The organism is Variovorax restrictus (genome assembly GCF_051216715.1).
In the GTDB taxonomy this organism is placed as follows: domain Bacteria; phylum Pseudomonadota; class Gammaproteobacteria; order Burkholderiales; family Burkholderiaceae_C; genus Variovorax.
On the sequence record NZ_JBPJZH010000001.1, the window covers coordinates 952,812 to 1,062,560 of the forward strand.

The 109,749-nt window shown below is 69.4% G+C and carries 109 protein-coding genes, 1 other RNA gene and 2 pseudogenes (2 of these 112 running past the window's edge); 56 read left to right on the forward strand and 56 right to left on the reverse strand.

Going from position 1 to position 109,749, the window contains the following annotated elements; all coding sequences use genetic code 11:
* The 3 genes from ACSFA0_RS04485 to ACSFA0_RS04495 all read right to left on the reverse strand — a co-directional run.
* Nucleotides 1-884 carry the 5' portion of an ABC transporter permease gene (locus ACSFA0_RS04485; RefSeq protein WP_435449024.1) on the reverse strand. It extends 70 nt beyond the left edge of the window, so only the first 884 of its 954 coding nucleotides appear in the window; it begins with the start codon at nt 882-884; its stop codon lies off the left edge, out of view.
* A gap of 161 nt (nt 885-1,045) precedes the next feature.
* Nucleotides 1,046-2,707, reverse strand: a complete 1,662-nt coding sequence (locus ACSFA0_RS04490; protein ID WP_435449025.1) for an ABC transporter substrate-binding protein — start codon at nt 2,705-2,707, stop codon at nt 1,046-1,048.
* Nucleotides 2,708-2,847: 140 nt separating this feature from the next.
* A complete protein-coding gene (locus ACSFA0_RS04495; protein WP_435449026.1) occupies nt 2,848-3,669 on the reverse strand; it encodes an IclR family transcriptional regulator in 822 nt (273 codons plus the stop codon).
* A 77-nt stretch (nt 3,670-3,746) separates the two neighbouring features.
* Between ACSFA0_RS04495 and pyrC the strand changes: the two genes are divergently transcribed.
* The 5 genes from pyrC to ACSFA0_RS04520 are packed head-to-tail and all read left to right on the forward strand — an operon-like array spanning nt 3,747 to nt 7,806.
* Nucleotides 3,747-4,778 (forward strand): dihydroorotase, encoded by a 1,032-nt coding sequence (pyrC, locus tag ACSFA0_RS04500; RefSeq protein ID WP_435449027.1) that lies wholly within the window; start codon nt 3,747-3,749, stop codon nt 4,776-4,778.
* Entirely contained in the window at nt 4,775-5,626 is an 852-nt protein-coding gene (locus ACSFA0_RS04505; RefSeq protein WP_435449028.1) for an NYN domain-containing protein, read from the forward strand. The genes pyrC and ACSFA0_RS04505 overlap by 4 nt, the downstream gene beginning before the upstream one ends.
* Nucleotides 5,623-6,390, forward strand: coding sequence for a DUF3025 domain-containing protein (locus ACSFA0_RS04510; protein WP_435449029.1), 768 nt, complete (start codon nt 5,623-5,625; stop codon nt 6,388-6,390). Before ACSFA0_RS04505 ends, ACSFA0_RS04510 begins: the two co-directional genes overlap by 4 nt.
* Nucleotides 6,391-6,443: 53 nt before the next feature.
* Nucleotides 6,444-7,319, forward strand: a complete 876-nt coding sequence (gene htpX / locus ACSFA0_RS04515; RefSeq protein ID WP_435449030.1) for a protease HtpX — start codon at nt 6,444-6,446, stop codon at nt 7,317-7,319.
* A 58-nt stretch (nt 7,320-7,377) separates the two neighbouring features.
* On the forward strand, nt 7,378-7,806 hold the full coding sequence (locus ACSFA0_RS04520; protein ID WP_435449031.1) for a VOC family protein: 429 nt from the start codon (nt 7,378-7,380) through the stop codon (nt 7,804-7,806).
* On the opposite strand, the gene ACSFA0_RS04525 is transcribed toward ACSFA0_RS04520, so the two are convergent.
* The 4 genes from ACSFA0_RS04525 to cysK all read right to left on the reverse strand — a co-directional run bounded on the left by ACSFA0_RS04525 (nt 7,803) and on the right by cysK (nt 12,172).
* Nucleotides 7,803-8,783 (reverse strand): ProQ/FINO family protein, encoded by a 981-nt coding sequence (locus ACSFA0_RS04525; protein ID WP_435449032.1) that lies wholly within the window; start codon nt 8,781-8,783, stop codon nt 7,803-7,805. The two genes, ACSFA0_RS04520 and ACSFA0_RS04525, sit on opposite strands and share 4 nt — an antisense overlap.
* A gap of 59 nt (nt 8,784-8,842) precedes the next feature.
* Entirely contained in the window at nt 8,843-9,466 is a 624-nt protein-coding gene (locus ACSFA0_RS04530; RefSeq protein WP_435449033.1) for a flavin reductase family protein, read from the reverse strand.
* A gap of 16 nt (nt 9,467-9,482) precedes the next feature.
* Nucleotides 9,483-11,150 carry an NAD(P)/FAD-dependent oxidoreductase gene (locus ACSFA0_RS04535; RefSeq protein WP_435449034.1) on the reverse strand — a complete coding sequence of 556 codons (1,668 nt, stop codon included), beginning with the start codon at nt 11,148-11,150 and terminating at the stop codon, nt 9,483-9,485.
* Nucleotides 11,151-11,242: 92 nt separating this feature from the next.
* Nucleotides 11,243-12,172 (reverse strand): cysteine synthase A, encoded by a 930-nt coding sequence (cysK, locus tag ACSFA0_RS04540; RefSeq protein ID WP_435449035.1) that lies wholly within the window; start codon nt 12,170-12,172, stop codon nt 11,243-11,245.
* Between the two features lie 63 nt (nt 12,173-12,235).
* Between cysK and rnpB the strand changes: the two genes are divergently transcribed.
* Nucleotides 12,236-12,577: RNase P RNA component class A (rnpB, locus tag ACSFA0_RS04545), an RNA gene on the forward strand.
* Nucleotides 12,578-12,584: 7 nt separating this feature from the next.
* Here the strand turns inward: rnpB and ACSFA0_RS04550 are convergent.
* Complete coding sequence (locus ACSFA0_RS04550; RefSeq protein ID WP_435449036.1) at nt 12,585-13,331, reverse strand: RNA pseudouridine synthase; 747 nt, start codon at nt 13,329-13,331, stop codon at nt 12,585-12,587.
* Nucleotides 13,328-14,986, reverse strand: coding sequence for an MBL fold metallo-hydrolase (locus ACSFA0_RS04555; protein WP_435449037.1), 1,659 nt, complete (start codon nt 14,984-14,986; stop codon nt 13,328-13,330). The genes ACSFA0_RS04550 and ACSFA0_RS04555 overlap by 4 nt, the downstream gene beginning before the upstream one ends.
* Before the next feature lie 179 nt (nt 14,987-15,165).
* Here ACSFA0_RS04555 and ACSFA0_RS04560 point away from each other — a divergent pair, with 179 nt between their 5' ends.
* The 3 genes from ACSFA0_RS04560 to ACSFA0_RS04570 are packed head-to-tail and all read left to right on the forward strand — an operon-like array spanning nt 15,166 to nt 17,946.
* On the forward strand, nt 15,166-15,870 hold the full coding sequence (locus tag ACSFA0_RS04560; protein ID WP_435449038.1) for a VIT1/CCC1 transporter family protein: 705 nt from the start codon (nt 15,166-15,168) through the stop codon (nt 15,868-15,870).
* 52 nt (nt 15,871-15,922) lie between these two features.
* Nucleotides 15,923-16,597, forward strand: coding sequence for a response regulator (locus tag ACSFA0_RS04565; RefSeq protein WP_435449039.1), 675 nt, complete (start codon nt 15,923-15,925; stop codon nt 16,595-16,597).
* A complete protein-coding gene (locus ACSFA0_RS04570) occupies nt 16,594-17,946 on the forward strand; it encodes an ATP-binding protein (RefSeq protein WP_435449040.1) in 1,353 nt (450 codons plus the stop codon). The genes ACSFA0_RS04565 and ACSFA0_RS04570 overlap by 4 nt, the downstream gene beginning before the upstream one ends.
* A 13-nt stretch (nt 17,947-17,959) precedes the next feature.
* On the opposite strand, the gene ACSFA0_RS04575 is transcribed toward ACSFA0_RS04570, so the two are convergent.
* Genes ACSFA0_RS04575 through ACSFA0_RS04595 form a run of 5 tightly spaced genes read right to left on the reverse strand, consistent with a single transcriptional unit; the run spans nt 17,960 to nt 22,366 of the window.
* Complete coding sequence (locus ACSFA0_RS04575; RefSeq protein WP_435449041.1) at nt 17,960-18,658, reverse strand: tetratricopeptide repeat protein; 699 nt, start codon at nt 18,656-18,658, stop codon at nt 17,960-17,962.
* 21 nt (nt 18,659-18,679) lie between these two features.
* A complete protein-coding gene (locus tag ACSFA0_RS04580) occupies nt 18,680-19,576 on the reverse strand; it encodes an SDR family oxidoreductase (protein ID WP_435449042.1) in 897 nt (298 codons plus the stop codon).
* Complete coding sequence (locus ACSFA0_RS04585; protein ID WP_435449043.1) at nt 19,573-20,265, reverse strand: iron-containing redox enzyme family protein; 693 nt, start codon at nt 20,263-20,265, stop codon at nt 19,573-19,575. Before ACSFA0_RS04585 ends, ACSFA0_RS04580 begins: the two co-directional genes overlap by 4 nt.
* A gap of 14 nt (nt 20,266-20,279) precedes the next feature.
* Nucleotides 20,280-21,734 carry an AMP-binding protein gene (locus ACSFA0_RS04590; protein ID WP_435449044.1) on the reverse strand — a complete coding sequence of 485 codons (1,455 nt, stop codon included), beginning with the start codon at nt 21,732-21,734 and terminating at the stop codon, nt 20,280-20,282.
* Complete coding sequence (locus ACSFA0_RS04595) at nt 21,731-22,366, reverse strand: thermostable hemolysin (RefSeq protein WP_435449045.1); 636 nt, start codon at nt 22,364-22,366, stop codon at nt 21,731-21,733. The genes ACSFA0_RS04590 and ACSFA0_RS04595 overlap by 4 nt, the downstream gene beginning before the upstream one ends.
* A gap of 163 nt (nt 22,367-22,529) precedes the next feature.
* Here ACSFA0_RS04595 and ACSFA0_RS04600 point away from each other — a divergent pair, with 163 nt between their 5' ends.
* On the forward strand, nt 22,530-23,510 hold the full coding sequence (locus ACSFA0_RS04600) for a magnesium and cobalt transport protein CorA (RefSeq protein WP_435449046.1): 981 nt from the start codon (nt 22,530-22,532) through the stop codon (nt 23,508-23,510).
* A gap of 27 nt (nt 23,511-23,537) precedes the next feature.
* Here ACSFA0_RS04600 and ACSFA0_RS04605 read toward each other — a convergent pair whose 3' ends face one another.
* The 3 genes from ACSFA0_RS04605 to ACSFA0_RS04615 are packed head-to-tail and all read right to left on the reverse strand — an operon-like array spanning nt 23,538 to nt 24,762.
* Nucleotides 23,538-23,843, reverse strand: a complete 306-nt coding sequence (locus ACSFA0_RS04605) for a UBP-type zinc finger domain-containing protein (protein WP_435449047.1) — start codon at nt 23,841-23,843, stop codon at nt 23,538-23,540.
* A 13-nt stretch (nt 23,844-23,856) separates the two neighbouring features.
* The gene (locus ACSFA0_RS04610; RefSeq protein WP_435450890.1) at nt 23,857-24,009 is read right to left on the reverse strand and encodes a helix-turn-helix domain-containing protein; all 153 of its coding nucleotides are present in this window, start codon (nt 24,007-24,009) and stop codon (nt 23,857-23,859) included.
* A 9-nt stretch (nt 24,010-24,018) separates the two neighbouring features.
* Entirely contained in the window at nt 24,019-24,762 is a 744-nt protein-coding gene (locus tag ACSFA0_RS04615; protein WP_435449048.1) for a helix-turn-helix transcriptional regulator, read from the reverse strand.
* Between the two features lie 227 nt (nt 24,763-24,989).
* Between ACSFA0_RS04615 and ACSFA0_RS04620 the strand changes: the two genes are divergently transcribed.
* From ACSFA0_RS04620 to ACSFA0_RS04640, 5 genes are read left to right on the forward strand one after another with little or no spacing between them, the layout of a single operon-like run.
* Nucleotides 24,990-25,643, forward strand: coding sequence for a hydrolase (locus ACSFA0_RS04620; RefSeq protein ID WP_435449049.1), 654 nt, complete (start codon nt 24,990-24,992; stop codon nt 25,641-25,643).
* A gap of 12 nt (nt 25,644-25,655) precedes the next feature.
* A complete protein-coding gene (locus ACSFA0_RS04625; protein WP_435449050.1) occupies nt 25,656-25,949 on the forward strand; it encodes a XapX domain-containing protein in 294 nt (97 codons plus the stop codon).
* Between the two features lie 16 nt (nt 25,950-25,965).
* The gene (locus tag ACSFA0_RS04630; RefSeq protein WP_435449051.1) at nt 25,966-27,855 is read left to right on the forward strand and encodes an amidohydrolase; all 1,890 of its coding nucleotides are present in this window, start codon (nt 25,966-25,968) and stop codon (nt 27,853-27,855) included.
* A gap of 2 nt (nt 27,856-27,857) precedes the next feature.
* Nucleotides 27,858-28,265: a DoxX family protein gene (locus ACSFA0_RS04635; RefSeq protein ID WP_435449052.1), complete on the forward strand. Its 408-nt coding sequence runs from the start codon at nt 27,858-27,860 to the stop codon at nt 28,263-28,265.
* The gene (locus ACSFA0_RS04640; RefSeq protein WP_435449053.1) at nt 28,255-29,889 is read left to right on the forward strand and encodes an MFS transporter; all 1,635 of its coding nucleotides are present in this window, start codon (nt 28,255-28,257) and stop codon (nt 29,887-29,889) included. The genes ACSFA0_RS04635 and ACSFA0_RS04640 overlap by 11 nt, the downstream gene beginning before the upstream one ends.
* A gap of 73 nt (nt 29,890-29,962) precedes the next feature.
* On the opposite strand, the gene ACSFA0_RS04645 is transcribed toward ACSFA0_RS04640, so the two are convergent.
* The 8 genes from ACSFA0_RS04645 to ACSFA0_RS04680 all read right to left on the reverse strand — a co-directional run bounded on the left by ACSFA0_RS04645 (nt 29,963) and on the right by ACSFA0_RS04680 (nt 36,995).
* Entirely contained in the window at nt 29,963-30,973 is a 1,011-nt protein-coding gene (locus ACSFA0_RS04645; RefSeq protein ID WP_435449054.1) for an FAD:protein FMN transferase, read from the reverse strand.
* Complete coding sequence (locus tag ACSFA0_RS04650) at nt 30,954-33,164, reverse strand: PepSY domain-containing protein (protein WP_435449055.1); 2,211 nt, start codon at nt 33,162-33,164, stop codon at nt 30,954-30,956. The genes ACSFA0_RS04645 and ACSFA0_RS04650 overlap by 20 nt, the downstream gene beginning before the upstream one ends.
* Nucleotides 33,165-33,175: 11 nt before the next feature.
* Nucleotides 33,176-33,643, reverse strand: a complete 468-nt coding sequence (locus ACSFA0_RS04655) for a DUF2271 domain-containing protein (RefSeq protein WP_435449056.1) — start codon at nt 33,641-33,643, stop codon at nt 33,176-33,178.
* 40 nt (nt 33,644-33,683) lie between these two features.
* Complete coding sequence (locus tag ACSFA0_RS04660) at nt 33,684-33,992, reverse strand: PepSY domain-containing protein (protein ID WP_435449057.1); 309 nt, start codon at nt 33,990-33,992, stop codon at nt 33,684-33,686.
* 118 nt (nt 33,993-34,110) lie between these two features.
* Nucleotides 34,111-34,494, reverse strand: a complete 384-nt coding sequence (locus ACSFA0_RS04665) for a hypothetical protein (protein WP_435449058.1) — start codon at nt 34,492-34,494, stop codon at nt 34,111-34,113.
* Nucleotides 34,491-35,801, reverse strand: a complete 1,311-nt coding sequence (locus tag ACSFA0_RS04670) for a hemolysin family protein (protein WP_435449059.1) — start codon at nt 35,799-35,801, stop codon at nt 34,491-34,493. Before ACSFA0_RS04670 ends, ACSFA0_RS04665 begins: the two co-directional genes overlap by 4 nt.
* A 144-nt stretch (nt 35,802-35,945) precedes the next feature.
* A complete protein-coding gene (locus ACSFA0_RS04675; RefSeq protein WP_435449060.1) occupies nt 35,946-36,296 on the reverse strand; it encodes a hypothetical protein in 351 nt (116 codons plus the stop codon).
* Nucleotides 36,297-36,344: 48 nt separating this feature from the next.
* Nucleotides 36,345-36,995, reverse strand: a complete 651-nt coding sequence (locus tag ACSFA0_RS04680) for a LysE/ArgO family amino acid transporter (RefSeq protein ID WP_435449061.1) — start codon at nt 36,993-36,995, stop codon at nt 36,345-36,347.
* 73 nt (nt 36,996-37,068) lie between these two features.
* On the opposite strand from ACSFA0_RS04680, the gene ACSFA0_RS04685 reads away from it, so the two are divergent.
* Nucleotides 37,069-37,965 carry a LysR family transcriptional regulator ArgP gene (locus ACSFA0_RS04685; protein WP_435449062.1) on the forward strand — a complete coding sequence of 299 codons (897 nt, stop codon included), beginning with the start codon at nt 37,069-37,071 and terminating at the stop codon, nt 37,963-37,965.
* An 18-nt stretch (nt 37,966-37,983) separates the two neighbouring features.
* On the opposite strand, the gene ACSFA0_RS04690 is transcribed toward ACSFA0_RS04685, so the two are convergent.
* Nucleotides 37,984-38,703, reverse strand: coding sequence for a pirin family protein (locus tag ACSFA0_RS04690; RefSeq protein WP_435449063.1), 720 nt, complete (start codon nt 38,701-38,703; stop codon nt 37,984-37,986).
* Between the two features lie 193 nt (nt 38,704-38,896).
* On the opposite strand from ACSFA0_RS04690, the gene ACSFA0_RS04695 reads away from it, so the two are divergent.
* Nucleotides 38,897-39,799 carry a LysR family transcriptional regulator gene (locus ACSFA0_RS04695; protein ID WP_435449064.1) on the forward strand — a complete coding sequence of 301 codons (903 nt, stop codon included), beginning with the start codon at nt 38,897-38,899 and terminating at the stop codon, nt 39,797-39,799.
* Here ACSFA0_RS04695 and ACSFA0_RS04700 read toward each other — a convergent pair whose 3' ends face one another.
* The 3 genes from ACSFA0_RS04700 to ACSFA0_RS04710 are packed head-to-tail and all read right to left on the reverse strand — an operon-like array spanning nt 39,800 to nt 42,646.
* A complete protein-coding gene (locus ACSFA0_RS04700) occupies nt 39,800-40,789 on the reverse strand; it encodes a Bug family tripartite tricarboxylate transporter substrate binding protein (RefSeq protein ID WP_435449065.1) in 990 nt (329 codons plus the stop codon).
* Between the two features lie 49 nt (nt 40,790-40,838).
* Complete coding sequence (locus ACSFA0_RS04705; protein WP_435449066.1) at nt 40,839-41,669, reverse strand: beta-keto acid cleavage family enzyme; 831 nt, start codon at nt 41,667-41,669, stop codon at nt 40,839-40,841.
* A complete protein-coding gene (locus ACSFA0_RS04710; protein WP_435449067.1) occupies nt 41,666-42,646 on the reverse strand; it encodes a 3-hydroxyacyl-CoA dehydrogenase family protein in 981 nt (326 codons plus the stop codon). Before ACSFA0_RS04710 ends, ACSFA0_RS04705 begins: the two co-directional genes overlap by 4 nt.
* A 101-nt stretch (nt 42,647-42,747) precedes the next feature.
* On the opposite strand from ACSFA0_RS04710, the gene ACSFA0_RS04715 reads away from it, so the two are divergent.
* The gene (locus tag ACSFA0_RS04715) at nt 42,748-43,686 is read left to right on the forward strand and encodes a LysR family transcriptional regulator (protein WP_435449068.1); all 939 of its coding nucleotides are present in this window, start codon (nt 42,748-42,750) and stop codon (nt 43,684-43,686) included.
* Nucleotides 43,687-43,942: 256 nt separating this feature from the next.
* Nucleotides 43,943-46,381, forward strand: a complete 2,439-nt coding sequence (locus ACSFA0_RS04720) for an AI-2E family transporter (RefSeq protein ID WP_435449069.1) — start codon at nt 43,943-43,945, stop codon at nt 46,379-46,381.
* 17 nt (nt 46,382-46,398) lie between these two features.
* On the opposite strand, the gene ACSFA0_RS04725 is transcribed toward ACSFA0_RS04720, so the two are convergent.
* Nucleotides 46,399-47,310, reverse strand: a complete 912-nt coding sequence (locus ACSFA0_RS04725) for an AraC family transcriptional regulator (protein ID WP_435449070.1) — start codon at nt 47,308-47,310, stop codon at nt 46,399-46,401.
* A 94-nt stretch (nt 47,311-47,404) separates the two neighbouring features.
* Nucleotides 47,405-48,136: a response regulator gene (locus tag ACSFA0_RS04730; protein WP_435449071.1), complete on the reverse strand. Its 732-nt coding sequence runs from the start codon at nt 48,134-48,136 to the stop codon at nt 47,405-47,407.
* A 174-nt stretch (nt 48,137-48,310) separates the two neighbouring features.
* Here ACSFA0_RS04730 and ACSFA0_RS04735 point away from each other — a divergent pair, with 174 nt between their 5' ends.
* From ACSFA0_RS04735 to ACSFA0_RS04760, 6 genes are all read left to right on the forward strand, one after another.
* A complete protein-coding gene (locus ACSFA0_RS04735; protein ID WP_435449072.1) occupies nt 48,311-48,661 on the forward strand; it encodes a response regulator transcription factor in 351 nt (116 codons plus the stop codon).
* Between the two features lies 1 nt (nt 48,662).
* On the forward strand, nt 48,663-50,759 hold the full coding sequence (locus ACSFA0_RS04740) for an ATP-binding protein (RefSeq protein WP_435449073.1): 2,097 nt from the start codon (nt 48,663-48,665) through the stop codon (nt 50,757-50,759).
* A gap of 93 nt (nt 50,760-50,852) precedes the next feature.
* Nucleotides 50,853-51,674, forward strand: a complete 822-nt coding sequence (locus ACSFA0_RS04745) for an alpha/beta fold hydrolase (RefSeq protein WP_435449074.1) — start codon at nt 50,853-50,855, stop codon at nt 51,672-51,674.
* Between the two features lie 114 nt (nt 51,675-51,788).
* Nucleotides 51,789-52,106 carry a hypothetical protein gene (locus ACSFA0_RS04750; RefSeq protein WP_435449075.1) on the forward strand — a complete coding sequence of 106 codons (318 nt, stop codon included), beginning with the start codon at nt 51,789-51,791 and terminating at the stop codon, nt 52,104-52,106.
* A 54-nt stretch (nt 52,107-52,160) separates the two neighbouring features.
* On the forward strand, nt 52,161-53,180 hold the full coding sequence (locus ACSFA0_RS04755) for a GGDEF domain-containing protein (protein ID WP_435449076.1): 1,020 nt from the start codon (nt 52,161-52,163) through the stop codon (nt 53,178-53,180).
* A gap of 159 nt (nt 53,181-53,339) precedes the next feature.
* A complete protein-coding gene (locus ACSFA0_RS04760; RefSeq protein ID WP_435449077.1) occupies nt 53,340-54,386 on the forward strand; it encodes a VWA domain-containing protein in 1,047 nt (348 codons plus the stop codon).
* Between the two features lie 8 nt (nt 54,387-54,394).
* Here the strand turns inward: ACSFA0_RS04760 and ACSFA0_RS04765 are convergent, their stop codons facing one another.
* The 10 genes from ACSFA0_RS04765 to ACSFA0_RS04810 all read right to left on the reverse strand — a co-directional run bounded on the left by ACSFA0_RS04765 (nt 54,395) and on the right by ACSFA0_RS04810 (nt 64,539).
* On the reverse strand, nt 54,395-54,913 hold the full coding sequence (locus tag ACSFA0_RS04765) for a Dps family protein (RefSeq protein WP_435449078.1): 519 nt from the start codon (nt 54,911-54,913) through the stop codon (nt 54,395-54,397).
* A gap of 163 nt (nt 54,914-55,076) precedes the next feature.
* Complete coding sequence (locus ACSFA0_RS04770; protein WP_435449079.1) at nt 55,077-56,051, reverse strand: Bug family tripartite tricarboxylate transporter substrate binding protein; 975 nt, start codon at nt 56,049-56,051, stop codon at nt 55,077-55,079.
* Between the two features lie 31 nt (nt 56,052-56,082).
* A complete protein-coding gene (locus ACSFA0_RS04775; protein WP_435449080.1) occupies nt 56,083-57,057 on the reverse strand; it encodes a D-2-hydroxyacid dehydrogenase in 975 nt (324 codons plus the stop codon).
* A gap of 7 nt (nt 57,058-57,064) precedes the next feature.
* Entirely contained in the window at nt 57,065-58,072 is a 1,008-nt protein-coding gene (locus tag ACSFA0_RS04780) for a Bug family tripartite tricarboxylate transporter substrate binding protein (protein WP_435449081.1), read from the reverse strand.
* A gap of 14 nt (nt 58,073-58,086) precedes the next feature.
* Nucleotides 58,087-58,986 (reverse strand): amidohydrolase family protein, encoded by a 900-nt coding sequence (locus tag ACSFA0_RS04785; RefSeq protein ID WP_435449082.1) that lies wholly within the window; start codon nt 58,984-58,986, stop codon nt 58,087-58,089.
* A gap of 14 nt (nt 58,987-59,000) precedes the next feature.
* On the reverse strand, nt 59,001-59,978 hold the full coding sequence (locus tag ACSFA0_RS04790) for a tripartite tricarboxylate transporter substrate binding protein (protein ID WP_435449083.1): 978 nt from the start codon (nt 59,976-59,978) through the stop codon (nt 59,001-59,003).
* A 42-nt stretch (nt 59,979-60,020) separates the two neighbouring features.
* Nucleotides 60,021-60,809, reverse strand: coding sequence for a class II aldolase/adducin family protein (locus ACSFA0_RS04795; RefSeq protein WP_435449084.1), 789 nt, complete (start codon nt 60,807-60,809; stop codon nt 60,021-60,023).
* 29 nt (nt 60,810-60,838) lie between these two features.
* Nucleotides 60,839-62,065 carry a tricarballylate utilization 4Fe-4S protein TcuB gene (tcuB, locus tag ACSFA0_RS04800; protein ID WP_435449085.1) on the reverse strand — a complete coding sequence of 409 codons (1,227 nt, stop codon included), beginning with the start codon at nt 62,063-62,065 and terminating at the stop codon, nt 60,839-60,841.
* Nucleotides 62,049-63,485, reverse strand: coding sequence for an FAD-dependent tricarballylate dehydrogenase TcuA (tcuA, locus tag ACSFA0_RS04805; protein WP_435449086.1), 1,437 nt, complete (start codon nt 63,483-63,485; stop codon nt 62,049-62,051). Before tcuA ends, tcuB begins: the two co-directional genes overlap by 17 nt.
* A 118-nt stretch (nt 63,486-63,603) precedes the next feature.
* Entirely contained in the window at nt 63,604-64,539 is a 936-nt protein-coding gene (locus ACSFA0_RS04810) for a LysR family transcriptional regulator (protein WP_435449087.1), read from the reverse strand.
* Nucleotides 64,540-64,765: 226 nt separating this feature from the next.
* Here ACSFA0_RS04810 and ACSFA0_RS04815 point away from each other — a divergent pair.
* Nucleotides 64,766-65,467, forward strand: a pseudogene (locus tag ACSFA0_RS04815) (DUF899 family protein).
* Between the two features lie 12 nt (nt 65,468-65,479).
* Here ACSFA0_RS04815 and dkgB read toward each other — a convergent pair.
* Entirely contained in the window at nt 65,480-66,292 is an 813-nt protein-coding gene (dkgB, locus tag ACSFA0_RS04820; RefSeq protein ID WP_435449088.1) for a 2,5-didehydrogluconate reductase DkgB, read from the reverse strand.
* A gap of 25 nt (nt 66,293-66,317) precedes the next feature.
* On the reverse strand, nt 66,318-67,520 hold the full coding sequence (locus ACSFA0_RS04825; RefSeq protein ID WP_435449089.1) for an MFS transporter: 1,203 nt from the start codon (nt 67,518-67,520) through the stop codon (nt 66,318-66,320).
* A 121-nt stretch (nt 67,521-67,641) separates the two neighbouring features.
* On the opposite strand from ACSFA0_RS04825, the gene ACSFA0_RS04830 reads away from it, so the two are divergent.
* Nucleotides 67,642-68,550, forward strand: a complete 909-nt coding sequence (locus ACSFA0_RS04830; protein ID WP_435449090.1) for a LysR substrate-binding domain-containing protein — start codon at nt 67,642-67,644, stop codon at nt 68,548-68,550.
* A 5-nt stretch (nt 68,551-68,555) separates the two neighbouring features.
* Here ACSFA0_RS04830 and ACSFA0_RS04835 read toward each other — a convergent pair whose 3' ends face one another.
* Entirely contained in the window at nt 68,556-68,858 is a 303-nt protein-coding gene (locus ACSFA0_RS04835; protein WP_435449091.1) for a hypothetical protein, read from the reverse strand.
* Between the two features lie 160 nt (nt 68,859-69,018).
* On the opposite strand from ACSFA0_RS04835, the gene dapF reads away from it, so the two are divergent.
* From dapF to ACSFA0_RS04865, 6 genes are all read left to right on the forward strand, one after another.
* Nucleotides 69,019-69,894 carry a diaminopimelate epimerase gene (gene dapF / locus ACSFA0_RS04840; protein ID WP_435449092.1) on the forward strand — a complete coding sequence of 292 codons (876 nt, stop codon included), beginning with the start codon at nt 69,019-69,021 and terminating at the stop codon, nt 69,892-69,894.
* Nucleotides 69,891-70,586, forward strand: coding sequence for a DUF484 family protein (locus tag ACSFA0_RS04845; RefSeq protein ID WP_435449093.1), 696 nt, complete (start codon nt 69,891-69,893; stop codon nt 70,584-70,586). The genes dapF and ACSFA0_RS04845 overlap by 4 nt, the downstream gene beginning before the upstream one ends.
* Nucleotides 70,583-71,221 carry a YdcF family protein gene (locus tag ACSFA0_RS04850; protein ID WP_435449094.1) on the forward strand — a complete coding sequence of 213 codons (639 nt, stop codon included), beginning with the start codon at nt 70,583-70,585 and terminating at the stop codon, nt 71,219-71,221. The genes ACSFA0_RS04845 and ACSFA0_RS04850 overlap by 4 nt, the downstream gene beginning before the upstream one ends.
* A complete protein-coding gene (locus ACSFA0_RS04855; protein ID WP_435449095.1) occupies nt 71,199-72,206 on the forward strand; it encodes a tyrosine recombinase XerC in 1,008 nt (335 codons plus the stop codon). The genes ACSFA0_RS04850 and ACSFA0_RS04855 overlap by 23 nt, the downstream gene beginning before the upstream one ends.
* A complete protein-coding gene (locus tag ACSFA0_RS04860; protein WP_435449096.1) occupies nt 72,203-73,405 on the forward strand; it encodes a class I SAM-dependent rRNA methyltransferase in 1,203 nt (400 codons plus the stop codon). The genes ACSFA0_RS04855 and ACSFA0_RS04860 overlap by 4 nt, the downstream gene beginning before the upstream one ends.
* A 73-nt stretch (nt 73,406-73,478) precedes the next feature.
* Nucleotides 73,479-74,531, forward strand: a complete 1,053-nt coding sequence (locus ACSFA0_RS04865; RefSeq protein WP_435449097.1) for a CobW family GTP-binding protein — start codon at nt 73,479-73,481, stop codon at nt 74,529-74,531.
* 111 nt (nt 74,532-74,642) lie between these two features.
* On the opposite strand, the gene ACSFA0_RS04870 is transcribed toward ACSFA0_RS04865, so the two are convergent.
* Nucleotides 74,643-75,113 (reverse strand): hypothetical protein, encoded by a 471-nt coding sequence (locus ACSFA0_RS04870; protein WP_435450984.1) that lies wholly within the window; start codon nt 75,111-75,113, stop codon nt 74,643-74,645.
* Between ACSFA0_RS04870 and dksA the strand changes: the two genes are divergently transcribed.
* The 4 genes and pseudogenes from dksA to hslU form a co-directional block, all read left to right on the forward strand.
* On the forward strand, nt 75,001-75,738 hold the full coding sequence (gene dksA / locus ACSFA0_RS04875; protein WP_435450891.1) for an RNA polymerase-binding protein DksA: 738 nt from the start codon (nt 75,001-75,003) through the stop codon (nt 75,736-75,738). The genes ACSFA0_RS04870 and dksA overlap by 113 nt on opposite strands.
* A gap of 59 nt (nt 75,739-75,797) precedes the next feature.
* A complete protein-coding gene (locus ACSFA0_RS04880; protein WP_435449098.1) occupies nt 75,798-77,393 on the forward strand; it encodes an STAS domain-containing protein in 1,596 nt (531 codons plus the stop codon).
* A gap of 62 nt (nt 77,394-77,455) precedes the next feature.
* A complete protein-coding gene (hslV, locus tag ACSFA0_RS04885) occupies nt 77,456-78,001 on the forward strand; it encodes an ATP-dependent protease subunit HslV (RefSeq protein ID WP_435449099.1) in 546 nt (181 codons plus the stop codon).
* A gap of 8 nt (nt 78,002-78,009) precedes the next feature.
* A pseudogene (gene hslU, locus ACSFA0_RS04890) lies at nt 78,010-79,263 on the forward strand (ATP-dependent protease ATPase subunit HslU); the annotation flags it as partial.
* A gap of 29 nt (nt 79,264-79,292) precedes the next feature.
* Here the strand turns inward: hslU and ACSFA0_RS04895 are convergent.
* Entirely contained in the window at nt 79,293-79,346 is a 54-nt protein-coding gene (locus ACSFA0_RS04895) for a hypothetical protein (RefSeq protein ID WP_435450892.1), read from the reverse strand.
* A gap of 243 nt (nt 79,347-79,589) precedes the next feature.
* Between ACSFA0_RS04895 and mraZ the strand changes: the two genes are divergently transcribed.
* The 17 genes from mraZ (at nt 79,590) to ACSFA0_RS04980 (ending at nt 98,841) form a co-directional block, all read left to right on the forward strand.
* Complete coding sequence (gene mraZ, locus ACSFA0_RS04900) at nt 79,590-80,021, forward strand: division/cell wall cluster transcriptional repressor MraZ (RefSeq protein WP_435450893.1); 432 nt, start codon at nt 79,590-79,592, stop codon at nt 80,019-80,021.
* Nucleotides 80,022-80,032: 11 nt separating this feature from the next.
* A complete protein-coding gene (rsmH, locus tag ACSFA0_RS04905; RefSeq protein WP_435449100.1) occupies nt 80,033-80,956 on the forward strand; it encodes a 16S rRNA (cytosine(1402)-N(4))-methyltransferase RsmH in 924 nt (307 codons plus the stop codon).
* Nucleotides 80,953-81,300, forward strand: a complete 348-nt coding sequence (gene ftsL / locus ACSFA0_RS04910; protein ID WP_435449101.1) for a cell division protein FtsL — start codon at nt 80,953-80,955, stop codon at nt 81,298-81,300. The genes rsmH and ftsL overlap by 4 nt, the downstream gene beginning before the upstream one ends.
* On the forward strand, nt 81,300-83,054 hold the full coding sequence (locus ACSFA0_RS04915; RefSeq protein WP_435449102.1) for a peptidoglycan D,D-transpeptidase FtsI family protein: 1,755 nt from the start codon (nt 81,300-81,302) through the stop codon (nt 83,052-83,054). The genes ftsL and ACSFA0_RS04915 overlap by 1 nt, the downstream gene beginning before the upstream one ends.
* 117 nt (nt 83,055-83,171) lie before the next feature.
* Nucleotides 83,172-84,674 (forward strand): UDP-N-acetylmuramoyl-L-alanyl-D-glutamate--2,6-diaminopimelate ligase, encoded by a 1,503-nt coding sequence (locus tag ACSFA0_RS04920; RefSeq protein WP_435449103.1) that lies wholly within the window; start codon nt 83,172-83,174, stop codon nt 84,672-84,674.
* Entirely contained in the window at nt 84,671-86,134 is a 1,464-nt protein-coding gene (locus tag ACSFA0_RS04925; RefSeq protein WP_435449104.1) for a UDP-N-acetylmuramoyl-tripeptide--D-alanyl-D-alanine ligase, read from the forward strand. Before ACSFA0_RS04920 ends, ACSFA0_RS04925 begins: the two co-directional genes overlap by 4 nt.
* Nucleotides 86,135-86,149: 15 nt before the next feature.
* A complete protein-coding gene (gene mraY / locus ACSFA0_RS04930; RefSeq protein WP_435449105.1) occupies nt 86,150-87,328 on the forward strand; it encodes a phospho-N-acetylmuramoyl-pentapeptide-transferase in 1,179 nt (392 codons plus the stop codon).
* A 4-nt stretch (nt 87,329-87,332) separates the two neighbouring features.
* Nucleotides 87,333-89,258: a UDP-N-acetylmuramoyl-L-alanine--D-glutamate ligase gene (murD, locus tag ACSFA0_RS04935; RefSeq protein ID WP_435449106.1), complete on the forward strand. Its 1,926-nt coding sequence runs from the start codon at nt 87,333-87,335 to the stop codon at nt 89,256-89,258.
* A complete protein-coding gene (ftsW, locus tag ACSFA0_RS04940) occupies nt 89,255-90,553 on the forward strand; it encodes a putative lipid II flippase FtsW (protein ID WP_435449107.1) in 1,299 nt (432 codons plus the stop codon). Before murD ends, ftsW begins: the two co-directional genes overlap by 4 nt.
* Complete coding sequence (gene murG, locus ACSFA0_RS04945; protein WP_435449108.1) at nt 90,550-91,632, forward strand: undecaprenyldiphospho-muramoylpentapeptide beta-N-acetylglucosaminyltransferase; 1,083 nt, start codon at nt 90,550-90,552, stop codon at nt 91,630-91,632. The genes ftsW and murG overlap by 4 nt, the downstream gene beginning before the upstream one ends.
* A gap of 76 nt (nt 91,633-91,708) precedes the next feature.
* Entirely contained in the window at nt 91,709-93,166 is a 1,458-nt protein-coding gene (gene murC, locus ACSFA0_RS04950; RefSeq protein ID WP_435449109.1) for a UDP-N-acetylmuramate--L-alanine ligase, read from the forward strand.
* A complete protein-coding gene (locus tag ACSFA0_RS04955; RefSeq protein ID WP_435449110.1) occupies nt 93,163-94,131 on the forward strand; it encodes a D-alanine--D-alanine ligase in 969 nt (322 codons plus the stop codon). The genes murC and ACSFA0_RS04955 overlap by 4 nt, the downstream gene beginning before the upstream one ends.
* Before the next feature lie 2 nt (nt 94,132-94,133).
* Nucleotides 94,134-94,916, forward strand: a complete 783-nt coding sequence (locus ACSFA0_RS04960) for a cell division protein FtsQ/DivIB (protein WP_435449111.1) — start codon at nt 94,134-94,136, stop codon at nt 94,914-94,916.
* Nucleotides 94,917-94,936: 20 nt separating this feature from the next.
* Entirely contained in the window at nt 94,937-96,166 is a 1,230-nt protein-coding gene (gene ftsA / locus ACSFA0_RS04965; protein ID WP_435449112.1) for a cell division protein FtsA, read from the forward strand.
* A gap of 161 nt (nt 96,167-96,327) precedes the next feature.
* The gene (gene ftsZ, locus ACSFA0_RS04970; RefSeq protein ID WP_435449113.1) at nt 96,328-97,536 is read left to right on the forward strand and encodes a cell division protein FtsZ; all 1,209 of its coding nucleotides are present in this window, start codon (nt 96,328-96,330) and stop codon (nt 97,534-97,536) included.
* A gap of 187 nt (nt 97,537-97,723) precedes the next feature.
* Nucleotides 97,724-98,647 (forward strand): UDP-3-O-acyl-N-acetylglucosamine deacetylase, encoded by a 924-nt coding sequence (gene lpxC / locus ACSFA0_RS04975; RefSeq protein ID WP_435449114.1) that lies wholly within the window; start codon nt 97,724-97,726, stop codon nt 98,645-98,647.
* Between the two features lie 17 nt (nt 98,648-98,664).
* Nucleotides 98,665-98,841: a hypothetical protein gene (locus ACSFA0_RS04980; protein ID WP_172839926.1), complete on the forward strand. Its 177-nt coding sequence runs from the start codon at nt 98,665-98,667 to the stop codon at nt 98,839-98,841.
* A gap of 4 nt (nt 98,842-98,845) precedes the next feature.
* Here the strand turns inward: ACSFA0_RS04980 and ruvC are convergent, their stop codons facing one another.
* The 4 genes from ruvC to ACSFA0_RS05000 form a co-directional block, all read right to left on the reverse strand.
* The gene (ruvC, locus tag ACSFA0_RS04985) at nt 98,846-99,394 is read right to left on the reverse strand and encodes a crossover junction endodeoxyribonuclease RuvC (protein WP_435449115.1); all 549 of its coding nucleotides are present in this window, start codon (nt 99,392-99,394) and stop codon (nt 98,846-98,848) included.
* 94 nt (nt 99,395-99,488) lie between these two features.
* Entirely contained in the window at nt 99,489-100,595 is a 1,107-nt protein-coding gene (locus ACSFA0_RS04990; protein WP_435449116.1) for a porin, read from the reverse strand.
* A 172-nt stretch (nt 100,596-100,767) separates the two neighbouring features.
* Entirely contained in the window at nt 100,768-101,817 is a 1,050-nt protein-coding gene (locus ACSFA0_RS04995; protein ID WP_435449117.1) for a phosphatidate cytidylyltransferase, read from the reverse strand.
* Nucleotides 101,814-102,482 carry a lysophospholipid acyltransferase family protein gene (locus ACSFA0_RS05000; protein WP_435449118.1) on the reverse strand — a complete coding sequence of 223 codons (669 nt, stop codon included), beginning with the start codon at nt 102,480-102,482 and terminating at the stop codon, nt 101,814-101,816. The genes ACSFA0_RS04995 and ACSFA0_RS05000 overlap by 4 nt, the downstream gene beginning before the upstream one ends.
* On the opposite strand from ACSFA0_RS05000, the gene ACSFA0_RS05005 reads away from it, so the two are divergent.
* Entirely contained in the window at nt 102,481-102,870 is a 390-nt protein-coding gene (locus ACSFA0_RS05005; RefSeq protein WP_435449119.1) for a ribosomal maturation YjgA family protein, read from the forward strand. The genes ACSFA0_RS05000 and ACSFA0_RS05005 overlap by 2 nt on opposite strands.
* A complete protein-coding gene (locus ACSFA0_RS05010) occupies nt 102,867-103,397 on the forward strand; it encodes a GNAT family N-acetyltransferase (protein WP_435449120.1) in 531 nt (176 codons plus the stop codon). Before ACSFA0_RS05005 ends, ACSFA0_RS05010 begins: the two co-directional genes overlap by 4 nt.
* On the opposite strand, the gene ACSFA0_RS05015 is transcribed toward ACSFA0_RS05010, so the two are convergent.
* The 6 genes from ACSFA0_RS05015 to ACSFA0_RS05040 all read right to left on the reverse strand — a co-directional run.
* Nucleotides 103,394-104,155 (reverse strand): transglycosylase domain-containing protein, encoded by a 762-nt coding sequence (locus ACSFA0_RS05015; RefSeq protein ID WP_435449121.1) that lies wholly within the window; start codon nt 104,153-104,155, stop codon nt 103,394-103,396. The genes ACSFA0_RS05010 and ACSFA0_RS05015 overlap by 4 nt on opposite strands.
* Nucleotides 104,156-104,159: 4 nt before the next feature.
* Nucleotides 104,160-104,999, reverse strand: a complete 840-nt coding sequence (gene aroE / locus ACSFA0_RS05020) for a shikimate dehydrogenase (RefSeq protein ID WP_435449122.1) — start codon at nt 104,997-104,999, stop codon at nt 104,160-104,162.
* Nucleotides 105,000-105,004: 5 nt separating this feature from the next.
* Nucleotides 105,005-105,865 (reverse strand): energy transducer TonB, encoded by an 861-nt coding sequence (locus ACSFA0_RS05025; protein ID WP_435449123.1) that lies wholly within the window; start codon nt 105,863-105,865, stop codon nt 105,005-105,007.
* Nucleotides 105,866-105,887: 22 nt separating this feature from the next.
* Nucleotides 105,888-107,948 (reverse strand): ribonuclease catalytic domain-containing protein, encoded by a 2,061-nt coding sequence (locus ACSFA0_RS05030; protein WP_435449124.1) that lies wholly within the window; start codon nt 107,946-107,948, stop codon nt 105,888-105,890.
* 123 nt (nt 107,949-108,071) lie between these two features.
* Entirely contained in the window at nt 108,072-108,659 is a 588-nt protein-coding gene (locus tag ACSFA0_RS05035) for a YqiA/YcfP family alpha/beta fold hydrolase (protein ID WP_435449125.1), read from the reverse strand.
* Nucleotides 108,660-108,736: 77 nt separating this feature from the next.
* A protein-coding gene (locus tag ACSFA0_RS05040; RefSeq protein ID WP_435449126.1) for a carboxypeptidase regulatory-like domain-containing protein crosses the window boundary here: on the reverse strand, nt 108,737-109,749 show its end. 1,075 nt of this gene lie beyond the right edge of the window; the window shows 1,013 of its 2,088 coding nt (coding positions 1,076-2,088); its start codon lies off the right edge, out of view — the gene reads right to left on this strand; its stop codon occupies nt 108,737-108,739.

The following is a 109,749-nucleotide window of genomic DNA, read 5'->3' on the forward strand; positions in this document are numbered from 1 at the left end:
AAGAGCGCCAGCACGAGGATCGTGCCCTGCAGCAGGGGCAGGTCGCGCTGGAAGATGGCCGAGTTCAGCAGGAAGCCGGTGCCCGGCCAGGAGAACACCGTCTCGATCAGGATCGAGCCGCCCAGCAGGTAGCCGAGCTGCAGTCCCATCACGGCCAGCGCGGTGGGCGCCGCGTTCTTCACCATGTGGCGGAACACGCCGACGTGCGTGAGCCCCTTGGCGCGCAGGCCGACGATGAATTCCTGGTCGAGGATGTCCGACACCAGTGCCCGCACGGTGCGCGCGATGATGCCCATCGGGATCACCGACATCGTGAGCGCGGGCAGGATGAGGAACTGGATGTGCTCCCAGTCCCAGGCCCAGTCGCTCGAGCCGCCCGGGCCGGCGCCCGTGGCCGGCAGCAGCATCAGCTGCGAACTGAACACGATGACCATCACCATGCCCAGCCAGTAGTGCGGCACGCTCACGCCCAGCACCGACAGCATCGAGGCGGCGCGGTCGAGCCACGAATTTCGGAAGTAGCCGGCCACGAAGCCGAACAGCGAGCCCAGCACGAAGCCGATGAAGGTCGCCACCACCGCCAGCCGCAACGTGTTGCCGACGGCAGTCATCACCTCGCCGGCGACGGCGCGGTTGCTGGCGATCGACACGCCCAGGTCACCGTGCATAGCGCGCCAGACCCACATCGCGAACTGCTCGGGCAGCGAACGGTTGAAGCCGTACAGCTCACGCAGTTGCGCCTGCAGATCGGCCGAGGCATCGGGCGGCAGGATCGACACCAGCGGATCACCGGGCGCGAGGTGGACGAGCAGGAAGCACACCAGTGCCACGCCGATCATGATCGGCACGGCATAGATCACGCGGCGCAGGAGGTAGGCGAACATGGCTGGCTTCGAAGGCTGGCAGTCTCGCGAGGAGACGGGCCCGAGTTCGCTTGTCCCTTCGTGGAACACCGCGGAACCGGCTTTGCCGGGCCGCTGGTGTTGCCCCCTTGAGGGGGAGGCTGCTACACGAAGTGAGCGAGCATCGGGGGTGGGTCAGTCCTTCAATCCATCGTCATCGTCGCGATGTCGATGAACCAGCTCTTCGGCTGCACCACGTTCTTCACCTTGGCCGACATCGCGCGCGGACCCACGTCGTGCGCGATCCAGACGAAGGGTGCGTCGTCGACGATGTGCGCGTGCAGCTTGGCGAGCGCGGCGTCGCGCTGCTTGTCGTCGAAGGTCGTGCGCGCGTCGCTCACCAGCTTGTCGACCTCGGCGTTGCCGTAGTAGCCCCAGTTGTTCGACACCGGCGGGAAGGTCTTGGTGCTCACGAAGCGGACCATCGCGAAGAACGGGTCCATCGCCGCGAAGCTCACGTTGGTGGCGTTGGCGCCGTTGGCCGACGGGTCCTTCGCGCCCTTGCGCCAGTTGGTGAACAGCGTGTTCCATTCGATCACGTCGAACTCGACGTCGAAGAAGCACTGCTTGAGCGACTGCTGCGCGAACTCGTTCATCGGCAACGGCTGCATCTGGCCCGAGCCGGAGGCCGAGATCTGCACCTTCACCTTGATGGGCTTGGCGGCCGAGTAGCCGGCCTGCGTCATGAGCGCCTGCGCGGCCTTCACGTCGTACTTGATGTCGAACTTGGGGTTGCCCCACCACGGATGGCCCGGCGGAACGGTGCCCTTGGGCTCGGCCATCATGCCGCCCAGCAGCTGCTTCATGCCGCCGCGGTCGATGCACAGGTTGGCGGCCTGGCGCACGCGCTTGTCGAGCCACGGCGAGCCTTCGGCGAAGGACAGCTGCCACGGCCACACGTGCGGCTGCGCGTTCGAGTAGATCTTGAAGCCGCGCTGCGTGATCTGCGGCATCGCGTCGGGCGCCGGCGCCTCGATCCAGTCGACCTGGCCGCCGAGCAGCGCCGCGGTGCGGGCGTTGGCTTCGGGCATCGGCAGCATCACGACCTTGTCGATCTTGGGCACGCGCTTGGCGTCCCAGTAGGTCTTGTTGGCGGCCAGCTCAAGCCGCTCGCGCGCCACGAAACGCGTCACCTTGAAAGGGCCCGAGCCCGACGGATCGGCCGCAAAGGCGGTCCAGGCGGCCTTCGACTTCTCGGCCGGCGACGCGCCCGCGGCGGCGTCGAACTTCTTTTGCCAATGCGCCGGCGAGGCCATGAACAGGTTGCTCAGGTTGATCGGCAGGAAGGCGTCGGGCTCGCTGGTGGTGAGCTCGACCGTCAGGTCGTCGATCTTGCGGGCGCTGCGCAGCGTGGGCATGCGCGAGGCCGTCACGCCGACCTGGCTGGCGTCGAACTGCGGGGCGTCCTTGTCGAGCACCTTGCCGACGTTCCACACCACGGCGTCGGCATTGACCGCAGAGCCGTCGTGGAACTTGATGCCGGGGCGCAGCTTGAAGACCCACTTGGTCTTGTCCTTCGCGTCGACCGCCCAGGACGTCGCGAGCGCGGGGATCAGCACGCTCGGCGCATCGGCCTTGGACAGGTCCCACTGCGTGAGCGAGTCGTAGATGGGAATGCCGGTGAAGCGGTTGCCCTCGAAGCCCTGGTCGGGCTGGCCCAGCGTGCGCGGGATGTCCGCCGCCGTCATGGCGATGCGCAGGGTCTTCTCCTGCGCCAGCGCCGCGCCGCCTGCGAACAGGGCGAGCGTGGCCAGCACGCCGGCGCGCAGGCGGTGGGAGCGGAGCGAGGACGAAATCGGGTTCATGGGGCAGCCTCCAGATGTTGGTTGGGGGTCGAAAAGGGCGACCCGAAGTCCAAGCAAAGGCTGTGCCACGGAATGCGACCGACCGGATCGTCTATAGATCTAGTCGAATCGTTTATCGATATCTTCGGCTGCGGTGCGTTTCAGGGCGCCAGGGCGCTGGAGATTGCCCGCGCGCACTCGATCACCATGGGGGCGAGCTTCTTCTGGGCCGCCTCCATCGTCCACCGGCTCGTCGGTGGTGCGACATGCACGGCACCGTGCGCGCGGCCGTAGCGGTCGACGATCGGCGCGGCGATGCCCATGTCGCCCAGGAACAGTTCCTCGGCGTTGTACGCATAGCCGGTCTTGCGGCAGGCGGCGATGCGCGCCTGGATGGCGCCGAGGCCGGTGAGCGTGGCCGGGGTGCGGGCGACCCGCTTCGAGGCGTGCAGCACCGCCTTCACCTCGTCGTCGGGCAGGCAGCTGAGCCAGGCGCGGCCCGAACTGGTGCAGTACATCGGGATGCGCATGCCCACGGGCGTGAGCACAGGAATGAACTGGCTCGTCATGCGCTGGGCGATGTAGAGCATGTCGAGCTCCACCGGCTCGGTCAGGCTGGCCGTCTCGCCGCTGGCGTTGGCCAGTTGCGTGAGGTAGGGGTTGGCGGCCTGCACCAGCGGGTGGCTGGCGACGTAGTTGAAGCCGATGTCCATGATCTTCGGCAGCAGCCGGAAGCGGCGGGTTTGCGCATGCTTGCCGACATAGCCCAGCACCTGCAGCGTGTGGACCGTGCGCTGGGCCGAGCCCTTGCTCATGCCGGTGCGCTCCGCCACCTCCTGCAGCGTCATGCTGCGGTGGGCGCCGTCGAACGCGCGCAGCACCGCCAGGCCCTTCTCGAGCGACAGGTTGAACAGCGGGTCGGAGGACGCCGCCTCGGGCGGGGGCACGGCGGGCGCTGCCGCGCGGGTCTTGGGGGTCGCCATTTCTGTGGTGTGTTGGTATCGGCAATCGATTCTATGAAGCACGTTCCGATCCCGCAGGCCGATGGGAGAATCGCCGGATGACCTCTTCCCTGACGATCACCCGCCCCGACGACTGGCACCTGCACGTGCGCGACGGCGCCGCCCTCGAAGCCGTCGTGCCGCATTCCGCCCGCCAGGTGGGCCGCGCGCTGATCATGCCGAACCTGCGCCCGCCCGTGACCACCGCCGAGCAGGCGCTGGCGTACCGCGAGCGCATCCTGGCCGCGATGCCGGCCGAGCGCGGCTTCGAGCCCGTGATGTCGCTCTACCTCACCGACAAGCTGCCCGCCGACGAGATCGCACGTGCCGCCGACGCCGGCGTGCGCGCACTCAAGTTGTACCCGGCCGGTGCCACCACCAACAGCGACGCCGGCGTGACCGACGTCCGCAAGACCTACGCCACGCTCGAAGCCATGCAGAAGCACGGCCTGCTGCTGCTGGTGCACGGCGAGGTGACCGACCCGAGCGTCGACCTGTTCGACCGCGAGGCCGTCTTCATCGACCGCGTGATGATCCCGCTGCGCCGCGACATGCCCGAGCTCAAGATCGTCTTCGAGCATCTGACCACGAAGGAAGGCGCGCACTACGTGCGCGACGCGGGCCCATTCACCGCAGCCACCATCACCGCGCACCACCTGCTCTACAACCGCAACGCGATCTTCACCGGCGGCATCCGCCCGCACTACTACTGTCTTCCGGTGCTCAAGCGCGAGACGCACCGCGTCGCGCTGGTCGAGGCCGCCACCAGCGGCAGCGACCGGTTCTTCATGGGCACGGACAGCGCGCCGCACGCCGCGCACCTGAAGGAGCACGCGCTCGGCTGCGCCGGCTGCTACACCGCGCTGAACGCCATCGAGCTGTACGCCCAGGCCTTCGACAATGCCGGCGCGCTCGACAAGCTCGAAGGCTTCGCCAGCTTCCACGGCGCCGACTTCTACGGCCTGCCACGCAACACCGACACCATCACGCTGAAGCGCGAAACGTGGACCGTGCCGGAGACGGTGCCCTACGGCGAGGCGACGCTCAAACCCCTGGGCGGCGGCGAGACGCTCAACTGGAAACTGCAATGAACAGCACAACCCCGAAGGTCATGCTCCTGATCGACGCCGACAACGTGTCGGCCGACGTCATCGAGCAGGCCGTGCAGCGCACGCTCGTCGAACACGGCGCCGTGCACCTGCGCCGTGCCTACGGCAACGCCGAGACGGCGCTCAAGCACCAGGGGCTGTTCAAGCGGCTGTCGGTGCGTCCGATGGTCAACCTGTCGGCGGGCAAGAACAGCACCGACATCGCACTGGCGGTCGACGCCATGGCGCTGGCGATCACCGAGCGGCCCGACGTGGTGGTGCTGGTGTCGTCCGACTCCGACTTCGCGCCGCTGGTGATCCGCCTGCGCGAGACCGGCTGCAGGGTCTGCGGCATCGGCCAGCAGGGCAAGACCGGGGAGGAGACGATGGCGGTGTACGACGAGTTCATCGACCTCGAGCACCACGGTGCGCGCAGCACCGCGTCGCGCGCACCGGCACCGTCGCCTGCGCCCGCACCGGCCCGCAAGACGGCGGCTGCATCGGCACCGGCGGCGGCGGCCAAGACGACCCGCGCCAGGGCCGCCCCCGCGAAGAAGACCGCCGCCGCGCCGGCGGCCAAGAAGGTGGCGCGCAAGACGACCAAGGCTGCCAAGGCGCCGACACCCCGCGCGCCGGAGGTGTCGGAGGCCGCCGAATTCATCCTGCAGGCGGTGCCCAACCTGCGCAAGGGCGGCGACGTCGCGCTCAACGACGCGGCGCAGGCCTTGCGCGCGGCCGGCCTGCTGGGCAAGCACGGCAGCTCGCTCAAGCTGTTCGACAAGCTGACCGACGAGTTCGCCGTGCTGCAGCAACCCGACCGCATCCGCTGGCTGGGTGCTTCGAACGATTGAACGAGGCGCGCGTCGACTGGGTGCGCCCATGGCTGGCGCATTGCCGGGCGCTCGGAGCACCTGCCGAAGATGCCGCGCGGCGGTCCTCCGTCGCCGCAGCACTGCAGGCGGCTGCCGAATCGCCGCCGGTGCGCTTCGTGTCGCAGGATGCATTGCCGCCCGGTGAAGCCTACGAAGCCCACATCTTCCGCACCGGCGAGGTGCCGACGCGCGACAACCTGCACGACTTCTTCAACGGCCTGGCCTGGCTGCACTTCCCGCAGGCCAAGCGTCGCCTCAATGAATTGCAGGCGGCCGAGATCGACCAGCGGGGCATTGGCGCGAGCCGCGGCCCGTTGCGCGACGCGCTGACCCTGTTCGACGAGAACGGCGCGGTGCTCGATGCGCCGCCGCAGCTGTGGGACGCGCTGATCGCGCGCGACTGGCACCGCCTGTTCGTGACCGAGCGCGCACGCTGGGCCGAGGCGCGCCTGCTCCTTTTCGGCCACGCGCTGCTCGAGAAGCTGACCGTGCCGCGCAAAGGCCTGACGGCGCATGTGCTCTTCGCACCGGGCGCGTGCCAGTCGATCTACCCTCGCGACCAAAGCATCGCCGAGGCGCTCTCGGCGGCGCACCTGGCCACCAAACCTTTCGTGCCCCTGCCGGTGCTCGGCGTGCCCGGCTGGTGGGCCGAGAACACGAATCCTTGCTTTTATGATGACCCCGACGTCTTCCGTCCGCGCATGCGGGCTGCTCCCGGCACAACGCCCACGGGCCCGACTTGAAGCGCGGCACGGCGCCCCCAATTGACCCACAGTTTCCCCACGGAGAAATCAACTTGAAACGCATCCTTCTGTTCGTCCTGACCAACGTGATGGTGGTCGCCGTGCTGGGCGTGGTCGCCAGCCTGCTCGGCGTGAACCGCTTCCTCACGGCCAACGGGCTCAACCTCACGGCGCTGCTGGGCTTCGCGCTCATCATGGGCTTCGGTGGCGCGATCATTTCGCTGCTCATCAGCAAGCCGATGGCCAAGTGGACCGCCGGCCTGCGCATGATCGACGCGCCCCAGTCGCCCGACGAGGCATGGATCGTCGCGACCGTTCGCAAGTTCGCCGACAAGGCCGGCATCGGCATGCCCGAGGTCGGCATCTTCGAGGGCGAGCCCAACGCGTTCGCCACGGGCGCGTTCAAGAACTCCTCGCTGGTCGCGGTGTCGACCGGCCTGCTGCAGAACATGACGCGCGAAGAGGTCGAGGCCGTGATCGGCCACGAGGTCGCGCACATCGCCAACGGCGACATGGTCACCATGACGCTGATCCAGGGCGTGATGAACACCTTCGTCGTGTTCCTGTCGCGCGTGATCGGCTACGCGGTCGACTCCTTCCTGCGCCGCGGCAGCGACAACAACTCGGGCCCGGGCATCGGCTACTACGTGAGCACCATCGTGCTCGACATCGTGCTGGGCTTCGCCGCCGCGATCGTCGTGGCCTGGTTCTCGCGCCATCGCGAATTCCGCGCCGACGCCGGTGCCGCCCAGTTGATGGGCCGCAAGCAGCCGATGATGAACGCGCTGGCCCGACTGGGCGGCCTGCCCGCTGGCGAACTGCCGAAGGCGGTCGAAGCGATGGGCATCACCGGCGCGGTGGGCAAGCTGTTCGCCACCCACCCGCCAATCGAAGAGCGCATCGCCGCGCTGCAGAACGCGCAGGGCTGAAGCGGAGCGGCGGCGGAGCCGCACGCGCGGACATTCACCGCATGAACTGGAGCACCGCATGGAGACACAGGAACTGCACCGGGGCCGCCTCATCGACCACATCCAGCTGGTCGTGCGGGATCTGAAGGCGAGCCAGGATTTCTACACCGCCGTCTTCGAGACGCTCGGGGTGCCGATGGGCGGCACCGGCGACGGCTACTTCTGGGCCGACGAGCTCTTCGTCTCCACCGCCGACAGCGAGGCGGCGCAGGGCCACCTGACCGGGCGCCACCACCTGGCCTTCCAGGCCAAGGACCGCGCTACCGTCGACGCCTTCCACCGCGCCGCGCTGGCGCATGGGGGCCGCGACAACGGCGCGCCGGGCGAACGCCCCTACCACCCCGGCTACTACGCCGCCTTCGTGCTCGACCCGGACAGCAACAACATCGAGGCCGTGTTCCACGGCGAAGCGCAACGCAGCGCGGCCTCGGTGAAGGTGACGTTCTAGCTTTCGTCCGAAGCCGCGGGCGCTTCGGACGACGGTGCTGGCTGTGCGGCCTTCGCGGCCTGCTCGGCTTCCAGCGCCTTGTCCTTGCGCACGCGCTGCAGCGTGCGGGCGACTTCCTTCGGGGCCATGCCGTACATGTCGGCGAACTCGGCCTCGGTCTTGCCGCTGGCCTCGAAGGCACGCATCAGCGCTTCGCGCTTGGCGGCCTGACGGGCCAGTTCGGCCAGGGCATCGTCGAGCGCAGCGTTCGACGCGTCGTCACGGGCACGCACGCGTTCGGCGTAGGCCTCGCGGCCCACGCCCGACGCTTCGATCGCCGCGATGATGCGGTCGCGCAGCTGGCCGCTCAGGTCGTCCTTCGTGCGCCCCTGGCGGCGGCGGAACACCTCGAGGATCGCGTGGTGGATGTGCTCGGGCGCCACCGGTTCGACCGGGTTGCCCAGCAGGTCGTGGCGCGGATGGCCGGCGGCCACGCATTCGAGGTAGCGCGTCGAGCGGGCGTGCAGGCCCATCGCGAGCTTGAGGTCTTCGGCCTTGAACTCGTCGCCGTGGGCGGCGAGCAGTTCCTGGTAGATGCCCAGCTTGAGCGGGCGGAAGCGCGCGCCGAAGAGCTGCGGGTACAGCTCGAACAGGCGTTCGAGCACCGGGTGCACCTTGCGCGGCGCGGGCGCGCCGTTCTTGCGGGCTGGCTGGCCGGCCGGCTGTTGCGGCCTCGGCGCTCTCTGCGCCTGCTGCGCCCTCTGCTCGGGGGGAGCTGCTGCGCCTTCTTCGACGACCGGGCGTTCGCCCTTGCCGCCACGTCGGCCGCGGCCACCGCGGGAGCGCTTGCGGGCGGGCGCGTCGGTCGATGGGGTGTCGGACGACGGCGTCTCCGTCGACGGCATGTCGGCGACGGGCGCGACCGGTGCATTCGCTGCAGCTGCGTCGCTTGTGAGCGCGGTGCCGGGCGCGGTGGTGTGGTCGGGAGCTTCGGTCATCGATTCGGTTCGTGTGGGGCCGCGCGCAACGCGCAGCGTGGAGGGCGATGGCGCCGCGCTCAGCGCGGACGGAACATCTTGAAGAGATTGTCGGGGGTGACGGTGAAGTAGTCGGCCGGGCCCCCGGCACGCAGGATCGGCTCGGCCGCCGCGGTGTCGTAGACGCCATCTTTCAGCAGCCGGCGCGCGATGTGCACGCCCACCACTTCGCCCAGCACCAGCCAGGTCTGAACCTTCGTGCCGTCGACCCCTTCGAGCTGCACGATCTGCGTCAGCTTGCATTCGAAGGACACCGGGCTCTCGGCCACGCGCGGCACGGCGATGCCGCGCGACGCGACCGGCGTCAGGCCGGCCAGTTCGAACTCGTCGACCTCCGGCGGCACGGCCGCGCAGGAGGCATTCATCCGCTCGGCCAGCGGACGTGTCGCCAGGTTCCAGCCGAACTCGCGCGTCTCGCGGATGTTGTTCAGGCTGTCCTTGGCGCCGATGCTGGCGAAGCCGACGATCGGCGGCACGTAGTTGAAGGCGTTGAAGAAGCTGTAGGGCGCCAGGTTGCGCACGCCCGCCGCGCTCTGCGACGAGATCCAGCCGATGGGGCGGGGCCCGACCATCGCGTTGAACGGGTCGTGCGGCAGGCCGTGGCCCTGGGGGGGTTCGTAGAAGTGGAAGTCGTCGTCGGTCATTGCTGTTCCTGGGTCCTCACGCCGGCACGCGCAGGGCTTCGGCGTCTTGCAGCACCGCACGCGCCACCGCCTCGGCGACCTTGATGCCGTCCACGCCCGCCGACAGGATGCCGCCCGCGTAGCTCGCGCCTTCGCCAGCCGGGAAGAGGCCGCGTGTGTTGAGGCTCTGGAAGTCTTCGCCGCGCGTGATCTTGATCGGCGACGAGGTGCGCGTTTCCACGCCGGTCAGCACCGCGTCGGGCGTGTCGAAGCCCTTGATCTTGCGGCCGAAGGCGGGGAAGGCCTCGCGCATGGCTTCGATCGCATAGGCCGGCAGCGCCTGGTGCAGGTCGGTTGGCGTCACGCCCGGCTTGTACGAGGGTTGGATGCTGCGCAACTCGGTCGACGGCGTGCCGGCGATGAAGTCGCCCACCAGCTGGCCCGGCGCGCGGTAGTCGCTGCCGCCGAGCACGAATGCATTGGACTCGAGCTGCCGCTGCAGCAGCATGCCGGCCAGGGGAGAACCCGTCTTGCCGTCTTCCCAGCCGGGGTAGTCCGTGGGGTCGATGCCCACCACGATGCCCGCGTTGGCGTTGCGCTCGTTGCGCGAGTACTGGCTCATGCCGTTGGTCACGACGCGTCCCGGCTCGCTGGTGGCTGCGACCACCGTGCCGCCCGGGCACATGCAGAAGCTGTAGACCGAGCGCCCGTTGCTCGCGTGGTGCACCAGCTTGTAGTCGGCCGCGCCCAGCAACGGATGGCCCGCATGGCGGCCCCAGCGCGCGCGGTCGATCAGGCCCTGCGGATGCTCCACGCGGAAGCCGATCGAGAAGGGCTTGGCTTCGATGTGCACGCCGCGTGCATGCAGCATCTCGAAGGTGTCGCGCGCGCTGTGGCCGAGCGCCAGCACCACGTGGTCGCAGCGCAGTTCGCTCGATGTGCCGGTCTGCTGGTCGAGCACGGTGAGGCCGCGCAGGTGGCCCGCTTCGATGTGCACGTCGGTCACGCGCTGCTCAAAGCGGATCTCGCCGCCCAGCGCCACGATCTGCGCGCGCATGTGCTCCACCACCTTCACCAGCTTGAAGGTGCCGATGTGCGGATGCGCGACGTAGAGGATCTCGGGCGGCGCGCCGGCCTTGACGAACTCTTCCATCACCTTGCGGCCGAGAAAGCGCGGGTCCTTGATCTGGCTCCAGAGCTTGCCGTCGGAGAAGGTGCCGGCGCCGCCTTCGCCGAACTGCACGTTCGACTCCGGGTTGAGCGTGCTCTTGCGCCACAGGCCCCAGGTGTCGCGCGTGCGCTGGCGCACCGTCTTGCCGCGCTCCAGCACGATCGGCCTGAAGCCCATCTTCGCCAGCATCAGCGCTGCGAATATGCCGCAGGGGCCGAAGCCCACGACGACCGGGCGGATCGGCAGATCGGCCGGCGCGTGCGCAGGCGGGTGGTACGACATGTCGGGCGTCACCATCACGCGCGGGTTGCCCGCCAGCTTGGTCAAGAGCTTCGGCTCCATCGACGGGTCAGCCAGCGTCACGTCGACGATGAAGACCTGCAGCAGGTCGACCTTGCGCGCATCGAAGCTGCGCTTGTGGACGTGGATGGCCGCGACGGCGTCGGCATCGACGCCGAGCAGGCCCTGCACCGCGCGCGGCAGCGCATCGGAGGGAGGGTCGAGGGGGAGTTTGATTTCGGAGAGGCGGAGCATGGCGTGCGGCCCGTGGTGATCGGGCAGGTGGCGGGACCGGAGGTCAGTATTGTAGGGAAGCCGCCACCCGGCCGCTACCGAATGGCGGAGCCTCAAGCCGGCAGAAAGCCCTCGACCGACAGGTAGCGCTCACCGGTGTCGTAGTTGAAGCCCAGCACCACCGCATCGTCGGCCAGCTCGGGCAGCTTCTGCGCGATGGCGGCCAGCGTGGCGCCGGACGAGATGCCGACCAGCATGCCTTCTTCCCGGGCCGAGCGGCGCGCCATCTCGCGCGCCGGGTCGGCATCGACCTGGATCACGCCGTCGAGCAACGCCATGTCGAGGATCTTCGGCACGAAGCCCGCACCGATGCCCTGGATCGGGTGGGGCGAGGGCGCACCGCCCGACAGCACCGGCGATGCCACCGGCTCGACCGCGTAGACCTTGAGCTTCGGCCACTTCGCCTTCAGCACCTTCGCCACGCCGGTGATGTGGCCACCGGTGCCCACGCCCGTGATGATCGCGTCGAGGCCGTCAGGGAAATCGGCAGCGATCTCCTCGGCCGTGGTGCGCACGTGCACGTCGACGTTGGCCGGGTTGTTGAACTGCTGCGGCATCCAGCTGTTGGGCGTGCTGGCGACCAGTTCTTCGGCACGCGCGATCGACGCCTTCATGCCGCCGGCGCGCGGCGTCAGGTCGAAGCTGGCGCCGTAGGCCAGCATCAGGCGGCGTCGCTCGACGGACATCGAATCGGGCATCACCAGCACCAGCTTGTAGCCCTTGACGGCGGCGACCATGGCCAGCCCGATGCCGGTGTTGCCCGAGGTCGGTTCGATGATGGTGCCGCCCGGCTTGAGCGCGCCGGACTGCTCGGCGTCTTCGACCATCGCGAGCGCGATGCGGTCCTTGATCGAGCCGCCGGGGTTGGCGCGCTCCGACTTGATCCACACCTGCTGCGTGCCCTTGGCCGTGCCGGCGAAGAGCTTCTGGACGCGGATGTGCGGCGTGCGGCCGATGGTCTCGAGGATGGTCTGGGCTTTCATGATCTCGGTCTCCTGGTGTGGGCGAAAACGGGGAGGGTCATTGTCGCGAGATAATCCACCCGTGAAGCACGCCAGACCGCCGCTGGTGCAATTCCCGAAAGGGAGCACTGGAGGAACGTCCGGACTGCACAGGACAGCGCAGGAGTTAACGACTCTCCACCGTGAGGTGAGGATCAGAGCAACAGAGACGAGTCGGTGAAGGGGCAACCCCGATCCGGGTGAAACGGGCAATCTCTGCGCGCAGCAACACCAAGTAGGCCAGTATTGAGGTGGTTCCGCTGAGCTGGCGGGTAGGTGGCATCGAGCCGTCCGGGCGACCGGCGGCCCAGATTAATGGCGGTCACACCGGCATCGTCGCAAGACGGCGCCGGTGCACAGAATCCGGCTTATCGGCGGGCTTCACACTTTATTTTCAGAACTTCTCGTGCGGCAGCAAATAGCGCCATTCGCCCGGCGCCAGCCCTGCGAGCGGCACGCGGCCGACGCGCAGGCGCTTCATCGCGAGGATGCTGAGGTCGACGCTGTCGCACATCTGCGCGATCTGCCCCGGCCAGGCGCCTTTCATCGCGAAGCGCAGGCCGGTGACGCCCTCGTTCTGGCGGTTGACGCTGACCTTGGCCGGCAGCATGGCGCGGCCGTCGACCACGGGCGATTGGTTCAGGCGGTGCAGCGCCTGCGGGCCGACCTCGCCCCGCACGTCGACCATCACCTCGTACTCCATCAGGCCGGCGTCTTCGACCAGCTTGCGTTCGATGCGCGGGTCCTGCGTGAAGACGATGAGGCCGCTCGCGCCCTTTTCCAGCGGCGTGAAACAACGCTGGTTGGCGAAGTGCCGTTGCAGCTTGGGCCGCTGCGAGTCGTCGGCCTCGCTGCGTTGAGCGGGCACCAGCAGCTTCGGGATGGGCGCGTCGAAGGCCATGCCGGCGAGCTTGTTCAGCAGGATGGTGACGACCTGCACCGGCTCGGGCCGAGCGCCGGTGGCGATCTCGACGCGCTGCTGCGGCAGGACACGCGCCTGCGGCACCTCGACCACCGCGCCGTCGACGCGCACCGCGCCGTTCTCGATCAGCAGTTCGGCCTCGCGGCGCGAGCAGTTCCTGTCGGCGGCGACGCGCTTGGCGAGGCGGATGCCTTCGTCGCCGGTCTGAGCGATGGTCATGCGAGGGATCTTTCACGGATGCGTGCGACATGCGCCGCCAGCGAGCGTGCCGCGACCGGCCACATGCGCTGCGGCACATCGGCGTAGGCGATCGCCAGCCAGTCGTCGGGCGTGCCGTCGGGGTGTTCGCGCATCGCTTCGAGGATGCGCGCCTCGCGCCGCAGGCGGTGCATCTTCAGGCCGGCGATGGCATCGCGCGCCGAGGCGATCGCGTAGCCGTGCGCGGGCAGGATGAAGTCGACGCCGCCGACGCGGCAGATGTCGTCGAGCCGGTCGAGCGACTCGAGGTACGCGTTCATGTTGCCGTCGGGCGGATCGACCACGGTGGTGCTGCCATTGAGGATGTGGTCGCCCGAAAACAGCAGGCCGTCTTCCTGCAGCACCAGGCAGAGGTGGTTGGCGGCATGGCCGGGGGTGTGCACCACGCGCAGCGTATGGGTGGCCTCGGGCGTCGTCGCCCCCTCGAGCACCAGGTGCTCGCCGTCGACCAGCGCGCGGTCGGGGGTGAAGCGCGCGTTCGGCCGGGCCGTGGGGGCCGACGGCAGGCCGAGGATCGGCGGGCGCGGCTCGCACATCGCCTGCAGCGGCAGCGCGGCCGGCGAATGGTCGGCGTGCGAATGGGTGCAGACGATCATGCGGATGTCGCCGGCCGTCGCGTCGTGCAGCCGCCGGATGTGCGCCGGGTCTAGCGGGCCGGGGTCGATCACGATGTAGCCGGTGGCCGCGTCGCCCACCAGGTAGCTGTTGGTGCCGGGGCCGGTCATGGCGCTGGGGTTGGGGGCGGTCAGCCGGCGCAGGTTGCGCAGCAGGGCGACCGGCGTGTCGGTCTGCCAGTCGAGCGCATGCACGATCTGGCCGTCGGGGCAGACCAGCGCGAGCTCGCCGTACGGCAACTCGTGCTCCATGTAGCGCGCCTCCTGCCCGTCGAGCAGGCCGGCGCGGGGGCAGCTGGTGAACAGCGGCTGCTCCTGGTCGCAGTCCTGCAGGATCGCGTCGACCGAGGCGTAGGCGGCCAGGCGCTGCAGCGTGCGCACGGTCGGGAACATCATCCGGAAGCGCTGTGCGGTGTGGCGCTCCAGCGCCTCGGCCGGGCGCACCCAGACCGGCTCGAACTGCTCGGTCTCGTCGGCCACCGGCACCTGGCCGTCGGGCATGCGCGCGACCAGGAAGGGCACATCGAAGCGCTTGGGCAGGTCGCGGTCGGTCACCCAGTGCGCGAAGGTGAAGACGGCATCGGTCGCAAGCGTCAGGCCGTGCTGGGCGCACTGTGCGGCGAAGGGCGTGGTGCCGTCCGCGGTGCTGCGGTCCATGGCTGCCACGGCGTCGGCCTGCACCGGCCGGCCGTCGTCGGCATGGTGGGCCAGCAGCACGCCCAGTTCCTCGAACGTCTCGCGCAGTGCCGCGATGGTCTGCGTGAGTTGCGCGTCGCTCTGGGTCACGCGGCGCCTGGCGATGGCGTGGGCCTGGGCGTCGCTGTCGTCGATGCGCCCGCCCGGGAACACATAAGCGCCGGCGCCGAAGCTCGCCTTGTCGGAGCGGCGCGTCATCAGCACCTCCGGCCCCGCCGGCGTGTCGCGCAGCAGGAGGAGGGTGGCGGCCGGTCGCACGGGCGCGGGCTCGCGTTGCGGGTGAATGAGCTGTGTGGGGCGGACCATCCGGCCATTATCGGCAGGCGCACGGGCCCATCGGCGCGGCGCTTAAGCAAAAACAAATCCGGCGCACCGATCATCGCGGCACACTGCAGCCCTGCCTGGCACCTTGCCCGACGCCCTTCGAGACCCACCATGAACCACGACACAGGCTCCGCCGCGACGTCTTCCCCGAGAGTGCTCCGGTGAGGAGCGCCGCGCGACGCCACATCGAACGCCACCGCACCGATCGCATCGGCTGGCTGCGCGCCGCGGTGCTCGGCGCCAACGACGGCATCGTCTCCACCGCCAGCCTGATCGTCGGCGTCGCGGCGGCCCATGCCAGCCACGGCAGCATCCTCATGACCGGCGTGGCCGGCCTGGCGGCCGGTGCCATGTCGATGGCGGCGGGCGAGTACGTGTCGGTGCATTCGCAGGCCGACACCGAGAAGGCCGACCTGGACCGCGAGCGGGCCGAACTGGCGAACGACCCGGCGGCAGAGTTGCGCGAACTGACGGCCATCTACGTCGGTCGCGGGCTACCGCACCCGCTGGCCACGCAGGTCGCGCAGTCGCTGATGGCGCACGATGCCCTGGGTGCCCATGCACGCGACGAGCTGGGCATCTCCGACGCCTTTGCCGCGCAGCCCCTGCAGGCTGCGATGGCCTCCGCGGCCAGCTTCACGGTCGGAGCGGCGCTGCCGCTCGGCGTGGCGTGGCTGGCCGACGGCCCGCAACTGGTGTGGTGGGTGGCGGCGCTGTCGATCGTCTTCCTGGCCGCGCTGGGGGCGCTGGCCGCGCGCGCCGGCGGCGCGAAGGTGCTGCCGGCCGCATGGCGCGTCACGCTGTGGGGCGCGCTCGCCATGGGCGTCACGGCGCTCGCGGGCACGCTCTTCGCCGGCGTGGCCTGAGGGCGGACCCCATGATTCGGGCGACCCGACCCACTGCGCGGAAAGACCGACCATGCGCTTGCTGATCGTCGAAGACGATGTGCTGCTGGGCGATGCCCTGGCCACCGGCCTGCGCCAGCGGGGGCATGCGGTCGACTGGTTCGGCGACGGCGCCCAGGCCGACGCGGCGCTCGCGGGCGCCGCGTTCGATGCCGTCGTGCTCGACCTCGGCCTGCCCAACGGCGACGGCATGGTGTGGCTGCGGCGCTGGCGCGAGCGCGGGTTCAAGCTGCCGCTGCTCATCCTCACCGCACGCGACGGCATCGAGCAGCGCATCGAAGGGCTGGACGCCGGTGCCGACGACTACCTGGTCAAGCCGATCACCATCGACGAACTCGCGGCGCGGCTGCGTGCGCTGGTCCGCCGTTCGGCCGGGCAGGCGCAGGCCGCCTGGCAGCACGGCGCGCTGGAATACGACCCGGCCGCCAAGGTGGTGCGGTGGCAGGGCGCGCAGGTCGAGCTCACCGGCCGCGAGCTGGCGCTGCTCGAAGCCTTCCTGACGCAGCCGCAGCGGGTGCTGTCCAAGGCGCATCTGCTCGAGAAGCTCTACGACTGGAGCGGTGTCGAGCCCGAGAGCAATGCGCTGGAGGTGCACATCCATCACCTGCGCCGCAAGATCGATCCGAACATCGTGCGCACGGTGCGTGGGGTGGGCTACGCGCTGGGTGCCGGCGGGGCGGCACCGTGAGCCTTCAGCGGCGGCTCCTGCTGTACCTGCTGATCTGCGCGCCGCTGGTCTGGGGCGTGGCGCTGTACTTTTCCCTCAGCCGCGCGCGGCTCGAGGTCAACGAGCTGTTCGACGCCGAGCTGATCCGGCTGGCGCGCCAAGTGCAGTCCACACTGGGACACGGGCTGCCCGTCGAGGCCGCGCCGCTGCCGCCGGCGCCGCGCGAAGGGGCCGCCGAAGCCGGCAATGCCGACGTGCGGGACCTGGCGGTGGCCGTGTGGGACCGCAGCGGCCAGCTGATGATCGCCGACCGCGAAGGTGTGCAACTGCCGTACCGCCCCGAGCGCAGCGGCTTCGTCGACGAGCAGCTGGCCGGCGGCGCCTGGCGGGTGTACTACCTGCAGTCCTTCGACGGGCGGTGGCTGGTGGCCTCGGGCCAGCGCGTCTACGAGCGCGATGAGCTGGTCTATGGCCTGACGGTCAGCCAGGTCGTGCCCTGGCTGCTGGTGCTGCCCATCCTGCTGGGGGTGATGGCCTGGGCCGTGCGCCGCGCGCTGTCGCCCATGGCGCGGCTGACGCGCGAGCTGCAGCGCCGACCCGCCAACGACCTCCAGCCCCTGGCCGAGGCAAGCGCGCCGGCCGAACTGCGGCCGCTGCTCGGCGCGATGAACGGGCTCTTCGCGCGCATCGAGCAGATGATGGTGCGCGAGCGCCGATTCACCGCCGACGCCGCCCACGAGCTGCGCACGCCGTTGGCCGTGCTGCGCGCGCAGTGGGACGTGGTGCAGCGCGCCGGCAGCCCGGCGGAGCGCGCGGCGGCCGAGGCCAAGCTCGACATCGGCTTCGAGCGCATGGGCCGGCTGGTCACGCAGATGCTGGCGCTGTCGCGTGTCGAGTCCGGCACCGCGCCGGCCCTCGACGAGGTGCGCTGGCCGCCCATCGTCGAGCAGGCCATGAGCGACTGCCTGGCGCTGGCCGAGCGCCGCGGCATCGAGCTGGCCTGCGAATGGCCGCCGAGCGATCGCCACCCGATGCCGCTCCTGGGCAACGAGCACCTGCTGACCGTGCTGCTGCGCAACCTGCTGGACAACGCGGTGCGCTACGCGCCGACCGGTAGCGCCGTGCTGCTGCGCATCGGGCAGGACAGCATCGCGGTCGAGAACGCCGGTCCGCCGCTGTCCGCCGAGCAGATGGCCCGCCTGGGCGAGCGCTTCTACCGGCCCGACGGCCAGCAGGAGGTCGGCAGCGGTCTGGGGGTGTCGATCGTGCGCCGCATCGCCGAGCTGCAGGGGCTGGAGCTGGTGTTCGGCACCCGTGCCGACGGCACGGGGGTGCGGGTGCTGTTGCGATTCGACAGCGCGCACCGCTGAGCGCGGTGCTGCGCTACTTGGCGGCCTTCGCCTTGTCGAGCAGCGCGCGTGCCTCTTCGCGCCGGCCGGTGTCGGCCACCTGGCGGCCGGGCCGCGGTGGCGCCTGCAAGGCCCGTTCCAGGTAGGCCACGGCGTCCTGCGGCTGCTTGGTCTCGACCAGGTATTCGCCGTAGAAGAAGTTCGGGTCGATACCCTTGGGGTTGAGCGCGAGAGCCTTGTTCAGCAGCTCTTTCGCCTTGGCCTTGTCGCCGAAGCCGACCGGCCAGCCCGGCACCTTGTAGTAGAGAACGCCCAGGCTGTTGTAGGCGGAACCTTCGAGCGCGCTGCCGTCGATGGCGATGGCCGATTCGTACAGGGCCTTGGCCTGCTTGACCAGGCCCAGCGCGCCGAGCCCGCCCTTCTCGCCGGCCCAGGAGCTCACGATGATGCCTTCCCATACCAGCGGCTCGGCACGGCCGGGAAAGGCCTCGCTCACCTTGTGGGCCTTGGTCGCGAGCGCTTCGAAGCCCTTCTCGCGTTCGGCCACGGGGCTCTGGTAGCGGATCGCTTCCCAGTCGTGCTGCAGCTCGCTGACAGCTTCCGACACGGTGGCGGCGCGCGCGGGCAGCGCAGGCAGCAGCGCGAGCGTGGCAAAGCTCGCGACGAGGCATGCGGTCAGCCGCCGGCGCGCGCGGGAGGGCAAAACGGCGTGCAGAAATTGAGGGTCGGTCATGGTTGTCTTCGTGGTTGAAATTCAGTGGGCGCTGCGCATCAGCGAATGGCTGTCGGATTCGGCCGCGGTGTCCGTCGGCAGCGTGCAGTCCGACACCGTGGCGGGCGGCGCCGTCCGTGGCGGCAGGCTCTCGCGGTGCTTGCGGAACGACCCGTCGAGCAGACCGGGTGCGATACCGTTCAAGCGCACCGCCAGGCTTTCCGGAAAGCCGAGGAAGCGTTCGGCCGCGCCGCTCTCGATCAGTTGCAGCAACGCCTGCGCCGCGACCTCGGGTGCGTCCATCGCAGTGCCGGTCGCCTTGTTGTAGTCGTCGACGGCCTCGCTGTTGAAGGCGGTGCGCGTGCTGCGCGGGCCGAGGTACTGCACGCCGACGGGGCCGTCGCCGAGCTCGCGCCGGAGCGACTCCGCAAAGCCGCGCAGCCCGAACTTGCTGGCGCTGTAGACGCTGAAGCCCGGCAGGCCGAGGCGGCCGAGCACCGAGCCGACGAAGACGACGCGCGCTTCGGGGCATGCGCGCAGATGCGGCAGCAGGGCCTGGGTCAGCAGCATGGGCGCGAAGAGGTTCAGGTGCAGCACCTGCGCCATCGCGGTTGCGGTGAACGCTTCGAGGCGACCGAACGCGGGCACGCCGGCGTTGTGGACCAGCACATTGCAGCCCCAGTCTGCCGCCACGGTGGCGATACCGCCGAGGCTCGAGGTGCGCATGAGGTCGGCGGCATACCACTCGATGCTGGGCGGTGGCGATCCGTCGGAGCCGGTGCAGGTGCGCGCCAGCGCCCGCGCCTGGGCGGCCAGCCGCGCCGGCGAACGGCCCAGCAGCATGACGGAGGCCCCGGCGCCGACCAGCGCGGATGCGGCCGCCTGGCCGATGCCGCCGGTGGCGCCGGTCAGCAGCACCCGTGCGTCCTTCGCCTTCATGCCGCCACCGCCGGGGTCGGCGCCGAGGTCGACGCTGTCGCGGGCAGCGGCAGGCTGCGGAACACGTCGCCGTAGAGCCGGTAGAACGCGTTGGCCGCATGCACGATGTCGGCCTGGTCGGTCGGGGACGTGACCTGGTCCATCAGCAGCTCGAAATGCGCCGTGTGCTCCTGGTCGAGCGTGCCGTGCGAGCGCAGGTAGCTGAAGGCGGCGTCGGGCAGGCCGAGCGGCTTCTGGATCTGGTCGGCGGCCATCAGCGCCAGCGAGACGCTGGTGCCTTCGAGCACATGCACCATGCCGAAGAAGCCGAGCGGGTTTCGCCGTGCGATGGTGTCGTAGGCATAGGCCACCATCACCTCGGTCGCATGGCCAGGCGGGCCGTCGCGCACCGCATCGGCATCGGCGCCGCAGGCGCGGATGTCGTCGAGGATCCACAGGTGGTGGCCTTCTTCTTCGGCGATGTATTCGTCCAGCGGCCCGTGCAGCCACTGGTTGGCCGGTGGCAGTGCGGCCTGGCAGGCGCGCAGCAGCGGCACGGTGTGGCGCACATGGTGGTAGGCCTCGCGCAGGAAGGCCACGTAGCTCGGCAGCGACACCTCGCCGCGCAGGCAGCCCTGGATGATGGGCGTGCCCAGCAGGCCCATGCGGGCGTCGGCGGTCTCTGCGACCAGGCGTGCGTAGAAAGTCATGAAGGCTCCAGGGTTCAAGGGGTAGGGCGCGGCGCCATCTCGAGGGCGTCCGCGTGCAGTTGAAGAATGGCCACGCGCTGCGGGCGGCCGTTGGCGGTGGCCAGCCCGGACGCAGCGCTGAAGTCGGCCCGGCCACGCAGCCAGCGTTCGATGCGGGCGTAGTCGGGCAGGGTGTCGTTGGCCGCATCGACAGCGGCCTGCAGGGCGGTGTCGGGCAACTCGGGCCGCGTCGGCCACAGCACCGCGCTGAGGGCCGGTTCGCCGTCGCCGAACACCACCGCCTGCGCGATGGCGTTCTCGCCGCGCAGGGCCGTCTCGACCCATTCGGGCGACACGTTGCGGCCGAAGGCGGTGATCAGCACATGCTTCTTGCGGCCCTGGATGTGCAGGAAGCCGTCGGCGTCGATCGTCCCCAGGTCACCGGTCGGCCACCAGGCCGGCGGCGCCTGCGTGCTACCCAGGTAGCCGCCGAACAGGCTGCCGGCCACTTCGACTTCACCGTCCGCCGCGATGCGCAGCCGCGCATGCGGCAGCGCGCGACCGGCGCTGCCGGCACGCGACGCGCCGGGCAGGTTCAGCGTCTGCACGGAGGCGCCTTCGGACAGTCCGTAGCCCTCGTGCGCCGGAATGCCCACGGCCTGCGCCATCTGCAGCAGCTTGGCGCCCACCGCCGCACCGCCGACCGCCACCATGCGCAGCGACGCCGGCGCGCGCTGGCCGCTCTGCATCAGGTAGCCGACCCAGGCGCGCAGCATCTGCGGCAGCAGGATGAGGCTGTGCGGCTGCTGGGCCGCCACCACGCGTTGGAATTGCGCGGCGTCGAAGCTCGACGAGCCGCGCAGGCCGAGCTGATCGAGCGGCAGCACCACGCAGGTGGCGCCGCGCATCAGCGGGGCCATCAGGCCCGCGATGTTCTCCAGCAGCACCGCGAAGGGGAGCGCGCAGAGGTGCCGCCGGATGTCGAGCGGCGCCATGGCCGCGACCAGCCCTTCGGCCACCTGGCGCATCGCATCGCCCGACAGGCACACGCCCTTCGGTGCGCCGGTGGTGCCCGAGGTGAAGGTGATCTTGGCGGTGCCGGCCGGCATCGGCACGGCGGCGCCCGGCAGCCGCAGCATCGCCAACGGTTGTGCCGCGACGGCGATGTCCACCGTCGGTGCGCCGGCCCAGCGGGCGGCCAGCGCGGGCAGCGTCAGCACCGTGTCGACGCCCGCGGCCCGCAGGGCATGGCCGATCTGCTCGGGCGTGAAGAACACCGGCAGTGGCACATGCACGATGCCCGCCGCGGCGGCCGCCAGGTCTGCGACGACCCAGGCCGCGCCGTTGTCCATCAACGTGGCCAGCACGCGCGTGCGCTGCGCCACGAGGCGATCGCGCAGGGCGTCGACCTCGGCCTGCAGTGCGTCGCGCGGCCAGGTGCGTTCGCCGTCGTCCAGCGCCGCATCGCCGCCCAGGCGAAGCGCCGTCATCGCGTGCTCCTCGCGCCGGCGCGGCGCGCCATGTGGTGCAGGGCCTGGCCGAGGTGCCCGGCCAGCACGACCGGCCGGTGGTCGTAGTAGCTGCCCCAGTGGGCCGCCTCCGCCCCGAGGGCGGCCGGGTCGGCGGTGCCGAGCGCCAGCGGCGTGACGCCGATGCGCACGAAGAGCTGGCGCAGCTCGGTCGTCAGCGTGCTCACCACCCACTGGAAGCCCTGCGCGGCCAGGTGCGGGCCGAGCAGCGCGATCAGGCGTCGCCCCTCGCCGGAGCGCGAGGCGGCCAGGTGCCCGACCTCGACCACACTGCGCCGCGCCGGCTGTGCCACGGCCTGCGGGGCCAGCAGCGCCTCGATGGGCGACGAGAGATAGCGCTCGAGGAACAGCGGCGCATCGGCGGCGCTGCGGTAGCCGGCGGCGGCGACGATCTCGCCCTGGTCCTGCAGGCTCACCAGCACCGGGGCGAACTGCTGCACCTGGGCGCCGTAGCGCTGCGCGAAGATGCCGCGGACGAAGGCTTCGACCTCGGCACGTCGCGGGTCGTCGTGCCGGTGCACGACGAGGGCGGGCCGCTCGAGCGCAGCAGCGGCCGGGGCCGACGGTTCGCCATCGTGGGGGGAAACAGCCATGAACATCCACTCTCCTTCGAGTCCCGTGCCGAAGGGCGGCCGGGTTGAGGAAACGGATGCTCGCGGTTGGCGATTAAGCAAACATTAAGTGGCGACGACGGCCGTCACAGCGCCCCAAGGCCGCATGGCAAGATGCGCCGCTTCATCGCCACACGCCTGCCGCATGCTGATCAACTGCGTTGCCTACGAGAACGGCACCAAGCTGGCCGACATCCCGGTCGGTCGCATCAACGAATACATCGCGCTGCCCAACTGCTTCGTCTGGGTGGCGCTGCACGACCCGACGCCCGAAGAGATGGACGGGGTGCAGCGGGCCTTCGACCTGCATCCGCTGGCGGTCGAAGACGCGCAGAAGGGCCACCAGCGACCGAAGGTCGAGGAATACGGCGATTCGCTCTTCGTCGTGCTCCACCTGCTGGACGGCGAGACGGCCGCGCCGCGCGCCAGTGTCCCCCAGGTGGGTGAGCTCGACGTCTTCGTCGGGCGCAACTACGTGGTGTCGGTGCGCAACCGCAGCGCGCATGGGTTCACGGAGGTGCGGGAGCGTTGCGAGCGCGAGCCCGAACTGCTGAAGAACGGGCCCGGCTTCGTGCTGTACGCGCTGATGGACGCGGTGGTCGACCGCTACTTCCCCGCCATCGACGCCTTCGACGTCGAGCTCGAAGCCATCGAGGAACGGATCTTCACGCAGGGCGGTGCGCGCGAGAACATCCAGCGCCTCTACAGCCTGAAGCAGCGGCTGACGGTGCTCAAGCATGCGGTCGCTCCGCTGCAGGAGGGCGCGAACAAGCTGCACGGCGGGCGGGTGCCGCAGGTCTGCATCGGCACGCAGGAGTACTTCCGCGATGTGCTCGACCACCTCAACCGCATCAACGGCACCATCGACGCGATGCGCGACACCATCGGCACCGCCATCCAGGCCAACCTGTCGATGGTGACCATCAGCGACGGCGAGGTCACCAAGCGGCTGGCGGCCTGGGCCGCGATCTTCGCCGTGTGCACCGCCTTCGTCGGCGTCTGGGGCATGAACTTCGAGCACATGCCCGAGCTGAAATGGCGCTACGGCTATGCGATGGCGCTGGGCCTCATCGTGGCGGTGTGCGGCTATCTCTACTACCGCTTTCGCAAGGCCGGCTGGGTGTAGCGGCTCGCCCGGGCTTGTCGGCGCCGATCAGGCATAGCGCGGGATCGGCCCGACCTGCGGCGTGGTGTCGGGCAGCTCGACCATCACCTTGTCGGCGTAGCACCAGCCCCAGCCTTCGGGCGGGTCGTAGCCTTCGATGATTGGGTGGCCGGTGTCCTTGTAGTGCGCCCGCGCATGGCGGTTGGGCGAATCGTCGCAGCAGCCGACATGGCCGCAGCTGCGGCACAGGCGCAGGTGGACCCAGGTGCTGCCGGAGGCCAGGCATTCCTCGCAGCCGCGGGCGCTGGGCGTGACGTGGTGGATGGTGTCGGTGTGGGTGCAGTGCTTGCTCATGCGTGATCTTCCTTCAACGGAAAGTACGGCGCCAGTGGCCGGGCGGCGCGCCTTCAGCCCGCGAGAACACGCGGGTGAAGTGGCTCTGGTCGGCGAAGCCGCAGGCGGTGGCCACCTCGGCCAGGGGCAGGTCCGACGCGCGCAGCAGCTCGCGGGCGCGTGCCAGGCGCTGCGCCTACAGCCAGTCGTGCGGCGTGTGGCCGGTGGCGAGGCGGAAGGCGCGCGTGAAGTGGCTGCGCGAGAGTTGGCAGGCGTCGGCCACGTCGGCGATGGCGATGCGGCCGTCGAGGTGGCTGCGCAGCATTTCCTTGGCGCGTGCTTCGTGCATCGGCGCCAGCGCCTGCGCGGGGCGTGCGGTGGTGGGTGCCGTGCCGCCGTAGCGGTCGTTCAGGTGGATGCCAATGACGAGGCACAGCTGGTCGACGAAGAGGGGGCTGACCTCTGCGGGCCGTGTGAGCACCGGCGCGAGCGCGCCCACCAGGTGCGCGAGCACCGCGTCGTCGGCGCCGGTCGTGGCCGTCAGCCCGTCGATGTGCTGCCGGCCGCTGGCCTGCGCCAACGCGGCATGCGACATCTCCAGCAGCAGGAAGTCGAACGGGCTCTGCATGTCGGCGCGGTAGTCGTCGCCGAAGTTGCGCACGTACACGGCGTTCTGGCCGAAACCGCAGGCCTCGGCACGGCGGCCGTGGAGGATGCGCCGCCGGTGCCCGGCCGACTGCGAGACGCCGACCAGGAAGCCGCGGTCGCTGGCGGGCGTGGCGACGTGGCTGAGGCGCACGTCGTCGGAGCGCTTGCGGTAGAAGCGCACGCCCGAACCGGCGAACTCCAGGCTGTCGCTCAGCTGCGTCGACTGGCAGCCGAGCGTGTCGCGTGCCATCGTGGTGGCATGAGGCCCGGAGGCCGAAGGCATGGCATTCATGCGTGGTGTCCTTGCATGGGTGTGGCGATTCGAACACCGTTGGGTGACGGATCGCGCAAACGGAAAAAAGGCCGCTCCTTTGTTCAAGCCAGCAGCGCCGGCCTTCCGTAGCCTTCGCACTGCTTTCTCGATGCCCTGCTGGCCGCGCGCTCTGCGGCCCTGCGGGGTGTGCCCACTTATGGCACGACCCGATCTGCCTGTCATCACCCCTTTGGAAGGACCTTCCCATGCCCATCACCGCCACCCCCACGCCCGGCGCCAAGCTGCTCACCCCGAAGGACCACACGCTGGTCATGATCGACTTCCAGTCGCAGATGGCGTTCGCCACGCATTCGATCGACGCCGTGACGCTGCGCAACAACGCTGGACTGGTGGCCAGCGCGGCCGCCGGCTTTGGCGTCTCGACCATCCTCACCACCGTGGCCGAGACGAGCTTCTCCGGCCCCATGTTCGACGAGATCAAGGCGGCCTTCCCCGGCCAGGCCATGCTCGACCGCACCTCGATGAACACCTGGGAAGACGCGGCTGTCATCCAGAAGATCAACGAGATCGGCAAGACGCGCATCGTGCTGTCGGGCCTGTGGACCGGCGTGTGCATCGTCGGCCCAGCCCTGTCGGCCATCGACCAGGGCTTCGAGGTGTACGTGATCGCCGACGCCTGCGGCGACGTGTCGACCGAAGCGCACGAGCGTGCCATGCAGCGCATGGTGCAGGCCGGCGCGCAACCCATGACCTCGCTGCAGTACCTGCTGGAGCTGCAGCGCGACTGGGCCCGCACCGAGACCTATGACATGACGACCGGCATCGCACGCAAGCTCGGCGGCGCCTACGGCCTGGGCATCACCTACGCGAAAACGATGTTCAACGCGCACGAAGGTTGAGCGGAGCGCGAGATGAAGCCGTACATCGTTTCCCTCGCGCTGGGCGTGCTGGTCGGCGTCATCTACGCGCTCTTCAGCGTGCGCTCGCCGGCGCCGCCGATCATCGCGCTGGTCGGGCTGCTGGGCATCCTGGCGGGCGAGCAGATCCCGCCGCTGGTCAAGCATCTGTTCGATCGCAAGCCGGCGGCCACGTCGTGGCTGCACCAGCAGGTCAAGCCACACATGTTCGGCGAGTTGCCGCAATGCGCCAAACCGGCCGATGTGGCCGCCGCCGATACCGGTGCGACCGGCGGTCGTCCCACCTGATCCCGAGGAGCCCGACATGGTCGACGCCCAACCCCCCGAACTCATCCTGCACCACGGCCGCTTCACCACGCTGGACCGTGCCAACCCCACGGCCACGGCCGTCGCCATTCGTGGCGGCCGCTTCACCCACGTCGGCCGTGACGCCGACATCCTGCCGCTGGCCCGTGACGTCACCCGCGTGATCGACCTGCAGGGCCGCGCCGTGCTGCCCGGCCTGATCGACAACCACCTGCACATCATCCGCGGCGGCCTCAACTTCAACCTCGAACTGCGCTGGGACGGCGTGCGCAGCCTGGCCGACGCCATGGCCATGCTCCAGCGCCAGGTCGCGATCACGCCGGCACCGCAATGGGTGCGCGTGGTGGGCGGCTTCACCGAACACCAGTTCGTCGAGAAGCGCCTGCCGACCATCGCCGAGCTCAACGCCGTGGCGCCCGACACCCCCGTCTTCCTGCTGCACCTGTACGACCGGGCGCTGCTCAACGGCGCCGCGCTGCGCGCCGTCGGCTACACCAAGGACACGCCCGCGCCGCCCGGCGGCGAGATCGTGCGCGACGCCGCCGGCAACCCCAGCGGCCTGCTGCTGGCCAAGCCCAACGCGAGCATCCTGTACGCCACGCTGGCCAAGGGCCCGAAGCTGCCCTTCGAGTACCAGATCAACTCCACGCGCCACTTCATGCGCGAGCTCAACCGCCTGGGCGTGACCGGTGCCATCGACGCGGGCGGCGGCTTTCAGAACTTTCCCGAGGACTACCAGGTGATCCAGCAGCTGGCCGACGCCGGCCAGCTCACCATCCGCCTGGCCTACAACCTGTTCACGCAGAAGCCCAAGCAGGAGAAGGAAGACTTCCTGAACTGGACCGCCACGTCCAAGTACAAGCAGGGCGACGACTACTTCCGCCACAACGGCGCGGGCGAGATGCTGGTGTTCTCGGCCGCCGACTTCGAGGACTTCCGCCAGCCCCGACCCGACATGGCGCCCGAGATGGAAGACGACCTGGAAGGGGTCGTGCGCGTGCTGGTGCAGAACAAGTGGCCCTGGCGGCTGCACGCCACCTACGACGAGACCATCGAGCGCGCGCTGGACGTCTTCGAGAAGGTGAACCGCGACACGCCGCTGGCGGGCCTGAACTGGTTCTTCGACCACTGCGAGACGATCTCCGAGAAGTCCATCGACCGCATCGCGGCGCTGGGTGGCGGCATCGCGGTGCAGCACCGCATGGCCTACCAGGGCGAGTACTTCGTCGAGCGCTACGGCGCGGCGGCAGCCGAGGCGACGCCACCGGTCAAGCGCATGCTGGAGAAGGGCGTGAAGGTGTCTGCGGGCACCGACGCCACGCGCGTCGCGTCGTACAACCCGTGGGTGTCGCTCTCGTGGCTGGTCACCGGCAAGACCGTCGGCGGACTCCAGTTGACGCCGCAGCGCAATTGCCTGGACCGCGAAGCGGCCCTGCGCATGTGGACCGAGAACGTCACCTGGTTCTCCAACGAGATCGGCAAGAAGGGCCGCATCGAGGCCGGCCAGCTGGCCGACCTGGTGGTGCCCAACCGCGACTTCTTCGCCTGCCCCGAGTCCGAGATCGCCGACACCACGGCGCTCTTGACGATGGTCGGCGGCAAAGTGGTGTACGCCGCCGGCGCGTTCCAGGCGCACGACGACGGCGCGCCGCCGCCGGCCATGCCGGACTGGTCGCCAGTGCGCCGCTTCGGCGGCTACGCCGGTTGGGGTGACATCGAAGGTAAGCCGATGCAGGCCGCGATGCGCCGCATGGCGGCGGACTGCGCCTGCACCAACGACTGCAACGTGCACGGCCACCAGCACGCGACGGCTTGGAGCAGCCAGCTGCCGATTTCGGACCTGAAGAGCTTCTGGGGCGCGCTGGGCTGCGCCTGCTGGGCCGTCTGAGGATGAGCGCGATCCGCCGCTTCTTCACCACGCGGGCCGTGCACTGGCTCGCGCTGCTCTTCCTCTGCGCCGCCTACCTGCAGGGCGGCTTCAACAAGGCGACCGATTTCCCGTCGGCCATCGCCGAGATGAACCACTTCGGCATCGCGCCCGCCGGGCCGATGGCCGTGGCGGTCATCGTGTTCGAGTTCGGCGCGGCGCTGATGGTCCTCACGGGCTTCTACCGCTGGCTCGGGGCGTTGGGCCTGGCCGGCTTCACGCTGATGGCGACCTTCGTGGCCAACCGCTTCTGGGAGATGGCGATGCCAGAGCGCTTCATGGTGGCCAATTCATTCTTCGAGCACTGGGGTCTGGTCGGCGGTTTCCTGCTGGTGGCCTGGCATGACCTGCGGGCACGTGATGAGCACTGAAACAAACAAGTCCCAAGGCAGCTTCGCCCCGCTGCGCCAGCCGGTCTTCGCCGTGCTGTGGGCGGCCACGGTGCTGGGCAACGTCGGCAGCTTCATGCGTGACGTGGCCAGCTCGTGGATGGTGACCGAGCTGTCGGCCAGCCCGACCGCCGTGGCGCTGATCCAGACCGCCGCCACGCTGCCGATCTTTCTGCTGGCCATTCCGGCCGGCGTGCTGTCGGACATCCTCGACCGTCGGCGCTTCCTGATCTTCATCCAGATCATGCTGGCCTGCGTGAGCGGCACGCTGCTGCTGCTGTCGCGCACCAATGCGCTCACCGTCGAATACCTGGTCGCACTCACCTTCGTCGGCGGTATCGGCGCTGCGCTGATGGGGCCGACCTGGCAGTCGATCGTGCCGGAGCTGGTGCCGCGCTCCGACCTCAAGAACGCGGTCGCGCTGAACTCGCTGGGCATCAACATCGCCCGCGCGATCGGCCCGGCCGCGGGTGGCCTGCTGCTGGCGAGCTTCGGGGCGTCCTTCGCCTACGGAGCCGACGTGCTGAGCTACGTGTTCGTCATCGCCGCACTGCTGTGGTGGAAGCGCCCGGCGGCGGTCGACACGGGCCTGTCGGAGCAGTTCTTCGGTGCCTTCCGCGCCGGCCTGCGCTATGCCAAGGCGAGCCGAGAACTGCATGTGGTGCTGCTGCGCGCCGCGGTGTTCTTCCTGTTCGCCAGCTCGGTGTGGGCGCTGCTGCCACTGGTGGCGCGCCAGATGCTCCAGGGCACTGCCGGCTTCTACGGCGTGATGCTCGGTGCGGTCGGTGCGGGCGCCATCCTCGGTGCGGTGCTGCTGCCGTGGATGCGCGCGAAGCTCGATGCCGACGGCCTGGTGCTGACGGCCTCGCTCATCTCGGCAGTCGTGATGTGCGCGCTGGCCTTCGCCCCGCCAAAAGGGGTGGCGGTGCTGCTGATGCTGCTGCTGGGCGTGGGCTGGATCATCGCGCTCACCACGCTCAACGGCGTGGCGCAGGCGGTGCTTCCCAACTGGGTGCGCGGCCGTGGGCTGGCGATCTACCTGACCGTCTTCAACGGCGCGATGGCGGGCGGCAGCCTGGGCTGGGGCCTGATCGCGCAGGAAGTCGGCGTGCCGACCACGCTGCTGATCGGCGCCGCGGGGCTGGCGCTGGTCGCCTTCGTCTTCCACCGCGTCAAGTTGCCGACCGGCGAGGCCGACCTGCAGGCGTCGAACCACTGGCCCGAGCCGCTGCTCAGCGCGCCGGTGGCGCACGACCGCGGCCCGGTCATGGTGCAGATCGAATACCGCATCCGCGCCGCAGACCAGCCGGCCTTCCTGCAGGCGCTCGAGAAGCTGTCGCTGGAACGCCGCCGCGACGGCGCCTACGCCTGGGGCATCACCGAGCACACCAGCGAGCCCGAGCGGCTGATGGAATGGTTCCTGGTCGAGTCGTGGGCCGAGCACCTGCGCCAGCACCAGCGTGTGTCGCATGCCGATGCCGACCTGCAGAGCGAGGCGATCCGCTTCCACATCGGGCCGGGCCAGCCGGTGGTGCACCACTTCCTCGCGCTGGACATGCAGCATGCGCGGGCCGCTGCGCAGCGGGCGGTGTCGGCAGCGGACTGAGAGACGGGGTCGACGAAGGCCCTGCGTCCGCGGGGCATCGCCCGACACGCCGCGTCGGTCATGGTGCTGCCAGTCAGGTGCTCGCGACGGCCACGCGGCCTGTTGTCGGGACGTGGTCGGTGCCATCGAAGAAGCCGGTGCCGGTCGCGCGAAAGCCATGGCCCTCGCGCGCGATGAAAAGCGCGTCGAGCCCCAGTCGCTGCGCGTGCGCGCGTCCCGCCTGCACACCGAGCACCATCAGCGCCGTGGCGTAGGCATCGGCATCGGCGCAGGTCGGCGCGATCACCGTGACCGACGCGACGGACCCGCGCAGCGGCGCGCCGCTGCGTGGGTCCATGGTGTGCGAGACGCGCACGCCGTCGATCTCGCGCCAGTGCCGGTAGTCGCCTGACGTTGCGATGGCCGCATCGGCGAGCTCGATCACGCCCATGGCCGCGCGCCGATCGTCCTCGGGCGCCTCCAGGGCGATGGCCCAGGGCGATCCGTCGGGCTTGCCGCCGCGCGCGCGCATCTCGCCATCGATGCCGACCAGCCAGGCGTCGATGCGGTGCCGCTCCAGCACCCGTGCGAGCTCGTCGACGCCGAAGCCCTTGGCGATGCCGCACAGGTCGAGCGCGACGCTGGCCTGCTTGCGCACCCGGCGTCCGGGCTGGTCGATGTCCAGCACCTGGTCGAGCGGCTGACAGGCGCGGGCGCCGAGCGATGCGATGGGCGGTCCGTCGCTGCCCGTCGGGCCGAATCCCCAGGCGCCGACCAGACCGCCGACACCGATGTTGAACGCGTTGCCGGTCTCGCGCCCGATCTCGATCGACCGCAGCAGCACGCTGGCCAGGTTCGCCGAGACAGGTACCCAGTCGCCTGGGGCCGCGCGGTTGAGCCGCGACAGGTCGGAGTCGGCCTTCCAGTTGGACATCTGCGCATCGACCGCGGTGACGGCCGCGTTCAGGTCGGCGACGATCGTCTGCACGTGCGCCTCTTCGGGAACCACGAAGCGCGCGGTGTAGCGGGTGCCCATCGTCGCGCCGCTGGTGCGGCAGTCCTTCAGGCGCGCGTCGCGCAGCCACTCAATAGACGTCCTCGACATAGCGTCCCTGTGCCCTCAGTTGCGCGACCGACAGGCCGGAGTCCACCAGGATGCGGTCGCAGGCTTGGGCCACGCCCTCGGCCATCTGCCGTCCACCGCACACCATCACCTGCGCGCCCTGCACGATCGCCGCGCGCAGCCGCTGGGCATCTGCGAGCAGCCGGTCCTGCACATAGGCCCGGTCGATGGCGCGCGAGAAGGCGGTGGTCAGCGTGCGCAGCCTGCAATCGTCGACCAGGCCGTTCAGTTCGTCGCGGTACAGAAAGCCGTCGTCGGCGCTGCGCGCGCCGAAGTACAGGTGCATCGGGCGCCCGGTGCTGTTGTGGCGGATGAAGCCGATCAGCGGGCCGATGCCGGTGCCCGCGCCGATCAGGATCAGCGGCGCCGCACCGGCGGCGGGGCGGAAGCTTTCGTGCGGCCGGACGAAGGCCTGGATCGCCGCGCCCGGCGACAGGCCGGTGAGGTAGCTGGAACACAGGCCGCCGGGCTGGCGACGCACGCAGAGCTCGGCCACACCGTCCGATGCTGCGCTCACCAGGGAGTAGTAGCGCGGCGAAGCACTGCCCGGCGGCACCACGCCCAGCAGGTCGCCGGTCTCGAACCTCGGCAGCCGCGGCAGGCCGAACCATCGTCGCCAGCCTGTCGTGGGTGCCCGTGGCGCGAAGCGCAGAACGGCGGTGAGGGTGTCGGGATCGGCGCCGTAGTCGGTGCGCGAGACGAGTTCGAGCGCGGTCGTGGGCGGCAGCAGCGGCGTGTAGCGGATGTCGAGCGTCACCCCGAGCGTCTCGCCGAGCCAGGTGCACCACTGGCTGAAGTCCGGCTCCGACTGCCGGTCCACCGTGCCCAGGTCCCTCAACGCGTCGAACCCCTTGGCGGCGAGCGCGTCGTGGACCTGGCCTGCATACCCGCAGAAGTGGGAGAACTGGCGGTCGCCGAAGCCGAGCACGGCGAATGCGGTGCCGGGCGCGGGGGGCAGCCCGGCAAGCCGGGGCAAGAACTGGCGCGCACTTTCCGGGGCCTCGCCATCGCCATAGGTCGCGGTCAGCACGAGCAGGCGGCGGATGCCGTCGTGGAGGGGCGCGATGTCGTTCATCGACGCGGTATGCACCCGCAGGCCCGCATCCGTCAGCGCCGCGTGCAGCGCCACGGCGAATCCCCAGGTCGTGCGGGTCTCGCTGCCGACCAGCAGCAAGGTGTCGGCGTCACGCAGCGCGGCGTTGCCGGCCAGGCGAGGCAGGCTCTGGCGCCGACGCAGCCACAGCAGAAAGCCGGTCGCAGCGAGCAGCGGCACGGCGAGCGACGAGGCGCCGAGCAGCAACCCCAGCCACCACAGCCCTTCGCCGGTATGCAGCATGCGCACGGTCGCGTGCAGGCGCTGCCACCCGTCGAGCCCGCGGTAGGCGAGCCAGTTGCCCGTGGCCGGGTCGACGACGCCCGCACCGTCCGTGGTTTCGAGCTCGATGACGTCGTTCGGGTCGTCCGGGTGCGCGAGCTTCAACTGCGCCAGACGGGACACGTCCACCGATCGCAGGGCCTCCATCTGTGCCAACGCCATCCGCGACGTCGCGCTCGGGCGCAGGTCGAAGAACGGGTCCGCAGCGCCGCCTTCGGGGATCAGGCCGAAGGTCGCGAACGACATGAGCACACCGGTCGTCGCCGACAGCACGAGCCCGGCGAGCGCGGGGCGCGCGCCCTCGTTGTGCAGCCGCTGCAGCGTGTTGCCGCGCACGCGGCCCAGCAGCAGCTTCCATCCACCCATGCGCCGCGCGAACAGCGTGAGGCCGGAGAGAACGATGAAGAGCATGAAGGCGGCGGCAACACCGGTCGCGACGCGGCCGGCGTCGTCGAGCAGCAGCTTGCGATGCAGGTTCTTCAGCCAGCGCTGCGTGGTGGACGGGCGATGGTCCGCGATCGCGTCGCCGCTGGCCGGGTCGATGACCGAGGCGCGTTGCTCGGTGCCGACCGTGTGGTAGGCCACGATCGTGCCCGAGGGCTGACGCACCAGCGTTTCCACACCGGGGAGACGTGCGCTCACGCGGCCGGCGAGCATGGCCACGTCGACGCCGCTCGCGCCCGCCGCGCCGGCGCGCTCCAGCGCAGGAAAGACCGACAGCACCGACCCCGTCAGCGCGACGAGCACCAGCAACAGCGACGCGATCAGTGCCGGGATCGAATGGAGCGTCCGCAGCATCGGTCGCCCTGTCAGAGGCTGTAGCGGAAGGACTTGACGTAACCGCGTCCGGCGGCGGGCTTGCCCGTGCCCGCTTTGGTGAGCGGGACGACCACTTCCGACGGGTTGTCCTTCATGTTCTCCACCGCGGTGTCGACGTGGATCTCGTAGCCCGCGTCGAGCAGCGTGTCGGCCAGATCGACGGTCACGCGCAAGGTCTTGCCTGCGCCGACGCTCGCGCCGCTGAGGCCATCCACCTTCACCTTGCCGCCCGTGGCGCGGTACCAGTCACCCAGGTGGCGCCAGTACTTGGACTTGGCCCCCGCGAGCCACAGCGTGCTCTGGTAGCGGCCGGTGCGGTCGGTGAGGTAGATCGCCACGTAGGCGCCATCGCCGCCGTAGTCGCTCAACTGGGTCTCGAACGTCACCGGGCGCGCAGAGGCGATCGAGGGTGCGGCGAGTGCGCCAGCGACCGCGGCAGCGGTCCATGCATGCTTCATGGAAGTTTCCTGGTGTGGGGGGGAAAGATGGGAACGGGCGTCAGTCCCTGTCGCGCGCGCGCTCGTGGTCATGGTCGTCGCGTCGCAGGCGCAGCACCTTGAGCGTCGCCGGGTCGAGCTTGGCCTTGAAGCGGCGGCCTTCGACGTCGCGGCCCTTGATCTCGTAGCAGCCGTCGTCGATCTTGAGCTTGTCGATCTGCCAGCCGTTGCGGTCGCCCAATGCGCGCACCGCGCTGCGCGGTTGCCATGTTTCCGGCGGCGCCTCGCAGTCGTCCTCGGCCCAGACCGGCTGCGCGGCGAGGACCAGCATCGCGAGTGCGATGCGGCGTATCGCCAGCAGATGCGTCATTGGTGGTCGGCCTGAAGTGGATAAATCAATGCCGAGATTGCGTCCGATGCCTCGGAGAAGTTTTGCGATGGATCAAGCACCGGTCAAACGGCGCTGAAAATACGGACCGACCGGTGCGCTATCTGCGCGGGCCGCGGTGTTCGGAGGGCTGCGCACCAGGTCGCAACCCCGGAGCGCTGGTCAGGCCTTCGTCGAGATGGCCGGCGGCGAAGTACAGGCACGAGAACGCCGCGTATTCCAGGGATGGCGGGCACGCCATCGCCTCGTCGCCACGCAGCCACTGATCGACTTCGACCGGGAGGTGGCTGCGGAAAAAGAGAACGGCACGCTTGTCGCTGTCGGTCAGGCGGGCGACCGCCGCATCTGCGACGTCGTCGTCGTACACGCCGAGCCGCTGCGCCAGGCCGAGAAACGGCCACCCCGCCTCGGGGACCGCGTCGCGACGCAGCGCGGGGGCCGGCCCGGCGCTGCGTTCGTGGGTGCGCGAGGCGGCGGCCGTCATGGCGTCGGGGCGGAGTCCTTGTCGTCGGCAATCCGTGCCGCGAGGACCTTGTCGATGGTCTTGCCGTCCATGTCGACGATCTCGAACCGCCAGCCTTCCCACTCGACCGAGTCGGCCACCTTCGGCAGCCGGCCGGTGAGCAGCATCATCATGCCGCTGAGGGTGTGGTAGCGGCCGCGGTCTTCCTCGGGCACTTCGTCCAGCGTCAGCCGGTCCTTCAGTTCGGGCACCGGAATGTGGCCGTCGAGCAGCCAGCTGCCGTCGTCACGCTGCACGGCCCAGGAGGTCTCGGGGTTGCGCGGCTGGAACTCGCCGGTGATCGCCTCGATGAGATCCTGCAACGTGACGATGCCCTGCACTTCGCCGTACTCGTCGACGACGAAGGCCATGCGCACGTCCGACGAGCGGAAGTTGTCGAGCAGCTCCATGCCGGTCAGCGTCTCGGGGACGTACAGCGGAGTCTGCAGCGGCTGGGCGACGAGTTCGCGCTGGACGCCGCGCAGCGCCTGCGACAGCCACTTGCGTGCGTTGACGATGCCCAGCACGTTGTCGAGGCCGCCGCGAACGACGGGGAAGTGCTCGTGGTTCGATGCCTCGACCCGGGCCAGGTTCTCCTCGAAGGACTCGTCGACGTCCAGCATCACCACGTCGCCGCGCGGCACCATCAGCGAGCCGATCTCGCGATCGTCCAGCCGGAAGACGTTGCGCACCATCGCGTGCTCGTGCGACTCGATGACGCCGGCGGTGGTGCCCTCGACCAGCATGGCGTGGATCTCTTCCTCGGTCACCGGGCTGCCGCTGGTTTCCTTCACGCCGAGCAGGCGCAGCAGGGTGCGCGTGGACACCGACAGGAGCACGACGAAGGGCTTGGTCGCGATCGCGAGCCAGTTGATCGGCCGCGCCACCAGGCGGGCGAAGGTCTCGGGGTACGACTGCCCGATCCGCTTGGGCACCAGTTCGCCGACCACGATGGAGAAGTACGTGATGAGCAGCACGACGAGGCCGGTGGCGCCGTAGGCCGCATAGGGCGCGGGCACGCCCAGCTCCGACAGCCAGATGGCCAGCGGCGCGGCCAGCGCCGCCTCGCCGACGATGCCGTTGAGCACGCCGATGGAGGTGATGCCGATCTGGATGGTCGAGAGGAAGCGGGTCGGGTCCTGCCCCAGCTGGACGGCGGCGGCGGCGGAACGGTTGCCCTCGTCCACCAGCTTCTGCAGCCGCGCCTTGCGCGCGGTCACCAGCGCGATCTCGGACATGGCGAACAGGCCGTTGAGCAGGATGAGGGCGAAAAGTATGGCGATTTCCATGGGGCGATTTGAGGAGGAAGAGATGCGCAGGCGCAGGGCTGCGCGCTAATACGGGAGGGTGCAACGCGCCGAAAGCGGACGCGTCTGAAAGCGCGAAAGCGCGTGGGGAGGCGGCCGGCGCTCAGGCGCTGCGGGCCGAAGGACTCAGGCGTGCTTCGGAGGGCGCTGCAGGCCCTCGAGAAACGGTGCGGCCCATGGCGCGTCCGCAGGCGGCAGAGGGCAGGCCGACGCAGGGGCGCTGCAGCCGAGGGGGTGCCCCACGGTGTCGAGCAAGACGGCCGTATCCAGGGCCGGTTCGCCGAACGGCTGCGCCGGCTGGTCGTCCACCACATGGTCGTCCATCGAGCCGGCGAGATCGCCACGCTTCCCGTCGTGCGACACATCGACCGCCTGCGCGGGCAGGTCGAGCGCCTCGGCGAAGCGCTGTTCCGTCACGGCCAGGCCCGACCACAGCATGAGCAGGGCGAGCAGAAAGGCGAGAACGCGGGCGGACATGGGAGCACCAGTGTACCGACCGGCGCCGCGCTGCAGCGGCAGCTGCCGTCACAGGCCTGCGAAGGCGCGATGGGCGAGCAGGGTGGCCAGCACTCCCATGAGCAGCCCGACGAGTCCGTCCAGCAGCTGCCAGGCGCGCGGCCGCGCGAACCAGGGCGCCAACCACCGCGCGCCGTAGCCGAGCAGCCCGAACCAGAGCGCGCTCGCTGCGCTGGCGCCTGCGATGAACCAGCCACGCATCGGCCCGGCTTGCTGGGCGCCGATGCTGCCGACCAGCAGCACGGTGTCCAGGTAGACATGGGGGTTGAGCAGTGTGAAGGCCGCGGCCTGCGCCACGGCCGCACCCCGGCCGATGCGCGCATCGCCGTCGGCCGGGCGCCATCGATGCGGTCGGCACGCACGGCGCAGCGCCTGAACGCCATACACCGCCAGGAACGCGGCGCCTGCCAGTGCCAGCGCGCGCGCCAGCCCGGGACGGTCGCCCAGGGCCTGCGCCATGCCCAGGACCCCGGCGGCGATCAGCGCCGCGTCCGCCACGGCGCAGAGCACAACGATCGTGCCCACATGTTCGCGGCGCAGCCCCTGGCGGAGCACGAAGGCGTTCTGGGCGCCGATGGCGACGATGAGCCCCAGGCTCAGCACCAGGCCATGGAGGAAGACGGGAAGCGCGAGCGACGCGGTCGCTGGAAGGTTCGGCATGGCGGGAGATTGCTCGCCCGGGTCGATGAAGACAAACTATCTTCATTAATGCTGAATTAGGAGTACTTACGTCATGCTGGACTATGCAGCCTTGTCCGCCCTGGCGGCGGTCGTGAGGGAAGGCAGTTTCGACCGCGCGGCCCGCGCCCTGAACGTCACGCCGTCGGCCATTTCGCAGCGCATCCGGCTGTTGGAGGAGCGCCTGGGCTGCGCGCTGGTGGTGCGCGAACAACCGTGTCGCCCCACCGACACCGGCCGCCGCCTGTGCCAGCACGTGGACCGTGTTCGCCTGCTGGAGCAGGAACTCGAAGGCGCCGTTCCGACGCTGGCGCCGGAGGGGATGGCGCGTGTGCCGCTGCCGGTCGCGGTCAACGCCGACAGCCTGGCGACCTGGTTCGCGCCGGCCGTGGCGGCCTTCGCGGCCGACGCGCCGGTGCTCATGGAGATCGCCGTGGACGACCAGGACCACACGGCGCAGTGGCTGCGCAGCGGCGCCGTGTTGGCGGCCGTGACCGGCAGCAGTCGCCCGGCGGCCGGCTGCAACATCCGTCCGCTGGGCGTGATGCGCTACGTGGCGGCGGCGACGCCCGATTTCATGCGGCGGCATTTCGCCGAGGGCGTCGGGGCCGGTACCCTGGCCCGCGCACCCAGCCTGGTCTTCAATGCGAAAGACGAGTTGCAGGTGCAGTGGTCGCGCCGTCTGTGCCATCGGCATGTGGAACTGCCCCGGCACACGCTCCCGTCGTCACAGGCCTTCGTGACAGCGACGCTGGCCGGCATGGGCTGGGGCCTCCATCCCGAGGCGCTGATCGCGTCGCACCTGAAGGACGGGTCGCTGGCCGAGCTGGTCGCGAACACGCCGCTGGACGTTCCCCTGCACTGGCAGCAGGCGCGTGCCGCCTCCGCGCTGCTCGACGGGCTGACCCGGCACGTCGTGGGGGCCGCCCGGGACGCCCTGTTGCCAGCTTGAGCTCGGCGCCTCGGTGCCTCACATCGTCGGACGCTCGTGCGGCCGCAGGTCGAACACCAGCACCTCGGCCTGCTCGCCCTTGGCGAAGCGCAGCTGGCGCTCGTCGCGGATGCGCGCGCCGTCGCCTTCGCCCAGCTTCTCGCCGTTGACCTCGAGGCTGCCGCGCGCCACATGCACATAGGCATAGCGGTCGGGGGCGAGGTCGAGCGTCGTGCGCTCGGCACCGTCGAAGAGGCCGGCGTACATCCGCATGTCCTGGTGCACGCCGAGCGAGCCGTCGGTGCCTTCGGGCGAGGCGATGAGGCGCAACCGGCCGCGCTTCTCGGCGTCGCTGAAATGGACCTGCTGGTAGCGCGGTGCCGCGCCCTTCACTGACGGCACGATCCAGATCTGCAGGAAGTGCACGCCGTCGGTCTTGGAGTGGTTGAACTCGCTGTGACGCACGCCGGTGCCGGCGCTCATCATCTGCACGTCGCCCGGCCGGATGACCGAGCCCGTGCCCATCGAATCCTGGTGCGCCAGCGCGCCCTCGAGCACGTACGAAAAGATCTCCATGTCGCGGTGCGGGTGGGTGCCGAAACCCTGTGCCGGGTCGACCCGGTCGTCGTTGATGACCAGCAGGTCCGAGAAGCCCTGCTGCTGGGGGTCGTGGTAATGACCGAAGGAGAAGGTGTGGCGCGAGCGGAGCCAGCCGTGGTTGGCTACACCGCGCTGGTCGGCCTTGCGAAGTTCGAGCATGATGCGTTCCTTGTCTTTGTCTGGTCGATGAAATTCACGATCAGCCCGGCGCGCTGTCTGCCCTTGATCGAAGACTTTTCCACTGGGGATGGCCGTGAGGTAAGGAAAGTATCGGCCGCAAGGCACCCTCGGACACTGAAACGTTTGTGGCTAATCGATCGACGTTTTCGATGATTAATTTGGAGGCATTGCGATGCTGAAGCTCACCCTGGAAGCGATCGAGCTGGTCGACGCCATCGCGCGCCACGGCTCCTTCGCGGCTGCGTCGGAGCGGCTGCACAAGGTGCCCTCGACCATCTCGTACGCCGTCGGCAAGCTGGAGGAGCAGCTTGGCATCGCGCTGTTCACCCGCCAAGGGCCGCGCGTCACGCTCACGCCGGCCGGCCAGGAGATGCTCAAGGAAGGGCGCTGGCTCATCGCCGCCGCGGGCGAGCTCGAATCGCGCATGCGGCAGATCGCCACCGGCTTCGAGTCGGAGCTGCGGCTGGTGCACGACTCGCTCATCCCCACCAGCGCCTTCAACCACGACATCCGCGCCTTCGAGGACCTGAACTGCGGCACACGCCTGCGCATCGGCTGCGACACCATGACCGGCACCTGGGAGGCGCTGCGCGACGGCCGCGCCGACCTCATCGTGGCCGCCAGCGACTGGCCGGCCGGCGGCGGCTACAAGGCGGTGGCCGTGGGCAGCCTGTCCTTCGCCTTCTGCGTGGCGCCCACCCACCCGCTGGCCCTGCTGCGCCGCCCGCTCACGCGGGCCGACCTGCTGCAGCACACGGCGGTGGTGGTGGGCGACGGTGCGCGGTCGCTGTCCGACCGCACCATCGGCCTGCTGCCGGGCCAGCGCCGGCTCACGGTGCCCTCGATGGCTGCCAAGATCGCCTGCCAGATCGACGGCCTGGGCCACGGCTTCCTGCCGCGCGACTGCGTGCGCGACGCGCTGGCGCGCGGCACGCTGGTCGAACTGGCCTGCGAGGAGTCGCGGCCCGAAGAAACCTTCTGGCTGGCCTGGAAGCCCGCCGCCACGGGCGAGGCGCTCAAGTGGTGGCGGGCCCGGCTGCAGCGGGAACTGGTGCCGGCGATCCTGCCGGGGTGATCAGTCGACCGTCACGCCGGCATCCCTGACCAGCTTGCCCAGGCGCTCGGCATCGCTGCGGATGAGCGCGCCGAAGCGGGCGGCGGTGCCGCCCACGACCGGCGAGCCGATCGCCTCCCACTTGGCCCGGAAGTCCGGCTCCTGGAAGATCGCATTGATGGTCGCATTGAGCTTGTCGACCACCGGCTGCGGCGTGCCGGCGCGCACCGCGATGCCGTGCCAGGCACTGATCTCGTAGCCGCTCACGCCGGCTTCGGCCATGGTCGGAACCTGCGGCAGCGCAGGACTGCGTTGCGGCGAGGTCACGGCCAGCGGCACCAGCTTCCCGGTCTGGAGGTAGGGCAGGGAACTGCCGAGGATGTCGAACATCACGTTGACCTGGCCGCCCAGCAAATCGTTGAGGGCCGGGCCGGCCCCGCGGTAAGGGATGTGCTTGATCTGGGTCTGCACCGTGGTGTTGAACAGTTCTCCCGCCAGGTGCTGCGGCGTGCCGTTCCCGGCCGATGCGTAGCTCAGCGGGACCTTGCCAGCCTTGGCCAGGGCGATGAACTCCTTGAGCGTGCGCACGCCGAGCGAGGGGTGGACCTCCAGCACCAGCGGGAAGGCCGAGAGCTGCACCACCGGCGCCAGGTCCTTGAGCGGATCGAAGGGCATGCTGCGGTAGAGCGACGGGTTCACCGCCATCGGGCCGCTGGCCGCCAGCAGCAGCGTGTGGCCGTCGGCGGGCGCCTGGCGGGCCACCTCGGCACTGCCCAGGTTGCCGCCCGCACCGCCCTTGTTGTCCACGATCACGCTGGCCCCGAGCCGCTTCTGCAGCTCCGGTGCCAACATGCGCGCCATCAGGTCGGTCGGTCCACCGGGCGGGTACGGCACGACGAAGCGGATGTTCTTCGACGGGTAGGGCGCCGCCGTCTGGGCGACGGCGCTGCCGATTCCGCACAGGGGCAACAGGCTCGCGGCGAGCCAGCGGGTGATCTCTCTTCTTTGCATGGTGCTTGTCTCCTGGGTGGTTTGTTCTGGCGTGCGGTGCAAGGGTCGGTCAGCGGCCGCCGAAGCGCTGGCGGATCTGGTCGCCGGTCGCGAGGGGCCGGCCGAGGGCGGCGGCGGCGTCGGCCGCCTGCCGCACCAGCGCGCGGTTGTCCGGTGCCATGCGCCCGTCCTTGCACCGCAGGTTGTTCTCGAAGCCGACGCGGGCGTGGCCGCCGAGCGCCGCGGCCGCCGTGATGCAGGCGTTCTCGGTGGCGCCGAAGGCGCAGACGGCCCAGGGTTCCTGCCCTTCGTGGGCGGCGAGGAAGGGCAACAGGTCGCGCGGGCTGGACGTCTGGCCCGCGCTGTAGCGCCCCAGCACGAAGAGCAGGAACCACGGCGCGTCGGGCACGACGCCGCGCGCGCGCAGCGCCTGCCAGCGCGAGACGTCGGCCGCGTCGTAGAGGATGACCTGGGTCATCACCTGCTCGCGCACCAGCCATTCGAACAAGTCCTGCAGGCCCGCCTCGCCGATGTCGGGCGTGTCGACTTCGCGCAGTCCGATCGAGACCGCCTCGGGTCGCAGGGCGCGCACCATGGCGATCTGGGCCGGTGCCCGATAACGCCCTGCGGCCTCGCTGGTGACCTGCAGCACCATCGCATCGCCGACGGCGCCGCGCACGACCCGCAGGGCCTCGCGGTAGCCCTCGACGTCCAGGCTGTGTCGGCCTTCGGCATCACGGATGTGCAGGTGAAGCATGGCGGCGCCGGCGTCGAGGCAGGCCCGCGCCGTGTCGGCCAGCGCCGCGGCCGTGACCGGCAGCGCCGCGTGGTCGGCGGGCTGCTTGTAGGCGCCGTTGGGCGCGACCGTGACGATCAGGGCCTGGTCGAGGGCGTCGCTCATGACGGCATGCCCGGAGTCGGATCGTCGCTGCGGTCGATGGCCGGCAGTTCGGGGGCCAGCAGTGCCAGGCCCTGGCGCAGCAGGCCGTCGTAGCGGGCGCGCTCGGCGCGTCGCTTCTCCTCGGGCCACGCGAAGAAACCCTGCCCCGTCTTCATGCCGAGCTGGCCGCGGGCCACGCGGTCGCGCAAGGCCTGCGCGGGCTCCGCTGTGTTCGACAGCGTGGGGTACATGGTGGCGGCTGCGGCACAGTGAACGTCGATGCCCGCATGGTCGCGCTGCAGCACCGGCCCGGCCGCCAGGTAGCGGAAGCCGAAGCCGAAGCGAACGGCGGCATCCACGTCCTCGGCCGACGCCACGCCTTCGTCGATCAGCGCGAAGGCCTCGCGCGACAGCGCATGCTGCAGCCGGTTCGCGAGGAAGCCCGGCTTGTCCTTGCGCACCAGCACCGGCACGCTGCCGCAGGCACGCATGAACGTCGACAGCCAGGCCGCGCAGGCCGGGTCGGTGTCGGGGCCGCAGACCACCTCGACCAGCGGCACCAGATGGGCCGGCATGAAGAAATGAAGGCCGAGCATGCGGCCGGTGGTCTCGCATCCGGCGCCGATCGCGCTGATGGGAAAGCTGGAGCTGTTGCTGGCCAGCACTGCCGTCGCCGGCGCACGGCGCACCAATTCGGCGAACAGCGCCTGCTTGGCGACGAGTCGCTCGGTGATGCATTCGACCACCAGCGTCACCGCGTGCCAGTCCACTGCTTCCAGGGTGGCCACCGTGTCGACCCCGCTGGCCCGGTGGCCCAGGCCGGCCGCCTGCAGTTCGGCCGCGACGAGCGGGCCCAGGCGCTGGCGCTGCGCTTCGTTCGGGTCGACCACCGTGACCCGTGCGCCTGCGCGTGCGAGCACCACGGCCACGTCGGCGCCCATCGTGCCGCCGCCGACCACGACCGTGCGTGCGCCGCGCGGACTCGAAAAAGTGTTCATGTCTCTGGTCTCCTGCCCGATGCCGGTGCCTCGGTCTGCGGCGCAGTCTAGGCAGGCGTCATTGCAAGGTCCAGACGAGTTTTTCTATAGACTGATCAGCTGTGAAGATCAATTGGACGGCCCACGAACTCGATGTCTTCCTGGTCTTGGTGGAGACCCTGAGCTTTCGCCGGACCGCGCTGCAGATGCATCTGTCGCAGCCCGCGGTCTCCGGCACGGTGGCCCGGCTCGAAGCGATGCTGTCGGCCCGCTTGTTCGAGCGCACCACCCGCGCGGTGCATCTGACCGAGGCAGGCCGCGTGTTCGCCGAGCAGGCGCGCTTCGTGCGCCACCAGATGGACGAGGCGGTGCGTCGGGTGCGGGCCGTCGAGGACGTGCAGGTCGGGCGGGTGGCGCTGGCCGCGCTGCCGTCGCTGGCGGCCACCGTCGTGCCGCTGGCTTTCGCCCGTTTCGCGCTCGACCACCCCGGCGTCCAGCTCGAACTGGTCGACAGCCTGGCGGGGCCGGCCTTCGAGATGGTGCGCGCCGGCCGGGTCGACTTCGCCCTGACGGCGGCCAATCCGGCCTATGCCGATCTGGATTACCTGCCGCTCTCTGCCGACGCCTTCGTGCTGTTGCTGCCAGCCGCCCATGCCCTCGCGCGCGGCCGATCGGCGCTGGCCTGGACCGACATCGCGCCACTGCCGCACATCTCGATGCCCACGGGCACCAGCGTGCGCCAGTACGCCGACGAGGCGCTGCTCACGCACAAGCTGCGCTTTGCGCCCCGCTACGAGGTCGAGTACCTCGCGACCATCGCGGCCATGGTGGCCGCGGGCCTCGGGGTCAGCGCCTTGCCGGAGTTGGCGGCACAGGTGGCGCAGCGGCCCGGCGTGGTGCTGCGGCGGCTGCGTGCGCCCGTGTTGCGCCGTCCCATCGGCCTGGTCAGCCTGCGCGGCCGCGGCCTCTCGCCCGCGGCGCAACGCATGGTCACGCTGCTGCGCGCCGAGATGGAAGCCGCGACCGCCCGGTTCGACACCCCACGGCAAGCGCCCGCCTGACCGCGTCCCGGTGGCGCCCCGCCAAGCCGGGCGCGCAGCCTACGGCAACTCACGCGCAGGGACGACCTGACCGGCAACGCGTTCGACGACAGTGCTCGGCGGGATGCGCCGGCTGCGAGGTCGGCGCGGGCGTTTCTTGGCAGAACTTTCTTCAGCGGCGGGCCAGCAGATGGATGTGCGTTCAGACGGATCGACCGGCAGTCCACGGCCGGCGCGCGGTGGCGAGGCTGGTGCCCCGGGCGTCGTGGAGGGCCTGGTGTCCCATTCCCTGTTGACGTCGTCGCCGTCGCTCAACGCCTTGGCGACGCTCGTGCCGGAGCTCAAGCTGATGATCGGCCTGGTGACCGGGAGCCTGATCATCGCGGCGCTCTACTTCGGCCGCGAGATCCTGATCCCGCTGGCCCTCGCCTTCCTGCTGGGCTTCGTGCTCGACCCGCTCGTGGTGCGGCTCAAGCGATGGGGCCTGCCGCGGGCGCCGGCCGTGATCCTCGTGGTGGTCTTCGCGCTGGGCATGGTCGGCCTCGCCGGGCTGTTCCTCGGCAACCAGGTCAGTGCGTTGAGCGCACAGCTGCCGACCTACCAGAACAACATCAAGACCAAGTTGCGCGACCTGCGCGAAAGCGCCAGCCGCCCGGGCATGTTCGACGGCGTGGTGCGGACCTTCGACACGTTCAAGAGCGAAGTCGATACGGCGTCGCTTCCGGCGAGCGATGCGGGCGGTGCCGCGCCGGTCAAGGGGGCCCGGCCGGTCGCGGCACCGCAGCGCGTCCAGATCGCGGAGCGACCGCCGTCGTCCTTCCAGCAGGCGCTCGGCCTGCTCGAGGCCGGCAGCGGGCCCCTGGCCAACGCGGGCATCGTGCTGGTCTTCGTCGTGCTGATCCTGCTCGATCGCCTGGACCTGCGCGACCGGCTGCTCCGCCTGTGGGGCGGCAGCCTGCACCGGTCGACCGACGCGATGGACGAGGCCGGGCAACGCATCAGCAGGTACCTGACGATGCAGCTCGTCGTGAACCTGACCTACGGCGTGCCCATGGCGTTGGGGCTCTGGTTCATCGGCGTACCGGGCGCCCTGCTGTGGGGTGCCGTGGCCGCCCTGATGCGCTTCGTCCCGTACATCGGGCCGCTGATCTCGGCGGTGTTCCCACTGGCGCTCGCCTTCGCCGTCGACCCCGGGTGGAGCATGGTGCTGTGGACGCTCGGTCTGATCGTCGCGCTGGAGATGCTCAGCAACAACGTGATCGAGCCGTGGCTCTACGGCGCCAGCACGGGGTTGTCGGCGATGTCGCTGATGGTCTCGGCCACCTTCTGGACCGCCCTCTGGGGCCCGGTCGGGCTGATCATGTCGACGCCGCTGACGGTGTGCCTCATGGTCATCGGCCGTCACCTGCCGCGCCTGCGCTTTCTCGACGTGCTGCTGGGCAGTGCGCCCGCGCTCGATGCGCCCACGCGCATCTACCAGCGGCTCATCGCGGGCGATGTCGAGGAGGCGATCGAGCTCGCCGGCGAGCAGGTCGAGGCCAGCCATGTCATCGGCTTCTACAGCGAGACCGGCCTGCCGGTGCTGCGCATGGCGTCCAGCGACCATGCGAGCGTCGCCACCGCGGAGCACCGGCACCGGGTGGTGATGGGCATGGACAGCCTGATCGACGACCTGCGCGAGCAGTATCCCGAACCGCCACCAGGGCGCGGCGCCCGGGTCGTCTGCATTGGCGGCAAATGGGAGGTCGACACGCTGGCCGCCCGCATGCTGGCGCACGCCCTGTCGCTCGAGCACTACGGCGCGGACCACCGCCCCACCGGCACCATCGCCTCCGACTACATCGCATCGCTGGCGCTGGACGATGTGCAGGTCGTCTGCCTGTCCTACTTCAGCCCCGAGCCAGCGACGCAGGCGCGTCACTTCTGCCGACGGCTCAAACGGCGCTGGCCCGACGTGCGGATCGTGCTGGGCCTGTGGAACGCCCCGGCCGAATTGCTGGGCGACGAGGCATGCCGGGCGCTCGGCGCCGAGGCGGTCGTGACCTCGATGGGCGAGGCCGCCGTGCGCATCTCGGCCCTGCTGGGCGCCGAGCTGAGCGAGGGCTTCATGGAAGCGGCCGTGCCCGAAGCCGACGCGCAGCGTGTGGCCGCGCTGCAGGCCAGCGGTGCGCTCGATGCGCGCGCGCAGCCGCTGTTCGACCTGGCGTCACAGCGGGCGGCCGACATCTTCGACGTGCCGCTCGCCATGGTGTCGCTGATCGATGCGACGCGACAGATCGTCCAGGGCGCGCATGGCGCCTTGCAGGATCCGTCGAACGCGGCGTCCCCGGTGGTGCGGGGCGAGGCGCTGAACCTGCCTCGCGCCCTGTCGATGTGCGGCCATGTGGTGGCCAACGCCCAGACGCTGGTCGTGCCCGACATCGCCAAGGACCTGCGCTTCGCCGGCAACCCGGCGCTCCAGGCCAAGGGACTGCGCTTCTACGCGGGCGCGCCGATGCGCGATGCCGGCGGCCATGTGCTGGGGACGCTGTGCCTGCTCGACACCCAGCCGCGCATGCTCACGCAGCGCGAGGTCCATCTGCTGGAGTCGATGGCCAAGGACTTGGTGGAGACCTTGCGTGCCAGCGTGCGGCAGTGGGGTGATGCTGCGGTGGCGGCCGTGGTGCCGGTCACAGCGAACTCGGCCACGGTCGGGCAGGTCGTGCCGTCGGGCTGAGCCGGCGGGCTCAGTCATCAGCGCGTCGGCTGCATGCGGCGCCACGCGCCGGGGGAGCGGCCTACCCGCGCGCCGAAGACGCGCGTCAGGTGGCTCTGGTCCGCGAAGCCGCACGCGATGGCGATCTCCGGGAGCGAAGCCGTGTCGTCGCGCAGCAGTTTCTGCGCGGCCTCGATGCGCTGCGCCGTGCGCCAGGCGTGCGGGGTCTGGCCTGTCGTGGTCTTGAAGGCCTTGCCGAAGTGGCTGCGCGACAGGCCGCACGCGGTGGCGATCTCGGCCAGCGACAGGTCGTGTGCGAGGTCGGCACCGAGCAGCTCGCGGGCGCGGCGTTCCTGCCACGGTGCCAGGCCCGCTGCCGCGCTCACGCGGGGCGCCGAGCCGCCATAGGCATGCGCGACGTGGGCATACAGGGCGAGCGCCATCTGGTCGAGGAACAGGGCGCTGGCCTCCGCGGGTCGCTGCAGCGAAGGCAGCAGGGCGGCTGCGAGGTGTGCGAGCACCGGGTCGGCGGTGCCCGGCGCACACCGCAGCGCGCCGACCGCCGCCACGCCCGATTCCTGGGCGAAGTCGTTCAGCGCGGCCCGCGTGATGCGGAAGAGCACCGAATGGAAGGGGCTGCAGACATAGGCCGACGGGCGGGTCGCGAGGTCGGCGATGTGTACCGTGCCGGCCTCCAGCAGCCCCAGGTGCGTCTCCCCGCCTTGCTGGAAGAAGCGTCGGCTGCCGGCGCGCGACAGTTCCACGCTCACGACGAAGGCCTCATCGGCCGGCAGCGGCGGCAGCACGAAGAGATGCGGCTGCGCGTACTGCATGCGCGCCATGTCCAGCGCGCGCCGGCTCGCGCGCGAGGCCTCCACCTCGTCGAGCCCGTACTGCCGCGCGAGTTGGCGGGCGAAGCGGTTGGGCGAGGGGGTGGCGACGGCGGTCATGGGGTGGGTCGGAGGCGCAGCGGCATCTCAGGCAGCCGGTCTCGACCCTCCTGCCGAATGGGGCAAGTGGACCAAGTGGGCCAGGGTCGCCCGATCAGTTCAGCACGTCGACCGGCGTGTTGAAGACATAACCCGCGCCGCGCTCGGTCTGGATGAAGCGCGGCGACGACGGGTCGCCTTCGATCTTGCGGCGCAGTCGCAGGATCTGCACGTCGATGGAGCGGTCGTACACCTCGGCGCCATGCAGGCGCGACAGTTCGAGCAGGCGGTCGCGCGACAGCACGCGCTGCGGCGCCTCGCACAGGGCCTGCAGCAGGTTGAATTCGCCGTTGCTCAGATCGACGCGGCGGCCGTCGGGGGCGGTCAGCCGGCGGGCCAGCAGGTTCAGCTCCCAGCCGTCGAAGCGATAGGCACGGCGCTGCGTGTCGCGGGTGCCGGCCTCGCCCTCGCCGCGCTTCTGGTAGCGCCGCAGCACGGCGCGGATGCGCGCGAGCATCTCGCGGTTGCTGAAGGGCTTGGTCACGTAGTCGTCGGCGGCCATCTCCAGGCCCATCACGCGGTCGGCTTCCTCGAGGCGGCCGGTGAGGATGATCACCGGGATCTCGCCGCTGTCGCGCAGGCCGCGCGCGAGCTGCATGCCGTCTTCGCCGTTCAGGCGCAGGTCGAGCAGCACGAGGTCGATCACATGGTCCGCCAGCGCCTGCTTCATCTCCGCACCGGTGGCGGCGCCGCTCACGCGGAACTCGTTGTCGGTGAGGTAGGTGGCGACGAGTTCGCGGATCGCGGCGTCGTCGTCGACGACCAGGATGTGGGGTCGGTGGGCCATATGGGCCGCGAGCGTAATGTAAATTCCTTGCGTGTCGCCCTCGCTCATATTTCATATGAAACACGGCGGTGCGCACCGCAATCACCCCGGCATCCGGCCATGCGCCAATGGCATCCGAAGAAGTGGCGGCTCCTTGCCGACCGCATGCCCCGGGTGCGTTCCATGCTGAAAGTTATGTTGATCGAAGACGACGTCGCCATGCAGGCCCTGATCGCCGAGTGGCTGACCCAGGCCGGCTACGGCGTGGAGGTGTCGCGGGGCGGCGCGGCCATGCCCCTGGCCGCTGTGGCCCTGGTCATCGCCGACCTGCCCAAGCTGCGCGAAGGCGATGCGCCGCAGGTGCGCGCGCTGCAGGCGCGCTACCCCGGTGCGCCCGTCATCGGCCTGTCGGCGCAGCTCGCGCGCAGCCTGCCGGGCAGCTCGGACCGGGCGCAAGCGCTGGGGGTGGCCGCGTTGCTGTCCAAGCCCTGTACCGCCGGTGAGTTGCTCGCTGCTGTGGCGGACACCATCGGACCCAGCGACTGACATGCGCTCTTCCGTCCACCTGCGCGAACGCGTCATCGCCGGCGGCCTGCTGCTGATCGTCGCCTTCGTCGGCTCGGCCGCGTACGACGGCTGGCGGCTGCACCAGCAGGTGATGGCGGTCAACGAACGCGAGCTCGGCAACCTCGCGACCGCCCTGGCCGGCGAGGCCGACCGCAACCTGCAGTCGGTCGACGTGCTGCTGCGCGACACGGCCAGCTGGTACGAGAACTTCCCCTGGCGCGCCGATCCGGACGCGGTCGTGGCCGCGCTCAGTTCGCGCGCGGTGGGCGTGCCGCAGGTGAGCGTGCTGACCATCGTCGACGCGGCCGGCATGCAGCGATTCCGCTCGCGTCCCACGGGGGAACCGCTGGCGGATGTCTCGGACCGCCCGTACTTCCTCAAGCAGCGCGACACCGACACGGCCGGCCTGGTGATCAACGAGCCGATCGTCACCCGCACCGAGCGCGAGCCGGCGGTCGTCATTTCGCGCCGCCTGAGCCGGCCCGACGGCAGCTTCGACGGCGTGGTGACGGCCATCGTCACGCTGCAGGCGCTGCAGAGCGCCTACTCGGCCATCCAGTTCGGCGAAGGCAGTTCGCTGGTGCTGGCGCAGGACGACGGCAGCGTCGTGGTGCAGCAGCCGGCCGATGCGCCGCGCACCCGGTTCCCGGAGCTGTCGGCCCTCAAGGGCGGTGCGCTGATCGACCGTGCGGCCAGCCCGGTGGACGGGCGGGCCAAGCTGATCGCGACGGTCGGCGTCGGCAGCCTGCCGTTGTTGCTGGCGATCACGCGCGACGAGGACGAGGCCCTGCGTCCCTGGTACGACGAGATGTGGAGCGCCAGCATCCGCACCGGGGTGGTGTGCCTGTTGATCGGGCTGACCATCGTGGCGCTGCTGCGCCAGTTGCGCCGCCAGGCCGAGGCCGCACGCGAGCGCCGCCGCCTCGAGGCGCGGCTGCAGCAGACGCAGCGGCTCGAGGCGCTGGGCACGCTGGCCGGCGGCATCGCGCACGACTTCAACAACATCCTCGGCGCCATCCTCGGCTTCGGCGAACTGGCCCAGCAGCAGGCCGAGCCCGGCAGTGCGCTGCGGCGCCACATCGATCGCGTGCTGCAGGGCGGCGCGCGGGCGCGGCTGCTGGTGCGGCGCATCCTCGACTTCAGCCGCAGCGGCGTGACCGACCGCGCGCCGGTGCATGTGCAGACGCTGATGGAAGAGATCGTCGCGATGCTCGCGTCCACGCTGCCGGCGGGCGTGGACCTGCAGGCGCAGCTGGACGCCGGCGACGCGGCCGTGCTGGGCGACGCCACGCAGCTCTACCAGGTGGCGATGAACATCTGCACCAACGCGGTCCAGGCGATCGAGGGCGCGGGCACGGTGTCGATCCGGCTGCGGCGCGTCGACGTGCGCGCGCCGCGCGTGCTGATGCACACCGAACTGGCCGTCGGCCCGCATGTCTGCCTGGAGGTGCGCGACACCGGCGTGGGCATCCCGCCCGAGGCGCTGCAGCGCATCTTCGAGCCCTTCTTCACCACCAAGAAGCAGGGCGAGGGCACGGGGCTCGGGCTGGCGGTGGTGCACGGCATCGTGGCCGACCTGGGCGGCGCCATCGATGTCGCCTCGGTCCCCGGCGAAGGCACGCAGGTGTCGGTCTGGCTGCCGGTGTGCGGCGAGTGCGCACCGGCCACCGTGCCCGACACCGGCGAGTGGCCGGCCGGGCAGGGCGAAGTCGTGATGGTGGTGGACGACGAGCAGGCCCTCGTCGAGCTGGCGGAAGAGACGCTGGCCGGCCTGGGCTACGAGCCGGTCGGCTTCGATTCGGCCGAGCGGGCGCTGCAGGCCTTCGAGGCCGACCCCGATCGCTTCGACGCGCTGCTCAGCGACGAGATGCTGCCCGGCATGCCCGGCACCGAACTGGCGCGCCTGCTGCGGGCGCAGCGGCCGGCCCTGCCGGTGCTGCTGATGAGCGGCAAGGTGAACCAGGCCATGGTGGCGCGGGCCCAGGCCGCCGGGGTGCACGCGGTGCTGCACAAGCCGCTCGCGCTGCGCGAGCTGGCGACGCGGCTGGCCGAGGCCCTCAGCGGACGCTACAGCTGAAATCTGCGCGCGGCCGCGTGAAACCGGGCGGCAACCGCGCCGCCGGAACATCGGGTCTTCGCGGCCTCGGCCGTTCATCCCCGGAGAAATCGCATGAGCACCCTCACCACCCAAGACGGCACCCAGATCTACTACAAGGATTGGGGCAGCGGCCAACCTGTCGTCTTCTCGCATGGCTGGCCGCTGTCGGCCGACGCCTGGGACGCGCAGATGGTCTTCCTGGCCGAACGTGGCTTCCGCGTGATCGCTCACGACCGCCGCGGCCATGGCCGCTCCAGCCAGCCGTGGAACGGCAACGACATGGACACCTACGCCGACGACCTCGCCGCGCTCTTCGAGAAGCTCGACCTGCGCGATGCGGTGATGGTCGGCCATTCGACCGGCGGTGGCGAAGTGGCGCGCTACATCGGCCGCCATGGCACCCAGCGCGTGGCCAAGGCCGTGCTGTTGAGCGCCGTGCCGCCGCTGATGCTCAAAACCGCCAGCAACCCGGGCGGCCTGCCGATCGAGGTGTTCGACGGCATCCGCGCCGGCGTCACGGCCGACCGCTCGCAGTTCTTCCAGGACCTCACCACGCCCTTCTATGGCGCCAACCGCGAAGGTTCGAAGGTCACGCAGGGCATGCGCGATTCGTTCTGGCTGCAGGGCATGGCCGGCTCGCACAAGGGGCTGCTCGACTGCATCAAGCAGTTCTCCGAGACCGACTTCACCGCCGACCTGAAGAAGATCGACGTGCCCACGCTGGTGGTGCACGGCGACGATGACCAGATCGTGCCGATCGGCGCGGCCGGCCTGATGTCGGCCAAGCTGGTGAAAGGCGCGACGCTGAAGGTCTACGCCGGTGCGCCGCACGGCATCGCCACGACGCACGCGGACAAGTTCAACGCGGACCTGCTGGCCTTCATCCAGGGTTGAAGAAAAGGGCGGGCCGATCGGACGGACAATCACAGGCTTCTTCCGAAGCCCACCGATGACCCTGGACGCCCCCTCTTTCTTCTCCCCGGCATGCGCTCGCCGCGCCGCATCTTCATGAGCGCCGGACGAGATCGCCGGCTTCGCGTGGAGGCCGAAAAGCTCGAGGCCTTCTGCGTGCTGGTTCGCGCGGCCTCCGCGGCACCGGACCAGGCGGCCTTCGCCGAAGTGAGCCGGGCTGCCGCGGTGGCGCTGCGCGCCCGGTTCGGCGGCGGCACCATCACCTCGGCCTTCGCGTGGCTGAGCGGCCCCGCCGCGCAGGATGCCCTGGCGAGCGTGCGCGCTGGGGATGTCGACCTGCAGGGCGCCCTGTCGCTGGTCGAGCTGGAGCAGGCCGTCGCGTTGGCGAAAGAGGCCGAGACGCTGCAGCGCTGACGGGGGCTGGCCGGCCCCAATTTCGCGCCTGTGCGGCACCGCCACAATGGCGGCATGCAAACCATCCTGGCCAAACTTTCCGAAGCCGTCGGCGGCGGGCACACGCTCGAGGAACTGACCCGCCCGTTGCTGGAAATGCTCGAGGCCGTGACCGGCTGCGAATCGACGTACCTCACGTCGATCGACTGGCCGGGCGGCCTGCAGCATGTGCGCGTCGCGCGCAACAGCCATGCCGAGGCACTGGAGATTCCCGAGGGCCTGTCGGTGCCGTGGGCCGACACGCTGTGCAAGCGGGCAATGGACGAAGGGCGCGCCTACACCAGCAACGTCGAGGAATGCTGGGGCGATTCGGCCGCTGCGCGCGCCTTGGGCATCCGCACCTACATGAGCACGCCGGTTCGCGCGGACGACGGCCAGATTCACGGCACCCTGTGCGCGGCGAGCGCCGCCGAGCGACCGATGTCTGCGCAGACGATGCACGTGCTGGAGCTCTTCTCGCGCCTCATCAACCAGCACCTGGAGCGCGAGCGGCTGGTGTCCGAGTTGCGGGCGGTCAATGCGCAACTGGCCGCCAGTTCGCGGACCGATCACCTCACCGGGCTACCGAACCGGCGCCTGCTCATCGAGGAGCTCGAGGGCCTGATCGGCCGCAGCGCGCGCGCCCACATCTCGGTGCTGGTGGCCTTCATCGACCTGGACGGTTTCAAGGCCGTCAACGACGCGCACGGCCACCAGAGCGGCGATGCCTTCCTGCGCGGCATCGCCGAGCGCTTGAGTAGCGCCCTGCGCAGCGGCGACCTGCTCGCGCGTCTGGGCGGCGACGAGTTCGTGGTGATCGGCCCCGGGCCCGCGCTGGGTGAAGACGCGGGCGTCGCCGTGGCGGCCCTGGGGCAACGCCTCGCCGACCTCACCGTGGGCGATTTCGACCTGGGCGCGCAGCGCATCGCCTATGCCGGCGCGAGCGTGGGCGCCGTGGCGGTCGATCCGCGCCACTGCAGCGCGGACCACGCCTTGCGGCAGGCGGATGCGGCGATGTACGAACACAAGCGCGCACGCGCCGCTGGCCGGCCCTGAGCCGCGGGGCACCGGCGCTGCGGGGCTTCCCGCGATGCCGGTTGCGCGTCGAATCCATCCCAGGCAGGATGTTGCTGCACTGCAGGAATTCGCTGCGCCGTGAGTCGGCACGGCGTTCCGCGCAGCCGACGCCCTGCAGGTTCACCGACACGCACCGCCATGTTCTTCCTCTGGCCTGGGTACCTCTGGTTCTTGCTGCTGCTGGCGCTGATGCCCGCCGCCTACCTGTGGCTGCTGCGCCGCCGGAACAAGGCGGCGCTGCGCTACAGCAGCCTGGGCGTGGTGCAGGCGGCGGTGGCCGGTCGCCAGTGGCGGCGGCACCTGCCACCCACCCTGTTGCTGCTGGCTGGCGCGGGCTTGCTGGTGGCGGCGGCACGGCCGGTCGCCAACGTGCCGCTGCCCTGGGCGCGCACCACGGTCATGCTCGCCATCGACGTGTCGCTCAGCATGCGCGTGAGCGACATCAAGCCGACCCGCCTGGTGGCGGCGCAGGACGCGGCGAAGCTGTTCCTGCAGGAGGTCCCCAAGACCATCGAGGTCGGGCTGGTCACCTTCGCCGGCAGCAGCCAGGTCGCGCAGCGCGCCACGCTCGACCGCGAGGCGCTGGTCACGGCGATCGACGGCTTCCAGATGCAGATGGGCACGGCGGTGGGCAACGCCCTGGTGCTGAGCCTGGCGGAGCTGTTCCCGGAGCAGGGCATCGAGCTCGCCGACATGAGCGCCGGTGGCAGCAACGGCAACCCGCGTGCGCGCAGCCTGGACGACAAGGCCCGGCCACCGCCCCGGCCCTTCACGCCGGTGGCGCCGGGTTCCTACAACTCTGCGGCGATCATTCTCTTGAGCGACGGTCGGCGCACGACGGGGGTCGACACGCTGGCCGCCGCGAAGATGGCGGCCGACCGCGGTGTCCGCGTGCACGTGATCGGGCTGGGCACCGTCGAAGGCGATGTCGCCGCGCCCGACGGCATGGCCATCTACATGAAGCTCGACGAGCCCACGCTGCGCGAAGTGGCGCGCATGACCGGTGGCGACTACCACCACGCCGGCACCGCCGAAGCGCTGCGCAGCGTCTACGAGAACCTCGGTTCGCGCGTGCAGGTGCTCACGCGCGAGACCGAGGTCAGCGCGGTGTTCGCGCTGGTGTCGGCGCTGCTGGCGATGACGGCCGCTGCGCTGTCGATGCGCTGGTTCGGGCGCATCACATGAGCGGCTGATCAGCCCTGCCGACCCGATTCGAACAGGAACCAGGTGCGGCGCTCGGCTTCGTCGATCCACACTTCCAGCAGGCTGGCGGTCGCCACGTCGCCGTAGCGGTCGCACAGGGCGTGCGTCTCGCGCATGAAGGCGGCGACGCGCTGGTTGTCCTGGCTCAGCTCGGCCAGCATGTCGGCCGGCGTGACGAAGTCGGCGTCGTTGTCGCTCAGGCGCTGCAGGCGCACGGCGTGGCCGCTGGAACGCAGCGTGGTGCCGCCAAGCTTGCGCACGCGCTCGGCGATCGGGTCGACGGTGGCGAAGATCTGGTCGGACTGCTCGTCGAGCAGCAGGTGGTAGTCGCGGAACGACGGGCCCGACATGTGCCAGTGGAAGTTCTTGGTCTTGAAGTACAGCGCGAAGGTGTCGGCCAGCAGGGCGTTGAGTTCCGCGGAGATATCGCGGGTGGCGTCCGTGCCCAGGGGCGTCGGGGTGGTCAGCGGTGCGAGACGATGCTTCTTGGCGGCGGCTAGGTCGGTCATGGAGAACTCCGGTAATGGACGAAAGGCGAGCCCTGCTCGGTGTCTCCAATGTCGGCGCGGCGCGTTGCGCCTCGATGGCGCGGTGCCCAGGCCGCACTTCGGATGACATGTCGTCCATTGCAGCTGAAACAAATGGCCGGGCGAGGCCGGCCACCGCAGCGGCTCACTCGGCCTTGATGTTTCGTTCCTTCACCACCTTGCCCCACATCGCGGTCTCACTGGCGATGTAGCGCGCGAGCTCGGCACGGGTGCCGGGCTGCGGCACCAGGCCATGCTTGTCGAGCTGCTCGCGCACCTCCGGTTCCTTCAGCACCTTGACGATCTCGCGGTTCCAGGCGTCGAGGATCGGCACCGGCGTCTTGCCCGGCGCGACGAAGGCGTACCAGTTGGTCGCGCTGAAACCGGGGTAGCCCGATTCGGCGATGGTCGGCACGTTGGGCAGGGCGGCGGCTCGCGCGAGGCCCGTGGTCGCCAGCGCGATCACCTTGCCGGTCTCGATGTACGGCGCTGCGGTGGCCGGCACCGCGTAGTACGCCGAGACGCGCCCGCCCAGCACGTCGACCATGGCCGGCGCGCCGCCCTTGTAGGGGACGTGCACGATCTCCACCCCCGCGCGCTGGTTGAAGAGCTCGCCGGCCAAGTGCGAGGCCGAGCCGGCGCCGGTCGAGGCGAAGTCGAGGCTGCCCGGCTTCTTCTTGGCCAGGGCGATGTAGTCGGCCAGCGTCTTCACGCCCAGCTGCGTGTTCACGACCAGCACGTTCGGAAAGTTCAGGCCCATGGTGATCGGCGCGAGGTCCTTCACCGGGTCGTAGGGCAGCTTCATGAGGTGCGGCGCGATCGCCAGCGGCCCGATGGAGCCCAGCAGGATCACCGAGCCATCGGCCGGTGCGTTCGCCACGTACTGGTGCGCGATGTTGCCGCCGGCCCCGGCGCGGTTGTCGATCACGACCGACTGCCCGATGTTCTCCGCCAGGCGTTTGTCGATGAGCCGAGCGGCCGTGTCGGCGCCGCCGCCGGCGGCGAAGCCGACCACCAGCGTGACCTGCTTTTTCGGCGGGAAATCCTGGGCGGTGGCGGCGAGCCCGGTGCCGAGCGCGAGCGCGACGAGCGTCGCGCGACGCAGCAATTTGAAAGTCATCGGTGTCTCCGTGGGTTGTTGTTGAGGTCGGCTAGCCGGCGCGGTGCCGCAGCGCATCGCCGCGCTGCCAGCGCGCCAGGTTGTCGAGAAAGATCGCCAGCACCCGCGCGCCGTTGCCGTCCGAATGGCCGGCGCTGTGCGGCGTGACGATCACGTTCTCCAGGCGCCAAAGGGGCGAGTCCGCGGGCAGCGGCTCGTGGGCGAAGACGTCCAGGAAGGCGCCGGCCAGGCGTTGCGACGACAGCGCGTCGACCAAGGCCGCTTCGTCGACCACCTCGCCGCGCGCCACGTTCACCAGGTGGGCGCCGTCGGGCAGCAAGGACAGGGTGCGGGCATCGATCAGCCCGCGCGTGCGCGTCGTCAACGGGCAGGCCAGCACCAGCCAGTCGGCCCGCGGCAGCACGCGTGCGATCTGGTCGAAGGCTACCGTTTCCGCGGCACCGTCGGCGGCTGCGTCGCTGCTGCGCACCACGGCCACGCGCATGTCGAGCATCCGCAGGAAGGCGGCGATGCCCTGCGCGATGGGGCCCCAACCCACGACGACGGCGGTCTGCCCCGTCAGGTCGCGCGGCAGCGCATCGCCCATGAGTGGCGACCACCGGGCCTCCCGTTGCGCAGCGAACAGCCGCGGGAAGCGGCGGGCCAGCGCGAGGATGCCGGCGACGGCCGTCTGCACGACGATGCGCGCATTGGCGCCGGACGAGGTGGTCAGCGCGACGCCGCGCTGCATCAGCTCGACGAACACCGGCCGGTCGGCGCCGGCCGAATGGATGTGGACCCAGCGCAGGCTCGCGGCCGACAGCAGGCCGTCGTAGAAGACCCGGGTGTCGGGCAGCACCGTGTGCTTGGTCGACAGACCGGTCACGTCGCGTGTGACGAAGGCGATGTCGGCGTCCTCGCCGGGCGCCACGCGGCGCCACGGCAGCTCGCCGAGCGTCGCGGCGATGCCCGCACCGGCCTGCGCTTCACCGGCCTGCGACAACAGGATGCGCAGGGGCGCGTTCACTTCGCGTTCACTCCGCCGTCGCGCCCGAGTCCCGCACGATGACTTTCCATTTCTCGTACTCCTCGCGCGTGAACTTGCCGAACTGGGCCGGCGTGCCTCCGACCGGGTCGGCGCCCTCGCGGATCATTTGCGCCTCGAGCGAGGGCAGGGCGTCGTTCACCGATCTGTTGACCAGGGCGATCACCTCGGCCGGCGTGCCCTTGGGGGCGAAGAACCCGAACCACGAGCCTGCCGCAAAGCCGGGGAAGCCCTTCTCGGCGACGGTCGGCACGTCGGGCATCGAGCGCGAGCGCTTGGCGCTGCTGACCGCCAGCGGCCGCAGCTTGCCAGCCTTGATGTGCGCAATGACCGACGGGATCGTCGCGAACATGAAGTCGATGCGCCCGCCCAGCAGGTCGGTCAGGGCGTTGGCCCCCTTGTAGGGCACGTGCGTGGTCTGCGCACCGGTCTGCTTGCTCAGCATGAAGCTCGAGAGATGCGACGACGTGCCGACGCCGGTCGAGCCATAGTTGAGCTTGCCGGGATTCGCCTTGGCGTAGGCGATGAAGGCCTCGAGCGTCTTGGCCGGCACGTCCGGGTTCACCACCAGCACGTTGGGCACGTCGGCGATCTGCACCACCGGCACCAGATCCGTCAGGGGGTCATAGGCCAGGTTCTTGTAGAGCGTCTGGTTGACGGCCATCGGCCCCACGGAGTTGACGATGAACGTGTAGCCGTCCGGCGGTGCGCGCACCACGAACTCGGTGCCGATGTTGCCGCCGCCACCGGGCTTGTTGTCGATGACGAAAGGCTGCTTGAGCTTCTCCGACAGCTGCTGCGTCACGGCCCGCGCCAGGATGTCGGTCGTGCCGCCGGCGGTGAAGGCCACCACCACGCGCACCGGCTTCGATGGGTAGGCGTCCTGCGCCGTAGCAGTCGTCACGGTCCCCAGCCCGAAGGCGAGGGCAGCGGCGGTGACGCCGCCATCGAGGAGCCAGCGGCGGCGGCTTTGGGTGTAGGAAAGGGGTGTTTTCATTGTTGTCTCCTGATTCATGAGGCGGAAGGGAAGTCGTACAACCGGGCGGGGTTGTCGACCAGCACGCGGCGGCGCAGGCCTTCGTCCGGCAGCCAGCGCGCGAGCAAGCCGAGGAGCACGCCGTCGTCGGGCATCTCGCGGGCTTCGAAGTAGTTGATGTGCGGCCAGTCGCTGCCCCACACCACGCGTTCGGGGTTGGCTCGCAGCAGGGCCTCGGCGAACGGGTCGATGTCGGCATAGGGCGGACCCAGGCCGGTGTTGCGATCGGCGCCGGAAATCTTGGTCCAGGCGCTGCCGTCGGCCAGCATCCGGCACAGCATGCGAAACCCGGGTTCGTCGACGCCGCGCGACGCCGCCATGCGGCCCATGTGATCGATGACCAGCGGCAAGCCCAGGCGCAGGAGGCGGGGGGCCAGTTCGACCAGGTCGGGCGCATGGATCCAGATCTGCGCATGCCAGCCGCGGCCCGCGATGCGCGGCGCCAGCGCCTCCAGCACCTCGATGCCCACGCCGTTGCGGTACACCGCATGGCCGTCGCGCTGGAACAGATTCACCCGCACTCCGCGGATACCGGCCGCATGCCAGCGGTCGAGGTCGGCATCGGTGGTGTCGGCCTGCGGCACGGCCACGCCGCGCAGGCGCGCCGGATGATGCGACAGCGCATCGAGCACGGCACCGTTGTCGGTGCCGCTGGCGCTGCCGGTCACCAGCACGCCGCGGGCGAGGCCGAAGCGGTCGAGGTGGGCGATGAAGGCATCGCCCGGGTATTCGGCCGGCGTGTAGCTGCGGTCCTCGGCGAGCGGAAAGCGGTCGAAGGGGCCGAACACGTGGGCATGGCTGTCGCACGCCCCCGCAGGCGGCGCGAAGCCGGGCGGGGTGACCGTGTCGAGCGGGGGAAGGCAGGCGCGGGTCATGGGCGGGGCCGTCCTCAATCGGCCTTGAGCTTGTCGGCCTTGGCCAGCACCTTGGCGCCGGCTTCCTCCTTCTTGAGCATGGCCAGCCACTCGGCCGGCGTCGACGCTTGTGCCGGGCTGCCCACGGTCGCCAGGCGCTGCTTGACGTTGTCGTCGGCCAGTGCCTTGCGCAGCGCGGCATTGAGCGTGTCGACGATGTCCTGCGGCGTGCCGGCCGGTGCGAGCAGGCCGGTGGCCGTGACGGCCTCGAAGTTCGCGAGCCCGGCCTCGCGCAGCGTCGGCACGTCGGGCAATGCCGGATCGCGTTGGCGCGACATCACCGCCACGGCGCGCAGCGCACCCGACTGGATGTGCGCTGCCGAGCCGCTGAGCTGGTCGACCACCAGGTCGATCTGCCCGCCCATCAGGTCGACCAGCGCCGGCGCCGACCCCTTGTACGGCACCGCGTTGAGCGTGAGCTTGCCCGCCTGTTCGAGCTGCAGCATCGCCACATGGTTGGTGGTGCCCGGGCCGGCATGGCCGGCGGCGATCTGGCCCGGCTTGGCGCGCGCGGCTGCGAGCAGCGCGCCGATGTCGGCGTACGGCCCCTGGCCCTTGACCACCATCACCAGTGGCGTGGTGGCGGCCAGCCCGACCGGGCTGAAGTTGTCGAGCGCATAGGTGGTCTTGGTCATCAGCGGCAGCACGACCAGCGCGTTGGGCGTGCTCACCAGCAGCGTGTGGCCGTCGGGCTGCGAACGCGCGACGTACGACGTGCCGATGGCGCCGCCAGCCCCCGCACGGTTGTCGACGATGACCGACTGGCCGAGGATCTGGCCCAGTGCCGGCGCCAGCGTGCGCGCCACCACGTCGAGGTTGCCGCCGGGCGCGAAGGGCACCACCAGCGTGACCGGCTTTTGCGGAAACTTCTGGGCGAATGCGGACGTGGCCGGCAGGGCGAAGGCGAGCGCGGCGGCGGCCGCCAGGGCGGCGGAAAGATGTCGTCTGTTCATCGGGTTGTCTCGTTTTGTTCTTGTCGGGGAGCGGTGTCGGCGTCAGGTGCGAAAGCTCGGGTCCGTCCGGTCGAGCTTGCGCAGCAGCGCGGGCCATTCCATGAGGCCGTAGGGGCGGCGCGTGCCGGGCTGGTAGTTGTTCCAGGTTTCTTCGAGCACGTGCGGCGGCACGGCTTGCAGCGGCGTGTTGCAAGACATCGCACCGATCTGCGCGCGGCAGGCCAGTTCGAGCCGGTGCATCCAGTTGAAGGCTTCACCCACGCTGCGCCCCACCACCAGCGCCCCGTGGTTGCGGAAGATCACTGCTTCAGCGTCGCCCAGGTCGGCCAGCAGCGAGGCCTGCTCCTCGGTGTCGAGCACCACGCCCTGGTAATCGTGGTAGCCGATCTTCAGGAAGCGCATGGCCGTCTGCGTGAGCGGCAGCAGCCCGCAGGCCAGCGACGACACCGCCATCGAGGCCCAGCTGTGCGTGTGGATCACGCAGGCCACTTCAGGGCGCGCGTTGTGCACGGCGCTGTGGATCACGTAGCCGGCCTTGTTGATGCCGTAGTCGAGCTCGCCGAAGTCGGGCTTGGCCAGGATGTTGCCGGCGATGTCCACCTTGATCAGGCTCGACGCCGTGATCTCCTCGTACATCATTCCGTAGGGGTTGATGAGGAAGGCGCCCGGCTCGCCCGGCACGTGCGACGAGATGTGGTTGGCCATCATGTCCGACATGCCGAAGATGTCGACCAGCCGGTAGCAGGCCGCCAGGTCGATGCGGGCCTGCCATTCGGCGGCGGAGCAGCGGTCCTGCATGGACGAGATATGGAGTACGCCAGGGGAGGTCATCGTGTTGTCCTTTTTCGAGTCGATGCGGGTCAGTCGGCACCCAGCTGCAGACGGCTGGGCAGGCGTTTTTCGATCGCGAACTTCAAGAGCGCCGCCGAGCGGAAGATGCCGTGCGCGAACTTGCCGTAAGGGAGCGTGAGAAACAGCGCCATCACCACGCCCAGGTGCACCGCCAGCAGCAGCGCCATGAAGCCCGTGTCGCGCCAGGCCAGCAGCGCCAGCCCGGTGAGGCTGGTGAGCAGCAGCAGGGCGATGAAGCCGCGGTCCATCGGCCGCTGCGCGGCATCGCCATGCGCCGGGTCGCGCCGCAGGTTCAACCACAGCAATCCGACAGGTCCGATCACCAGGCCGATGCCGCCGGCCGTGCCCAGCAGCACCGGCAGGCTGGTCAGCGCGTAGGGCGCTTGCAGGCCGAAGAAGTAGTGGTAGAGCGTCGCCACGCTCGTCGAGGCGAAGCACAGCATGAAGCCGTAGAAGGTGAAGTGGTGGAAGCGCCGGCGCCACAGCGTGAAGCGGTCGTCCGCGTTGTTGCAGCCCTCGCCGTGGCCGCCGCCGAGGTACTTCAGCCGCAGCACGTCGTGCACGGCTTCCGCGCTGGCGGCGGCGCGTACGCCGTCGACTTCAGGGCGCGGGTTGTCGACGGCCGGCGACACCTCGCGCCAGAAGCGCCGCGTGCCCATGCCCAAGGCGAAGATCACGAACAGGAACACCCCGCCGAACACCGCCGCCAGGAAGTTGTGCGGAAAGATCGCGTAGAAATTGCCCGCCAGCGGCTCGTGCAGCAGCGAGCCCGACATCGCGACCGCCAGCACCAGGAACAACGCCAGCCCGCCGGCCAGGGCCAGCGCCACCGTCAGCCCGGCTCGGCGGTACAGCGCGCCCATCGCCGGCGGCCAGGCGTAGTCGTGGTACGTCTGCATGCGCACCTCGGCCATGGCGCGCGGCACGTTCACCGCGAATTCATGCGGCGGCGCGTACTGGCAGGCATGCAGGCAGGCACCGCAGTTGTGGCACAGGTTGGCCAGGTAGTGGGTGTCGGCCTTGCCGAATTCGAGCCGGCGCGTCATGGCCGGGAAGACGGCGCAGAAGCCTTCGCAGTAGCGGCAGGCATTGCAGATCTGCAGGATGCGCGCGACTTCGCCTTCGGCGGCGTTCAGCGGCAGGGCCGGGCGGATGGGGATCACGCGCGCGGAGGCGCTGCCGATGCCCTGTGCGTCGGCACGCGCGCGGGCGACGAGGTCAGTGAGCTGCTGCAAGGGCGGCCTCCGGGGAAACGTGGGGGGTGTTCAGCGCAGCGTGCGCCGCGCGTGTGCCGGCGATGCGGCCGAAGGCGGTGCCGATGCTCATGCCGACGCCGGCGGTGTAGCCCTTGCCCAGCACGTTGCCGGCCATCATCTCGCCGGCCACGAAAAGGTTGGGGCTCGGCCGGCCGCCAAAGCGCACGGCCGCCGTCTCGTCGACCTTGAGCCCGAGGTAGGTGAAGGTGATGCCCGGGCGCACCGGGTAGGCGGTGAAGGGCGCGGTGTCGAGCGGCCGCGCCCAGTGCGTCTTGGCCGGCGTCACGCCTTCGGTGTGGCAGTCGTCCAGGGCCGTGTGGTCGAAGCGGCCGACGCGGCAGGCCGCGTTGTAGTCCTCCACGGTGCGCACGAAGGTCGTCTCGTCGACGCCGATCTTGCGTGCCAGCTCGCCCAGCGTGGCCGCCTGCGTGCCGCTGAACACCGGCGGCATGAAGCGGCCCACCGCTTTTTGGTCGATGACGGACCAGGCAATCTGCCCCGGCTGCTGCGCCACCAGCCGGCCCCAGATCGCATAGCGCTTGGGCCAGAAGTCCTCGCCCTCGTCGTAGAAGCGCTTCGCCTCGCGGTTGACCACCACGCCCAGCGACACGCAGTCGATGCGGGTGCAGATACCGCCGTCGTACAGCGGCGCGCGTGCGTCGATCGCCACCATGTGGCCTTGCGACGGGTCGCCGATGCGGTCGGCACCGGCATCGAGCATCGACTTCAGCAGCACGCCCTGGTTGAAGCGCGTGCCGCGGATGAGGAAGTTGTCGGCCGGCCATTCGCCGCGCTCGTTCTGGCCCCAGGCTTCGCGCAGCCATTCGCGGTTCGATTCGAAGCCGCCCGCGGCCATCACGCAGCTTCGGGCCTCGATGCGTTCGCCGGCCTCTGTGCGTGCGGCGAGGAAGCGCTCGCCGTCCAGCTCGACGGAGACGACGGGCGTGTCGTAGCGGATCTGCACGCCGAGCTTTTCGGCGCTGCGGAAGTAGGCATTGACCAGCGCCTTGCCGCCGCCCATGAAGAAGGCGTTGGTGCGTGCCACGTGCAGCGCGCCCGAGAGCGGCGGCTGGAAGTGCACGCCGTGGCGGCGCATCCAGTCGCGACAGTTCGACGAGGCACGGATCGTCAGACGCGCCAGGTGCTCGTCGGTGAGTCCACCGGTCACCTTCAGCAGGTCCTGCCAGTACTCTTCCTCGGGGTAGGCGTCGATCAGCACGTCCTGCGGCGCGTCGTGCATGCAGCGCAGGTTGCGCGTGTGCTGCGAATTGCCGCCGCGCCAGGCTTTCGGTGCGGCTTCGAGCAACAGCACCGAGGCGCCGGCCTCGCGGGCCATCAGGGCGGCGCACAGCGCGGCATTGCCGCCGCCGATCACCAGCACATCGGGTTTGTCTCTCACCGTGATTTCTTCTGTCGTGGACCAGCCTGGAATCTAGGCCGGCACCCCGCGCATGCCTACCCGGCATCGCGCATGCACCCATCACGGATCGTGATGGCTTAGGGCCTGTGAACAGGTCCTAGGCGAGCGAGGCGCCCGGCCAGAGGCCGGCGCGGACCAGCGTTTGTGCCGTTTCGGCGAGCACGATCCGGCTGGCGAGCGCGGCCGGCGAAAGCTCGTCGTCCGACAGGCTGCACAGCGCATTGCGCCGCCGCGCGTCGCCGTCCTCGAGCGGCTCGAGGTGGAAGCGGTCGGCCGCGTCCGAAAAGCGGCCGACCGCCGCGCCGGGCTGCACGGTCGCGCCGAAGCCGGCGTCGACGGCGTCCATCAGCATGGGCAGCGAATCGATCTCGCCGACCAGGGTCGGCACGAGCTGGGCCCGCACGAAGGCCGCGTCGATCACGCTGCGCAGGCCGTGCGTGCCGGTGGGAAGGATCAACGGGACGGTGGCCAGCTTCTGCATCGTCACCGGCCGCGTGCCGGCCCTCTCGCGGGGCGACAGGTGGCGCCGCGCGCGCATGAGGAGCAGCTTCTCCTCCAGCAGCGGCGTCACGCTCCAGCGCTTGGCGCCCTGGGTGTGGAACAGCACCGCCAGGTCGAGCTGGCGCGAATTGAGCATGCCGGTGAGGTGGCCCGAAAGGCTTTCGACCATGTGCAGCCGCACATCGGGGTAGCGCTCGCGCATCGCCCGCATGAGAGGCAGCGCGAGCACGGCGGAGGTGGTCGGGGCGAGGCCGATGCTCACCGTGCCGGTCAGCCGCGCGTGCTGCGCGACGAGCGCCGCCTGCGCCGCGTGGCGCAACGTGAGCTGGGCTTCGCGGAAGAAGGCGAGGCCGGCTTCCGTCGGCACCACACCCTTGCCGGTGCGCTGCAGCAGGCGCGTGGCGAGTTCGCCTTCGAGTCGGCTGATCTGCTGGCTCAGCGCCGACTGCACCACGCCGAGATCGACCGCGGCGCGGCCCATGCTGCCGAGTTCGACGATGCGGACGAAGTAGCGGAGTTGGCGCAGTTCCATCGTCCGATTGTGCGGCGCCCGTGGTGCCGGTCAGTGCCCGGGCGCTGTCGACCACTCGGCCGCGATGTTTCGCCGGCCCGGCATGGCGAAAGAGGTCGCGTCTATCTTGCAGGAGAGGTGAGGCGACGCAGGATCGGACTGTCGCCGTGCGCCTCGCTTGGCCTACGCCTGAGAGTCGTCGACGGCCGAAAATGTTTGACGCGATGACGAGCCGAGGAGCACGCCCATGTCTGATGCACTCCGACCCGCGGCCGAATTGGCCGTCCACGCCAAGACGCCTTTTCCCGGCGCCTCCGCCGCCTACGACGCCGCCCGCCAGGCGCTGCTCGCCGAAGAGATCGAGTTCCGACGACATGCCACCCGGCTGGTCGCGCAACGTCAAGCGCTGCCGCCCGGCCCCGTCATCGGGAAGAACTATCGCTTCAAGGACGAGCAGGCCTTCTAGGTCGGGCTGCGCGATCTGTTCGGCGACAAGGACACGCTGGTCACCTACTTCTGGATGTACGGACCGCAGCGCGAGCGGCCCTGCCCGATGTGCACCAACTGGCTCGGGTCGGTGAACGGCAATGCCGCCGACATCAAGCAGCGCGTCGCGCTCAAGATCCTCGGGCGCTCGCCGGTTGAACGGCAATACGCCTTCGCGCAGGAGCGCGGTTGGCGCGACCTGAACTTCGTGCAGACGGTCGGCGACGACTGGGCGAAGGACCTGGGCGTGCTCATGCCCGACGGCAGCGAGTACCCGGCGCTCACCGTGTTCCGCCGCGACGGCGACACGGTGCGGCTGTTCTGGGCCAGCGAGATGACCAGCGAGATGGCCGACCCCGGCCAGGACCCGCGCGATTCGCCGGACATTGCGTCGCTCTGGTCCATTCTCGACCTGACGCCGGGCGGACGCGGCACCGACTGGTACCCGAAGCTCAACTACTGACGACCCAGCCTCTCAGTCCCAGACCGGCGCCAGGCCTTCCGGGCTGGTGAGGCGTTCGTTCCGGTCGAGTGCCGCGATCTGCGCCATGTCGGCGTCGCTCAGCGTGAGTCGCTGCGCCAGCAGGTTGCTCTCCAGGTTCTCGCGCTTGGTCGACGAGGGGATCACCGCGTAGCCCAGCTGCATGGCCCAGGCCAGCACCACCTGCGCCGGCGTCGCGTTGTTCGCCGCCGCGATGGCCGCGATCACCGGGTCCTTCAGCGCCTTGCCGTAGGCCAGCGTCATGTACGAGGTGATGTGGATGCCCTGGCTTTTCGCGAAGTCGACGACCTGGCGGTTCTGCAGAAAGGGCGACAGCTCGATCTGGTTCGTCGCGATGTTCTCCGCGCCGACCGCCGCGATGGCTTCTTTCATCAGCGCGATGGTGAAGTTCGAGATGCCGATGCGCTTCGTCAGGCCTTGCGCCTTGGCATCCATCAATGCGCCCATGAACTCGGCGACGGGCACTTCGTTCTTGGGCGAGGGCCAGTGGATCAGCGTCAGGTCGACGTGGGTCGTGCGCAGCTTCGCGAGGCTGTCCTTCAGGCTGGGCAGCAGCTTGTCCTTGGCGTAGTTCGCGGTCCAGATCTTGGTGGTGATGAAGATGTCGTCGCGCGGCACGCCGCTGTCGGCGATGGCCTGGCCGACCTGGGCTTCGTTGCCGTAGATCTGCGCGGTGTCGACGAGGCGGTAGCCCAGTTCGAGGCCGGTCTTGACCGAGTCGATGACGACCTGGTCTTTCAGGCGGAAGGTGCCGAGGCCGAAGGCGGGGAGGGTGTTCGTGTTCATGGTGTCGTTGTCCTTGGAAAAGAGATCAGTGGCCGACCGGCATCGGGCCGTCGGTGCGTACGGGAATGCCGCTGCGTCGGTCGAGCGTTCCGCTCCATTGCGTGATGCCCAGCGAAACCAGCACCACCAGCGCGCCGATCCACGGCGTATGCATCAGCCCCAGGTGCGTGACGATCAGGCCACCGGCCCAGGCCGCGCCGGCGATGCCGAGGTTGAAGGCCGCAATGTTCAGGCCCGAGGCCACGTCCACCGCCTGCGGCGTGAAGCGCTCGGCCTGCTTCACCACGTAGACCTGCAGGCCCGGCACGTTGCCGAAGGCGACCGCGCCCCAGGCCAGCACGGTGGCCAGCGCCAGCCACTTGTGCGGCGCGGTGAACTGCAAGACCAGCAGCACGGCGGCCAGCAGCGCGAAGATGATCTTCAGCGCGGGGATCGGGCCCAGCCGGTCCGCCAGCTTGCCGCCCCAGATGTTGCCCGCCGCCACCGACACGCCGTACACCAGCATCACCCAGCCGACCGCGCCGGCGCTGAAGCCCGACACGTCGGTGAGGATCGGCGCGAGGAAGGTGAAGGGGATGAACGAGCCGCCGTAGCCGATGGCCGTCTTGGCATACACCAGCAGCAGGCGCGGCTCCGCCAGCACCTTGGCCTGCTGCACCAGCGAGGCGGGCGCGCTGTGTCGGATGTCGTTGGGCACGAAGATCCAGCTGCCGATGAAGGCGATCACGCCCAGCCCCGAGACGGCGAGGAAGGTCTCGCGCCAGCCGAAGTGCTGGCCGATGAAGGTGCCCAGCGGCACGCCGGTGACCAGTGCCACCGTGAGCCCGGTGAACATGATCGCAATGGCGCTCGCGGCCCTCTCCTTGGGCACCAGGCCGGTGGCGATGGTCGAGCCGATCGAGAAGAACACGCCGTGCGCGAGGCCGGTGAGGATGCGCGCCGCGACCAGCGTTTCGTAGCTGGGCGCCTGCCAGGCCAGCAGGTTGCCGGCGGTGAAAAGTGCCATCAGGCCGAGCAGCAGCGCCTTGCGTGGGACCTTGCCGGTGAGGGCGGTGAGCACCGGTGCGCCGACCGCGACGCCGAGCGCGTAGAGGCTGACCAGCAGGCCGGCCGACGGCAGACCGATGCCGAGGTCGGCCGCCACGGTGGGCAACAGGCCGACGATCACGAACTCGGTCGTGCCGATGGCGAATGCGCTGAGGGTCAGCGCGAGCAATGCAATGGGCATGGGAAAACTCCTTGGAATGGCGGGAGTCTGAAGCCGATGCCTTTGCAGAAAAAGAGGGTGACTGGCCAAAGATAATTGCCTGGAGATCAATAATCCGTCGCATCGGACCGCGGAGTACCCCATGAAAACCACCCTCGACGAACTGCAGGCCTTCACCGCCGTGGTCGACACCGGCTCGATCACGGCCGCCGCCGACCGGCTGGGCCAGACCGTGTCTGGCATGAGCCGCGCGCTGGGGCGTCTCGAGAAGAAGCTCGACACCACGCTGCTGCGCCGCACGACGCGCCGCATCGAGCTCACGGAAGAAGGCGCCGCCTTCCTCGCCCATGCCCGCGCGATCCTGGACGCCATCGACGCGGCCGAGGAGCAGATGGCCGCGCGCCGCCAGAAGCCCGCCGGCCGGCTGCGGGTGAACGCGGCGACGCCCTTCATGCTGCACGCCGTCGTGCCGCTGGTGCCCGAGTTCCGCCGCGCCTACCCGCAGATCACGCTGGAGCTCGACACCGACGAGCTCAACATCGATCTGCTCGAACGCCGCACCGACATTGCGATCCGCATCGGCGCGCTGCGCGATTCCACGCTGCACGCGCGTCCCCTGGGCACCAGCCGCATCCGGGTGCTGGCAAGTCCGGGCTACCTGGCGGAACATGGCCGGCCGAAGAGCGTGGCGTCGCTCGGCCGGCACACGCTGCTGGGCTTCACGCAGCCGGAGGCGCTCAATCGCTGGCCGCTGCGCGGCGTGCACGGCGACGAATGGCCGACGACGCCGGACATCACGGCGTCGAGCGGCGAGACGCTTCGGCAGTTGGCGTTGCAGGGTGCGGGCATCGTCTGCCTGTCGGATTTCATGACCGCAGGCGACCGTGCGCGTGCCGAACTGGTGCAAGTGCTGGCGAAGGACACGGTGGACGTGCGCCAGCCGATCAATGCGGTGTATTACCGCAACACGCAACTGTCGGCGCGCATTGCGTGCTTCCTGGACTTTCTCGCGGCGCGACTCGTTGAGGGATCGGTCCGATCAGTCCCGTGAGATCGCTAGCGGGGGCCGAGTTCGCCGCTCGCCGACATGCGCTCGGCACGCACCACCGCCGCCTCGAGCACCTTGATGGAGCTGGTGCCGGCGCGCAGCCGGCGCGACTCGTGGCGCGTCAACTCGGCGGCTTCGGGTCCGGCGAGGTCCTGCAACTGCGACATCAGTTCGTGCCGACGTCGCACCAGCGCCACGACTTCCGACTCGCGCGGTCGGCGCATCCGCACCACCAGCACGGCGATGAGCAGCAGGGCGGCAGCGATGGCAACCCATGCCCAGGCCGGAATCGAAGGGAGCCAATCAACCAAATCATTGTCCTCATTGCAAGCCGCCCCGAGTTGGACGGCTTTCACAGCGTAGGCCCATCCAGCGGGCGCGCGAGTCGGGCATTTGGAGGAAAAGGGCATCGGCGCTGTCCGACGCACGCCCGGTGCCGCCCGGCGGTGGCGTGCAGCCGATAATCCCGCGATGCGAATCCGCTTTACCAAGATGCAAGGTGCCGGCAACGACTTCGTCGTGCTCGACGAGACCGGCGCGCCGCTGGGCCTGTCGGCCGCGCAATACCAGTTCCTGGCCGACCGCCATTTCGGCGTCGGCGCCGACCAGATCCTCTCGGTGCGCCCCTCGCCGGCCGAGGGTGTCGACTTCCAGTACGTGATCCACAACGCCGACGGCGGCGAGGTGGAGCAGTGCGGCAACGGCGCGCGCTGCTTCCTGCGCTTCGTGCGCGAACACGGCCTGACCACCAAGGACGCGGTGCGCGTGCAGACGCTGTCGGGCGTCATCGAGCCGCGCATGAGCGATGACGGCCGCATCACCGTCGACATGGGCGCGCCGATCTTCGAGCCCGCGCGCGTGCCCTTCGACGTCGCCGGCATCGACCCGCAGCCCGACGGCGGCTGGGAGACCTGGCACCTGACGCTGTCGACCCATGCCGAGGGCGCGATCGTGCCCTTCGCCGTGCTGTCGATGGGCAACCCGCATGCGGTGCAGATCGTCGACGACATCGAGACCGCGCCGGTCGCCGAGCAGGGCCCGCTCATCGAGCACCACCCGCGCTTTCCCCAGCGGGTCAACGCCGGCTTCCTGCAGATCGTCGACCGCACGCATGTGCGGCTGCGCGTATATGAGCGCGGTGCCGGCGAGACGCTGGCCTGCGGCACCGGCGCCTGCGCCGCGGTGGTGGCGGGCATCCGCCTGGGCCATCTCGACCACCGCGTCGACGTCGAGACGCGCGGCGGCATCCTCACCATCGAATGGCACGGGGTGGGCCAGCCCGTGCGCATGACCGGCCCTGCCATCACCGTCTTCGAAGGCGAGATCGACGTCCCCGACGAACTATGACCATGCCCCCCAACAACAACGCCGCCATGAACCCGATCACCGAAGACGACATCGCCGACTACCTGGCGAACACGCCGGACTTCTTCGAGCGCCATGCGCAGCTTCTGGCAGAGGTGCAACTCACCAGCCCGCACGGCAACCGCGCGGTGAGCCTGCAGGAGCGCCAGGCCGAGATGCTGCGCGAGAAGATCAAGGCGCTGGAACACCGCGTGATGGACATGGTGCGCCACGGCACCGAGAACGTGGTCACGGCCGACCGGCTGCAGCGATGGACGCGCGGCCTGCTCACCACGCGCGACCCGCGCGGCCTGCCGCTGCAGATGGCCGACGAGCTGCAGTCGCTCTTCATGGTGCCGCAGATCGCCATCAAGGTCTGGGACTGCGACCAGGCCTACGCCGACGAGCCCTACGCCCAGTGGGTCAGCGACGACGTCAAGGCCTTCGCCACTTCGCTGACCACGCCCTATTGCGGCCTGAACGCCGGGCTGGAGGCCACGGCGTGGCTGGACGATGCCAAGGCGGCAGTGTCGATCGCGCTGATCCCCCTGCGTGCGGAGCCCACGGCACCGGCCTTCGGCCTGCTGGTGCTGGCGTCGCCTGATGCGCAGCGCTTCAATCCCGAGATGGGCACCGACTTCCTAGAGCGCATCGCCGATCTCGCGTCGGCCGCGCTGTCGCGCCTGCGGCCTTGAGACCGGCGCGCCAGCCCGGGCGCCGCGTGCGGGTGGCGCTGCGCGTGCTCGCCTTGGGCGCGGTGGCGGGGATGGCGCTCTACGGGGCCATCGCCCTCACGATCTGGCAGCGTGCCGAGGCGCTGCTCGCCGCCACACCCGCGCGGGCCGACGCCGTGCTGGTGCTCGGCAACCGCGCCTACCGCAACGGCGCCCCCAACCCCTGCCTGACCGGGCGCGTCGACGCCGCCGTGGCGCTGGCGCAGGCCGGGTGGGTGCCGCGGCTCGTGATGTCGGGTGGCATCGACCATGAAGACGGCCGCATCGAATCGCAGGTGATGGAAGTGCACGCGCGCGCCATCGGCTACACCGGGCCGGTGCTGCGCGAAAGCCTGTCGAACTCGACGCGCGAGAACCTGGCGATGTCCGCCGCCGTGCTGCGCGAGGCGGGCGTGCGGCGGGTGATCGTCGTGTCGGAGCCCTACCACCTGTGGCGGGTCGAACGGCTGGCGCGTGCCAGCGGCTTTGCCAGCGACTTCGACGTGCAATACGCCGCCGCGCCCACGGCGTGCTGGCAGCGCTGGGGCATGCGCTTTCGCGGCGCGCTGCGCGAACCGCTGGCCATCGTGAACAATGCCTTCCATGGCTACTTCTGAGGACACCGGAGCGAACGCGAGCGCCAGCGCTGCAGAAGCGCTGATCGAGCGTTACCTCGAGCATGCGCGCGTCGAGCGCCGGCTGGCCGGGCGCACCCTCGACATCTATGCCGAGCATCTGCGGACGCTGGCCGCGAAGATGGCCGAGGCTGGCCTGCCGATCGAGCGCGTCACCGCCGCCCACGTGCGCCGCTGGATGGCGCAGATGCACAGCGTCGGGCGCGAGCCGCGCGGCATCGCGCTGGTGCTGTCGTGCTGGCGCAGCTTCTACCGCTGGCTGGGCCAGCAGCAGCTGGTGCCCTTCAACCCGGTGCAGGACGTGCGTGCGCCCAAGGCGGCACGTCCGCTGCCCAAGGCGCTGGCGGTCGACGACGCGGTGCAACTGGCCGAGCTGCACGACGCCGATGCCGACCCGTGGACCGAGGCGCGCGACCGTGCCATCGTCGAGCTGCTCTACGGCTGCGGCCTGCGCGTGAGCGAACTGGTCGGGCTCGACGTGCACGCCAGCAAGGACGCGCGCGGCTGGGTCGACCTCGACGCCGGCGAGGCGCAGGTGCTGGGCAAGGGCAGCAAGCGGCGCAGCGTGCCGGTCGGCGGCAAGGCGGCGGAAGCGCTGCGTGCCTGGCTGGCGGTGCGCGACCAGTGCGTCGCGCTGCCGGCCGCCCGGGCGCGCGACCCGGCGAGCGCCGCGGCGCTCTTTATCGGCCGCAACGGCACGCGCTTCTCGGCGCAGTCGGTGTGGCAGCGGGTCAAGGCGCGCAGCCTGAAGGCCGGGCTGCCGGCGGCGGTGCATCCGCACATGCTGCGCCATTCCTTCGCCAGCCATGTGCTGCAGTCGAGCAGCGACCTGCGCGCGGTGCAGGAACTGCTCGGCCACGCCAACATCACGACCACGCAGGTCTACACCCGGCTGGATTTCCAGCACCTCGCCAAGGCCTACGATGCGGCGCATCCACGGGCCAAGGCCAAAGACGACATCGAATGAAAACACTCCGCCTCAAGCCCGGCAAGGAAAAGTCCCTGCTGCGCCGCCACCCGTGGATCTTCGAATCGGCCATTGCCCGCGGCGGCGCCGACCCGGGCGAAACGGTGCGCGTCGAGTCGCACGACGGCAAGTTCTTGGCGTGGGCGGCGTTCAGCCCGAGTTCGCAGATCCGCGCGCGCGCCTGGAGCTTCGTCGAGACGCAGCGCATCGACGCGGCGTTCCTGACCTCGCTGTGCGCGCGCGCTGTCGCTGCACGCGGCTACTTCGATCTGCAGAGCGATGGCATTCGTCTGGTGCATGGCGAAGCCGACGGGCTGCCGGGCCTGATCGTCGACCGCTATGGCGACACGCTGGTCGCGCAGTTCGGTTCCGCCGGTGTCGAGCGCTGGAAGGACGTGCTGGCCGATGCGCTGCTGGCCGCGACCGGGCTGAGCAAACTCTACGAACGCTCCGACGCGAGCGGCCGCGAGCGCGAAGGGCTCCAGCCCGTCACCGGCTGGCTGCGCGGGGAGGGCGCCACCGAGCAGGTGATCCGCGAGCACGACTGGCGGCTGTCGCTCGACATCGCGACCGGCCACAAGACCGGCTTCTACCTCGACCAGCGCGACAGCCGGCAGCGCTTTGCCGAGATCGCGCAGCACCGGCGCTTTCGCCGCGTGCTCAACTGCTTCTGCTACACGGGCGGTTTCACCGTCGCGGCGCTGGCCGGGCTGAAAGCGGCGGGCGCGGTCGAGGGGTCCGAGCTGACCTCCATCGACTCGTCGCTGCCGGCCTTGGAACGCGCCCGCGCCAACCTGGCGCTCAACGGCTTCGAGCGCGCCAACGCGCAGTTTCTCGATGCCGACGTGAACGCCTCGCTGCGCCGCTTCATCGAGGAAGGCCGCCGCTTCGATGCCATCGTGCTCGACCCGCCCAAATTCGCGCCCACCGTCGCCCATGCCGAGCGCGCCGCACGCGCCTACAAGGACATCAACCGGCTGGCGCTGAAGCTGCTCGAGCCGGGTGGCGTGCTGTTGACCTTCTCGTGCTCGGGTGGCATCAGCGCCGACCTGTTCCACAAGATCGTGGCCTCGGCCGGGCTCGACGCGGGCGTGGACGGTTACATCAGCGAACGTCTGGGCGCCGCGCCCGACCACCCGATGACCATCGAGTTTCCCGAAGGCGAGTACTTGAAGGGGCTCGTGGTGGTGCGCAAGTAGGCTTTGACCTTGCCGCGGCGCCTGCCTGGCCGCGTCGCTAAACTTTCCGCCTTTCCCGTTCTCGGAGTTCGCTATGGCCCTCATTCCCGCCACCATCCTCACCGGCTTTCTCGGCTCCGGCAAGACCACGCTGCTCAAGCGCATCCTCTCCGAGGCGCATGGCCAGAAGATCGCCGTGATCGAGAACGAATTCGGCGAAGAGAACATCGACAGCGACATCCTGGTGACCGAGTCGAAGGAGCAGATCGTGCAGATGAGCAACGGCTGCGTCTGCTGCACCATCCGCGAAGACCTGCGTGAAGCGCTGCAGCTGCTGGCCGCCAAGAAGCGCCAGGGCCTGCTTGATTTCGACCGCGTGGTGATCGAGACCACCGGCCTGGCCGACCCCGGCCCGGTGGCGCAGACCTTCTTCATGGACGACGAGATCGCCGAGAGCTACCTGCTGGACTCCATCCTGACGCTGGTCGACGCCAAGCACGCGCCGCAGCAGCTCAACGATCGGCAGGAAGCGCGCCGCCAGGTGGGCTTCGCCGACCAGATCTTCATCAGCAAGAGCGAGCTGGTCTCCGACGCCGAAACCGAGGCGCTGATCCATCGCCTGAAGCACATGAACCCGCGCGCGCCGCAACAGAAGGTGCATTTCGGCGAGGTGCCGCTGGCGAGCGTGTTCGACCTGCGCGGCTTCAACCTGAACGCCAAGCTCGACATCGACCCGGACTTCCTGAAGGACGATGACCACGATCATCACGACCATGACCACGCGCATGGCGAGCATTGCGACCACCCGTCGCATGCGCACGAAGGCCATGGCCACCATCACCACACGGACGACGACGTCAAGAGCTTCGTCTACAAGGCCGACCGTGCCTTCGACCCCGCCAAGCTGGAGGACTTTCTCGGCGCGGTCGTCAACATCTACGGCCCGAAGATGCTGCGCTACAAGGGCGTGCTGAACATGCAGGGCACCGACCGCAAGGTGATCTTCCAGGGCGTGCACCAGCTCATGGGCAGCGACCTGGGCCCGGAATGGGGCGCCGACGAGGCCCGCCAGAGCCGGATGGTGTTCATCGGCATCGAGCTGCCGCGCGATATTCTGGTCCAGGGCCTGGACCAGTGTCTGGTGTGACCGCCTGGTTCATATCTATATACAATCGCGCGCCTGTTGCGCAGCCTCCGGGTCGTTAGATGGCTCGGCCGTGACTTCCGGCCTAGGAGGGCGTGCGTTCCTGGCGTGCTTTCAAGGGTATAACCCCGGGGGCCCGCCATCGGTGGGCGCCTGACAGTCTGGGTCGCGCGGTCGAAGAACCGAACGGCCTTCAGGGGGAGAGCCAGTGAAAGCGCGTTCGAGTTCGTCGAAGGAGCCAGCCACCGTGAAGAAACCTGCCGCGAAGGCCAAGCCCGTCTTGAAGCCGGTCGTCTCGAAGACGGCGGCGGCCAAGTCGGCCGCGTCGTCGAAAAAGGCTTCCACGCCGGCGGCTGCCGCCAAGAAAGTCAGCGTGCCGTCGGCCAAGAAGCCCGCTGCCGCTGTGAAGAAAGCCGCTCCACCCGCCCCGGCCCCCAAGGCCGCGGCGAAAAGCTCATCGAAGGCAGCCTCCGTGGCTGCCACGTCGTCCAAACCCACCGGCCGCAGTGCCGAACCACCTGCCCCTTCGCTTCCCATGAAAAAAACGGCTGCCGCCTCCACTTCCCCTCCGGCGTCCACGCCCATCACCTCGATCCCCGCTGCGCCTGCACCGGCGACCCGCGGAGGCCGCGTGTCTCGCCTGTCGCAGTTGACCGTGCCCTCGATGGCGCAGTCGGTCGCCTCGACAGCGGCCAAGTCCAGCTTCACGCAGATCGCCTCGACGGCGCTGGTGCCGCCGCCCCCGTTGGCGGTCAAGAAAGACCCGAAGCTCGCGAACAACTGGAAGACCAAGTCCGCCGAGGAACTGACCGACCAGGAAGTGATCGCCATGCCCGACGGCGAGTACATGAACGAGAAGCAGATGGCCTTCTTCCGCCTGAAGCTGATCGAGCTCAAGCGCGGCATCCTCGAGAACGCCGGCGAAACCACCGAGCATCTGCGTGAAGACACCGTGGTGGTGCCCGACCCGGCCGACCGCGCGACCATCGAGGAAGAGCATGCGCTGGAACTGCGCACGCGCGACCGCGAACGCAAGCTGCTCAAGAAGATCGAGCAGTCGATCCAGCGCATCGACGCCGGCGACTATGGCTACTGCGACGAGACCGGCGAGCCGATCGGTGTCGGCCGCCTGCTGGCGCGCCCGACCGCCACGCTGTCGCTCGAAGCGCAGCAGCGCCGCGAACTCAAGCAGAAGATGTTCGGAGACTAGGCCGCCGGCCTTCCGCGACACGACCGCCTCCCTCGACGCCCTGAGTTCCTCTCCCCAGCATGTCCAAGGAAGAACCGTCCGGCCGCCTGCTCTCGAAAGTGGCGAAGTTCGTTCGCAACCCGCTGAAGGACTGGGCCGAGCTGGACGCGCAGGACTCGTCCGCGACCGAGAACGGCTACAGCCGCGAGATGCTCAAGGAGATGATCGAGCGGCGCCAGCGCAACGATTTCGTGCGCCGACGCGAGTTCGACATGCTGCGCAAGCTGCGCCAGCGCGAAGCCGCCGGCGCGCGCGACCCGGAGCACCCCTCGTCTCTGAATGTGAGCAGCACCTCGGGCAAGACCGAAGGCCGTGCGCTCACGCTCAAGAAGATCGACGAGATCGAAGCGCAGATGTCCAGGCAATGGTGGAAGGGCACGCCCGGCACTACCGCCGACGACGAGCCTTCGATCAATCCTGAGATCCTGGCGGCTCAGCGGGCACGGGCCTATGCCGACACGGCGCCGCAGGCCGCCGACAGCACGGTGCCGGCCATCGCCGAGGCCCCGGCCGGCGCCGCGTCGGCGAACAGCGCCGCCGCGCCGCTGCTGGTGTACGACAGCGCGCTCGACGAAGCCGCGATCCGTTTTGCGCATGGCGACGATGCCGGCGCCGAGTCGATCCTGCTGCAGAGCCTCTTGTCCGACGCCACCCAGAACGACCACAACGACATCTGGCTGGCATTGCTGGACCTGTACCGCGCCATCGGCGACGCCGAGAAGTTCGTGGCGGCGAGCACCCGGTATGCGCAGCGCATGAAGCGCAACGGGCCCGAGTGGGTGTCCCTGCGCGCCCTGGCGCGCGGGGTGCAGACCAGCGTCGCGGCCACGGCGCAGCAGTCGGCCGACTGGCGCAGTCCGGCGCAGCTCAGCCGTGAGAGCCTGGTCGAACTCACGCGGGCGCTGGGCGGCGCGGGTTCGGTGTGGACGCTCGACTGGCGTCTGCTCAGCGGCATCGACCTGGCCGCGGCCGGCCCGCTGAAATCGCTCTTTGCCCACTGGTCGGCATCGCCGGTCGACGTGCATTTCGTGGGTGCCGGGCGCCTGCTGGCCGTGCTCGAGAAGGCCACACCGCCCAACGAGCGCACCATCGACGAGGCCTGGTGGCAGTTGCGCATGGCTGCGCTGCGGCTCATGAACGAAGTCGACCTGTTCGAGCTGGTCGCGCTCAACTACTGCATCACGTACGAAGTCTCGCCGCCGCCATGGGAAGAGCCGCAGGGGCGCTACGCCGCCGTGGAGGCGTCTTCTTCCACGCGCCCGGGATCGCTCTCGATGCGCCTCGTGAGCGATGAGCCGGACGCGTCGGCTGCCGGGGACGCTGTGGGCGCGATGCTGTCGGGCGACCTCAGCGGCGAGTCGGAGTCGACCTGGCGCCGCCTCGACGCCGAGATCGCCGATGCCGAGCTGGTCGACCCGACGGCGCCGGCGGTCATCCAGTGCAGCGCGCTCGTGCGCCTGGACCTGGCCGCGGCGGGCACCTTGCTGCATTGGGTGACCGAACGCGACGCCAACGGCCAGCGCGTGCAGTTCGTCGATGCGCACCGGCTGATCGCGGCCTTCTTCAAGGTGGTGGGCATCGCCGACCACGCGCTGGTGCGGGTGCGCGAGAACTAGCCGTTACCACTGCGGACCCGACGGTCCCTTGCATTGGTCCGTGCCATCCCCAGATGGCCCCGATGGAACAGTTTCACGGCACCACCATCGTCAGCGTGCGCCGCAAGACCCCCCAGGGCGACCAGGTCGCCATCGGCGGGGACGGGCAGGTCACTCTCGGCAACATCGTCATCAAGGGCACGGCGCGCAAGGTGCGCCGGCTCTACCACGGCAAGGTCCTCGCGGGTTTCGCCGGCGCCACGGCCGACGCCTTCACGCTCTTCGAGCGCTTCGAGGCCAAACTCGAGAAGCACCAGGGGCATCTGACCCGCGCGGCCGTCGAGCTCACCAAGGACTGGCGCACCGACCGCGTGCTGCGCAAGCTCGAGGCCATGCTGGCTGTGGCCGACGCCACCACCTCGCTCATCATCACCGGCAACGGCGACGTGCTGGAGCCGGAGGACGGCGTGATCGCCATCGGCTCGGGCGGGGCCTACGCGCAGTCGGCCGCCAAGGCGCTGCTCGACAACACCGAACTCAGCGCCGAACAGATCGTGCGGAAATCGCTCGGCATCGCCGGCGAGATCTGCATCTACACGAACATGAACCACACCGTGGAAGCGCTCTGACCATGTCCATGACCCCCCAGGAAATCGTCTCGGAGCTCGACAACCACATCGTGGGCCAGCCGGCCGCCAAGCGGGCCGTGGCCATCGCCCTGCGCAACCGCTGGCGCCGCCAGCAGGTCGAGGAGCCGCTGCGCCACGAGATCACGCCCAAGAACATCCTCATGATCGGCCCCACCGGCGTCGGCAAGACCGAGATCGCCCGTCGCCTGGCCCGCCTGGCCGACGCGCCCTTCATCAAGGTCGAGGCGACCAAGTTCACCGAGGTCGGCTACGTCGGCAAGGACGTCGACGCGATCATCCGCGACCTGGCCGAGATCGCCGTCAAGCAGACGCGCGAGAAGGAAAGCGCCAAGTTCCGCATGCGCGCCGAGGATGCGGCCGAGGAGCGCATCCTCGACGCCTTGCTGCCGCCGGCGCGGCTGGCCGACGGCAGTGCCTCGGACACGCAGAACACCACCCGCCAGGCTTTTCGCAAGAAGCTGCGTGAGGGCGCGCTCGACGACAAGGAGATCGAGATCGACCTCGCCGAGGCCCGTGCGCCGATGGAGATCATGGGCCCGGCCGGCATGGAAGAGATGACCGAGCAGCTGCGCGGCATGTTCGGCCAGATGGGTGCCGGCAAGCGCAAGACGCGCAAGCTCAAGATCGCCGAGGCGATGCGTCTGGCGATCGACGAAGAGGCGGGCAAGCTCGTCAACGAAGACGACATCCGCGCGCTGGCCATCCGCAATGCCGAGGAGAACGGCATCGTCTTCATCGACGAGATCGACAAGGTGGCCACGCGCAGCGACGCTCAGGGCTCGGACATTTCGCGCCAGGGCGTGCAGCGCGACCTGCTGCCGCTGGTCGAGGGCACGGCCGTGACCACCAAGTACGGCGTAGTGCGCACCGACCACATCCTCTTCATCGCGAGCGGGGCGTTCCACCTGAGCAAGCCGAGCGACCTGATTCCCGAACTGCAGGGGCGCTTCCCGATCCGCGTCGAGCTGCAGTCGCTGTCGATCGCCGACTTCGAGGCGATCCTCATGCAGACGCGCGCCTCGCTGGTCAAGCAGTACCAGGCATTGCTGGCGACCGAGGGCGTCACGCTCGATTTCACGCCGGAGGGCATCACGCGGTTGGCGGGCATCGCCTACGAGGTGAACGAGCGCACCGAGAACATCGGCGCGCGTCGCCTGTCGACGGTGATGGAGCGCCTGCTCGACGAAGTCAGTTTCGACGCCGCGCGACTGGACGGGCAGGCAATCCGCATCGACGCGGCGTACGTGGATCAGCGCCTCGAGGCACTAAGTCACGACGAGGACCTTTCGCGTTTCATCCTCTGACGCGCCAAGCGTCTGGGCACTTGGCTTCACGCAGAACATTCATTGCGTGAGCTAAGTGCTTCATTTGCAACGGGATTCGTGCTTTCAGAAGGTTTGAAAAGCGCGCTAAGTCGTTGATTCCATTACAAAAAATAGACAAAGGCATGCCTTGTCGTACCTTGGTTTCCTGCTACAGTGCAAAAAAGTGCATTTAAGTGGGAAAAGGTGTCGGATGTTGCCTCGTCGAGGCGCGCGACCGCTCCCACCACAGGGGTTCCGTGGCCGTGTTTCAAGGCGCTTCATCGCTGAGTCTGGATGCGAAGGGTCGGCTTTCAGTGCCGACCCGGCATCGTGACGTGCTGGCCTCGACGGCCAGCGGTCAACTCACGATCACGCGTCATCCCCACGGCTGCCTAATGATCTTCCCGCGCCCCGCGTGGGAGCAGTTCCGCGAACGCATCGCCGCGATGCCGCTGAAGGACCAGTGGCTCAAGCGCCTGTTCCTCGGCAACGCGATGGATGTCGACATGGACGGCACCGGCCGCATCCTGGTTTCGCCCGAACTGCGCGCCGCCGCGAACATCGCGCGCGATACGCTGCTGCTCGGCATGGGCAGCCATTTCGAGCTCTGGGATAAGGCCACGCACGACGCCAAGGAGGCCGAAGCGATCCAGGCCGGCCTGCAATCCGAAGCGCTCCAGGACCTCGCCTTTTGACGAGCGCCGCCTTGGACACGTCCTTCGCCCACACCACCGTCCTGCGCGAGGAGGCGGTCGATGCGCTGCTCGCCGACCGGCCGCAGCCGCTCGCCGGCACCTACGTGGATGCGACCTTCGGGCGCGGTGGCCACAGCCGGTTGCTGCTGGAAAGGCTGGCGCCGGAGGCCCGGCTCATCGCGTTCGACAAGGACGCGGAAGCGGTGGCCGAAGCAGCGCGCATCACCGATGCGCGTTTTTCCATCCGGCACCAGGGCTTCAAGGACCTGGGGGAGTTGCCGCCGGGCAGCGTGACGGGGCTCCTGATGGACCTCGGCATCAGCTCCCCGCAGATCGACAACCCCGCACGGGGTTTTTCTTTTCGTTTCGACGGCCCGCTCGACATGCGCATGGACACCACGCGCGGCGAGAGCGTGGCCGAGTGGCTGGCAACGGCCGAAATTCAGCAGATTGCAGAGGTGATCCGTGACTATGGCGAAGAACGGTTTGCTGTTCAGATTGCAAAGGCGATTGATGCTCGCCGACAAGAACGGGGCCCAATTTCAACCACCACCGAGCTGGCCGAGCTCGTGGCTGGCACGGTCAAAACCCGCGAGCAGGGCCAGAACCCTGCAACGCGCACATTTCAGGCTTTTCGGATTTTCATCAACGCCGAGCTTGAAGAGCTGCAACAGGCGCTAGACGCCAGCCTCAAGGTGTTGCAGCCGGGCGGCCGGCTGGCGGTGATCGCCTTCCATTCGCTCGAAGACCGGATCGTCAAGCAGTTCATCGCGCAGCACTCGAAAGAGGTCTACGACCGCCGCGCGCCCTTCGCCGCACCGAAGGTGATGAAGCTGCGCGCCCTGGGCCGCATCCGCCCGTCCGAGGCCGAGGTGGCCGGCAACCCGCGTGCACGCAGCGCGATCCTGCGCGTGGCCGAGAGGACCGACGCATGACGCGCCTGAACGTCCTGCTGCTGATCGCCGTGATGGCCACGGCGATGTTCCTCGTGCACACGCAGTACCGCTCGCGCCTGCTCTACACCGAGCTCGACCGCGCCAACACCGAGGCGCGCCGGCTCGAGGTCGACGGCGACCGCCTGCAGGTCGAGAAGCGCGCCCAGGCCACGCCGCTGCGCGTCGAGAAGCTGGCCAAGGAGCAGCTGAAGATGCGCACGACCACGCCGGCCATCACGCAGTACGTGCGACCCGACGGCACGGTGATTCCGCCGATCCCGGCGCCGGCGGCTTCCGCCCCGGCCAAGCCCGGCGCACCGAGCACAGCGCGGAGGAATGGTTGATGGTCCGCCGCAGCCGCAGCGTGCAGTACACGACCAGCCCCTTGCTCGCGAGCAAGACGCCGGTCTGGCGCAGCAAGTTCATCGTCGCCGCGATCGCGATGGGCTTCGTGGTGCTGGCCGCCCGCGCGACCTATGTGCAGGTGATCGGCAACGAGTTCTTCCAGCGCCAGGGCGAGGTGCGCTTCGCACGCACGCTGGAGCTGCCGGCCAACCGCGGCCGCATCCTCGACCGCAACGGCCTGCTGCTGGCGTCGAGCGTGGTGGCGCCCAGCATCTGGGCGATCCCGGAAGACATCGAGCGCAACGACCCGGACACGAAGGCCAAGCTGCGGCAGGTGGCCAAGCTGTTGGGCATGGCGCAGAAGGACTTCGACAAGAAGCTGGAGGACGAGGACAAGACCTTCGTCTGGATCCAGCGCCAGGTCGACGCGCCCATTGCCAAGCAGATCGCCGATCTCAACGTCAAGGGCATCTACCAGCGCAAGGAATACAAACGCCAGTACCCCGAAGGCGAGGCCGCCGCACACGTGGTCGGCTTCACCAACGTCGAAGACCATGGCCAGGAAGGCATCGAGCTCGCCTTCGACAAGGACCTGGCCGGCAAGGCGGGCTCGCGTCGCGTCATCAAGGACCGCCTGGGCCGTGTGGTCGAAGGCGTCGGCGAGACGGTGCCGCCGGTCGACGGCAAGGACATCCAGCTGTCGGTCGACAGCAAGGTGCAGTTCTTCGCCTACCAGAAGCTGCGCGACGCGGTGATCGCGCGCAAGGCCAAGGCGGGCAGCGTGGTGGTGCTCGACAGCACGACCGGCGAGATCCTCGCGCTCGCGAACTACCCGAGCTACGTGCCCGACAAGCGCCAGAACCTCACCGGTGAGCAGCTGCGCAACCGCGCGCTCACCGACACCTTCGAGCCCGGCTCGACGATGAAGCCGATCACCGTGGCGATGGCGCTCGAGGCCGGCCGCGTGAAGCCGTCGACCCTCATCGAGACCGGCCCCGGCCGCTTCCAGATCGGCGGCTTCACCATCAGCGACACACACAACTACGGCACGTTGACGGTCGAGGGCGTGATCCAGAAGTCGAGCAACGTCGGCGCGCTCAAGATCGCCCAGAAGATGACGCCGCACGAGATGTGGGACACCTACACCGCGCTCGGCTACGGCCAGAAGCCGCAGGTGCAGTTCCCCGGCGCCGTCACCGGTCGGCTGCGCCCGTGGAAGAGCTGGAAGCCGGTCGAGCAGGCCACCATGGCCTACGGCTATGGCCTGTCGGCGTCGCTGTTTCAGATGGCACATTCGTACACCGCCTTCGCGCATGACGGCAGCATCATCCCGGTGACGATGCTCAAGAGTCCCGAAGCGGCGGTCGGTGTGCGCGTGTTTTCCGCCGCGAACGCGCATGCGGTCCGCAAGATGCTGCAGATGGCCGCCGGCCCTGGCGGCACCGGCCAGCTTGCGCAGACCGTGGGCTACTCGGTGGGCGGCAAGTCCGGCACGGCGCACAAGCAGGTCGGCAAGGGCTACGCGAGCAACAAGTACCGCGCCTGGTTCACCGGCATGGCGCCGATCGAGAAGCCGCGCATCATCGTCGGCGTGATGATCGACGAGCCGAGCGACGGCCAGTACTTCGGCGGCCTGGCCGCCGCACCGGTGTTCAGCGAAGTCGTGCAGCAGACGCTGCGCATGATGAACGTGGCGCCCGACATGGCGGTCAAGCCGCTGGTCATCACACAAGGCGTGGACGAGAGCTTCTAAGAATGAACAACCACCCCCGAAGCGCCTTCGGCGCCTCCCCCTCAAGGGGGCGATACCAGCGGCCCGGCAAAGCCGGTTCCGCGGTATCCCTGGAAATTGGCCGCCGCTCTATCTGACATGGTCGACCAACACTTCTCCTCCCCGAACGAAGCCGCCTGGTGGTTGCGCTCCTGCGTGGGCGGCGACCTGCACGCCGACAGCCGGCAGGTCGGCGACGGCGACGGCTTCATCGCCTGGCCCGGCGCCGCGACCGATGGGCGCGCGCATGTGGTTTCCGCATTGGCGCAGGGCGCGTCGGTGTGCCTGGTCGAGCGCGAGGGCGTCGAGGCCTTCGGCTTCGACGACGATCAACCGATCGCGACTTTCATTGGCCTCAAGGCCGCCACCGGGCCGATCGCCGCGTCGTTCTACGGCCAGCCGTCGAGCCAGATCCCGCTGATCGCCGTGACCGGCACCAACGGCAAGACATCGACCGCCTGGTGGCTGGCAGAGGCGCTGTCCAAGCGCACCGACCACGGCCCTTGTGCGCTGATCGGCACGCTCGGCATCGGCACGCCGCCCGAGTTGCGCTACACCGGCCTCACCACGCCCGACCCCGTGATGCTGCAGCGCGAACTACGCAGCTTCGTCCGGCATGGCTTCAGTGCCTGCGCCATCGAAGCCTCGTCCATCGGCATCGCCGAGCGCCGGCTCGACGGCTGCGAGATCCGCGTCGCGGTGTTCACCAATTTCACGCAGGACCACCTCGACTACCACGGCAGCATGGACGCCTACTGGGAAGCGAAGGCCGAGCTGTTCCGCTGGCCCGGCCTCGCCGCGGCGGTGGTCAACATCGACGACCTGCACGGCGCGACGCTGGTCGCGAACCTGATCGACCGCGGCACCGGCGCGCTCGACGTGTGGACCGTGTCGGCCGATGGTGGCACCGCGCGCCTGATGGCGCAGGACATCCGCTACGACGCCGAGGGCCTGCGCTTCGACGTGGTCGAACACGGCGCCGACACGCAGACGCTGTCGACCCGGCTCATCGGTCAGTACAACGTGGCCAACCTGCTCGGCGTGATCGGCGCGCAGCGCGCCCTCGGCCTGTCGCTGACCGAAGCGGTCGAGGCCTGCCGCGACCTGCAGAGCGTGCCGGGCCGCATGGAGCGCGTCGCGTTGCCGGGCCGGCCGCTGGCGGTGGTCGACTATGCCCACACGCCCGACGCGCTCGACAAGGCGCTGGCCGGCCTGCGCCCGCTGGCCGCGCAGCGCGGCGGCGCGCTGTGGTGCGTGTTCGGCTGCGGTGGCGACCGCGACGCGACCAAGCGCCCGCTGATGGCCGCCGTCGCCGAGGCGCAGGCCGACCGCGTCGTGATCACCAGCGACAACCCGCGCAGTGAGAAGCCGGCCGCGATCATCGGCCAGATCCTGCTCGGGCTGTCCGATCCCGATGCCGCGCAGGTCGAGCCCGACCGCGCCCGCGCCATCGCCGAAACCCTGGCCCAGGCGGCACCCGCCGACGTGGTGCTGATCGCTGGCAAGGGCCACGAGGCCTGGCAGGAAGCCGAGGGTGTGCGCACCGAATTTTCAGACCGCATCCACGCGCTCGACGCGTTGCAACGCAGGAGCCCCGCATGAGCGTGTCCGTCCCCATGATGACCCTCGGCCAGGCGCTGGCCTGGGTGCCGGGCGCGCGTCTGGTCGGCGATGCCGACACACCGCTGGTGCGGGTGCACACCGACACGCGCAGCCTGCAGCCGGGCGACCTGTTCGTGGCGCTGCGTGGCGAGCGCTTCGATGCCAACGACTTCCTGGCCGATGCGCGCGCGCAGGGCGCGGTCGCGGCCATCGCGCACGGCGGCCTCGAAGCCGCCGGCCTGCCGGGCCTCGAAGTGCCGGACACGCTGGCGGCGCTCGGTGCGCTGGCCGCGGGCTGGCGCTCGCAGTTCGACCTGCCGCTGGTGGCCGTCACCGGCAGCAACGGCAAGACCACGGTCACGCAGATGATCGCGACCATCCTGCATGCCGCCTGGGGCGACCGGTCGCTGGCGACCGTCGGCAACTTCAACAACGAGATCGGGCTGCCGCTCACGCTGTTGCGTCTGCGCGCGCACCACCAACTGGCCGTGGTCGAGCTCGGCATGAACCATCCGGGCGAGATCGCCCGGCTGGCGGCCATCGCGCGGCCGACCATCGCGCTGGTCAACAACGCCCAGCGCGAGCACCAGGAGTTCATGGCGACCGTCGAGGCCGTGGCGCGCGAGAACGGCAGCGTCTTCGCCGCCTTGCCGGCAACCGGCACGGCCGTGTTCCCTTTCGCCGACGCCTTCACGCCGCTGTGGGACGAGATCGCGCACGAAGGCGCGACCCGCCGCTGCCTGAGCTTCGGCGACCACCCCGATGCCGACATCGCGCTGGCGCGTGCCGAGTGGCAAGGCGGCGCATGGTCGATCGAAGTGCGCACGCCGCTCGGCCCGCTCCAGACCACGTTGTCCATCGCCGGCCATCACAACGTGATCAACGCGCTGGCGGCGACCGCCTGTGCGCTGTCCAGCGGCGTGTCGATCGAGAAGATCGCCGAGGGCTTGGCGGCTTTCGAGCCGGTCAAGGGCCGCTCGAAGGCGAGCCTGATCGCGCTGCCGGCGGGCCGCACGCTCACGCTGGTCGACGACACCTACAACGCGAACCCGGATTCGGTGCGCGCCGCCATCGACGTGCTCGCCGCCTTGCCGGGCCCGCGCCTGCTGGTGCTGGGTGACATGGGCGAAGTCGGCAACCAGGCCGAAGGCTTCCACGCCGAAGTGGGCGAGTGGGCGCGCGACCGTGGGGTCGAAATGCTGTTCGCGCTCGGCGACGAATCGGTGCACAGCGTGGCCGCCTTCGCCGACCAGCGCGTGCGCCGTCAGGGCCGCCATTTCACCGATGTCGATGCGCTCAACCTGGCCGTGCTCGACCAGCTGCCCACGCTCGCCAGCGTGCTGATCAAGGGGTCGCGCTTCATGCGGATGGAGCGCGTGGTGCAGGCCATCGCCTCGGTTGCCCGGCCCGCCGCTGCGACCGACAACCACAACGACAAGGAGGCCGGTCATGCTGCATGAACCGCGCACAAACGCATGCTGCTGAGCCTGGCCCAATGGCTGCAGACGCTCTCGCCCGAGTTCGGGTTCCTGCGCGTCTTTCAGTACCTCACCTTCCGCGCGCTGATGGCCGCGACCACGGCGCTGCTGATCGGCCTGGCGGTCGGCCCGTATGCGATCCGCCGCCTGACCGCGCTCAAGATCGGCCAGCCGGTGCGTGGCTACGGCATGGAGACGCACCTGACTAAAAGCGGCACGCCCACCATGGGCGGCGTGCTGGTGTTGTTCTCGATCGCCTTCGCGACCGTGCTGTGGTTCGACCTGAGCAACCGCTTCGTGTGGATCGTGCTGTGGGTGACGCTGGGCTTCGGCGCCATCGGCTGGGTTGACGACTGGCGCAAGGTGGTGCGCAAGGACCCCGAAGGCATGCGCTCGCGCGAGAAGTACTTCTGGCAATCGGTCGTCGGCCTGCTGGCCGGCTTTTACCTGCTGTTCAGCATTTCCGAGAGCTCCAACTGGCGCGTGCTGGAACTGTTCTACGCCTGGGTGCAATCGGGCTTCGCGCTCGACTTCCCGCCCAAGATCAACCTGCTGGTGCCTTTCTTCAAGGAAATCAGCTACCCGCTCGGCGGCATCGGCTTCGTCATCCTGACCTACCTGGTGATCGTCGGGTCGAGCAACGCGGTGAACCTCACCGACGGCCTCGACGGCCTGGCGATCATGCCGGTGGTGATGGTCGGCTCGGCGCTGGGTGTGTTCGCCTACGTCACTGGCAGTTCGGTCTATTCGAAGTACCTGCTGTTCCCGCACATCCCCGGCTCGGGCGAACTGCTGGTGTTCTGCTCGGCCATGGCCGGCGCGGGCCTGGCCTTCCTGTGGTTCAACACGCACCCGGCGCAGGTCTTCATGGGCGACGTCGGCGCGCTGGCGCTGGGCGGCGCGCTCGGCACCATCGCCGTCATCGTGCGCCAGGAGATCGTGTTCTTCGTGATGGGCGGCATCTTCGTGGTCGAGGCGATCTCGGTGATGGCGCAGGTCATGTACTTCAAGTACACCAAGAAGCGCTTCGGCGAAGGCCGGCGCATCCTCAAGATGGCGCCGCTGCACCACCACTTCGAGAAGAGCGGCTGGCGTGAGACGCAGGTCGTCGTGCGCTTCTGGATCATCACGATGCTGCTGTGTCTCGTGGGTTTGTCGACCCTCAAGTTGCGTTGAGCCGATGAAGCACCTGCACGACCTTCCCGTCCTCGTCCTCGGCCTCGGTGCGTCCGGCCTGGCGATGGCACGGTGGTGCGCGCGGCACGGTGCCCAGGTCACCGTGGCCGACACGCGCGACACGCCGCCCGCGTTGCCAATGCTGCAGGCCGAGTGCCCCGGTGTGCGCTTCGTTGGCGGGCCGCTGACGGCCGCGCTGATCGAAGGCACGCCCATCCGTGCGGTGTACCGCTCGCCAGGCCTGACGCCCGCGACGATCGCGCCGGTGGTCGATGCGGCACGGGCCATCGGTCTGACGGTGGGTGGCGAACTGGACCTGTTCGCGCAGGCGCTGCGCGATTTGCGCACGGTGGACGTGCCGGCCGAAGCGTTGGTCGATCCGATCGAAGATGCCGAAGCGGCGCCGGTCGTCGAGGACATCGCGCCCGAGCTCGTGCCTGAACCCGAAGCGCCGACGCAGGTCGAGATCGCGATGGCCGAGCAGCCACCGGCGGAAGTCGCCGAGGCACCGTCGCCGCCCGAAGCCGATGCCTCCGAGGCATCGGAACCCGAGTCACCACCGCTGGGCGAATCGGCCGCAGAAGGCGATGCCCCGGCCCCGGTCGCCGCCAAGCCCTCCGTCCACACCGCCGCCCGCGAGGCGGCCGAATTCGTTGCGCGGATCGCCGAACTCTCGGTAGCGCCGCCCGCACCCACACCCGAAGACGAGGCCCCGCTGCCCATCGTCGCGCCCGAAGCGTCGGCGCCCAAGGGCTACACGCCAGCCGTGCTCGCTATCACCGGCACCAACGGCAAGACCACCGTCACCGCGCTGACCGGCCTGCTGGTCGAACGCGCGGGCAAGTCGGTGGCGGTGGCCGGCAACATCGGCCCGACGCTGCTCGACACGCTGTCGGCGCACCTCGACGCCGACACGCTGCCCGAGGTGTGGGTGCTCGAACTGTCCAGCTTCCAGCTCGACGGCGTGCAGGACTTCGAGCCGACCGCCGCTGCGGTGCTAAACCTGACGCAGGACCATCTCGACTGGCACGGCGACATGGCGGCCTATGCGGCGGCCAAGGCGCGCATCTTCGGCCAGCGAGGTCTGATGATCCTGAACCGCGACGACGCCGGCGTGATGCAGATGCTGCCGGCGCCGGTCCGCGTGAAGCTGCAACGCCCGCAGATCCGCACGCACATTACCTTCGGCGCCGGCCTGCCGTTGCGCCCGACCGACTTCGGCATCGAGCGCGTCAATGGCATGGCCTGGCTGGTGCGTGCCTTGGAGGCCGACGAGACGATCAAGCGCAAGCGCGGTGCCGCCGCCGAGGAACAGGAAATCTTCCTGCAGCGGCTGATGCCAGCTGACGCGCTGCGCATCCGCGGCCAGCACAACGCGCTCAACGCACTGGCGGCCCTGGCGCTGGCCAGCGCGGCCGGTTGCCCGCTCGGTCCCATGCTCTACGGCCTGCGTGAGTACCACGGCGAGCCGCACCGCGTCGAATCGGTGGCCATCGTCGACCAGGTGGAATTCTTCGACGACAGCAAGGGCACCAACGTCGGTGCGACGGTCGCCGCACTCAACGGCCTGGGGGCAGAGCGCCGCATCGTCGCCATCCTCGGTGGCGAGGGCAAGGGGCAGGACTTCGAGCCGCTGGCCGCGCCGGTGCGCCAGGTGGCCCGCGCCGTGGTGCTGATCGGGCGCGACGCGCCGCTGATCGAGGCCGCGCTGGCCTCGACCGGCGTCACGCTCGTGCATGCCGCGTCGATGGAAGAAGCCGTGCAGCTCGCCGCGAAGCGTGCGCACCCGGGCGATGCCGTGCTGCTGTCGCCGGCCTGTGCCAGCTTCGACATGTTCAAGGACTACGCCCACCGCGCGCAGGTCTTCTGCGACGCGGTGCAGGCGCTGGCCGACGCGCCGTCGTCGATGGACGAGGAGGACGCACCATGAGCGATACGGCCGCTGCCACCCCGAACACCGCACCGGGCCGCTTCGGCGGCTGGTTCCGCCGTGCCGCCAAGAGCGGCATGGATGCGCTGCCGATGCACCTGCCGGTGCGCCTCGGGGGTGGCAGCGTGACCCAGACCAAGGCCGCGCCGATGCGCGTGCTCGGCTTCGACCAATCGCTGCTGTGGGTCGCGCTGGCATTGCTGGCCTGGGGCCTGGTGATGGTCTATTCCGCCTCCATCGCGTTGCCGGACAACCCGCGCTTCGCGCGCGCCGGCTACGGGCCGATGTTCTTCCTGCTGCGCCACGTGCTGTTCATCGGCATTGCCTTCGTCGCCGCGCTGCTGGCCTTCCAGATCCCGATGCAGACCTGGGAGCGCGTGGCGCCGTGGATCTTCGTCGTCTCGCTGCTGCTCCTGGTGCTGGTGCTCATCCCGCACGTGGGCCGCGTGGTCAACGGCGCGCGCCGCTGGCTGCCGCTGGGCATCATGAACTTCCAGCCTTCCGAGCTCGCCAAGCTCGCGATGGTGCTCTACGCCGCCAGCTACATGGTGCGCAAGATGGAGATCAAGGAACGCTTCTTCCGCGCCGTGCTGCCGATGGGCATCGCGGTGGTGGTGGTCGGCATGCTGCTGCTGGCCGAGCCCGACATGGGCGCCTTCATGGTGATCGCCATCATCGCCATGGGCATCCTGTTCCTCGGCGGCGTGAACGCACGGATGTTCTTCGTGATCGCCGCGCTGGTGGTGGCGGCCTTCGCGCTGATCGTGATGACCAGCGAATGGCGGCGCGAGCGGATCTTCGCCTACCTCGACCCCTTCAGCGAAGCGCACGCGCTCGGCAAGGGTTACCAGCTGTCGCACGCCCTCATCGCCATCGGCCGCGGCGAGATCTTCGGCGTGGGCCTGGGCGGCAGCGTCGAGAAGCTGCACTGGCTGCCCGAAGCGCACACCGACTTCTTGCTGGCCGTGCTCGGCGAGGAGTTCGGCCTCGTCGGGTTGCTGCTGGTCATCGGCCTGTTCCTGTGGCTCACGCGCCGCATCATGCACATCGGCCGCCAGGCCATCGCACTCGACCGCGTGTTCTCCGGTCTGGTGGCGCAGGGCATCGGCATCTGGATCGGGTTCCAGTCCTTCATCAACATGGGCGTGAACCTCGGCGCACTGCCGACCAAGGGCCTGGGCCTGCCGTTGATGAGCTTCGGCGGCTCGGCCATGCTGATGCAGTTGGTCGCACTGTCGATCGTGCTGCGGGTCGACTACGAGAATCGCGTGCTGATGCGGGGAGGCCGCGTATGAAGAGGACGGCACTCGTCATGGCGGGCGGCACGGGCGGGCACATCTTCCCTGGCCTGGCTGTGGCCGAAGCGCTGCGCGACCGCGGCTGGACGGTGCACTGGCTGGGCGCGCCCGGCGGCATGGAGCAGCAGCTGGTGCCGCCGCGCGGCTTCGCCTTCGAGCCGGTGCAGTTCGGCGGCCTGCGCGGCAAGGGGCCGCTCACGCTGCTGATGCTGCCGGCACGCCTGTTGCGCGCCTTCGTCCAGAGCATCGGCGTGCTGCGCCGCGTGCGGCCCGACGTGGTCATCGGCCTGGGCGGCTACATCACCTTTCCCGGTGGTCTGATGAGCGTGCTGCTGGGCAAGCCGCTCGTGCTGCACGAGCAGAACTCGGTGGCCGGGCTGGCCAACAGGGTGCTGGCGAGCGTCGCCAACCGCGTGTTCACGGCCTTTCCGAATGTGCTGAAGAACGCGCAGTGGGTGGGCAATCCGCTGCGCGAAGCCTTCGTGTCGCAGCCCGATCCGGTCACGCGCTTCACCGGCCGCAGCGGGCCGCTGAAGCTGCTGGTGGTCGGTGGCAGCCTGGGCGCGAAGGCGCTCAACAGCATCGTGCCCAAGGCCCTGGCGCGCATCGCGCCGGCGCAGCGGCCTATCGTGATGCACCAGAGCGGCGCCAAGCAGATCGACGACCTGCGCGCCAACTACGTGGCCGCCGGCGTCGAAGCCGAGCTCACGCCCTTCATCGACGACACCGCCACCGCCTACGCGACCGCCGACCTGATCGTCGCGCGCGCCGGTGCCAGCACCGTCACCGAAATCGCAGCCGTCGGCGCCGCAGCGCTGTTCGTGCCCTTCCCATCCGCGGTCGACGACCACCAGACCACCAACGCACGCTTCCTCGTGGACGCGGGTGGCGGCTGGCTGGTGCAGCAGACTGAACTCACGCCTGAATTGTTGGCCGACTTGCTCCAGAAACTCGAACGAACCACGCTGGTGGACAAGGCCGTGAAGGCCAAGACGATGCAGAAGACCGACGCGGTCAGCGCCGTGGTGCTGGCCTGTGAAGAACTCGCGGCGAAGAAACGCGGAGGCCCTGTATGAAGCACGCCATTCGCCACATTCATTTCGTCGAAGGTCGGAAGGCCGCCGACGACATGCCGCCGTGCGGAGGCCGCGCATGAAGCATGCGATCCGTCACATCCATTTCGTCGGCGTCGGCGGCGCCGGCATGAGCGGCATCGCCGAGGTGCTGCTCAACCTCGGCTACCGCATCTCGGGCTCCGACCTGTCGGACAGCGTCACGCTGCGCCGCTTGGCCGGCCTGGGCATCGCCACGCACGTGGGCCATGCGGCCGCGAACATCGCGGGCGCCGATGCCGTGGTCACGTCGACCGCGGTGCAGGCCGACAACCCCGAGGTGATCGCCGCGCGCGAGAAGAAGATCCCCGTGGTGCCGCGCGCCCTCATGCTGGCCGAGTTGATGCGCCTGAAGCAGGGCATCGCCATCGCCGGCACCCATGGCAAGACGACGACGACCAGCCTGGTGGCCAGCGTGCTGGCCGCGGCCGGACTCGACCCGACCTTCGTGATCGGCGGGCGCTTGAACAGCGCCGGCGCCAATGCGCAGCTCGGCAGCGGCGACTACATCGTGGTGGAGGCCGACGAGTCCGACGCGTCCTTCCTGAATCTGCTGCCGGTGATGGCGGTGGTCACGAACATCGATGCCGACCACATGGAGACCTACGGGCACGACTTCGGCAACCTGAAGAAGGCCTTCGTCGATTTCCTGCACCGCATGCCTTTCTATGGCGTCGCGATCCTGTGCACCGACGACGAAGCCGTGCGCAGCATCGTGCCCGAGGTGACCTGCCCGGTGACCAGCTACGGCTTCAACGAGGGCGCCCAGGTGCGTGCCGTCAACGTGCGCGCCGTCGGTGCGCAGATGCATTTCACCGCGCAGCGCCGCAACGGCATCACGCTGCCCGACCTGGACATCGTGCTGAACCTGGCCGGTGAGCACAACGTGCTGAATGCGCTGTCGGTGATCGCGGTGGCAGTCGAGCTCGGCGTCGCCGACGAGGCGGTGCAGCGCGGCCTCGCCGACTTCAAGGGCGTAGGCCGGCGCTTCCAGAGCTATGGCGACGTGCCGGTGAAGGACGCGTCCGCCACGGCGGCGTTCACGCTGATCGAAGACTACGGCCACCACCCGGTCGAAATGGCCGCCACCATCGCCGCGGCGCGCGGCGCCTTCCCGGGCCGCCGCCTGACGCTGGCCTTCCAGCCGCACCGCTACACCCGCACGCGCGACTGCTTCGAGGACTTCGTCAAGGTGCTGGGCACGGCCGATGCCGTGCTGCTGGGCGAGGTCTATGCGGCCGGCGAGGCGCCCATCGTGGCGGCCGACGGCCGCTCGCTCGCGCGTGCGCTGCGCGTGGCCGGCAAGGTCGAGCCGGTGTTCGTCGACGAGATCGGTGCGATGGCACAGGCGATTCTCGACAACGCGCGCGACGGCGACGTCGTCATCTGCATGGGCGCCGGCTCGATCGGCACCGTGCCCGGCCGCGTGGTGGAGCTGGGCGGCACGGCCGCATCCGCGAAGCCGGGCCAGTTCACCCGCGAAGGAAGGGCACTGTGAGCACTCCGAACATTCAGCAACTGGGCAAGGTCGCGGTGCTCTTCGGCGGCACCTCGGCCGAACGCGACATCTCCATCCTGTCGGGCACCGGTGTGCTGGAGGCGCTGCGCTCGCGCGGCGTCGACGCGCACGCCTTCGACCCGGCCGAGCGCGACCTGGCCGAGCTCAAGCGCGAGGGCTTCGCGCGCTGTTTCATCGCGCTGCACGGCCGCCACGGCGAGGACGGCACGGTGCAGGGCGCGCTCGAACTCCTCGGCATCCCGTACACCGGCTCCGGCGTGATGGCCTCCAGCGTGGCGATGGACAAGGTCATGACCAAGCGCATCTGGCTGGCCGACGGCTTGTCGACGCCCAAGTACGTGCGTCTGGCCGCCGACCAGCAGAGCCGCGAGCAGATCCGCGCCGTGCCCGACGTGCTCGGTCTGCCGCTGATCGTCAAGCCGCCGCGCGAAGGCTCGTCCATCGGCGTGACCAAGGTGGCCGGGTATTCGCAGATGCAGGACGCCGTCGCGCTGTCGGCCAGGTACGACGCCGACGTGCTGTGCGAGGAATTCATCGAGGGCGAGGAAGTCACCTGCGCCGTGCTGGGCCACGGGCTCGACGCGCAGGCCCTGCCGGTGGTGCGCATCGCCGCGCCCGAGGGCGCCTACGACTACCAGAACAAGTACTTCACCGACGACGTGAAGTACCACTGCCCGAGCGGCCTGCCCGAGGCGGAGGAGAAGGAGATCCAGCGCCTCGCGCTGGCGGCCTACCGCACGCTCGGTTGCCGCGGCTGGGGCCGCGCCGACGTGATGATCCGCGCCAGCGACCGCAAGCCCTTCCTGCTGGAGATGAACACCTCGCCCGGCATGACGACCCATTCGCTGGTGCCGATGTCGGCGCGTGCGATGGGCATCGCCTACGAAGACCTGTGCGTGCGTGTGCTGGCCTCGGCAGCACTGGACTCCGAAGGCAAGGTCTGATCATGGCCACCGCGGCACCCGTCCCCTTCGACGTCAAGCTCATGAATCTCACGGCGGCGCTGGTCTTCGTCGTGTTCGGTGTCGTGCTGCTGGCGGCGGGGGCCTGGTGGGTGCTGCGCCAACCCTTCTTCCCGATCGCCGGTATCAAGGTCGACGGCGAAGTGACGCACAACAACGCGGTCACGCTGCGTGCCAACGTGGCGCCGCAGCTCGCGGGCAACTTCTTCACCGTCGACCTGGCGCGTGCGCGCACGGCCTTCGAGTCGGTGCCCTGGGTGCGCAAGGCGGTGGTGCGGCGCGAGTTCCCCAACAAGTTGCGCGCGACGCTGACCGAGCATCGGCCGGTCGCGCACTGGGGCGACGAGGCGGGCTCCAAGCTGGTCAATGGCTTCGGCGAAGTGTTCGAGGCCAATGTGGCCGAGGTCGACGACCAGCTCCCGCGGCTCGACGGGCCGATCGAACAGGCCGGGCAGGTGCTGGGCATGTACCGCCTGCTGGCGCCTTTGTTCCAGCCCTATGAATTGACCGTGGTCGAGCTCGGCCTGTCGAGCCGTGGCAGCTGGCATGTGCTGCTCGACAGCGGTGCGCTCATCGAACTGGGCCGCGGGCGCAGCGAAGAAGTGGTGGCACGCACCGAGGGCTTCCTGCGCACCGTGGCACCGGTGGCGGCGCAGTACGGCCGCACCGTCGCCTCGGTCGAAGGCGCCGACCTGCGGCACAACGAAGGCTATGCGCTGCGAATGCGCGGCGTCACCACGGTCGTCAACGACCCCAAGAAGAAATAAGCGAATACCGAGGACATTCCATGCCCAAAGAATACAAAGACCTGGTCGTCGGACTCGACATCGGCACCGCCAAGGTGATGGTGGTCGTGGCCGAGGTGCTGCCCAACGGCGAGCTCAAGCTCGCCGGGCTGGGCGTGGCGCCGAGCAACGGCCTCAAGCGCGGCGTGGTGGTCAACATCGACGCCACGGTGCAGAGCATTCAGCAGGCGCTGAAAGAGGCCGAGCTGATGGCCGACTGCAAGATCGGCCGCGTCTACACCGGCATCACCGGCAGCCACATCCGCGGCATCAACTCCAGCGGCATGGTGGCGGTGAAGGACAAGGAAGTGACGGCCGCCGATGTGGCCCGTGTGGTGGAGACGGCGCGCGCCATCAACATCTCGAGCGACCAGCGGTTGCTGCTGGTGGAGCCGCAGGAATTCGTGATCGACGGCCAGGACGTGAAGGAGCCGATCGGCATGAGCGGCATGCGCCTGGAGGCCAAGGTGCACATCGTGACCGGCGCGCAGAGCGCCGCCGAGAACATCATCAAGTGCGTGCGCCGCTGCGGGCTGGAAGTCGATCAGCTGATGCTCAACCCGCTGGCCTCGAGCCAGGCGGTGCTGACTGAGGACGAGCGCGAACTGGGCGTGTGCCTGGTCGACATCGGCGCGGGCACGACCGACGTGGCGATCTTCACCAACGGCGCGATCCGCCACACGGCCGTGATCCCGATCGCCGGCGACCTGATCACCAGCGACATCGCCATGGCGCTGCGCACGCCGACGAAGGACGCCGAGGACATCAAGGTCGAGAACGGCTATGCCAAGCAGCTGCTGGCCGACCCCGACACGCAGGTCGAGGTGCCGGGCCTGGGCGACCGTGGCCCGCGCATGCTGAGCAAGCAGGCGCTGGCCGGCGTGATCGAGCCGCGCGTCGAAGAGATCTTCTCGCTGGTACAGCAGGTGGTGCGCGAGTCGGGTTACGAGGAAGTACTGTCGTCGGGCATCGTGCTGACCGGCGGCAGCGCGGTGATGCCGGGCATGGTCGAGCTCGGCGAGGACATCTTCCTCAAGCCGGTGCGCCGCGGCATCCCGAAGTATTCGAGCGCGTTGTCCGACATGGTGGCCCAGCCCCGTGCGGCTACCGTCATGGGGTTGCTCGAAGAAGCACGTTTTGCGCGCATGCGCGGCTACAAGGTCGCGCAGAAGAACGGTTCGGTGAAGACGGCCTTCGGACGCTTCAAGGACTTCATCGTGGGGAACTTCTGACATGAAGCACTACCCCCTCTGGCTGGCCCGCGGCAGTCCGCCCCGGCACTTCAACGAGCGATGGCGGCGGACCGGTCCGCCATCACCACGAACAACCGGTCCGCGCACAGAAAAATAGTTCAGAAACACACGGCAACTGCAAGCAATCTAGGAGTCACCAAATGGCCATCGAAATGATCGAAATGGAAGAGTTCAACCAAGGCACGCAAATCAAGGTGATCGGCGTGGGCGGCGGCGGCGGCAACGCGGTCGCGCACATGATCGAGCGTGGCGTGCAAGGCGTTCAGTTCTCCTGCGCCAACACCGATGCGCAAGCGCTGTCGCGCAGCAATGCGCCCAAGCTGATCCAGCTGGGCAACAACGGCCTGGGCGCCGGCGGCAAGCCCGACAAGGGCCGTGAGGCAGCCGAGCTGGCGGTCGACGAGATCCGCGCGGCCATCGATGGTGCGCACATGCTCTTCATCACCGCCGGCATGGGCGGCGGCACCGGCACCGGCGCGGCACCCGTGATCGCGCGCATCGCCAAGGAGATGGGCATCCTCACCGTCGGCGTGGTCACCAAGCCCTTCGACTGGGAAGGCGGCAAGCGCATGAACAACGCCGACAGCGGCCTGGCCGAGCTCGAAGCGAATGTCGACTCGCTGATCGTGATCCTGAACGAGAAGCTGCTCGAAGTGCTGGGCGAAGACGTGACGCAGGCCGAGGCCTTCGCACACGCCAACGACGTGCTGAAGAACGCGGTCGGCGGCATCTCGGAAATCATCAACGAGTACGGCGGCGTGAACGTCGACTTCGAAGACGTGCGCACCGTGATGGGTGAGCCCGGCAAGGCCATGATGGGCACGGCCGCGGCCAGCGGCCCGGACCGCGCGCGCATCGCTGCCGAGCAGGCCGTGGCCTGCCCGCTGCTCGAAGGCATCGACCTGTCGGGCGCCAAGGGCGTGCTGGTGCTGGTGACGGCGTCGAAGGGCTCCCTGAAGCTGAGCGAATCGAAGCTGGCGATGAACACCATTCGTGCCTACGCGTCGCCGGACGCACACGTCATCTACGGCGCTGCCTACGACGAGAACCTGGGCGACGAGATGCGCGTGACCGTGGTGGCCACCGGCCTGTCGCGCGCCGACGCACGCCGCCAGGCGCCGACGCTGGAAGTGATCCGCACCGGCACCGACAACATCCCGTTCACCGTCCCGACCCTGGGTGGCATGGGCCAGACCGGCGCGCACGGCCAGCCCAACTACGAAGGCATGGCGGTGCCGAGCGTGTGGCGCACCAACCGCACGATGGCCGCGGCCAAGGTCGACGCGCTGTCTTCGGGTGGCATGGACGACTTCGAGATCCCGGCGTTTCTGCGCCGCCAAGCTGATTGATGGCGCATAAAGCTACTGCGCGACCCGAGTGCGCGGCTGCGGTGCTCACCGTACGCAAGTACGGTTCCGCTCCTCGCCGCACGCTCGGGCCGCTCGCTACGCTTTCTGCACCATCAATCCCTTCGCTATGGCCCGGATAGTTTGGAGCGTGGCGCGGGGGGAGCGTACGGCTCCTAAAATCACGGCCGTGCTGCAACAACGAACGCTCAAGTCCATCACCCGTGCTGTCGGCGTGGGGCTGCACAGCGGGCAACGGGTGGAACTCACGCTGTGGCCTGCCGCGCCGGACACGGGCATCGTGTTCCGCCGCGTCGACCTGCCCGTGCCGGTGGACATTCCGATGACGGCAGAGGCCGTCACCGAGACGAGCCTTGCGTCGACCGTCTCGAAGGGCGGCGCCAAGGTGCAGACCGTTGAACACCTGATGTCGGCGTGCGCCGGCCTGGGCATCGACAATCTGGTCATCGACATCACGGCCGATGAAGTGCCGATCCTTGACGGGTCGGCGTCGTCATTTGTCTTCCTGTTGCAGAGCGCGGGGATCGTGCTGCAGAAGGCCCCGCGTCGCTTCATCAAGCTGCTCAAGCCGGTGGAAGTGCGCGAAGGCGAGGGAGCCAATGCCAAGTGGGCGCGGCTCGATCCTTACCACGGCTTCAAGCTCAGCTTCGAGATCGACTTCGACCACCGCGTGGTCGATTCGACCGGGCAACGCGTGGAGTTCGACCTGGGGCGAGGGTCGTACAGCCGCGACATCGCGCGCGCACGCACCTTCGGCTTCACCAAGGATGTCGAGTACATGCGCGGCAAGGGCCTGGCGCTGGGCGGTGGGCTCGACAACGCGATCGTCATGGACGACACCAAGGTGTTGAACGTTGGCGGCCTGCGCTACGACGACGAGTTCGTGAAGCACAAGATCCTGGATGCGATGGGCGACCTGTACGTGGTCGGCCGCCCGTTGCTGGCCGCGTACAGCGCGTTCCGCTCGGGCCATGCCATGAACAACCAGCTGCTGCGCGAACTGCTGCGGCACGAAGACGCCTACGAGATCGTCACCTTCGACGACGAGAAGCTGGCCCCCACCGGCTTCGCCGAAGTGGCGCGCGCCTGGTAGCGCCGGCGTACCGACCGATGCTGCTGTTTCGCTGGGCCATCCTCCTGCTGCTGCTCGTGGCCGGCGTGTCCTTCGCGTTCTATGCGGGCACGGGCCAAGTGAAGTACCGGCGCTTCGGCTGGATCGTGCTCAAGTGGACGCTGCTGGCGGCGTTCGGCTTCTTCGCGGTGCTGATCGCCGAGCGCGTCGCCTGAGGCGTCAGCGCGTCCGCCCCTGTCGGTACATCCCGCTGGTGCTTCGACCCAGTGCGGCTGCGTCGGCCAGCTTCGCCATCGAGCTGCCCACGTGCGCATGCGTGATGGCGATGCCCAGCGCATCGGCCGCATCGCTGCCCGGCAGACCCGGCAGGTTCAGCAACCGCTTGACCATTTCCTGCACTTGCGCCTTCGCGGCCTGGCCGTGGCCTGCGACCGCGCGCTTCATCTGCAGCGCGGTGTACTCGGCCACCGGAAGGTCGCGCGACACCAGCGCGGTGAGGCAGGCGCCGCGTGCCTGGCCGAGCAGCAGCGTGGATTGCGGATTGACGTTGACGAAGATGATCTCGACCGCTGCCGTCTCGGGCTGGTAGCGGGTCACGATCTCGCCGATGCCGTCGAACAGCACCTTCAACCGTTCGGGCAGGTTGCCGCGGTCCAGGTGCTTGGTGCTGATGGTGCCACTGGCGACGTAGCGCAGGGCATGCCCGTCCTGGTCGACCACGCCGAAACCGGTGGTTTGCAGGCCAGGGTCGATACCGAGGATGCGCATGTCGAAGGCGGAGCGGTGCCGGCGGCGCGGGCCGTCGGCAGCAGGGGTGATGGGCCTTCGACTGTAGCCGACCGACCCCTGCCGTGGCGTGCGATCAGAACCGGTGGCGGATGCCGACGGTGTAGCCGTTGCGGCTCTTTGGGCCGCCGGCCGTCGTGGTGCCGTTGAGATTGGCATTGCCCTTCAGGCGCGTGGTGTCGAGTTCCGCATAGACGTCCGTACGCTTCGAGAGCGCGTAGTCGGCCGCCATCACGAAGAAGTTCGCCCGGGCGTCACCGGCCACGGTCGGGCCCGACTGCTTGGTGCGGTAGTAATGCGCGCCGAGGTTGAGCAGCGGGGTGATCTGATACCCGACGCCAATCTTGGCGAGGTCGCGCCGATTGGCCGCCAGGAAGGCCGGCCCGCCGAAATTGCCGTTGGCCACCGAGGTGCCGCTCCACAGGCTGGACAGCACGGCGAGGTCGAGCGGCGCGGTCAGCGGCCCGCCGTCGAGTTTGTTGCGGCCGTAGCCCAGGTTGAAGTACCACTTGTCGATGCGGTACGAACCGCCCAGCGTCCAGGCGTCGATCTTGCGGCCGGACCCGAACTCATAGTTCTGGAACGCCCCGCCCACCGACAGGCCGCCGGTGGCGTAGCGCAGGTAGGCGCCGACCGTGCGGCCGCCGGTCGGTGCGTCTTCGTCGAATGAGTACTGCAGCCCGCCGCGCAAGCCGCCGTACTCGGCCATGTACTTGATCATGTTGCTGGCGCGGGCACCGAGCGAGAAGCCGATCTCCGGCTTGAAGGCCTCGAAGTACGGCGAGTAGGGGAAGGACGCGTAGGTGCTCGTCACCACGTCGAACAGCACGTTGTACTGACGGCCCAGGGTGATGCGGCCGAAGCTGCTGCTCTGGATGCCGACCCACGATTGCTGGAAGTAGTTGGTGGTCGCCTGGGCGCCGGTGTCGGTGCCGAAGCGGTTCTCCAGGTTGGCCAAGGCACGCAGCCCACCGCCCAGGTCTTCCGTCACGTTGATGCCCCAACGGCTCTGCGACATGCCGCCGCCAATCATCTGCGTGAGGCTGCCATCGCCGGCCGCGCCTTCGTTGGTCGTGTGCCGGATGGCGGCATCGACGATCCCGTAGATCTGCACGCTGGATTGAGACCAGGCCAGGGGGGCGATGGCGAGCAGGGCGCCGGCCATCGAAGCGGTCTTGAGCATTCGTCGTCTCCTCGTTGTGGTGGCCGCTACTCTAGGGTAGGAGAGCGCAGTTGCGACAAGTTGTTTCCTGCTCGGTTTCCCCTATGGGGCAATCCAGGAAAACTCACTACCGCACGGTAGGAAAACAGGCCGCCAGCGATCTGGTGCGAGCGCGCCAGACGGTGCTGCGCTCTCAGAGACCGAAGTACCAGCGCACCGAGTGGAAGAACACCGGTGCTGCAAAGCACAAGGCGTCGACACGGTCGAGCAGGCCGTTGGCGCCGGTCACGCCCACACCCTTCTGGCCCCAGTTCGGAATACCGCGGTCGCGTTTGAGCGCCTTCATCACCAGATGGCCCATCGAGCCCGCGACGCAGGCGATGAGCGCCATGGCCAGTGCCTGGCCGAACTTGAAGGGCGTGATGAAGGACATCGCCGCGCCGACCACGCTGGCGATCGCCATGCCCAGGCCCCAGCTGGCCCAGTTGAAACTGCGGCTCACGTTGGGCGCGAACGGCTCGCGCGCGAGCCAGCGCCCGAGCATGCTGCGCCGCGCACGATCGGCCTCGTCCGGCGGCAGGTACGCGAAGCGCCGTGCGATGAGATGCTGAACCACCATGCAGGTCTGCACCACGAAAACCAGGAAGAAGACGAGGAAGGCGCTTTTGCCTTCGTACCCGGGGAAGGACAGCAACAGCAGCGCCGGCACGTGGCTCACGCCGTAGACGCAGACCATGATGCCCCACTGCAGCTTGGCGTTGCGCTCCAGGAACTGGCTGGCGTCGTTGGCCAGCGCGCTCACCACGGGAATGGCGATGAAGACGTAGACCGGGATGAAGACGGTGAACAGATCGAAGCGCGCCGTGCCGACCAGGATGAACTGGATCGGCAGCACCACGAAGAAGGCCAGGATCAGGCTGCGGTGGTCGCCCCGCCGCGTCGGCGACAGCGTGATGAATTCGCGCAGCGCGAAGAAGGCGATGAAGGCGAACAGCAGCGTGGCCACGCCCGGCCCGAGCGCCCAGCCGATCCAGAACACCACCGCCATGAACCACGTGGTGCGCAGCAGCGCGCGGAAGTCCGACAACTCGCGCAACCAGGCTTCGCCATGGGCCGCGTTGCGCCGCTCGCGCAGGCCGACCCCCAGCGTGGCGATGCTCACCAGCGTGAGCACGCCGAAGACGATGAGGAAGAGGGCGGCGACCTGATGGATCGGCGAGAGGTTGCGCAGGAAGGCGTTCATACGTGGCGCAGCGCCATCACGGCATCGCGTGCGCGGTCGAGGAACACCCGGCGCTCCTCGTCGGGGGCGAGGACGATCGGCGCGCCGAAGGTGACGGAGCAGAGGATGGGCACCGGCACGATCTCGCCCTTGGGCATGACGCGCTGCACGTTGTCGATCCAGGCCGGCACCAGCACCACGTCGGGGAACATCTGCGCCAGTGTGAAGAGGCCCGACTTGAACTTCTGCGGCTCGCCGGTGTGGCCACGCGTGCCTTCGGGAAAGATGATGATCGAGTCGCCGCTTCGGAGTGCTTCGACGAGCGGCTGCAGCGGCGCCATCGGGTCAGGCGGCGGTGCCCCTTCTTCGGCCGGGGCCGGCGTGCCGCCGCGTTCCACATAGATCGCGTTGAACACCTCGGTGGTGATCCAGCGCTTCACGGGGGTGTTGGCCCAGTAGTCGCGTGCGGCAATCGGCCGGGTGATGCTGCGCAACTCTTCAGGCAGCGCGGCCCAGATCATCACCAGGTCGAGATGGCTTTGATGGTTGGCGAAGTAGATGCGCTGCTCGGCCTTCGGCGGGCAGCCCCACCATCGCGCCTGTGCACCGGTCAGCAAACGCACCAGGCCCAGCAGCACCCACCCCAGCAACTTCGCAGCAAGCATGCGGCGATGATACGGGGCCATGACGACACCTCCTGCTCCGGTCTGGCGCTTCGACGCCAGAGCCTTCGCCATCGCGTTGCTGCTCTTCGTGCTGCTGGCGCTCCTCGCCATCTTCGGTGCGGGCGCCGGTTGGCTGCGCGGCTTCTTCGGCGACGTGCTGGCGGTGGTCTGGCTGTACTTTGTCTTCAAGACGGTGATGGCGGCGCGGCCGATGCCGCTCGCGCTGGCTGCCTTCGGCGTGGGATGTGCGTTGGAACTGGGCCAGTACCTTGCGCGCTTGGGTCAATGGCAGATCGCGAACCCAGTGCTGCGTGTCGTCATCGGCAGCACGCCGGACTGGCTGGACGTGCTGGCCTACGCCATCGGTGCAGCAGCCGTCGTTGCGATCGAACGGAGCATCGACGCATGACGACGCATGCACTGCGACCTGCCCGCACCGAGGACATCCCGGCCCTCATCGATCTGATCCTCACGCATGGCCCCAACCCGTGGAACTGGCTGCCGCCCGACGACGTGGCGCGGCATGTCGCGCAAATTGCGACAGGGGAGGTCCGCGCGGTGGTCGCGTGCGAGGGCGATGTCGTGCAAGGCGTCGTCACCTTTTGCCAGACCCAGCACTTCGCGCGCTACCAGCCGGTCGGGCGCGCCGCACAGCCGCAGGGCTATGTCTGCGAAGCGGTCGTGCACCGCGATGCCGTCGGGCAGGGTCTGGGCGCGCGCTTGCTGCGGGCCGCGCTCGAGGCGCTGAAGGCACAGGGCCTGCACGCGGTCTACATCGACCGCCATGAAGAGAACGCGGCATCGGCCGGGATGATGCGCAAGGCCGGCTTCACCGTGATCGACACCTTCGACGAGCCCGCGCGGCGGCCGCATGGTTCGGGCCGAACGACCGTGTGCCGCATCGTCTTCGACGACGATGCAGTGTCTCCCCCTTAGGGCAGATCGACGGCCGACATCCGCGCCTGGATGGTCGACGCGCGGCCACTCACGTAGGGCGAGCCGGGGCGCTTCTCGAAGAACTTGGGGCTGGGCAGCATCACGGCCAGACGCGCCGCCTCATTGGCGCTCAGCCGCGCCGCCGGCTTGTTGAAGTAGTGCTGCGCCGCGGCTTCGGCACCGAACACGCCTTCGCCCCACTCGACGTTGTTGAGGTAGATCTCGAGGATGCGGCGCTTGCTCAGCAGCGCCTCGAGTGCCGCGGCGAGCACCAGCTCCTGGCCCTTGCGCAGCAGCGTGCGCTCGCCCGACAGCAGCAGGTTCTTCGCCAGTTGCTGCGTGATGGTCGAGCCGCCGCGGATCTTGGCGGGCGCCGGCTCCTTGCCGCGGGCGCGCGCCTGCGCGGCACGGCGCGCGGCGATCTCCTCGGCCTTCGCGTTGCGCTGGCGGGCGCGTTCGATGGCTTCCCATTCGATGCCGCCGTGGTAGATGAACTCGGCGTCCTCGCTGGCGATCACCGCGCGCTTGAGCGTGTCGGCGATACGGTCGTAGGGCACCCATTCCTGCTGCCAGCCCGGCGACTCGCCACGCTTGGCATTGGCGCGTCCGTTCGTCGCGATCTGCCAGGCTTCAGAGCGCTGGAAAGCGGTCGACTCCGGCGCGACCACGGCCATGAGCGCGATGCGCCCGAGGAAGAAAAGCTGAAGGGCCAAGCCTGCCACCATCAGGCAGAGCAGCCAGCGCGCGATCTGCCGCATGCGCCTAGCCGTCGACCACGGCGCGCAGCTCGGCCAGCACCTGCGCCGCTGGCGGTCGAACGCCGCGCCAGATCGCGAAGGCTTCGGCCGCCTGCTCGACCAGCATGCCGAGCCCGTCGCGCGGCACCGCATCGTGCGCGCGAGCCCAGTCCAGAAAGCCCTCGGCGGCCGGCCCGTACATCATGTCGATGGCCAGCGTGCCGGGCTTGAGCACCGACGCTGCCACCGGCACCGCACCGCCCGAGAGGCTCGACGCGCTGGCGTTGACCACGATGTCGAAGTCGCCGGCCACGGTGTGCAGCTCCTGCGCCTCGATGCTGGCGTGGTGCTCCAGCGCCAGCGCGGCGTGGCGCTGCACCAGCACGATGGCCTTCGCCAGCGTGCGGTTGGCGACCACCACGCGTCGCGCACCGGCCGCCAGCAGCGGGCCGAGTACGCCCGAGGCACCGCCACCGGCGCCGATCAGCAGCACATCGCGCCCGGCGATCGGCACGCCCGCGTTGCGCTGGATGTCGTTGACCAGGCCCACGCCGTCGGTGTTGTCGCCGTGCACGCCATCGTCGCGAAAGCTCAGCGTGTTCACGGCCTCGGCCAGCGCCGCGCGTTCGCTCAGATGCTGGGCGGCGTCGCGTGCGTCGAACTTGAAGGGCACGGTGACGTTGCAGCCGCGCGCGGTGCCAGCGGGGTCCGCGCGAAAAGCGGCCAGGCCTTCGGCGAAGCCGCCGAGTTCGATGCGGCGCCGGCCGTAGTCCAGGGTCTCGCCGGTCAGTTCGGCGAAGCGGGCGTGGATCCACGGCGAGCGGCTGTGCTCGACTGGGTTGCCCATGACGCAGTACAGGTCCATGCTTCTTAATTCTGGCGTGACGACAGCTGCGTCTCCAGCGTTTCGTCGCGCGTGAAGCGGAAGCGCGAGGGCAGCACTATCTGGTCGGCCTGGCGCCGCATCGCATCGCTGAAGCGGCCGAAGTTGCCGATGCTGCGCACGATGGCCTGCGCCCGCCTGTCGAGCGCGAGGTTGCCCGAGGTCTCGACCACTTCGGTCGCCAGCAGGCTGCCGTCGAAGTTGACGGTGACCAGCATGGTGAGTTCGCCGTAGAGCTTCTTGCCGGCGACCTCGGGGAAGTTCTCGGTGCCGCGCGACTCGATGCGCCGGCGCAGTGCGTCGACGTACACCGCGTAGGCGGCCTCGCGCGTCGACGGGCTGATGTAGCGCTTCTTGGGGCGCGCGTTTTCTTCGTTGACGCGGCGCTCGATCTCGGCCAGCAGGTTGATGAGCTGCCGGCGCTTCTCTTCCTGCGCTTTGGCGTCGCTGGGGTTGCCCTGATGGCGCGGATCGGGCAAGGGCATGGCGGCGAGCTGCTGCTTGATCTGCGCGAGCAGCAACTGCTGCTGCGCCTGCATCGCCTCGACCTTGCGCTCGGCTTCCTCCATCGAGTCGCCGATGGTGGTGAAGGTGGAGGGCGGCAGCGGGCTGGTGGCGCGGCCGCGGTCGAGGTCGCCGCCGCCGGCCATCGACTTCTGCGCGATGGCCATCGCCTTGTCGGGCGTCTCGTTGGTCGACGCGTTGACCAGGATGATCTCGAGCGGTGTGTCCTGGAACACCCGGTTGAACGCCTGCGGATCGACGAAGCGCACCGCCAGCAAGGCGGCATGCGCCACCACCGACAGGCCGAGGGCGATCTGCAGGGTGCTCAGGTCTTTGAGGTTCATGGCGCGCTCGGCGGGGTGGCGTTCAGGCCGGCGTGTTCTCGGCAGGGGCCTCGCTGTCGTTGAGGTCCACGGCGATGGCGATCGGGCCGGCCACTTCGTCCTCCTCGTCCGAGCCGCTGTCGTCGAGCGCCGCCGCATCGACCGGTGCATCGAGGCGTTCGAGCACCGTGCCGTGCACGTCGAGCGCGATCTCGTCGATCTCGCCGAGCTTCACGCGCAGGTGTGCGCCGCGCTCCTGCTGGCCGGCCACCGGGAACACCAGCGGCAGCGTGTCGGCACGCACCAGGGCACCGTTCGGGATGTCCTTGATCACGGTCGCGGTCAATTCGCCGATGCCCTGCTGCTGCAGGTACTTGAGCGTCCAGAAGCGCTCCATGCCGCCCTGGTAGGCGTTGTAGGTCGCGTAGGCGGCGTCGAAGCCAGAGAGGATGGAGAAGAGGTCGGCGTCCTTCGGCTTGAAGGGGGCGGCGAGCGCAGCGGTCTTGCCGTGGCGCGCCGCCGCGATGATCTGCCACTGGTTCACCAGATCGGTGTAGCGGCGCAGCGGCGAGGTGCTCCAGGCATAGCTCTTCACGCCCAGGCCCGCGTGCGGCAGCGCCCGGGTGCCCATGCGCACCTTGATGCCGGGCGCCAGGCTGGCCTGGCTGCGGTAGAGGCCCGGCACGCCGAGTTCGCCCAGCCAGCCGCCCCAGCCGCTGTTGGCCAGGATCATCGCTTCGGAGACGATCAGGTCGAGCGGCGCGCCGCGCTGGCGCGTGCTGATCTGCACCTGCTCGCTGCCTTCGGGCTCGCCGTCGTTGCCCACGAGGCGGAAGTTGTAGTCGGGCCGGTTGAAGTTCTCCGGCTTGCCACGCACCACCTCGCGCTGGGCCTTCAATTGCTTGGCCAGGCGGAACAGGAAGCTCAGCGGTGCACGCAGCGTATTCACCACCTCGGGCGCATCGGCGCTGGTCACCGCAGCGTCTTCCAGCCAGGCCTGCGTGATGACGCCGTCGAGCTGGTCGTGGCGCAGGTTGGCGACGATCGGCACGCGCTCGATCTTGGTCTCGGTACCCTGCAGTTCGAGCGTGGCTTCGTCGAAGCGCGCATAGAGCGACACGGCCGGGCGTTCGCCGCCTTCGAGCAGCGTGTAGCTCTGCACCACCGCGTCGGGCAGCATGGTGATCTTGTAGCCCGGCATGTAGACGGTGGACATGCGCGCGCGCGCCACCTGGTCCAGCGGGCTGCCCGGCGCGAAGGCCAGGCCGGGCGCGGCGATGTGCACGCCGACCGTCACGGTGCCCGTGCCGAGGCCCTGCACCGACAGCGCGTCGTCGATCTCGGTGGTCTGCGAATCGTCGATCGAGAAGGCCTCGACGCCGTCGGCGCGCGGCAGGTCGTCAGCGATGGCCGGGGCGCTGAGCGCAGGCGGGAAGGCCGTGCCCTTGGGGAAGTTCTCGAACAGGAAGCGCTTCCAGTGGAACTGGTAGGCCGAGTCGATGGCACCCGCGCGCTCCAGCAGCTCGAGCGGCGCGCGCTGGGCGGTGCGCGAGGCCTCCACCACCGCCTTGTACTCGGGCGCGTTCTTGTCGGGCTTGAAGAGGATCTTGTAGAGCTGCTCACGCACAGGCGCCGGGCACTCGCCCGCCACCAGTTGCGCCGCCCAGTCGGCGATCTGTGCCAGCACCTGTTTCTTCTTCTCGATCGCCACCAGCGCCTGCTGGATGATCTCGGCGGGGGCTTTCTTGAAGCGGCCCTTGCCCGCACGGCGGAAGTAGTGCGGCGCCTCGAACAGCGCATACAGCGCCGCGGCCTGCTGCACCAGCGAGGGGTTGGCCTGGAAATACTCGGTCGCCAGCTCGGCGAAGGCGAATTCGCCCTCGGGCGCGAATTCCCAGGCCAGGTCGAGGTCCATGCCGGCGGCGAGCGCGCGGGCTTCGGCGATCAGCTCGGCCGGGGCCGGCTTCTCGAAGCGCAGCACGATGTGCGCGCTCTTGACCTTGACCCGCTTCCCGGACTCGAGCTCGACCTGCGCCGACGCTTCGGCTTCCGACAATACGCGGCCGCCGAGGTACTTGCCGGCTTCTTCGAACAATACAAACATGGGCGCGATTGTCCCATGCTGTATTGGGCTCGCCCCCAGGCTTGCCCACTGCGTGTGGCCTCCCTCCCCCTGCCGGGGGCACCATCGGCGGCCCGGCGGAGCTGGTTCCGCGGTGTTCCCGGCTTACACGGGGTCCAGGAAGGCCATCACGTCGTCGAGGTGCGCCGTCTCGAAGTCCGACAGCGCATGGTCGCCGCCGTCGAGCAGGCGCACCCGGCTGCCGGGGTAGCGGGCCGACATCTCGCGCCAGTCCAGCACTTCGTCGCCCTTGGCGACGATGGCGAAGATGCACTCCGGGTGGTCGATCGGGCCGACCTCCAGCGTGCGCAGTTCCTCGATGAAGGCCGGCTGGAAATAGAAATGCTGCGCCGGGTCGTGCCAGGCGGTCTGGTCGCCGATGTGGCGGGCCAGGTCTCGCGCCGGGTCGACAGCGGGGTTGAGCAGCACCGCCGGGCAGCGGGTCATGGCCGCGACGTAGGTCGCGTAGAAGCCGCCCAGCGACGAGCCAATGACCGCCATGGTGTCGCGCGGCCAGGCGTCGATGCCACGCATCACCAGGTCCATCGCTTCGCGCGGCGAGGGCGGCAACTGCGGGCACCACCACTGCACGCCCGGGTGCTGACGGGCCACCCGCTCGGCCATCAGGCGCGCCTTCATCGATTGCGGCGAGGAGCGGAAACCGTGCAGGTAGAGGAGATGGGTGGTCGGCATCGACGGCATGCTAACCGCGGTGTCGCGCAGAATGAAAAAGCCCCGCCGAAGCGGGGCCGTGCACGGTCGGCGGGCGGTCACTGGAGCTTGTAGGTGGCGATCTTCTTGCTCACTTCGACCTGCCGGGTGTTGCGGGCCCACAGCTCGAACATGTTCATCGTCGTGCCTTGCGCATACTGGGTCGGCGAGCTCGCGTCGCAATGCGTGTCCGCGCTGCCCTGCTTGGAGCAGTACAGCTTCGCCTTGCGTGCCGTGATCGACACGCCGGTGCTGTCGTTGTAGCGCGCGCCCTGCACGCTGTTGACCATCGGCGCGCGGCCGTAGGCGGACAGCGATGTCGGGGCCAGCGCGCCGTCGGGCACCACCCAGCCGGCCGTGTCGCCTGCCGCACTGAAGTCGATGATGTTCGGCTCGGCCGGGTCGAGCGCGCCGAACACCAGGTTCCCCGAGTTCGACGAGCTCGTCTCGGCGACGAGCTCGGCACGCAGCGTCGGCGTCACGTCGACGAACACGAGCTGCTTGATCTCGTCGATCGATTGGGCGCGCGAGAGCGTGCGGTAGCTCTGCACGACGTTCGGCACCTGGGTGTCGACGTGGAAGAACTCCAGCTTCCAGACGCTCTGGTCCTGCAGGACGCGCAGACCGGCTTCGTCGTACTGCGGGCTGGCGGCGAAGAAGCCTTCCTTCTCGGCCGGGTTGCCCGTCGTCGAGGGGCTCTTGTACGCGGCGGCCAGCCGGTAGACGCTGCTGCCGGTGGGCGTGCCGTTGTTCTCCGCGACCAGGTAGGACAGGCCGCCGCTGGGCACATAGGTCAGCTGGCTGCCGAACGGGGTCGTGACCACCACCTTGGCGAACACCGACGCGCCGCTCGCGAGGCGGTTGTCGATGCTGATGTTGTAGCCTGTGGTGAACGAACTGAAGGCCGAGGCGTTGATCAGGTCGCGGTCCTCGGAGAACGGACGCACGCTGGCGCTGTAGGCGTTGCCGTTGCCCACCAGCTTGAGCGTGCCGTCGACGTTGCGTGCGATGAGCGTGTCGTTCTCGGCGTTGCCGGTGGCATCCACCCAGCGGTAGCTCATGACCACGTCGC

What these genes read in the sequence shown, in the direction of transcription:
- ACSFA0_RS05000 (WP_435449118.1), bottom strand. Translation starts at nt 102,482, where the DNA reads ATGGCCCCGTATCATCGCCGCATGCTTGCTGCGAAGTTGCTGGGGTGG.
- ACSFA0_RS04860 (WP_435449096.1), top strand. Translation starts at nt 72,203, where the DNA reads ATGAAAACACTCCGCCTCAAGCCCGGCAAGGAAAAGTCCCTGCTGCGC.
- ACSFA0_RS04795 (WP_435449084.1), bottom strand. Translation starts at nt 60,809, where the DNA reads ATGACCTCCCCTGGCGTACTCCATATCTCGTCCATGCAGGACCGCTGC.
- ACSFA0_RS04755 (WP_435449076.1), top strand. Translation starts at nt 52,161, where the DNA reads ATGCAAACCATCCTGGCCAAACTTTCCGAAGCCGTCGGCGGCGGGCAC.
- ACSFA0_RS04745 (WP_435449074.1), top strand. Translation starts at nt 50,853, where the DNA reads ATGAGCACCCTCACCACCCAAGACGGCACCCAGATCTACTACAAGGAT.
- ACSFA0_RS04530 (WP_435449033.1), bottom strand. Translation starts at nt 9,466, where the DNA reads ATGACCGACGACGACTTCCACTTCTACGAACCCCCCCAGGGCCACGGC.
- mraY (WP_435449105.1), top strand. Translation starts at nt 86,150, where the DNA reads ATGCTGCTGAGCCTGGCCCAATGGCTGCAGACGCTCTCGCCCGAGTTC.
- ACSFA0_RS04705 (WP_435449066.1), bottom strand. Translation starts at nt 41,669, where the DNA reads ATGAGCGACGCCCTCGACCAGGCCCTGATCGTCACGGTCGCGCCCAAC.
- ACSFA0_RS04980 (WP_172839926.1), top strand. Translation starts at nt 98,665, where the DNA reads ATGCTGCTGTTTCGCTGGGCCATCCTCCTGCTGCTGCTCGTGGCCGGC.
- ACSFA0_RS05035 (WP_435449125.1), bottom strand. Translation starts at nt 108,659, where the DNA reads ATGCCGACCACCCATCTCCTCTACCTGCACGGTTTCCGCTCCTCGCCG.
- ACSFA0_RS04640 (WP_435449053.1), top strand. Translation starts at nt 28,255, where the DNA reads ATGAGCACTGAAACAAACAAGTCCCAAGGCAGCTTCGCCCCGCTGCGC.
- ACSFA0_RS04725 (WP_435449070.1), bottom strand. Translation starts at nt 47,310, where the DNA reads ATGACCGCCGTCGCCACCCCCTCGCCCAACCGCTTCGCCCGCCAACTC.
- ACSFA0_RS04700 (WP_435449065.1), bottom strand. Translation starts at nt 40,789, where the DNA reads ATGCAAAGAAGAGAGATCACCCGCTGGCTCGCCGCGAGCCTGTTGCCC.
- ACSFA0_RS04555 (WP_435449037.1), bottom strand. Translation starts at nt 14,986, where the DNA reads ATGGTCCGCCCCACACAGCTCATTCACCCGCAACGCGAGCCCGCGCCC.
- ACSFA0_RS04780 (WP_435449081.1), bottom strand. Translation starts at nt 58,072, where the DNA reads ATGAAAACACCCCTTTCCTACACCCAAAGCCGCCGCCGCTGGCTCCTC.
- ACSFA0_RS04880 (WP_435449098.1), top strand. Translation starts at nt 75,798, where the DNA reads ATGTCCAAGGAAGAACCGTCCGGCCGCCTGCTCTCGAAAGTGGCGAAG.
- ACSFA0_RS04915 (WP_435449102.1), top strand. Translation starts at nt 81,300, where the DNA reads ATGGTCCGCCGCAGCCGCAGCGTGCAGTACACGACCAGCCCCTTGCTC.
- ACSFA0_RS04960 (WP_435449111.1), top strand. Translation starts at nt 94,134, where the DNA reads ATGGCCACCGCGGCACCCGTCCCCTTCGACGTCAAGCTCATGAATCTC.
- ACSFA0_RS04865 (WP_435449097.1), top strand. Translation starts at nt 73,479, where the DNA reads ATGGCCCTCATTCCCGCCACCATCCTCACCGGCTTTCTCGGCTCCGGC.
- ACSFA0_RS04685 (WP_435449062.1), top strand. Translation starts at nt 37,069, where the DNA reads ATGCTGGACTATGCAGCCTTGTCCGCCCTGGCGGCGGTCGTGAGGGAA.
- ACSFA0_RS04690 (WP_435449063.1), bottom strand. Translation starts at nt 38,703, where the DNA reads ATGCTCGAACTTCGCAAGGCCGACCAGCGCGGTGTAGCCAACCACGGC.
- ACSFA0_RS04580 (WP_435449042.1), bottom strand. Translation starts at nt 19,576, where the DNA reads ATGAAGGCGAAGGACGCACGGGTGCTGCTGACCGGCGCCACCGGCGGC.
- ACSFA0_RS04675 (WP_435449060.1), bottom strand. Translation starts at nt 36,296, where the DNA reads ATGTCCGCCCGCGTTCTCGCCTTTCTGCTCGCCCTGCTCATGCTGTGG.
- ACSFA0_RS04595 (WP_435449045.1), bottom strand. Translation starts at nt 22,366, where the DNA reads ATGGCTGTTTCCCCCCACGATGGCGAACCGTCGGCCCCGGCCGCTGCT.
- dkgB (WP_435449088.1), bottom strand. Translation starts at nt 66,292, where the DNA reads ATGAACACGAACACCCTCCCCGCCTTCGGCCTCGGCACCTTCCGCCTG.
- ACSFA0_RS04625 (WP_435449050.1), top strand. Translation starts at nt 25,656, where the DNA reads ATGAAGCCGTACATCGTTTCCCTCGCGCTGGGCGTGCTGGTCGGCGTC.
- ACSFA0_RS04525 (WP_435449032.1), bottom strand. Translation starts at nt 8,783, where the DNA reads ATGACCGAAGCTCCCGACCACACCACCGCGCCCGGCACCGCGCTCACA.
- ACSFA0_RS04520 (WP_435449031.1), top strand. Translation starts at nt 7,378, where the DNA reads ATGGAGACACAGGAACTGCACCGGGGCCGCCTCATCGACCACATCCAG.
- ACSFA0_RS05005 (WP_435449119.1), top strand. Translation starts at nt 102,481, where the DNA reads ATGACGACACCTCCTGCTCCGGTCTGGCGCTTCGACGCCAGAGCCTTC.
- ACSFA0_RS04825 (WP_435449089.1), bottom strand. Translation starts at nt 67,520, where the DNA reads ATGCCCATTGCATTGCTCGCGCTGACCCTCAGCGCATTCGCCATCGGC.
- ACSFA0_RS04600 (WP_435449046.1), top strand. Translation starts at nt 22,530, where the DNA reads ATGCTGATCAACTGCGTTGCCTACGAGAACGGCACCAAGCTGGCCGAC.
- ACSFA0_RS04990 (WP_435449116.1), bottom strand. Translation starts at nt 100,595, where the DNA reads ATGCTCAAGACCGCTTCGATGGCCGGCGCCCTGCTCGCCATCGCCCCC.
- ACSFA0_RS04740 (WP_435449073.1), top strand. Translation starts at nt 48,663, where the DNA reads ATGCGCTCTTCCGTCCACCTGCGCGAACGCGTCATCGCCGGCGGCCTG.
- ACSFA0_RS04645 (WP_435449054.1), bottom strand. Translation starts at nt 30,973, where the DNA reads ATGTCGAGGACGTCTATTGAGTGGCTGCGCGACGCGCGCCTGAAGGAC.
- ACSFA0_RS04830 (WP_435449090.1), top strand. Translation starts at nt 67,642, where the DNA reads ATGAAAACCACCCTCGACGAACTGCAGGCCTTCACCGCCGTGGTCGAC.
- cysK (WP_435449035.1), bottom strand. Translation starts at nt 12,172, where the DNA reads ATGAAAGCCCAGACCATCCTCGAGACCATCGGCCGCACGCCGCACATC.
- ACSFA0_RS04770 (WP_435449079.1), bottom strand. Translation starts at nt 56,051, where the DNA reads ATGACTTTCAAATTGCTGCGTCGCGCGACGCTCGTCGCGCTCGCGCTC.
- pyrC (WP_435449027.1), top strand. Translation starts at nt 3,747, where the DNA reads ATGACCTCTTCCCTGACGATCACCCGCCCCGACGACTGGCACCTGCAC.
- ACSFA0_RS04635 (WP_435449052.1), top strand. Translation starts at nt 27,858, where the DNA reads ATGAGCGCGATCCGCCGCTTCTTCACCACGCGGGCCGTGCACTGGCTC.
- ACSFA0_RS04790 (WP_435449083.1), bottom strand. Translation starts at nt 59,978, where the DNA reads ATGAACAGACGACATCTTTCCGCCGCCCTGGCGGCCGCCGCCGCGCTC.
- ftsW (WP_435449107.1), top strand. Translation starts at nt 89,255, where the DNA reads ATGAGCGATACGGCCGCTGCCACCCCGAACACCGCACCGGGCCGCTTC.
- ftsZ (WP_435449113.1), top strand. Translation starts at nt 96,328, where the DNA reads ATGGCCATCGAAATGATCGAAATGGAAGAGTTCAACCAAGGCACGCAA.
- ACSFA0_RS04765 (WP_435449078.1), bottom strand. Translation starts at nt 54,913, where the DNA reads ATGACCGACCTAGCCGCCGCCAAGAAGCATCGTCTCGCACCGCTGACC.
- ACSFA0_RS04605 (WP_435449047.1), bottom strand. Translation starts at nt 23,843, where the DNA reads ATGAGCAAGCACTGCACCCACACCGACACCATCCACCACGTCACGCCC.
- ACSFA0_RS04670 (WP_435449059.1), bottom strand. Translation starts at nt 35,801, where the DNA reads ATGGAAATCGCCATACTTTTCGCCCTCATCCTGCTCAACGGCCTGTTC.
- ACSFA0_RS04810 (WP_435449087.1), bottom strand. Translation starts at nt 64,539, where the DNA reads ATGGAACTGCGCCAACTCCGCTACTTCGTCCGCATCGTCGAACTCGGC.
- ACSFA0_RS04750 (WP_435449075.1), top strand. Translation starts at nt 51,789, where the DNA reads ATGAGCGCCGGACGAGATCGCCGGCTTCGCGTGGAGGCCGAAAAGCTC.
- ACSFA0_RS04735 (WP_435449072.1), top strand. Translation starts at nt 48,311, where the DNA reads ATGTTGATCGAAGACGACGTCGCCATGCAGGCCCTGATCGCCGAGTGG.
- ACSFA0_RS04845 (WP_435449093.1), top strand. Translation starts at nt 69,891, where the DNA reads ATGACCATGCCCCCCAACAACAACGCCGCCATGAACCCGATCACCGAA.
- ACSFA0_RS04680 (WP_435449061.1), bottom strand. Translation starts at nt 36,995, where the DNA reads ATGCCGAACCTTCCAGCGACCGCGTCGCTCGCGCTTCCCGTCTTCCTC.
- ACSFA0_RS04565 (WP_435449039.1), top strand. Translation starts at nt 15,923, where the DNA reads ATGCGCTTGCTGATCGTCGAAGACGATGTGCTGCTGGGCGATGCCCTG.
- ACSFA0_RS05025 (WP_435449123.1), bottom strand. Translation starts at nt 105,865, where the DNA reads ATGAACCTCAAAGACCTGAGCACCCTGCAGATCGCCCTCGGCCTGTCG.
- hslV (WP_435449099.1), top strand. Translation starts at nt 77,456, where the DNA reads ATGGAACAGTTTCACGGCACCACCATCGTCAGCGTGCGCCGCAAGACC.
- ACSFA0_RS04575 (WP_435449041.1), bottom strand. Translation starts at nt 18,658, where the DNA reads ATGACCGACCCTCAATTTCTGCACGCCGTTTTGCCCTCCCGCGCGCGC.
- ACSFA0_RS04620 (WP_435449049.1), top strand. Translation starts at nt 24,990, where the DNA reads ATGCCCATCACCGCCACCCCCACGCCCGGCGCCAAGCTGCTCACCCCG.
- murC (WP_435449109.1), top strand. Translation starts at nt 91,709, where the DNA reads ATGAAGCATGCGATCCGTCACATCCATTTCGTCGGCGTCGGCGGCGCC.
- murG (WP_435449108.1), top strand. Translation starts at nt 90,550, where the DNA reads ATGAAGAGGACGGCACTCGTCATGGCGGGCGGCACGGGCGGGCACATC.
- ftsA (WP_435449112.1), top strand. Translation starts at nt 94,937, where the DNA reads ATGCCCAAAGAATACAAAGACCTGGTCGTCGGACTCGACATCGGCACC.
- ACSFA0_RS04655 (WP_435449056.1), bottom strand. Translation starts at nt 33,643, where the DNA reads ATGAAGCATGCATGGACCGCTGCCGCGGTCGCTGGCGCACTCGCCGCA.
- ACSFA0_RS05030 (WP_435449124.1), bottom strand. Translation starts at nt 107,948, where the DNA reads ATGTTTGTATTGTTCGAAGAAGCCGGCAAGTACCTCGGCGGCCGCGTA.
- aroE (WP_435449122.1), bottom strand. Translation starts at nt 104,999, where the DNA reads ATGGACCTGTACTGCGTCATGGGCAACCCAGTCGAGCACAGCCGCTCG.
- murD (WP_435449106.1), top strand. Translation starts at nt 87,333, where the DNA reads ATGAAGCACCTGCACGACCTTCCCGTCCTCGTCCTCGGCCTCGGTGCG.
- ACSFA0_RS04650 (WP_435449055.1), bottom strand. Translation starts at nt 33,164, where the DNA reads ATGCTGCGGACGCTCCATTCGATCCCGGCACTGATCGCGTCGCTGTTG.
- ACSFA0_RS04695 (WP_435449064.1), top strand. Translation starts at nt 38,897, where the DNA reads ATGCTGAAGCTCACCCTGGAAGCGATCGAGCTGGTCGACGCCATCGCG.
- ACSFA0_RS04760 (WP_435449077.1), top strand. Translation starts at nt 53,340, where the DNA reads ATGTTCTTCCTCTGGCCTGGGTACCTCTGGTTCTTGCTGCTGCTGGCG.
- ACSFA0_RS04590 (WP_435449044.1), bottom strand. Translation starts at nt 21,734, where the DNA reads ATGACGGCGCTTCGCCTGGGCGGCGATGCGGCGCTGGACGACGGCGAA.
- ftsL (WP_435449101.1), top strand. Translation starts at nt 80,953, where the DNA reads ATGACGCGCCTGAACGTCCTGCTGCTGATCGCCGTGATGGCCACGGCG.
- dapF (WP_435449092.1), top strand. Translation starts at nt 69,019, where the DNA reads ATGCGAATCCGCTTTACCAAGATGCAAGGTGCCGGCAACGACTTCGTC.
- ACSFA0_RS04490 (WP_435449025.1), bottom strand. Translation starts at nt 2,707, where the DNA reads ATGAACCCGATTTCGTCCTCGCTCCGCTCCCACCGCCTGCGCGCCGGC.
- ACSFA0_RS04920 (WP_435449103.1), top strand. Translation starts at nt 83,172, where the DNA reads ATGGTCGACCAACACTTCTCCTCCCCGAACGAAGCCGCCTGGTGGTTG.
- ACSFA0_RS04495 (WP_435449026.1), bottom strand. Translation starts at nt 3,669, where the DNA reads ATGGCGACCCCCAAGACCCGCGCGGCAGCGCCCGCCGTGCCCCCGCCC.
- ACSFA0_RS05015 (WP_435449121.1), bottom strand. Translation starts at nt 104,155, where the DNA reads ATGCGGCAGATCGCGCGCTGGCTGCTCTGCCTGATGGTGGCAGGCTTG.
- ACSFA0_RS04585 (WP_435449043.1), bottom strand. Translation starts at nt 20,265, where the DNA reads ATGACTTTCTACGCACGCCTGGTCGCAGAGACCGCCGACGCCCGCATG.
- ACSFA0_RS04995 (WP_435449117.1), bottom strand. Translation starts at nt 101,817, where the DNA reads ATGAACGCCTTCCTGCGCAACCTCTCGCCGATCCATCAGGTCGCCGCC.
- ACSFA0_RS04660 (WP_435449057.1), bottom strand. Translation starts at nt 33,992, where the DNA reads ATGACGCATCTGCTGGCGATACGCCGCATCGCACTCGCGATGCTGGTC.
- ACSFA0_RS04550 (WP_435449036.1), bottom strand. Translation starts at nt 13,331, where the DNA reads ATGACCATCGCTCAGACCGGCGACGAAGGCATCCGCCTCGCCAAGCGC.
- ACSFA0_RS04535 (WP_435449034.1), bottom strand. Translation starts at nt 11,150, where the DNA reads ATGCTCCGCCTCTCCGAAATCAAACTCCCCCTCGACCCTCCCTCCGAT.
- ACSFA0_RS04925 (WP_435449104.1), top strand. Translation starts at nt 84,671, where the DNA reads ATGAGCGTGTCCGTCCCCATGATGACCCTCGGCCAGGCGCTGGCCTGG.
- ruvC (WP_435449115.1), bottom strand. Translation starts at nt 99,394, where the DNA reads ATGCGCATCCTCGGTATCGACCCTGGCCTGCAAACCACCGGTTTCGGC.
- ACSFA0_RS04730 (WP_435449071.1), bottom strand. Translation starts at nt 48,136, where the DNA reads ATGGCCCACCGACCCCACATCCTGGTCGTCGACGACGACGCCGCGATC.
- ACSFA0_RS04710 (WP_435449067.1), bottom strand. Translation starts at nt 42,646, where the DNA reads ATGAACACTTTTTCGAGTCCGCGCGGCGCACGCACGGTCGTGGTCGGC.
- ACSFA0_RS04870 (WP_435450984.1), bottom strand. Translation starts at nt 75,113, where the DNA reads ATGGGCGTGGACGCCGGAGGGGAAGTGGAGGCGGCAGCCGTTTTTTTC.
- ACSFA0_RS04505 (WP_435449028.1), top strand. Translation starts at nt 4,775, where the DNA reads ATGAACAGCACAACCCCGAAGGTCATGCTCCTGATCGACGCCGACAAC.
- ACSFA0_RS04785 (WP_435449082.1), bottom strand. Translation starts at nt 58,986, where the DNA reads ATGACCCGCGCCTGCCTTCCCCCGCTCGACACGGTCACCCCGCCCGGC.
- ACSFA0_RS04855 (WP_435449095.1), top strand. Translation starts at nt 71,199, where the DNA reads ATGCCTTCCATGGCTACTTCTGAGGACACCGGAGCGAACGCGAGCGCC.
- ACSFA0_RS04615 (WP_435449048.1), bottom strand. Translation starts at nt 24,762, where the DNA reads ATGAATGCCATGCCTTCGGCCTCCGGGCCTCATGCCACCACGATGGCA.
- ACSFA0_RS04630 (WP_435449051.1), top strand. Translation starts at nt 25,966, where the DNA reads ATGGTCGACGCCCAACCCCCCGAACTCATCCTGCACCACGGCCGCTTC.
- ACSFA0_RS05010 (WP_435449120.1), top strand. Translation starts at nt 102,867, where the DNA reads ATGACGACGCATGCACTGCGACCTGCCCGCACCGAGGACATCCCGGCC.
- ACSFA0_RS04665 (WP_435449058.1), bottom strand. Translation starts at nt 34,494, where the DNA reads ATGACGGCCGCCGCCTCGCGCACCCACGAACGCAGCGCCGGGCCGGCC.